At 65.9% G+C, this 115343-nt stretch carries 96 protein-coding genes, 1 other RNA gene and 1 pseudogene (2 of these 98 only partly in view); 44 read left to right on the forward strand and 54 right to left on the reverse strand.

The window, feature by feature from the left end; all coding sequences use genetic code 11:
- A protein-coding gene (ppk1, locus tag NRG74_RS18790) for a polyphosphate kinase 1 (protein ID WP_257705035.1) crosses the window boundary here: on the forward strand, positions 1-824 show its final stretch. The gene continues 1396 nt to the left of window position 1, outside the view; 824 of the gene's 2220 nt are visible here — the last part of the coding sequence; its start codon lies beyond the left edge, outside the window; the stop codon is at positions 822-824.
- A 919-nt stretch (positions 825-1743) separates the two neighbouring features.
- Here ppk1 and ppx read toward each other — a convergent pair.
- The 5 genes from ppx to NRG74_RS18815 all read right to left on the reverse strand — a co-directional run bounded on the left by ppx (position 1744) and on the right by NRG74_RS18815 (position 6171).
- On the reverse strand, positions 1744-3243 hold the full coding sequence (gene ppx / locus NRG74_RS18795; protein ID WP_026083659.1) for an exopolyphosphatase: 1500 nt from the start codon (positions 3241-3243) through the stop codon (positions 1744-1746).
- A gap of 111 nt (positions 3244-3354) precedes the next feature.
- Entirely contained in the window at positions 3355-4086 is a 732-nt protein-coding gene (locus NRG74_RS18800; protein ID WP_257705036.1) for an amino acid ABC transporter ATP-binding protein, read from the reverse strand.
- Positions 4073-4723: an amino acid ABC transporter permease gene (locus tag NRG74_RS18805; RefSeq protein WP_173148739.1), complete on the reverse strand. Its 651-nt coding sequence runs from the start codon at positions 4721-4723 to the stop codon at positions 4073-4075. The genes NRG74_RS18800 and NRG74_RS18805 overlap by 14 nt, the downstream gene beginning before the upstream one ends.
- Positions 4720-5385, reverse strand: a complete 666-nt coding sequence (locus NRG74_RS18810; RefSeq protein ID WP_160922037.1) for an amino acid ABC transporter permease — start codon at positions 5383-5385, stop codon at positions 4720-4722. The genes NRG74_RS18805 and NRG74_RS18810 overlap by 4 nt, the downstream gene beginning before the upstream one ends.
- 3 nt (positions 5386-5388) lie before the next feature.
- Positions 5389-6171 (reverse strand): transporter substrate-binding domain-containing protein, encoded by a 783-nt coding sequence (locus tag NRG74_RS18815; RefSeq protein WP_257705037.1) that lies wholly within the window; start codon positions 6169-6171, stop codon positions 5389-5391.
- A 266-nt stretch (positions 6172-6437) separates the two neighbouring features.
- Between NRG74_RS18815 and NRG74_RS18820 the strand changes: the two genes are divergently transcribed.
- The 5 genes from NRG74_RS18820 (at position 6438) to NRG74_RS18840 (ending at position 11707) form a co-directional block, all read left to right on the forward strand.
- Positions 6438-7133, forward strand: a complete 696-nt coding sequence (locus NRG74_RS18820) for a FadR/GntR family transcriptional regulator (RefSeq protein ID WP_017639416.1) — start codon at positions 6438-6440, stop codon at positions 7131-7133.
- 192 nt (positions 7134-7325) lie between these two features.
- On the forward strand, positions 7326-7652 hold the full coding sequence (trxA, locus tag NRG74_RS18825; protein WP_017639417.1) for a thioredoxin TrxA: 327 nt from the start codon (positions 7326-7328) through the stop codon (positions 7650-7652).
- Positions 7653-7879: 227 nt separating this feature from the next.
- Positions 7880-9142, forward strand: a complete 1263-nt coding sequence (gene rho / locus NRG74_RS18830; protein WP_017639418.1) for a transcription termination factor Rho — start codon at positions 7880-7882, stop codon at positions 9140-9142.
- Positions 9143-9260: 118 nt separating this feature from the next.
- The gene (gene ubiD / locus NRG74_RS18835) at positions 9261-10727 is read left to right on the forward strand and encodes a 4-hydroxy-3-polyprenylbenzoate decarboxylase (RefSeq protein ID WP_017639419.1); all 1467 of its coding nucleotides are present in this window, start codon (positions 9261-9263) and stop codon (positions 10725-10727) included.
- 11 nt (positions 10728-10738) lie between these two features.
- On the forward strand, positions 10739-11707 hold the full coding sequence (locus NRG74_RS18840; RefSeq protein ID WP_257705038.1) for a CDP-6-deoxy-delta-3,4-glucoseen reductase: 969 nt from the start codon (positions 10739-10741) through the stop codon (positions 11705-11707).
- Between the two features lie 147 nt (positions 11708-11854).
- Here the strand turns inward: NRG74_RS18840 and glpT are convergent, their stop codons facing one another.
- On the reverse strand, positions 11855-13195 hold the full coding sequence (gene glpT / locus NRG74_RS18845) for a glycerol-3-phosphate transporter (RefSeq protein WP_257705039.1): 1341 nt from the start codon (positions 13193-13195) through the stop codon (positions 11855-11857).
- Between the two features lie 190 nt (positions 13196-13385).
- On the opposite strand from glpT, the gene NRG74_RS18850 reads away from it, so the two are divergent.
- Together NRG74_RS18850 and NRG74_RS18855 are read left to right on the forward strand one after the other, a co-directional pair.
- Positions 13386-14411, forward strand: coding sequence for a DUF5924 family protein (locus NRG74_RS18850; RefSeq protein WP_017639422.1), 1026 nt, complete (start codon positions 13386-13388; stop codon positions 14409-14411).
- Positions 14412-14456: 45 nt separating this feature from the next.
- On the forward strand, positions 14457-14864 hold the full coding sequence (locus NRG74_RS18855) for a flagellar basal body-associated protein FliL (RefSeq protein ID WP_017639423.1): 408 nt from the start codon (positions 14457-14459) through the stop codon (positions 14862-14864).
- 6 nt (positions 14865-14870) lie between these two features.
- Here the strand turns inward: NRG74_RS18855 and NRG74_RS18860 are convergent, their stop codons facing one another.
- On the reverse strand, positions 14871-15326 hold the full coding sequence (locus NRG74_RS18860) for an EVE domain-containing protein (protein ID WP_068384683.1): 456 nt from the start codon (positions 15324-15326) through the stop codon (positions 14871-14873).
- 182 nt (positions 15327-15508) lie between these two features.
- Between NRG74_RS18860 and NRG74_RS18865 the strand changes: the two genes are divergently transcribed.
- The gene (locus NRG74_RS18865) at positions 15509-15676 is read left to right on the forward strand and encodes a hypothetical protein (RefSeq protein WP_017639425.1); all 168 of its coding nucleotides are present in this window, start codon (positions 15509-15511) and stop codon (positions 15674-15676) included.
- Here NRG74_RS18865 and NRG74_RS18870 read toward each other — a convergent pair.
- The 4 genes from NRG74_RS18870 to NRG74_RS18885 all read right to left on the reverse strand — a co-directional run bounded on the left by NRG74_RS18870 (position 15643) and on the right by NRG74_RS18885 (position 17060).
- Positions 15643-16278, reverse strand: a complete 636-nt coding sequence (locus NRG74_RS18870) for a 5-formyltetrahydrofolate cyclo-ligase (protein WP_068384686.1) — start codon at positions 16276-16278, stop codon at positions 15643-15645. The genes NRG74_RS18865 and NRG74_RS18870 overlap by 34 nt on opposite strands.
- A gap of 9 nt (positions 16279-16287) precedes the next feature.
- A non-coding RNA gene (gene ssrS / locus NRG74_RS18875) (6S RNA) lies at positions 16288-16465 on the reverse strand.
- Positions 16466-16524: 59 nt separating this feature from the next.
- Positions 16525-16833, reverse strand: coding sequence for a cell division protein ZapA (locus NRG74_RS18880; RefSeq protein WP_017639427.1), 309 nt, complete (start codon positions 16831-16833; stop codon positions 16525-16527).
- Complete coding sequence (locus NRG74_RS18885; RefSeq protein ID WP_017639428.1) at positions 16830-17060, reverse strand: TIGR02449 family protein; 231 nt, start codon at positions 17058-17060, stop codon at positions 16830-16832. The genes NRG74_RS18880 and NRG74_RS18885 overlap by 4 nt, the downstream gene beginning before the upstream one ends.
- Before the next feature lie 98 nt (positions 17061-17158).
- On the opposite strand from NRG74_RS18885, the gene NRG74_RS18890 reads away from it, so the two are divergent.
- From NRG74_RS18890 to NRG74_RS18905, 4 genes are read left to right on the forward strand one after another with little or no spacing between them, the layout of a single operon-like run.
- Positions 17159-17713: a UPF0149 family protein gene (locus tag NRG74_RS18890; protein WP_017639429.1), complete on the forward strand. Its 555-nt coding sequence runs from the start codon at positions 17159-17161 to the stop codon at positions 17711-17713.
- Positions 17714-17719: 6 nt separating this feature from the next.
- The gene (pepP, locus tag NRG74_RS18895; RefSeq protein WP_017639430.1) at positions 17720-19069 is read left to right on the forward strand and encodes a Xaa-Pro aminopeptidase; all 1350 of its coding nucleotides are present in this window, start codon (positions 17720-17722) and stop codon (positions 19067-19069) included.
- A complete protein-coding gene (gene ubiH / locus NRG74_RS18900) occupies positions 19056-20237 on the forward strand; it encodes a 2-octaprenyl-6-methoxyphenyl hydroxylase (protein ID WP_257705040.1) in 1182 nt (393 codons plus the stop codon). The genes pepP and ubiH overlap by 14 nt, the downstream gene beginning before the upstream one ends.
- Positions 20238-20256: 19 nt before the next feature.
- A complete protein-coding gene (locus NRG74_RS18905) occupies positions 20257-21486 on the forward strand; it encodes a 2-octaprenyl-3-methyl-6-methoxy-1,4-benzoquinol hydroxylase (RefSeq protein ID WP_257705041.1) in 1230 nt (409 codons plus the stop codon).
- Between the two features lie 4 nt (positions 21487-21490).
- Here the strand turns inward: NRG74_RS18905 and cysQ are convergent, their stop codons facing one another.
- Both cysQ and nudE read right to left on the reverse strand, forming a co-directional pair.
- Positions 21491-22333 carry a 3'(2'),5'-bisphosphate nucleotidase CysQ gene (gene cysQ, locus NRG74_RS18910; protein ID WP_257705042.1) on the reverse strand — a complete coding sequence of 281 codons (843 nt, stop codon included), beginning with the start codon at positions 22331-22333 and terminating at the stop codon, positions 21491-21493.
- Complete coding sequence (gene nudE, locus NRG74_RS18915; protein WP_059316538.1) at positions 22330-22896, reverse strand: ADP compounds hydrolase NudE; 567 nt, start codon at positions 22894-22896, stop codon at positions 22330-22332. The genes cysQ and nudE overlap by 4 nt, the downstream gene beginning before the upstream one ends.
- Before the next feature lie 63 nt (positions 22897-22959).
- Here nudE and yrfG point away from each other — a divergent pair, with 63 nt between their 5' ends.
- From yrfG to NRG74_RS18935, 4 genes are all read left to right on the forward strand, one after another.
- Positions 22960-23619: a GMP/IMP nucleotidase gene (gene yrfG / locus NRG74_RS18920; protein WP_068384705.1), complete on the forward strand. Its 660-nt coding sequence runs from the start codon at positions 22960-22962 to the stop codon at positions 23617-23619.
- Between the two features lie 77 nt (positions 23620-23696).
- Positions 23697-24590, forward strand: coding sequence for a LysR family transcriptional regulator (locus NRG74_RS18925; protein ID WP_017639436.1), 894 nt, complete (start codon positions 23697-23699; stop codon positions 24588-24590).
- A 94-nt stretch (positions 24591-24684) separates the two neighbouring features.
- Positions 24685-25500, forward strand: a complete 816-nt coding sequence (gene fdhD / locus NRG74_RS18930) for a formate dehydrogenase accessory sulfurtransferase FdhD (protein ID WP_257705043.1) — start codon at positions 24685-24687, stop codon at positions 25498-25500.
- A 16-nt stretch (positions 25501-25516) separates the two neighbouring features.
- Positions 25517-27841 carry an FdhF/YdeP family oxidoreductase gene (locus tag NRG74_RS18935; protein ID WP_257705044.1) on the forward strand — a complete coding sequence of 775 codons (2325 nt, stop codon included), beginning with the start codon at positions 25517-25519 and terminating at the stop codon, positions 27839-27841.
- A 56-nt stretch (positions 27842-27897) separates the two neighbouring features.
- On the opposite strand, the gene NRG74_RS18940 is transcribed toward NRG74_RS18935, so the two are convergent.
- The 3 genes from NRG74_RS18940 to NRG74_RS18950 are packed head-to-tail and all read right to left on the reverse strand — an operon-like array spanning position 27898 to position 31091.
- The gene (locus NRG74_RS18940; RefSeq protein WP_257705045.1) at positions 27898-28299 is read right to left on the reverse strand and encodes a phosphate ABC transporter substrate-binding protein; all 402 of its coding nucleotides are present in this window, start codon (positions 28297-28299) and stop codon (positions 27898-27900) included.
- Between the two features lie 11 nt (positions 28300-28310).
- Complete coding sequence (locus NRG74_RS18945) at positions 28311-29432, reverse strand: hypothetical protein (RefSeq protein ID WP_257705046.1); 1122 nt, start codon at positions 29430-29432, stop codon at positions 28311-28313.
- 36 nt (positions 29433-29468) lie between these two features.
- On the reverse strand, positions 29469-31091 hold the full coding sequence (locus NRG74_RS18950; protein ID WP_257705047.1) for a methyl-accepting chemotaxis protein: 1623 nt from the start codon (positions 31089-31091) through the stop codon (positions 29469-29471).
- Positions 31092-31413: 322 nt separating this feature from the next.
- Here NRG74_RS18950 and NRG74_RS18955 point away from each other — a divergent pair, with 322 nt between their 5' ends.
- Positions 31414-31926, forward strand: coding sequence for a nucleotidyltransferase family protein (locus NRG74_RS18955; protein WP_257705048.1), 513 nt, complete (start codon positions 31414-31416; stop codon positions 31924-31926).
- A 43-nt stretch (positions 31927-31969) separates the two neighbouring features.
- Here the strand turns inward: NRG74_RS18955 and NRG74_RS24735 are convergent, their stop codons facing one another.
- Entirely contained in the window at positions 31970-32515 is a 546-nt protein-coding gene (locus NRG74_RS24735; RefSeq protein ID WP_414204876.1) for a methyl-accepting chemotaxis protein, read from the reverse strand.
- Positions 32516-32872: 357 nt separating this feature from the next.
- Positions 32873-33859: pseudogene (locus NRG74_RS24740) on the reverse strand (methyl-accepting chemotaxis protein); the annotation flags it as partial.
- Between the two features lie 540 nt (positions 33860-34399).
- Here NRG74_RS24740 and NRG74_RS18965 point away from each other — a divergent pair.
- Complete coding sequence (locus NRG74_RS18965; RefSeq protein WP_017639440.1) at positions 34400-35389, forward strand: LLM class oxidoreductase; 990 nt, start codon at positions 34400-34402, stop codon at positions 35387-35389.
- Positions 35390-35658: 269 nt separating this feature from the next.
- Complete coding sequence (gene putA / locus NRG74_RS18970; protein WP_257705050.1) at positions 35659-39627, forward strand: trifunctional transcriptional regulator/proline dehydrogenase/L-glutamate gamma-semialdehyde dehydrogenase; 3969 nt, start codon at positions 35659-35661, stop codon at positions 39625-39627.
- 316 nt (positions 39628-39943) lie between these two features.
- Here the strand turns inward: putA and NRG74_RS18975 are convergent, their stop codons facing one another.
- Together NRG74_RS18975 and NRG74_RS18980 are read right to left on the reverse strand one after the other, a co-directional pair.
- Entirely contained in the window at positions 39944-42292 is a 2349-nt protein-coding gene (locus NRG74_RS18975; RefSeq protein WP_257705051.1) for an FdhF/YdeP family oxidoreductase, read from the reverse strand.
- Between the two features lie 76 nt (positions 42293-42368).
- The gene (locus NRG74_RS18980) at positions 42369-42836 is read right to left on the reverse strand and encodes a tRNA (cytidine(34)-2'-O)-methyltransferase (RefSeq protein WP_007161318.1); all 468 of its coding nucleotides are present in this window, start codon (positions 42834-42836) and stop codon (positions 42369-42371) included.
- Positions 42837-42908: 72 nt separating this feature from the next.
- Between NRG74_RS18980 and NRG74_RS18985 the strand changes: the two genes are divergently transcribed.
- Positions 42909-43466 carry a hypothetical protein gene (locus tag NRG74_RS18985; protein ID WP_257705052.1) on the forward strand — a complete coding sequence of 186 codons (558 nt, stop codon included), beginning with the start codon at positions 42909-42911 and terminating at the stop codon, positions 43464-43466.
- 1295 nt (positions 43467-44761) lie between these two features.
- Here the strand turns inward: NRG74_RS18985 and ntrC are convergent.
- From ntrC to glnA, 5 genes are all read right to left on the reverse strand, one after another.
- Positions 44762-46192 carry a nitrogen regulation protein NR(I) gene (gene ntrC, locus NRG74_RS18990; RefSeq protein WP_007161316.1) on the reverse strand — a complete coding sequence of 477 codons (1431 nt, stop codon included), beginning with the start codon at positions 46190-46192 and terminating at the stop codon, positions 44762-44764.
- Between the two features lie 12 nt (positions 46193-46204).
- Positions 46205-47269 carry a nitrogen regulation protein NR(II) gene (gene glnL / locus NRG74_RS18995; RefSeq protein ID WP_160922018.1) on the reverse strand — a complete coding sequence of 355 codons (1065 nt, stop codon included), beginning with the start codon at positions 47267-47269 and terminating at the stop codon, positions 46205-46207.
- Between the two features lie 171 nt (positions 47270-47440).
- On the reverse strand, positions 47441-48079 hold the full coding sequence (locus tag NRG74_RS19000) for a DUF4124 domain-containing protein (RefSeq protein WP_257705053.1): 639 nt from the start codon (positions 48077-48079) through the stop codon (positions 47441-47443).
- On the reverse strand, positions 48079-48597 hold the full coding sequence (locus tag NRG74_RS19005) for a DUF4124 domain-containing protein (protein ID WP_160922016.1): 519 nt from the start codon (positions 48595-48597) through the stop codon (positions 48079-48081). Before NRG74_RS19005 ends, NRG74_RS19000 begins: the two co-directional genes overlap by 1 nt.
- Positions 48598-48771: 174 nt before the next feature.
- Positions 48772-50178, reverse strand: coding sequence for a glutamate--ammonia ligase (glnA, locus tag NRG74_RS19010; RefSeq protein ID WP_017639449.1), 1407 nt, complete (start codon positions 50176-50178; stop codon positions 48772-48774).
- Between the two features lie 385 nt (positions 50179-50563).
- Here glnA and thiI point away from each other — a divergent pair, with 385 nt between their 5' ends.
- From thiI to NRG74_RS19030, 4 genes are all read left to right on the forward strand, one after another.
- A complete protein-coding gene (gene thiI / locus NRG74_RS19015) occupies positions 50564-52018 on the forward strand; it encodes a tRNA uracil 4-sulfurtransferase ThiI (RefSeq protein WP_068384718.1) in 1455 nt (484 codons plus the stop codon).
- 157 nt (positions 52019-52175) lie between these two features.
- The gene (gene typA, locus NRG74_RS19020; protein WP_017639451.1) at positions 52176-53993 is read left to right on the forward strand and encodes a translational GTPase TypA; all 1818 of its coding nucleotides are present in this window, start codon (positions 52176-52178) and stop codon (positions 53991-53993) included.
- 146 nt (positions 53994-54139) lie between these two features.
- Positions 54140-54529, forward strand: a complete 390-nt coding sequence (locus tag NRG74_RS19025) for a lysozyme inhibitor LprI family protein (RefSeq protein ID WP_064307816.1) — start codon at positions 54140-54142, stop codon at positions 54527-54529.
- 343 nt (positions 54530-54872) lie between these two features.
- The gene (locus NRG74_RS19030; RefSeq protein ID WP_257705054.1) at positions 54873-56810 is read left to right on the forward strand and encodes an autotransporter domain-containing SGNH/GDSL hydrolase family protein; all 1938 of its coding nucleotides are present in this window, start codon (positions 54873-54875) and stop codon (positions 56808-56810) included.
- 51 nt (positions 56811-56861) lie between these two features.
- On the opposite strand, the gene NRG74_RS19035 is transcribed toward NRG74_RS19030, so the two are convergent.
- From NRG74_RS19035 to NRG74_RS19055, 5 genes are all read right to left on the reverse strand, one after another.
- Positions 56862-59186, reverse strand: a complete 2325-nt coding sequence (locus NRG74_RS19035; protein WP_257705055.1) for a putative bifunctional diguanylate cyclase/phosphodiesterase — start codon at positions 59184-59186, stop codon at positions 56862-56864.
- On the reverse strand, positions 59173-60219 hold the full coding sequence (locus NRG74_RS19040) for a polyamine ABC transporter substrate-binding protein (protein ID WP_068384726.1): 1047 nt from the start codon (positions 60217-60219) through the stop codon (positions 59173-59175). Before NRG74_RS19040 ends, NRG74_RS19035 begins: the two co-directional genes overlap by 14 nt.
- Positions 60220-60372: 153 nt before the next feature.
- Positions 60373-61002 carry a phosphatase PAP2 family protein gene (locus tag NRG74_RS19045; RefSeq protein WP_257705056.1) on the reverse strand — a complete coding sequence of 210 codons (630 nt, stop codon included), beginning with the start codon at positions 61000-61002 and terminating at the stop codon, positions 60373-60375.
- Positions 61003-61172: 170 nt separating this feature from the next.
- Positions 61173-62363, reverse strand: coding sequence for a methionine adenosyltransferase (metK, locus tag NRG74_RS19050; protein ID WP_068384733.1), 1191 nt, complete (start codon positions 62361-62363; stop codon positions 61173-61175).
- A gap of 116 nt (positions 62364-62479) precedes the next feature.
- Positions 62480-63478, reverse strand: coding sequence for an ArsR/SmtB family transcription factor (locus NRG74_RS19055; RefSeq protein WP_257705057.1), 999 nt, complete (start codon positions 63476-63478; stop codon positions 62480-62482).
- A 214-nt stretch (positions 63479-63692) separates the two neighbouring features.
- On the opposite strand from NRG74_RS19055, the gene NRG74_RS19060 reads away from it, so the two are divergent.
- The 5 genes from NRG74_RS19060 to tkt all read left to right on the forward strand — a co-directional run bounded on the left by NRG74_RS19060 (position 63693) and on the right by tkt (position 69279).
- Entirely contained in the window at positions 63693-64334 is a 642-nt protein-coding gene (locus NRG74_RS19060; RefSeq protein ID WP_017639459.1) for a paraquat-inducible protein A, read from the forward strand.
- Positions 64331-64972 (forward strand): paraquat-inducible protein A, encoded by a 642-nt coding sequence (locus NRG74_RS19065; RefSeq protein ID WP_437181159.1) that lies wholly within the window; start codon positions 64331-64333, stop codon positions 64970-64972. The genes NRG74_RS19060 and NRG74_RS19065 overlap by 4 nt, the downstream gene beginning before the upstream one ends.
- Entirely contained in the window at positions 64956-66602 is a 1647-nt protein-coding gene (locus NRG74_RS19070) for an intermembrane transport protein PqiB (protein WP_257705058.1), read from the forward strand. Before NRG74_RS19065 ends, NRG74_RS19070 begins: the two co-directional genes overlap by 17 nt.
- Positions 66599-67198 carry a PqiC family protein gene (locus NRG74_RS19075; protein ID WP_257705059.1) on the forward strand — a complete coding sequence of 200 codons (600 nt, stop codon included), beginning with the start codon at positions 66599-66601 and terminating at the stop codon, positions 67196-67198. The genes NRG74_RS19070 and NRG74_RS19075 overlap by 4 nt, the downstream gene beginning before the upstream one ends.
- An 83-nt stretch (positions 67199-67281) precedes the next feature.
- The gene (gene tkt, locus NRG74_RS19080; RefSeq protein ID WP_257705060.1) at positions 67282-69279 is read left to right on the forward strand and encodes a transketolase; all 1998 of its coding nucleotides are present in this window, start codon (positions 67282-67284) and stop codon (positions 69277-69279) included.
- Positions 69280-69347: 68 nt separating this feature from the next.
- Here the strand turns inward: tkt and NRG74_RS19085 are convergent, their stop codons facing one another.
- The 7 genes from NRG74_RS19085 to nrdH all read right to left on the reverse strand — a co-directional run bounded on the left by NRG74_RS19085 (position 69348) and on the right by nrdH (position 77449).
- Entirely contained in the window at positions 69348-71210 is a 1863-nt protein-coding gene (locus NRG74_RS19085; protein WP_257705061.1) for a type VI secretion system Vgr family protein, read from the reverse strand.
- Positions 71211-71327: 117 nt separating this feature from the next.
- On the reverse strand, positions 71328-71834 hold the full coding sequence (locus NRG74_RS19090; protein ID WP_184289864.1) for a methylated-DNA--[protein]-cysteine S-methyltransferase: 507 nt from the start codon (positions 71832-71834) through the stop codon (positions 71328-71330).
- Positions 71834-73369: a DNA-3-methyladenine glycosylase 2 gene (locus NRG74_RS19095; protein WP_257705062.1), complete on the reverse strand. Its 1536-nt coding sequence runs from the start codon at positions 73367-73369 to the stop codon at positions 71834-71836. The genes NRG74_RS19090 and NRG74_RS19095 overlap by 1 nt, the downstream gene beginning before the upstream one ends.
- 326 nt (positions 73370-73695) lie before the next feature.
- A complete protein-coding gene (gene nrdF, locus NRG74_RS19100; RefSeq protein WP_257705063.1) occupies positions 73696-74676 on the reverse strand; it encodes a class 1b ribonucleoside-diphosphate reductase subunit beta in 981 nt (326 codons plus the stop codon).
- A gap of 10 nt (positions 74677-74686) precedes the next feature.
- A complete protein-coding gene (nrdE, locus tag NRG74_RS19105) occupies positions 74687-76828 on the reverse strand; it encodes a class 1b ribonucleoside-diphosphate reductase subunit alpha (protein ID WP_257705064.1) in 2142 nt (713 codons plus the stop codon).
- Positions 76810-77214: a class Ib ribonucleoside-diphosphate reductase assembly flavoprotein NrdI gene (nrdI, locus tag NRG74_RS19110; RefSeq protein ID WP_027598230.1), complete on the reverse strand. Its 405-nt coding sequence runs from the start codon at positions 77212-77214 to the stop codon at positions 76810-76812. Before nrdI ends, nrdE begins: the two co-directional genes overlap by 19 nt.
- Before the next feature lie 10 nt (positions 77215-77224).
- Positions 77225-77449, reverse strand: a complete 225-nt coding sequence (nrdH, locus tag NRG74_RS19115; protein WP_017639470.1) for a glutaredoxin-like protein NrdH — start codon at positions 77447-77449, stop codon at positions 77225-77227.
- 462 nt (positions 77450-77911) lie between these two features.
- On the opposite strand from nrdH, the gene epd reads away from it, so the two are divergent.
- From epd to fba, 5 genes are all read left to right on the forward strand, one after another.
- Positions 77912-78955: an erythrose-4-phosphate dehydrogenase gene (epd, locus tag NRG74_RS19120; protein ID WP_257705065.1), complete on the forward strand. Its 1044-nt coding sequence runs from the start codon at positions 77912-77914 to the stop codon at positions 78953-78955.
- Between the two features lie 27 nt (positions 78956-78982).
- A complete protein-coding gene (locus tag NRG74_RS19125; protein WP_017639472.1) occupies positions 78983-80146 on the forward strand; it encodes a phosphoglycerate kinase in 1164 nt (387 codons plus the stop codon).
- A 5-nt stretch (positions 80147-80151) separates the two neighbouring features.
- Positions 80152-80349, forward strand: coding sequence for a hypothetical protein (locus NRG74_RS19130; RefSeq protein WP_064308165.1), 198 nt, complete (start codon positions 80152-80154; stop codon positions 80347-80349).
- A complete protein-coding gene (locus NRG74_RS19135; RefSeq protein WP_017639474.1) occupies positions 80346-80675 on the forward strand; it encodes an MliC family protein in 330 nt (109 codons plus the stop codon). Before NRG74_RS19130 ends, NRG74_RS19135 begins: the two co-directional genes overlap by 4 nt.
- Positions 80676-80793: 118 nt before the next feature.
- Positions 80794-81858 (forward strand): class II fructose-bisphosphate aldolase, encoded by a 1065-nt coding sequence (gene fba / locus NRG74_RS19140; protein ID WP_184289881.1) that lies wholly within the window; start codon positions 80794-80796, stop codon positions 81856-81858.
- Positions 81859-81933: 75 nt separating this feature from the next.
- Here fba and NRG74_RS19145 read toward each other — a convergent pair whose 3' ends face one another.
- Together NRG74_RS19145 and NRG74_RS19150 are read right to left on the reverse strand one after the other, a co-directional pair.
- The gene (locus NRG74_RS19145) at positions 81934-82887 is read right to left on the reverse strand and encodes a nucleoside hydrolase (protein WP_257705066.1); all 954 of its coding nucleotides are present in this window, start codon (positions 82885-82887) and stop codon (positions 81934-81936) included.
- 56 nt (positions 82888-82943) lie between these two features.
- A complete protein-coding gene (locus NRG74_RS19150) occupies positions 82944-83198 on the reverse strand; it encodes a YebG family protein (protein ID WP_007161283.1) in 255 nt (84 codons plus the stop codon).
- Positions 83199-83514: 316 nt separating this feature from the next.
- On the opposite strand from NRG74_RS19150, the gene NRG74_RS19155 reads away from it, so the two are divergent.
- Both NRG74_RS19155 and NRG74_RS19160 read left to right on the forward strand, forming a co-directional pair.
- Positions 83515-85008 (forward strand): lipid II flippase MurJ, encoded by a 1494-nt coding sequence (locus NRG74_RS19155; protein ID WP_257705067.1) that lies wholly within the window; start codon positions 83515-83517, stop codon positions 85006-85008.
- Positions 85009-85295: 287 nt separating this feature from the next.
- Positions 85296-86510, forward strand: coding sequence for an NAD(P)-dependent oxidoreductase (locus NRG74_RS19160; RefSeq protein ID WP_257706617.1), 1215 nt, complete (start codon positions 85296-85298; stop codon positions 86508-86510).
- Between the two features lie 43 nt (positions 86511-86553).
- Here NRG74_RS19160 and NRG74_RS19165 read toward each other — a convergent pair whose 3' ends face one another.
- A complete protein-coding gene (locus NRG74_RS19165) occupies positions 86554-87246 on the reverse strand; it encodes an HAD-IA family hydrolase (protein ID WP_017639479.1) in 693 nt (230 codons plus the stop codon).
- Between the two features lie 412 nt (positions 87247-87658).
- Here NRG74_RS19165 and NRG74_RS19170 point away from each other — a divergent pair, with 412 nt between their 5' ends.
- Positions 87659-87868, forward strand: coding sequence for a cold-shock protein (locus tag NRG74_RS19170; protein ID WP_017639480.1), 210 nt, complete (start codon positions 87659-87661; stop codon positions 87866-87868).
- Between the two features lie 86 nt (positions 87869-87954).
- On the opposite strand, the gene mdtD is transcribed toward NRG74_RS19170, so the two are convergent.
- Together mdtD and NRG74_RS19180 are read right to left on the reverse strand one after the other, a co-directional pair.
- Positions 87955-89388: a multidrug transporter subunit MdtD gene (mdtD, locus tag NRG74_RS19175; RefSeq protein WP_257705068.1), complete on the reverse strand. Its 1434-nt coding sequence runs from the start codon at positions 89386-89388 to the stop codon at positions 87955-87957.
- Positions 89389-89460: 72 nt separating this feature from the next.
- The gene (locus NRG74_RS19180; RefSeq protein WP_257705069.1) at positions 89461-90348 is read right to left on the reverse strand and encodes an acyltransferase; all 888 of its coding nucleotides are present in this window, start codon (positions 90346-90348) and stop codon (positions 89461-89463) included.
- 106 nt (positions 90349-90454) lie between these two features.
- Between NRG74_RS19180 and NRG74_RS19185 the strand changes: the two genes are divergently transcribed.
- Complete coding sequence (locus tag NRG74_RS19185) at positions 90455-91690, forward strand: HD-GYP domain-containing protein (RefSeq protein ID WP_257705070.1); 1236 nt, start codon at positions 90455-90457, stop codon at positions 91688-91690.
- Positions 91691-91697: 7 nt separating this feature from the next.
- Here the strand turns inward: NRG74_RS19185 and NRG74_RS19190 are convergent, their stop codons facing one another.
- The 4 genes from NRG74_RS19190 to NRG74_RS19205 form a co-directional block, all read right to left on the reverse strand.
- Positions 91698-92312 carry a glutathione S-transferase family protein gene (locus tag NRG74_RS19190; protein WP_017639484.1) on the reverse strand — a complete coding sequence of 205 codons (615 nt, stop codon included), beginning with the start codon at positions 92310-92312 and terminating at the stop codon, positions 91698-91700.
- 108 nt (positions 92313-92420) lie between these two features.
- Positions 92421-93797 carry a sensor histidine kinase gene (locus NRG74_RS19195; protein ID WP_257705071.1) on the reverse strand — a complete coding sequence of 459 codons (1377 nt, stop codon included), beginning with the start codon at positions 93795-93797 and terminating at the stop codon, positions 92421-92423.
- The gene (locus NRG74_RS19200) at positions 93794-94468 is read right to left on the reverse strand and encodes a response regulator (protein WP_064308173.1); all 675 of its coding nucleotides are present in this window, start codon (positions 94466-94468) and stop codon (positions 93794-93796) included. Before NRG74_RS19200 ends, NRG74_RS19195 begins: the two co-directional genes overlap by 4 nt.
- A gap of 126 nt (positions 94469-94594) precedes the next feature.
- On the reverse strand, positions 94595-95920 hold the full coding sequence (locus tag NRG74_RS19205) for a PQQ-dependent sugar dehydrogenase (RefSeq protein WP_257705072.1): 1326 nt from the start codon (positions 95918-95920) through the stop codon (positions 94595-94597).
- A gap of 442 nt (positions 95921-96362) precedes the next feature.
- Here NRG74_RS19205 and NRG74_RS19210 point away from each other — a divergent pair, with 442 nt between their 5' ends.
- Positions 96363-97406 (forward strand): glycoside hydrolase family 5 protein, encoded by a 1044-nt coding sequence (locus NRG74_RS19210; protein ID WP_093256930.1) that lies wholly within the window; start codon positions 96363-96365, stop codon positions 97404-97406.
- A gap of 77 nt (positions 97407-97483) precedes the next feature.
- A complete protein-coding gene (gene gcvH, locus NRG74_RS19215; protein WP_064308158.1) occupies positions 97484-97867 on the forward strand; it encodes a glycine cleavage system protein GcvH in 384 nt (127 codons plus the stop codon).
- 81 nt (positions 97868-97948) lie between these two features.
- Here the strand turns inward: gcvH and NRG74_RS19220 are convergent, their stop codons facing one another.
- From NRG74_RS19220 to NRG74_RS19235, 4 genes are all read right to left on the reverse strand, one after another.
- Positions 97949-98263 carry a DUF2388 domain-containing protein gene (locus tag NRG74_RS19220; RefSeq protein ID WP_064308157.1) on the reverse strand — a complete coding sequence of 105 codons (315 nt, stop codon included), beginning with the start codon at positions 98261-98263 and terminating at the stop codon, positions 97949-97951.
- A gap of 88 nt (positions 98264-98351) precedes the next feature.
- Complete coding sequence (locus tag NRG74_RS19225; RefSeq protein ID WP_257705073.1) at positions 98352-102698, reverse strand: PAS domain S-box protein; 4347 nt, start codon at positions 102696-102698, stop codon at positions 98352-98354.
- A 39-nt stretch (positions 102699-102737) separates the two neighbouring features.
- A complete protein-coding gene (locus NRG74_RS19230) occupies positions 102738-104519 on the reverse strand; it encodes a GspE/PulE family protein (protein ID WP_017639492.1) in 1782 nt (593 codons plus the stop codon).
- 187 nt (positions 104520-104706) lie between these two features.
- The gene (locus tag NRG74_RS19235) at positions 104707-106056 is read right to left on the reverse strand and encodes a CYTH domain-containing protein (RefSeq protein WP_093256940.1); all 1350 of its coding nucleotides are present in this window, start codon (positions 106054-106056) and stop codon (positions 104707-104709) included.
- 171 nt (positions 106057-106227) lie between these two features.
- Here NRG74_RS19235 and argE point away from each other — a divergent pair, with 171 nt between their 5' ends.
- The gene (argE, locus tag NRG74_RS19240; protein WP_257705074.1) at positions 106228-107388 is read left to right on the forward strand and encodes an acetylornithine deacetylase; all 1161 of its coding nucleotides are present in this window, start codon (positions 106228-106230) and stop codon (positions 107386-107388) included.
- A 159-nt stretch (positions 107389-107547) separates the two neighbouring features.
- The gene (gene argA, locus NRG74_RS19245) at positions 107548-108846 is read left to right on the forward strand and encodes an amino-acid N-acetyltransferase (RefSeq protein WP_133860543.1); all 1299 of its coding nucleotides are present in this window, start codon (positions 107548-107550) and stop codon (positions 108844-108846) included.
- Positions 108847-109491: 645 nt separating this feature from the next.
- On the opposite strand, the gene gshA is transcribed toward argA, so the two are convergent.
- The 3 genes from gshA to NRG74_RS19260 all read right to left on the reverse strand — a co-directional run bounded on the left by gshA (position 109492) and on the right by NRG74_RS19260 (position 113984).
- Entirely contained in the window at positions 109492-111069 is a 1578-nt protein-coding gene (gene gshA, locus NRG74_RS19250; protein ID WP_257705075.1) for a glutamate--cysteine ligase, read from the reverse strand.
- A gap of 210 nt (positions 111070-111279) precedes the next feature.
- Positions 111280-111663: a PaaI family thioesterase gene (locus tag NRG74_RS19255; RefSeq protein ID WP_017639497.1), complete on the reverse strand. Its 384-nt coding sequence runs from the start codon at positions 111661-111663 to the stop codon at positions 111280-111282.
- 2 nt (positions 111664-111665) lie between these two features.
- Positions 111666-113984 (reverse strand): Tex family protein, encoded by a 2319-nt coding sequence (locus tag NRG74_RS19260; RefSeq protein ID WP_017639498.1) that lies wholly within the window; start codon positions 113982-113984, stop codon positions 111666-111668.
- Positions 113985-114159: 175 nt separating this feature from the next.
- Here NRG74_RS19260 and ompR point away from each other — a divergent pair, with 175 nt between their 5' ends.
- Positions 114160-114894, forward strand: a complete 735-nt coding sequence (gene ompR / locus NRG74_RS19265) for an osmolarity response regulator transcription factor OmpR (protein WP_007161260.1) — start codon at positions 114160-114162, stop codon at positions 114892-114894.
- Positions 114895-114934: 40 nt separating this feature from the next.
- On the opposite strand, the gene NRG74_RS19270 is transcribed toward ompR, so the two are convergent.
- On the reverse strand, positions 114935-115343 hold the end of the coding sequence (locus tag NRG74_RS19270) for an undecaprenyl-diphosphate phosphatase (RefSeq protein ID WP_064308151.1). Its footprint extends 464 nt past the window's final position; 409 of the gene's 873 nt are visible here — the last part of the coding sequence; the start codon falls outside the window, past its right edge; its stop codon occupies positions 114935-114937.

Here is a 115343-nt window from a genome sequence, read left to right on the forward strand (position 1 = left end):
GCCTGCAGCAGGCCGGCGCCGTGGTCATCTATGGCGTGGTGGGCTTCAAGACCCACGCCAAGATGATGCTGATCCTGCGCCGTGAGAACGGCGAGCTGCGCCGCTATGCCCACCTGGGCACCGGCAACTACCACGCCGGCAACGCCAAGCTGTACACCGACTACAGCCTGCTGACCGCCGACGTGGCCCTCACCGAGGACGTGCACAAGCTGTTCAACCAGCTGATCGGCATGGGCAAGACCCTGCGCATGAAGAAGCTGCTGCACGCGCCCTTCACCCTGAAGAAGAACCTGCTGGAGATGATCAACCGCGAAGCGGTGGCGGCCAGCGAGGGGCGCCCGGCGCAGATCATGGCCAAGGTCAACGGCCTCACCGATCCCAAGGTCATCCGCGCCCTCTACAAGGCCAGCCAGGCCGGGGTGAAGATCGACCTGGTGGTGCGCGGCATGTGCTGCCTGCGTCCGGGCGTACCGGGCGTGTCCCACAACATCCAGGTGCGCTCCATCATCGGCCGCTTCCTGGAGCACAGCCGCATCTACTACTTCCTCAACGGCGGCGACGAGAAGCTCTATCTCTCCAGCGCCGACTGGATGGAGCGCAACCTCGACATGCGCGTCGAGACCTGCTTCCCGGTGGAAGGCAAGAAACTCATCAGCCGGGTCAAGAAGGAGCTGGAAGGCTACCTCACCGACAACACCCAGGCCTGGGTGCTGCAGGAAGACGGCAGCTACATCCGGCAATCGCCGACCGGCAACCAGAATGCCCGTAGCGTGCAGGCGACGCTGCTGGAGCGGCTGGCCAGTCCGGTGGTGAATACCCGCTGAGGGAGTTTCGGGCCCATGCCACCATGGGCCCTGGCCGTTCCGTAGGTTGGGCTGAGCACCAGCGAAGCCCAACGTTGCGGGGCTTCAACTGTGCACTTTGGGTGTATGGGTGCCCTAGTTTATTATCGTGTTTTGCTGATGGCTCTTGTTTCGCCTGGCCGGCGACTTACTTTTCTTTGCTTGTGCAAAGAAAAGTAAGCAAAAGAAAGCACACCCCACGTTTCGGCCCTCCGCTGCGCTCCGGGTCTCCTCGCTCCGGTGCCGCTCCAGGGGCACGGCACGAAGGGGCCTCCTGCCCCTCGCGCCTTGCTCGGCGTCCTGCCTCGCATCCTCCTACGCGGCACCTACACTCGGCCTCACTGACGGGGACGGGGCGCAAGCCTGAGGCTTAGGTGTTCACAGGTGTAGCGTGGAAAACCGCGCAGCGTTTTCCACTGATGAGCTTGATCGTAAACAGTGGGCAAGGCTGCGCCGTTGTCCACGCTACGGGTTACGGGCTCTTCAACCAACACTTTCAGGCTGGCGAATCGCCCCCTTCAGGAGGGCGAACGCCTGTGTCGTGGAGCGGGTCGAGCCGCAGGGATGCGGCGAGAGGCCTAACGGGCCATGGACGGCCCGTGTAGGCCGACCCCGGAACGGCGCTGGCGTGAGCGAAACGTAGCGTGGCGGAGTAACAGCCGTAGGCTGGCCCGAAGGGCGAGCAACGCGAGTCACCCGTAGCGCAGCGGAGGGCCGAATGACCGGGGCAAGCGTTTTTGCTTACTTTTGTCCGGGGCGCGCAGCCGCGACTGAAAAAAGTGAGTCGCCCGGGTGGGCGAAACAAGAACCATCAAAGCACTCGATATACAGCCAAGACGCACTACTGAAGCCCCGCAACGTTGGGCTTCGCTCCGCTCAACCTAACCTCCGAAAAATCACCTCAGCGTACGCTCAACCTGTATCCCACCCGCTCCAGCCACTGGGCTTCCAGTTCGAAGTCGGCCTGGGTCAGGGGATTTTCCTCCAGCCAGCCGTCGGGGAACTGCACGTCCAGGCTGCGCTCGCCGGCGCTGAGCTGGACGTCCGGGATGCTCTTGTGGCGGATGTGGTGGAAGAGGATGGCGAAGCGCAGCAGCAGGGTCAGGCGCAGCAGCGGCTCGCCTTCCGGGCCGAGTTCCTGCAGGCGCTCCAAGGGGATATTGCGGCGATGGCCGCGTACCAGCAGGGCCAGGGCCTGTTGATCGCGGCGGGAGAAGCCGGGCAGGTCCGAGTGCTCGATCAGGTAGGCACCGTGCTTGTGGTACTGGTAGTGGGCGATGTCCAGCCCCACGCCATGCAGGCGCGCCGCCCAGCGCAGCAGTTCGGCATGGTTCTCGTCGGTCAGGGCCCAGGCCTCGGCGACCTGTGCCAGGGACTTCAGGGCGCGCTTTTCCACCCGCTCAGCGTGGCGCTGATCGACGTGGTAGCGCTCGGCCAGGCCCTTGAGGGTGCGTTCGCGCACGTCCTCGTGGCTGTGCCGGCCGATCATGTCGTAAAGGACCCCTTCGCGCAGGGCGCCTTCGGAGAGGTGCATCTCCTGCAGTTCCAGGGCCTTGAACAGGGCTTCGAGGATGGCCAGGCCGCCGGGCAGGATGGCGCGTCGATCCGGCTTCACGCCGTCGATGTTGAGCAGGTTGATGTCGCCCTGCTTGAGCAGCTTGCGCTTGAGCCACTCGATGCCGTCCGGGGTGATCTCGCCAGTGCCGCGACCGGCGGCCTGGATCGCCAGGGCCACGGCGCGGATGGTGCCGGAAGCGCCAAGAGCCTGATGCCAGCCCATCTCGCGCAGGCCCTGGTCGATATTCATCAATTCCAGGCGCGCGGCGGTATAGGCACGGGCGTACTGGGCGGCTGTGATCTTGCCGTCGGCGAAGAAGCGCTTGGTGAAGCTGACGCAGCCCATCTGCAGACTCTCGCGCTGCAGGGTTTCGAAGCGCTGACCGATGATGAATTCGGTGCTGCCGCCGCCGATATCGGTGACCAGGCGACGTCCGGGCACATCGGGCATGGAGTGGGACACGCCCAGGTAGATGAGACGCGCCTCTTCGCGACCGGAGATGACCTCGACCGCATGGCCGAGCACGGCTTCGGCGCGCTGGATGAACTCGGCGCGATTGCGCGCCTCGCGCAGGGCGTTGGTGCCCACCACCCGCACGGCGCCGCGCGGCATGCCGGCGATCAGCTGGGCGAAGCGGCGCAGGCAGTCCAGGCCACGCTGGATGGCCTCTTCGCTGAGCAGGCGCGAATCGTCCAGGCCAGCGGCCAGCTGGATCTTTTCGCCCAGCCGCTCAAGGATGCGGATCTCCCCGTGGAAATTGCGTGCCCGGACGATATGAAAGCTGTTCGAGCCCAAATCGATGGCGGCGATCAGTTCGTGGGGTTCGGCTGGCGAAGGCTGCATCTGGAGGCTCTCGGCGATAAACCGCGCCATCGTGCCAGCTAGCCGGTGACGGCTTCAAGCGCACAGCGGTGACGGTTGCGCAAAGTGGCAGAAAAAATGGGGTTTTTCGTCTCAGGAGGCCACTTGACCAATGAACTGTGCCAGTTCCGGGGTCTGCGGCTGGGCGAACAGCGCCTGGGGATGGCCGCTTTCATGCACCTTGCCCTGATGCATGAACACCAGCTTGTCGCCCACCTCGCGGGCGAATCTCATCTCGTGGGTGACCATGATCAAGGTCATGCCTTCGCTGGCCAGTTGCTTGACCACCGCCAGCACCTCATTGACCAGCTCAGGGTCCAGCGCCGAGGTGATCTCGTCGCACAGCAGCACCTTGGGCGACATGGCCAGGGCGCGGGCGATGGCCACCCGCTGCTGCTGGCCGCCGGACAGCCGATCCGGATAGCTGTCGAATTTTTCCGCCAGGCCGACTCGGTCGAGCATCTGTCGGGCCAGGGCACGGGCCTCGTCCTTGCTCGTCTTCTTGACCACCTGGGGCGCCAGCATCACGTTCTCGCCCACCGTGAGGTGCGGGAAGAGGTTGAATTGCTGGAAGACCATGCCGACCTTTTGCCGCAGGGAACGCAGATTGACCCGCGCGGCGTCCAGGTACTCGCCATCCACCTCGATGACGCCGTCGTTGATCGACTCCAGACCGTTCAGGGTGCGCAGCAGGGTGCTCTTGCCCGAGCCGCTCTTGCCGATGATGGCCACCACCTGGCCTTCCTCGACGGTCAGGTCGATGCCCTTGAGCACATGGTGATTGCCATAGTGTTTGTGCAGGGCGGTCACTTTAAGCAGCGGCATGCAGTCTCCTTTCCAGCCAGCGCGCGGCCAGCGACAGGGGGTAGCAGAGGAGGAAGTAGCCCAGGGCGGCGAGGCCGTAGACGGTGAAGGGCTGGTAGGTGGCATTGGCGAGCATGCCGCCGATCTTGGTCAGCTCGGTGAAGCCGATGATGGATGTCACCGCGGTGCCCTTGACCACCTGTACCGAGAAGCCCACGGTGGGCGCCACGGCGATGCGCAGGGCCTGCGGCAGGATGACGTGGCGCAACTGCTCGAAGCGGGTCAGGGCCAGGCTTTCCGAGGCTTCCCACTGGCCATGGGGAATGGCCTCGACGCAGCCGCGCCAGATCTCGGCGAGGTAGGCGCTGGTGAACAGGGTCAGGGCCACGCCGGCGGCCAGCCAGGCGGGAATCTCCAGCCCCAGCAGCGAGACGCCGAAGAACACCAGGAACAGCTGCATCAATAGTGGCGTGCCCTGGAACAGCTCGATGTGCAGGCGCGCCAGCGTGCGTGGCGTCCGCAGCGGCGACAGTCGTGCCCAGAGCACCAGCAGGCCGGCCAGACCGCCGCCGGCAAAGGCCGCCAGCGAGAGGACAAAGGTCCAGTACAGCCCGGTGCCCAGGTTGCGGACGATGTCCCAGAGGGTGAAGTCCATCAGCGGCCTCCCTGGATGAAGCGCCGACCGATCCAGTGCAGCAGCTGGCGTACGCCGATGGCCATGACCAGATAGAGCAGGGTGGTCAGCAGATAGGTTTCGAAGGCGCGGAAGTTGCGCGACTGGATGAAGTTGGCGGCAAAGGTCAGCTCCTCGGTGGAGATCTGCGAGCAGACCGCCGAACCCAGCATCACGATCACCACCTGGCTCGACAGCGCCGGCCAGACCTTGGCCAGGGCGGGCCTGAGGATCACGTGGCGAAAGGTCTCGGCGCGGGTCATGGCCAGGGCCGCGGCGGCTTCCAGCTGGCCCTTGGGTACCGCCTGGATGCCGGCACGGATGATCTCCGTGGAGTAGGCGCCCAGATTGATCACCATGGCCAGCACCGCTGCCTGCCATTCGCTGATGTGCACCCCCAGCGAGGGCAGGCCGAAAAAGATGAAGAACAGCTGGATCAGAAAGGGCGTGTTGCGGATCAGCTCGACATAGACGCCGAACACCCGGTCGAAGGGCTTGAGCTGCCAGGCGCGACAGACCGCGCCCAGGATGCCCAGGGCGATGCCCAGCACCGCGCCGATGGCGGTCAGCTCCAGGGTGAAGAGGGCGCCCTTGAGCAGCAGGTCACCCTGCTGCAGGACCGGCTGGAAGTCGAACTGATAGGCCATGCCTTACATGTCCTTGGGCAGCGGCTGGCCCAGCCATTTCTCGGCCTGGCGATCCAGGCTGCCGTCGGCGCGAGCGGCGTCGATGATGCTGTCCAGCTTGGCCTTGAGTGCCGGTTCGTGCTTGGCCAGGCCGATGTAGTTGGGCGAATTCTTCAGGGTGAGCTTCATTTCCGGCGCGCGCTCGGGCTTCTTCTCGGCGATGGAAGCCATCACCGAGCTGCCGCTGGCGATGAATTCGGTCTGGCCGGCGAGATAGGCAGCGATGGTGGCGTTGTTATCCTCGAATCTCTTGATCACCGCCTCCTTGGGCGCCACCTTGCTCAGCTCCATGTCCTCGATGCCGCCGCGGGTCACGGCGATGGTCTTGCCGGCTAGCTCTTCGGGCGTGCTCAGGCCGCTGCCCTTGGCGCCGAAGACGCCGAGAAAGAAAGGCGCATAGGGCTTGGTGAAGTCGATGACCTGTTCGCGCTCGGGATTCTTGCCCAGGCTGGAGATGACCATGTCCACCTTGCCGGTGGTCAGGAAGGGGATGCGGTTGGTGCTGGTGACCGGGGTCAGCGCCAGCTTGACGCCCAGCTTGTCGGCGACCAACTGGGCGGTGTCGATGTCCAGGCCGCGGGGCTTGAGGTCGGGGCCCACGGTGCCGAAGGGCGGAAAGTCCTGGGGCACGGCGATGCGCACCGTGCCGCGCTGCTGGATATCGGCCAGCTGGTCGGCCTGGACGGGGGTGTGCAGGGCGGTCAGGCCCAAGGCGAACAGGGAGAGGGCGGTCCAGCGCTTGAGCATGACGAGACTCCGGAAGCAGGATGGGTGGCTGTGCCTACTGCATTTCATGTGCCAGTCGCTGGCCAGACGAGCGCGAGGGCCGTCAGACCTGAGGATTGGTCTTACTGGTCTGAACAGTTGAACGGCGGCTAAGCAGACCTCTGCTTTTGGCGTGGGCCGCTTTGGTGCGCGCTTACCGCCCTGTGCTCCGCCATGGGGCCAGGCTTGAACTGGCGGGAAAATCGGCATAAAAGGCGAACTTCCGGACTGACTGGCCTGACCACCCCATGCCCTTCGCTGCCACCCGCGCCGTACCCCAATATGCCGTCGACGCCATTCGCCGGCTGATCGAGACCGAAGGCTATGCCCCCGGCGCGGCGCTCCCGGCGCAGCGTGAGCTGGCCGAGCGGCTGGGAGTGAGTCGCGCCTCCCTGCGCGAGGCGCTGTCCACCCTCAGTGCCCTGGGCCTGGTCAGCGTGCAGCCTGGACGTGGGGTCTATGTCCAGGAGACGGCGAGCACGGCGGACGGACACTGGCCCTTCGCTGGCGAGGTCGCCGCCGCCCATGTCTTCCAGCTGCGCTTTGCCCTCGAAGGCTTCGCGGCCGGTCTGGCCGCCGTCACCCTGGGCCCCGCCGACCTGGATCGCCTGGAGGTCAATCTCGCCGCCCTGCACCGGGCGCTGCGGGCCAATGAGCTGGAAGAAGCGGCCGCGCTGGACTTCGATTTCCATCGCCAGCTGCTGCTAGCCGCGGACAATCCGGCCATGCTGGCAGTGATCACCACCAGCCCCGAGCGCTTTCACGAAAGTCAGAAGCTGCCCTTCGTCCGGCCCGAGCGGGCACTGGAAACCTGGCAGGAACATCGGCGCATTCTCAGGGCCCTGAGTCGCCGCTCTCCGGCAGCGGCGCAAAAGGCCATGCGCGAACATATCCGTAATGCGGCGCTACGCAGTGGAACCCCTTTCCCGGTGCCCGCTGTCTAACCAGCTGTCCATGATCGGCTGCGCGGTGGTCAAACGGTGCTAAAAGACCCTATCGCCGGCTCGCCAGATCGTGAGCTGCCTCTGCCATCAATGCCCGTCATAGTCACCATCAATGTTCGAATGCTTTCGAAGTGACGGCAGCAGGGCTATCATGGCCATACTTCAAGTCGCACCCGAATTCGGAGAGAGTCAATGAGCGAATACATCACCAACGTCAGCGACGCCAGCTTCGAGCAGGACGTGCTGAAGTCCGACAGCCCCGTGCTGGTCGACTATTGGGCCGAATGGTGCGGTCCGTGCAAGATGATCGCCCCGGTCCTGGACGAGATCGCCAAGGATTACCAGGGCAAGCTCAAGGTCTGCAAACTGAACATCGATGAAAATCAGGACACCCCGCCCAAGTACGGCGTGCGTGGCATCCCGACCCTGATGCTGTTCAAGAACGGCGCGGTCGAGGCCACCAAGGTCGGCGCCCTGTCCAAGTCGCAACTGGCCGCCTTCCTCGACGCCAACGTCTGAGGAATCCAGTCGAAAGCCCCGCCATGCGGGGCTTTTTTATGCCTGGACGGCTGGACGAGCACCCATGCAGGTGCTAGATTCCAGCCCACGCCCCCATCAGCGGGTCGTCTTCTCATCTGCTGCAGCCGTCAGTTCTCCTCTTCAGAACGCATCCCGCGAAGCTAATCTCGCATCCGACCGCTCAGCTCGATTCCCTCCTTCGCCTCTTCTCACGTCAACATACGTCTATGAATCTGACCGAACTCAAGCAAAAGCCCATCACGGAACTGTTGGAAATGGCGGATGCCGCGGGCTTGGAAAACATGGCCCGGTCCCGCAAGCAGGACATCATCTTCGCGCTGCTCAAGAAGCATGCGAAAGGTGGCGACGAGATTTCCGGAGATGGCGTGCTGGAGATCCTGCAGGACGGCTTCGGCTTCCTGCGTAGCGCCGACTCCTCCTACCTGGCCGGTCCCGACGACATCTATGTCTCCCCCAGCCAGATCCGCCGCTTCAACCTGCGCACCGGCGATACCATCATCGGCAAGATTCGTCCGCCGAAAGAGGGCGAGCGCTACTTCGCGTTGCTCAAGGTCGACACCATCAACTTCGACCGGCCGGAAAACGCCAAGAACAAGGTGCTGTTCGAGAACCTCACGCCCCTGTTCCCCAACAAGCGCCTGACCATGGAAGCCGGCAACGGCTCCACCGAAGACCTCACCGGTCGGGTCATCGACCTCTGCGCCCCCATCGGCAAGGGTCAGCGCGGTCTGATCGTCGCGCCGCCCAAGGCCGGCAAGACCATCATGCTGCAGAACATCGCGGCCAACATCACCCGCAACAATCCCGAGTGCTACCTCATCGTGCTGCTCATCGACGAGCGTCCCGAGGAAGTGACCGAGATGCAGCGCACCGTGCGCGGTGAAGTGGTGGCCTCCACCTTCGACGAGCCGCCGACCCGCCACGTGCAGGTCGCCGACATGGTGATCGAGAAGGCCAAGCGCCTGGTCGAGCACAAGAAGGACGTGGTCATCCTGCTGGATTCCATCACCCGTCTGGCGCGGGCCTTCAACACCGTGATCCCCAGCTCCGGCAAGGTGCTCACCGGTGGTGTCGACGCCCATGCCCTGGAGAAGCCCAAGCGCTTCTTCGGCGCCGCCCGTAACATCGAAGAAGGCGGCAGCCTGACCATCATCGCCACCGCGCTGGTGGAAACCGGCTCGAAGATGGACGAGGTGATCTACGAGGAATTCAAGGGCACCGGCAACATGGAACTGCCCCTGGAGCGTCGGATCGCCGAGAAGCGCGTCTTCCCGGCCATCAACATCAACAAGTCCGGCACCCGCCGCGAAGAGCTGCTCACCGACGAGGAAGAGCTGTCGCGCATGTGGATCCTGCGCAAGATCCTGCATCCGATGGACGAGATCGCCGGGATCGAATTCCTCCTCGACAAGTTGCGTCAGACCAAGACCAACAACGAGTTCTTCGATTCGATGAAGCGCAGCAAGTAAGGCGCAGTCGCAAGCAAAGGCCGGGAAATCCCGGCCTTTGGCGTTTCTGGGCCAATGCTTTCTCGATGCGCGACTCAGGCGGTAGACTGCCAGACTTTCCCCAGCGCCAAGAGGCCGCATGCAATACCGAGATCTGCGTGACTTCATCCGCAGCCTGGAGCAGCGTGGTGAACTGAAGCGCGTGACCGCCCCGGTCTCGCCGATCCTCGAGATGACCGAAATCTGCGACCGGACCCTGCGCAAGCAGGGCCCGGCGCTGCTGTTCGAGAATCCCGTGGGCTTTTCCATGCCCGTGCTGGGCAACCTGTTCGGCACCCCGCAGCGCGTGGCGCTGGGCATGGGCGCTGAGGACGTCGGCGCCTTGCGCGAGATCGGCAAGCTGCTGGCCTTCCTTAAGGAGCCCGAGCCGCCCAAGGGCCTGAAGGACGCCTGGTCGAAGCTGCCGATTTACAAGAAGGTCATCAGCATGGCGCCCAAGGTCCTCAAGGACGCGCCCTGCCAGGAGGTGATCGAAGAGGGCGAGGCGGTCGATCTCGGCAAGCTGCCGATCCAGCACTGCTGGCCGGGCGACGTGGCGCCGCTGATCACCTGGGGCCTGACCGTCACCCGCGGACCCAACAAGGAGCGCCAGAACCTCGGCATCTATCGCCAGCAGGTCATCGGCCGCAACAAGCTGATCATGCGCTGGCTGAGCCATAGAGGCGGCGCGCTGGATTTCCGCGAGTGGTGCCAGAAGCATCCCGGCCAGCCCTACCCGGTGGCCGTGGCCCTGGGCGCCGATCCGGCCACCATCCTGGGCGCAGTCACTCCGGTGCCCGATACCCTGTCCGAATACGCCTTCGCCGGCCTGTTGCGCGGCAGTCGCAGCGAGCTGATCAAGTGCGTGGGCAACGACCTGCAGGTGCCGGCCAGTGCCGAGATCGTGCTGGAAGGGGTCATCCATCCGGGTGAGACGGCGCCGGAAGGCCCCTATGGCGACCATACCGGCTACTACAACGAGGTCGATACCTTCCCGGTGTTCACCGTGGAACGCATCACCCGCCGGCGCGACCCCATCTATCACAGCACCTACACCGGACGGCCGCCGGACGAGCCGGCCATCCTCGGCGTGGCGCTCAACGAAGTCTTCGTGCCCATCCTGCAAAAGCAGTTTCCGGAAATCGTCGACTTCTACCTGCCGCCGGAAGGCTGCTCCTACCGCATGGCGGTGGTGACCATCAAGAAGCAGTACCCGGGCCATGCCAAGCGGGTGATGCTGGGCGTCTGGTCGTTCTTGCGGCAGTTCATGTACACCAAGTTCGTGATCGTCACCGACGACGACATCAATGCCCGCGACTGGAACGATGTCATCTGGGCGGTCACCACGCGCATGGATCCCAAGCGCGACACCGTGATGATCGACAACACCCCCATCGACTACCTGGACTTCGCCTCGCCGATCTCCGGCCTGGGCTCGAAGATGGGCCTGGATGCCACCCACAAGTGGCCGGGCGAAACCACGCGTGAGTGGGGGCGGGCGATCGTCAAGGACGAAGCGGTGGTCAAACGGGTGGACGAGATGTGGTCCAGTCTCGGGATCGATTAACGGAGACGACGATGAAGGTCACCCTGCAGCCCTCGGGTGCGGTATTGGAAACCCAGCCCGGCGAAGCCATCCTGGCCGCCGCGCAGCGTCTCGGCTACAGCGGACCGCACAGCTGCCGCAACGGCAACTGCCAGCTCTGCGCCGCGCTGCTGGTGGAGGGGCAGGTCACCCAGCACGGAAAGACCGTCGATCACGGCGAGGTCTATGTCTGCGTGGCGGTACCGCTCAGCGATTGCTTGCTGCAGTGGGATGGCGTCCTGGCGCCCGGTGAGTTGCCGGTGCGTCAGCTGGCCTGTCAGGTGGTTGCCCTGGATGACGTGGGGGGCGATGTCCGCCGGGTGCGCCTGCGCGCGCCGGCCGGCCGGGCGCCGCGCTATCACGCCGGTCAGTACCTGTTGATCCAGCGCGATGACGGCAAGCAATCGGCCTTTTCCCTGGCCTCGGCGCCCCACCAGGGGCGTGAGCTGGAATTGCACGTGCTGGCCCGCGAGGCCAGCAGCCAGGCGCTGCTGGCGCAACTGGAAAGCAGGGGCATGGCCCAGGTCGAGTTGCCCTATGGCGACGCCCATCTGGCCGAACTGCCTGAGGGCCCCCTGGTACTGATCGCCGCCGGGACCGGCATGGCCCAGATGCACAGCCTGATCGAAGACGCCCGTACCCGGGGCTTCGCTCATCCGGTGCACCTCTATTGGGGCGTGCGCACGCCGGACGACTTCTATGCCATCGAGGCCTGGGACGCCTGGGCGGAACTGCCCAATCTCATCCTGAACCGGGTGGTGAGCGATGCCTGTGGCTGGGAAGGGCGCTGTGGTCTGCTGCACGAGGTGGTGCGCGCGGATTTCGCCGACCTGAGCGGCCTGCACGTCTATGCCAGCGGCTCGCCAGCGATGGTCTATGCCACCCTGGATGCCCTGGTGGACGCCGGCATGGACGCGCACCAGATGCGCGCCGACGTCTTCGCCTACGCGCCGCGGGGTTGAGCCTATCGCGGCCATGGGCCGCTCCTACGGGTAAGCTCTACCTGTAGGAGCGGCCCATGGCCGCGATTGATCGAAAAGCACAAAGCGTTTTCGACCAGGACCCAGAGTGGATGAGGCTGTGCCGTCATCCATCCTGGGCAATCGGCGCTACCGCGCCGACTTGGCCACCATGCCGGTGTGTCTCAGAGTCATCGCCAGGAAGACGATGGCCAGGACGCAGGAGCCGACCAGCAGCATGAAGCCACCATCCCAGCCGAAGTGGTCCACGGTGTAGCCCACCAGGGCGTTGGCCGCCACCGACCCGCCCAGATAGCCGAACAGGCCGGTGAAGCCCGCGGCGGTGCCAGCGGCCTTCTTGGGCACCAGTTCCAGCGCCTGCAGGCCGATCAGCATCACCGGGCCGTAGATCAGGAAGCCGATGGATACCAGGGCCGCCAGGTCGATGCCGGGATTGCCTTCCGGGTTGAGCCAGTAGACCAGCGTGGCGACCAGTACGCCGAGCATGAACACCACGCCGGTGGCGCCACGGTTGCCGCGGAACAGTTTGTCCGAGAGCCAGCCGCAGAGCAGGGTGCCGGGGATGCCGGCCCATTCGTAGAAGAAGTAGGCCCAGGAGGTCTTGTCCACCGAGAAGTGCTTGGCTTCCTTGAGGTAGGTGGGGGCCCAGTCCAGCACGCCATAGCGCAGCAGGTAGACGAAGACGTTGGCGAAGGCGATGTACCAGAGCAGGCGATTCTTCAGTACGTATTCGACGAAGATCTCCTTGGTGGAGAATTCGCGTTCATGACCTTCGCTGTAGCCTTCGGGGAAATCCTGTTTCCAGTGTTCCACCGACGGCAGGCCGCAGGATTGCGGGGTATCGCGCATGGCGATGAAGGCGAACACCGCGACCGCCAGGGCCACGACCGCCGGGACATAGAAGGCCGCGTGCCAGTCGTTGAACCAGGCCAGGCCAAGTAGGAACAGCGGGCCGATCAGGCCACCGCCGACGTTGTGGGCGACGTTCCAGACCGAGACCACGCCGCCACGCTCCTTCTGTGACCACCAGTGCACCATGGTGCGACCGCTGGGCGGCCAGCCCATGCCCTGGAACCAGCCGTTGAGGAACAGCAGGACGAACATGATGCTGACACTGGAGGTCGCCCAGGGCGCGAATCCGAACAGCAGCATCACCAGCGCCGACATGACCAGCCCGAAGGGCAGGAAATAGCGCGGGTTGGAACGGTCCGAGACCAGGCCCATGAGGAACTTGGACAGGCCGTAGGCGATGGCCACCGCGGAGAGCGCCACGCCCAGTTCACCCCGGCTGTAGCCTTGCTCTACCAGATAAGGCATGGCCAGCGAGAAGTTCTTGCGCAACAGGTAGTAGCCCGCGTAGCCGATAAAGATCCCGGCGAAGATCTGCCAGCGGAGGCGACGGTAGACGGGATCGATACGATCGGCGGGCAGCGGCGCGCGATGGGCCGCAGGGGCGAAGATTCCAAGCATGGGAGCCTCGGTATTGTTATAGGTATTAATCGAAAGCGAACATTCCAGGTTCGTTTTCGAATATTACAATGATATTACAGCCTGCATAGGCTTTTCCGCCCTGTGGCAGTGGGTGCCCGGATTCCCCCTTGATCTGTACGGGTTGCGCGCCTAGGGTGGCGCGTCTTTGCTGCCGTTTTCACGAGTCATCATGCCTGCCTGGAAAGTCCTGTCCTCCCGCGCCCTGACCCTGATCACCACCCTGTTCGAGCGCTATCCGCGATTGATCGCCCTGGCCGGCTTCATCTCGGGGATCTGCAGCTTCCTGCTGGTGGACCGGCAGAAGGGTTTCGCCCCGGTGATGGCGGTGATCATGCTGGCGAGCTGGGTCTGGCTGATGCTGGAAAACGTGCTGCGGGGCTGGGTCAGCCGCCGTTTCGGCTGGGAATTGCCACCACCGCTGCTACGCTACGCTACCCAGTTGATCCACCAGGAAAGCCTGTTCTTCTGCCTGCCGTTCTTTGCCATCACCACGGCCTGGAACAGCGGCCAGGCGCTGTTCACCGGACTGCTCGGCGCGGCCGCCCTGGTGTCCATCATCGATCCGCTCTACTACAAGACCCTGGCGCCGCGGCGCTGGGTATTTCTCAGCTATCACACCCTGACGCTGTTCGCGGTACTGCTCACGGCGCTACCGATCATCCTGCACCTGACCACTACCCAGAGCTACGAACTGGCCCTGGGCGTCGCCGTGCTGCTGTCCTTTCCCAGTCTGGCGGTGGCCTTCCGGGTGCGCCTGGGCTGGCGCTGGCTGGGGCTGCTGGGCCTGTGCCTGGCCATCGGCGCCTTCGGCTGGCTGGGGCGCGCCTGGGTGCCGCCGGCCACCCTGTGGCTGACCGACATGGGCATGAGCACCAACTTCGACAGCCTCAAGCGCCAGCCCGGCGATGCGGTGAAGAGCCTGAGCAGCGCCCAGCTGCGCGCCCAGGGGCTCTATGCCTTCACCGCCATCAACGCACCGCGTGGCCTGAACGAGCGTATCTACCATGTCTGGCGTCATGCCGGTCGGGAGGTGGATCGGATTCCCCTGGATATCAGCGGCGGTCGCGAGGCCGGTTATCGCGCCTGGACCCACAAGCAGAACTTTCCCGGCGACGTGACCGGCCGTTGGCAGGTGCAAGTGGTTACGGACGTCGGCCAGGTGATCGGAACCCTCAGGTTCGAGGTGACCCCTTGAATTCCGCTGGCTATGCTGCAGCCATCCATCTCTAGAGGATTCGCCGTGAAAGCCGTCGCCGCCGTTTTGTTGTCCTTCTGCCTGGCCTTCACTGCCTGGGCGAACGAAGAGAAAAAGGAGGGGGAGGCCCCCAAGACCGAATTCTACAACCTGACCCCGGCCCTGGTCGGCAACTATGGCAGCGGGCCCAAGCTCAAGTACTACAAGGCCGACATCGCCCTGATGATGACCGGCAAGGAAGCCAAGGATAAGGTCGAGTTCCACGAGCCGCTGATCCGCAATCAGCTGGTGATGCTCTTCGCCCAGCAGACCGACGAGACCCTGGCCGGCGTGGAAGCCCGCGAAAAACTGCGCCAGGAGGCGCTCAAGCAGGTGCAGAACGTGCTCACCCAGGAGGAAGGCAAGCCCCTGGTGGAAGACCTGCTGTTCAACAACCTGATCATCCAGCCCTGAGCGCGGTCAGGCGCGGGCCGCGGCGACGATCGCCGCCCACTCCTCGGCGCTGACCGGCATCACCGACAGGCGATTGCCCTTGCGCAGCAGGGCGAAGTCAGCGAGTGCCGGCAACTGGCGCAGGCGCGGCAGGGTCAGCAGCCGTGGAAAGGCCTCGACGAAGGCCACCTGGCGCGCCGTCCAGGGATTGTCTGCGGCGCTGGCCTTGGGCGCATGGTAGGGGCTTTCCGGGTCGAGGGCAGTGGGGTCGGCGAAGGCTTCGCCCACGATCCGGCCGATGCCGGCGATGCCCGGTTCGGCGCAACTCGAATGATGAAAGAAGAACAGCTCGTCGGGTTTCATGGCGCGCAGGAAGTTGCGTGCCTGGTAATTGCGGACGCCGTCCCAACGCGCCTGGCCCAGGCGTTGCAAGTCGTCCAGTGAGAACTCATCGGGCTCGGATTTCAACAGCCAGCAGGCCACGGTTCGTCTCCTGACGAATGGAGGCTCGGGAGCTTCCAGGAAGGGGTCTGGTCGATTGCAAGGGGCGACCGCTTGTCGCAGAATGCCGCGCATTCCGGATGTAGTCTGATCGTACGCGCTGAGCATAACAGGGCGACGTCCTGTCCTGCCCAAAGGTGCCAGCAAGGGGGTGGCCCAGTTCGATGAAACGCAAACCTGATCTGTTGTGGGTGCTGGTCCTGATCTTTACCCTGGGCGTGGTCACCACCGGGTATACCCAGAGCTTCTGGGAGCAGCGCCAGAACCAGCAGCAATACGCTCGCTACACCAGCGACGCTCAGCCGGCGCGGGAAGTCTCTCCGGTACGCTGACCGTACCAGCCGCCATCGCTCACCACGGCCGCCATGGGCACGTCCCAGGCCGCCAGTGCCAGTCGCTCCACCTTCTGACATTCATGGGCACAGCCGATCAGCTGCGGGCTGCGCCATTGCCGCCGGCGTGCCAGATAGGCCAGGTTGCGGTCATAGAAGCCCTTGCCCATGCCCAGGCGTCCGCCCTGCGGATCGAAGCCCACCAGCGGCATCAGGATCAGCCCGAGAGCCCAGGTCGGCCGACCCAGGCGCCGATCCGGGCGTGGCTCGGCGATGCCGAAGCGATTGCGCACCCAGGATTCACCGCGGCCGACGCGCTGAAAGATCATGGCGGTGCGTGGCCAGCGGGAGAGTACCGGCAGATAGGTGGCCTTGCCGCGGCGCTGGGCTTCTTCGAGCAATGGACGCGGATCGATCTCGCCATCGCTGGGCAGGTAGAAGGCGATATGGCGGGCGCGACGAAACAGCGGATGCTGGGCAAGCTGGCGATACAGTTCGCGGGCGGCCTGGCGTTGCTGTACGGGGGTGAGGGCGCGACGTCGCTGGCGGAGAAGCTTGCGCAGCGCGGGCCTGCTGAGATCGGTAGAAGGCGGGGTGGTCATGGAAGAAATGAGCTCTCCGGAATGCCGCTGCCGGTGTAGCCCTTGAACCCTTGGTTCAAGGTGGGAGAAGTCGTAGACCTTTAGGCTTTCCGCCGTAGCGGACATGCACACCAGTCTTACGAGCAACCCCCGGGGTGTTGCTTATCGGCTCGGGGACATGACCGACTGGCGCACACACCAGAGAGTGACCTCCAGTATACGCCCCTGAGCCAGGATGCAAACCCCCGCCGATCCCCGGGTCGGCGGTCAGGCAGTGGTGTCGTGTTCGGTGATCAGGGCGCGGTCGACGCGATCCAGCAGGTCGCGGACCCGCTCGCGGGTGCTGCTGACTTCCAGGCTGACGTCGTCCTGGCGGTGCAGCAGTTCGTGGGTGATGTTGAGGGCGGCCATCACGGCCACGCGGTCGGCGCCGATGACCTTGCCGCTGGCGCGGATCTCGCGCATCTTGCCGTCCAGGTAGCGAGCGGTGCTCTCCAGGTTGGCGCGCTCGTCAGCCGGGCAGCTGATGCGATATTCCTTTTCCATTATCTGGACGGTCACGGTCTCGATGCTCATGAGTCCTGCTCCAAAGCTTTCAGGCGTAAAATCATCGCTTCGACCTTCGATCTGGCCAATTCGTTCTTTTCGATCAACTCGGCGCGCTCCTGGCGCCAGTTGCGCTCGCCCTGGCGCAGTTGTCGATTCTGCCGCTGCAATTCCTCAAGCCGCAGGAGCAGGCGCTCCACACGGTCACCGAGGGCTTCCAGATCGGCGTCGAGGGGCGTGTCGCGAGACTCGCTCATGAGGGCTACAGCTCCAGAAGGGTGCAACGAGATTGGCCGCCGGCGGGGTCAGCGCGTAGGATAAGGCTTCATTCTAGCCAGCGCCTCACCTCGACGCCATGTCCAGCTCAGCATCCGCCTATGCCGCCTTCTCCACCCTGCTCGCCGAGGCCGCTCTGCCGGTCTCGCCCGCCGAACTCCACGGTCACCTGCTCGGTCGGGTCTGTGGCGGCGCGGGCTTCGACGAGAACGACTGGCTGGCCGCGGCCAGCGAGCTGCTCGGTGGCGCGCCGGGCGAACGTCTGCAGGCGGCGCTCTCGGGGCTGCTGGGCATGGTGCAACAGGAATTCGCCGGCCAGCAGGTGGCCCTGGTACTGATGCTGCCACCGGACGAATTCTCCCTGGTCGAGCGCACCGCCGCCCTGGGCGAGTGGTGCCAGGGCTTTCTGGCCGGCTTCGGCCTGTCCGGGCGCACGGGCGAAGTCTCCGGCGAGGCGCGCGAGGTGCTCGAAGACCTGGCAGCCATCGCGCAGATCCAGGAGCCCGCCGAGGAAGGCGAAGAGGGTGAGAACGACTTCATGGAAGTCACCGAATACCTGCGCGTGGCCCCGCTGCTGCTCTATGGCGAGTACGGCCGCGGCCCCCTCCCCGAACCTGCGCCCGTGGTGCACTGAGCGGCCATGCCGCGAATCCACAAGGCCGAATTCGCCCGCCGCCGCCGCGCCCTGATGGCCGAGATCGGCCACGGCGGCATCGCCCTGCTGCCCGCTGCGCCGGTGTGCCTGCGCAACCGCGACATCGAGCAGCCCTATCGCCAGGACAGCGACTTCCAGTACCTCACTGGCTTTCCCGAACCCGAGGCCCTGGCCGTGCTGATTCCCGGCCGTGCCCATGGTGAATACCTGCTGTTCTGCCGCGAGCGGGACCTGGAGATGGAGCGCTGGGAGGGCCGGCGCGCGGGTCAGGAAGGGGCGCTGGCCGACTATGGCGCGGACGACGCCTTTCCCATCGGCGATCTGGACGACATCCTGCCCGGCCTGCTGGAAGGCCGCGAGCGGGTCTACTACGCCATGGGTGCCCATCCGGAATTCGAGCGGCAACTGCTCAACTGGATCGAACTGATCCGCGCCAAGGCCGATCAGGGCGCTTCGCCGCCGCGGGAGCTGCTGGCGCTGGATACCCTGCTGCACGACAGCCGACTGTACAAGTCGGCCGCCGAGGTGCGCCTGCTCAAGGCCGCCGCCGAGCTGACCTGCGCCGCCCACCTGCGCGCCATGCAGGCCTGCCGGCCGGGGCTGCGCGAGTATCACCTGGAGGCGGAGCTGGACTACTGTTTTCGCCAGGGGGGCGCACGGCTGGCGGCCTATGGCTCCATCGTCGCCGCGGGGGCCAACGCCTGCGTGATGCATTACCAGGCCAACGACGCGCCCCTGCGCGACGGCGACCTGGTGCTGATCGACGCCGGCTGCGAACTGGAGTGCTATGCCAGCGACGTAACCCGTACCTTTCCCGTCAATGGCCGCTTCTCGCCCGAGCAGCGGCAGCTGTACGACATCGTGCTGGCGGCCAACCAGACCGCCATCGCCTGCGTGGCACCTGGGCGGCACTGGAACGAACCCCATGAGGCCACGGTCAGGGTGATCACCGAAGGGCTGTTGGCCCTGGGCCTGCTCCAGGGCCAACTGGACGACCTGATCGAGGCGGGCGCCTGTCGCGAGTTCTACATGCACCGCGCCGGTCACTGGCTGGGGCTGGATGTCCATGACGTGGGTGAATATCGCATCGGCGACCAGTGGCGGATGCTGGAGCCGGGCATGGTGCTGACCGTGGAGCCCGGACTCTATATCCCGCCGGACGCCGAGGTGCCGCGCAAATGGCGTGGCCTGGGCATCCGCATCGAGGACGAGGTGCTGGTGACGCGCAGTGGTTGCGAGGTGCTGACCGCCGGCCTGCCCAAGGCGGCCGCGGAGATCGAAGGCTTGATGGCGGCCGCGCGCGACCGCCGGGAGAACGCTCATGCAACGTCCTGATATCGCCATCATCGGCGGCGGTCTGGTGGGTGCCAGCCTGGCCCTGGCCCTGCAGGCCGGCGCCAAGGCGCGCGGCTGGCGCATCCTGCTGGTGGAACCCTTCGCCCCCGGCGATACCTATCAGCCCAGCTACGACGCCCGCTCCTCGGCGCTGTCCTATGGTTCACGGCTGATCTACCAGCGTCTCGGCGTGTGGGAGGCTCTGGCCGAACATGCCGAGGCGATCCAAGAGATCCAGGTCTCCGACCAGGGCCGCTTCGGCGTGACCCAGTTGCTCGCCCGTGACGAGAATCTGCCGGCGCTGGGCTATGTGGTGGAGAACGCCTGGATCGGCCAGGTGCTCTGGCAGGCGCTGGATCGCGAGGTGGTGGACTGGCGCTGCCCGGCCGAGGTGCGCACGCTCACCGCCATACCCGATGGCTATCGTCTGGAACTGGATGATGGCGACGTCCTCGAATGCGGCCTGGCGGTACTGGCCGACGGTGGGCGTTCGGCGCTGCGCGAATCCCTCGGCATCGAGGTGCGCCGCACGGTCTACGAGCAGACCGCGCTGATCGCCAACGTCTCGACCAATCTGGGGCATGGCGGCCGCGCCTTCGAGCGTTTCACGCCCCATGGTCCCCTGGCGCTGCTGCCCCTGCCGGGCCAGCGCAGCGCCCTGGTCTGGACCCAGCCGGATGCCGAAGCATTGCGGCTGCAACAGGCGCCCGATGCCGTCTTTCTCGCCGAATTGCAGCAGGCGGTGGGCTATCGCCTGGGCAGCTTCACCCAGGTCGGCACCCGTCACGCCTATCCGCTGACCTTACTGGAGGCTAACGAACAGGTCCGCCCGCATCTGGTGGTGCTGGGCAACGCCGCCCACAGCCTGCATCCCATCGCCGGTCAGGGCTTCAACCTGTCCTTGCGCGACGTGGACAGCCTGGCCGAGTGCCTGCTGGAAAGCGGCGCGGCGCCCGGTGATTTCGCCACCTTGCAGGACTATCTGCAGCGTCAGCGTCTGGATCAGCAGCTGACCATCGGCTTTTCCGATCGCATCACCCGGCTGTTTTCCAACAGCCGGCCCTGGCTCAGTGCCGGACGCAACCTGGGCCTGGTCGGCCTGGAGCTGTGCCCACCGGTCAAGAGTGCCTTCGCCCGCCAGGCCATGGGCCTGGGTACCCGTCCCTGACCTGCGAGGAGAAACGAGCATGCTGACCCATGCGGATCTGGTGATCGTCGGTGCCGGCATGGTCGGCAGCGCCCTGGCCCTGGCGCTGGCTGACAGCGGCCTGTCGGTGGTGCTGCTCGACCGCGGCCCGCTCACCCCGGGCGCGGTCGAAAGCGACCTGCCCTTCGAGCCCCGGGTCAGCGCCCTGTCGCTGGCCAGCCAGCGCATCCTGCAGCGCCTGGGTGCCTGGGACGGCATCCTCGCGCGCCGCGTCAGTCCCTACCAGGCGATGCACGTCTGGGACGGCTCCGGCACCGGCGCCGTGCATTTCGATGCCGCCAGCGTGCACGCCGAGGTGCTCGGCCACATCGTCGAGAATCGCGTGGTGCAGGAGGCCCTGCTCGAACGCCTGGCCGAGGCCAACGTCCTGCTCCTGCCGGAGGCGCGCCTGGAGTTGCTGCGTCGCTCCGGCGACCAGTGGCTGGTGCAATTGGCCGGCGATCGTCAGATCCGCGCGCCGTTGGTGGTGGCCGCCGATGGCGCCACCTCCGCCGTGCGCCGTCTGGCCGGGCTGGAAACCCGCGAGTGGGACTACCTGCACCATGCCATCGTCACCAGCGTGCGCTGTGCCGAATCGCACCAGCGCACCGCCTGGCAGAGATTCACCGACGACGGCCCGCTGGCCTTCCTGCCACTGGATCGCGGCGGCGACACGAATTGGTGCTCCATCGTCTGGTCCTGCACACCCAAGCAGGGCGAGCGGCTGATGGCGCTGGACGATGCGGCCTTCTGCCAGGCCCTGGGCGAGGCTTTCGAGCAGCGCCTGGGCAAGGTGGAGTGCAGCGACACGCGACTGTGCATCCCGCTGCGCCAGCGCCATGCCAAGCGCTATGTGGAACCTGGCCTGGCCTTGATCGGCGATGCCGCCCATGTCATCCATCCGCTGGCCGGGCAGGGCGTCAACCTGGGCTTTCTCGACGCCGCGGTGCTGGCCGAGGAGTTGCGCCATGCCCAGGCCCGCGGTGAATCCATCGCCGAACAGCGGGTGCTGGAACGCTACGAGCGCCGGCGCATGCCGCATAACCTGGCGATGATGGCGGCGATGGAAGGCTTCCAGCGGCTGTTCCAGGACGACCGCCTGCCGCTACGCTGGCTGCGCAACGCCGCGCTCAAGCAGGTCGACCGCCATTTCGAGGCCAAGGCGCTGTTCGTGCGCCGCGCCCTGGGCCTGTCGGGCGATGTGCCGGAGCTGGCCAGGGTCGTGGTCTGACGGCTCAGGCGTCGCCCAAGGAGCCGGCCAGCTCCAGCACCTGCTGCCTCCAGGCGGCCTCACGGGGCAGGGCGAGGAAGTGCGGATTGAGGAAGGACTCGCGCATCTCGTAGGTGAGGGGCTGACCGTCCAGAGTCAGGACCTCGCCGCCGGCGCCTTCCAGCACGCCCTGAGCGGCGGCCGTGTCCCATTGAGAAGTGGGGGCGAGTCGGGGGTAGAAGTCGGCCAGGCCTTCGGCCAGCAGGCAGAACTTCAGCGAGCTGCCGACGCTGACCAACTTGGGCTCGCCGAGGGTGTTGCCCAGCTCCTCCAGCAGCCGTTGCTGCGCCGGACTGCCGTGGCGGCGACTGGCGACCACGGTGAAGGCGTCTTCCGGCTGGTTGCGCACGCCGATCTCGACGCCGTCTTCACCCTGGATGCGGAAGGCGCCCAGTTCACGACCGCCGCTGAAGCAGACATCCCGGGTGGGGATGCCGACCACGCCGAAGATCACCTGGCCACGCTCGACCAGGGCCACGTTGACGGTGAATTCCTCGCTGCTGTCGATGAATTCCTTGGTGCCGTCCAGGGGATCGACCACCCACCAGACGTCCCAGGCGCTGCGCGCCGCGAAGGGGATGTCACAGGCTTCTTCCGACAGCACCGGCACGTCCGGGGTCAGCCGGGCCAGGCCTTCGGCCAGCACCCGGTGGGCGGCGAGGTCGGCGGCGGTCACCGGCGAGTCGTCGCTCTTCTGCCGCACCGCCACGCCCTGGCGCCAGTAGGGCAGGATGGCCGCGCCGGCCTGGCGCACCAGGTCGATGACGTTGAGTACCAGCGGAGCGGTAATGGAAACGGGCGCCATCATGCCGGCAGTTCTCCGCGTTGGGTGAGCAGGTCGCGCACCAAGTAGAGGGCGGCCAGGGCGCGGCCTTCGGAAAAGCGTGGATTCTGCACCAGCTGCGACAGCTCGCGCAGGTCGACGCTGCTGACTTCGAGGGGCTCGGGTTCATCGCCCGGCAGGCGCTCCGGATAGAGGTCGCGGGCCAGCACCACATGGATGCGCTGACTCATGTAGCCGGGGCTCAGCGACAGCGCGGTGAGGTATTCCAGCTGGTGGGCACCGAAACCCGCCTCTTCCTTGAGTTCGCGATTGGCGGCGTCGAGGATCTCTTCGCCCGGTTCCACCAGACCCTTAGGCAGCGACAGTTCGTAGTCTTCCACGCCGCCGCAGTATTCCTCGATGAGCAGGGCGCGGGTGGCGTCCTGCAGGGCCACCACCATCACCGCGCCGTGACCGGTGCCCTTGTTGGCCAGGCGCTCGTAGGTGCGCTCCTCGCCGTTGGCGAAGCGCAACTGCATCTCCTCGACGGTGAACAGACGGCTCTTGGCCACGATCTGTCGGGCGAGAACAGTGGGTTTCTGGCGCATGGACGGCTCCTGGGCTGGGCGGACGGGTATGATAACCCGCCTGTTACATGATCCGGAGTCACCATGACCCCTCTCGACTGGAGCCGTATCGATACCGTGTTGCTGGACATGGACGGCACCCTGCTCGATCTGCATTTCGACAACCATTTCTGGCTGGAGTACCTGCCGCAGCGCTATGCCGAGCGCCACGGCCAGTCCCTGGCGCTGGCCAAGGCCGAGCTGGAGCCGCTGTTTTTCAGCCACCAGGGCAAGCTGACCTGGTATTGCCTGGACTTCTGGAGCGCCGAGCTGGGCTTTTCCATGCGCGAACTCAAGGAGGAGATCGCTCACCTGATCGCCCTGAGACCCGACGCCGACACCTTTCTCGCCGCCCTGCAGCGCGCCGGCAAGCGCGTGGCGCTGATCACCAACGCCCATCGCGATTCCCTGTCGCTGAAGCTGGAGCGCATCGAACTGGCGCCCTATTTCGACCGGTTGATCAGTTCCCACGACTACGGCTTCCCCAAGGAAGAACAGCAGTTCTGGCACGCCCTGCAGGCCGACTTCGCCTTCGATCCGGCGCGTACCCTGTTCATCGACGACAACTTGCCGATCCTGCGCAGCGCTCGTGACTACGGGGTCGCCCACCTGTTGGCGATCCACGAGCCGGACAGCCGCCGCGGGCCCAAGGACAGCGAGGAGTTCGAGGCGGTGCGGGACTATCGGGAGTTGCTGCCGCAGTGACGACTGCCGCAGTCCTGGCGACCCTCACCCCGGCCCTCTCCCAGTGGGAGAGGGGGCAGAGCGCCTGGAGGTAATCTGTGGATATCAAGCAACTGCGTTTTCTCATCGCCCTGGACGAGACGCGCCACTTCGGCCAGGCGGCGGCGCGCTGTCACGTCACCCAGCCGACCCTGTCCATGCGCCTGCGCGGTCTGGAAGACGAACTGGGCGTGGAGCTGGTGCGCCGCGGGCAGCGTTTCGAGGGTTTCACCGAGGCCGGTCAGCGTATCCTTGCCTGGGCGCGTACCCTGATGGCCGCCCACGACGGTCTCTATGCCGAAGCCCAGGCCTTCCAGGGGCAACTGGTGGGTACGCTGCGGGTCGGCCTGGTGCCCCTGGCCAGCTTCGATCCCATGCCGCTGCTGCAGCACCTGCGCCTGTTGCACCCCAAGCTGCATTTCCAGCTGCAGGTGCTGAGCACTGAGCGCATCCTCGAAGCCGTGGCCAGCAATCGCCTGGAGCTGGGCATCTCCTACCTGGAACACCTGGATCCGACGCGCTTCGACAGCCTGACCCTGACCGAGACGCGCATGGGCCTGCTCTATGACGAGCGCCATTTCAGCTTCGACCAGGCCGCGCTGGACTGGCAGGCGGTGGCCGGGTTGCCGCTCGGTCTGCTGACCGGCGCCATGCATTTTCGCCAGTCGGTGGATCACGGCTTTCGCAGCCTGGGCCTGACGCCGCAGCCGGTGCTGGAGACCGATGCGGTCTATCTGCTCTTGCAGGCGGTCAATGCCGGACTCTGCTGCGCCGTGGTACCCCTGGCCGGCGGCTTCGATCGCCTTACGCCCCATGCGCGGCTGATTCCCATCGACACGGCCCGCACCCTGACGCCCCTGGGCCTGCTCATTCGTCGGACCGAGCCCCGACTGGCGGTCGCCGATGCCTGTTTCCAGGCGGTCAAGGCGCTCTACGCCGAGAGTGATAGATAGCGTTTATCAAGGCATCGGTCATAGCGATTAGACGCCCCGGGATGTGCTGGTTAATCTTTGATCTGTGTCAAACCGCCGCAGGTCGTTTTCGCCCATGTCTCAGCAATCGCCAGACCTCGTTGCCGCGCCTCCTGCCGGCTATGCCTTCGCCGAGCTGGAGCAGCCTACCGTGCGGGGCGAACAGCAGCTGGCCGAAGAGGTGGCGTTGGCCATCGCCTACAACGGCATCAGCCATGCGGTGATGATGGCGACGCCGGCCGACGTGGAAGACTACGTGGTCGGTTTCAGCCTCAGCGCCGGCATCGTCGATGCCATCGACGACATCTATGGCATCCAGGTGCGGCGGGTCGGCGAAGCCCTCAACGTCGACGTCGAGATCAGCAGCCGCACCTTCTGGGCGCTCAAGCAGCAGCGCCGTCAGCTGGCCGGCACCAGTGGCTGCGGCCTGTGCGGGGTCGAGGCCCTGGAACAGGCGCTGCCGCAGCTGGATCGCCTGCGCAAGGTGCCGCTGCCACCGGCCGCCCACCTGCACGACCTGCGCCAGCGCATCGATGCCGCCCAGGATCTGGGCCAGCGCAGCGGCGCGGTGCATGCCGCGCTGTTCATCGACGGCCAGGGCGAACTGACCCTGTGCCGCGAGGACATCGGCCGCCACAACGCCCTGGACAAGCTGATCGGTGCCCTGCTGCGGCAGCGCCAGCCGGTGCGCGAGGGCTGCGTGGTGGTCACCAGCCGTTGCAGTCTCGAACTCATCCACAAGGCGGTGCGGGCCGGACTCGCCACCCTCATCACCCTGTCGGCGCCTACCGGGCTGGCCGTGGAATGGGCGCGCCGTCATCGTCTCAATCTGATCCATCTGCCACACCGGTCGCCACCGCGGGTCTATGCCCCGGCGCCGGTAGCCCCTTGATCCCACGGGAATCGCCATGAACAAACCTCAGCAGTCCTTCAAACCCTATCAAGGCCCCGCCGCCGGCTGGGGCGCCCTGAAGAGCGTGGTGCACTTCTGGCTCGACAGCGGCAACGCCTTCAAGAATCTGCGCACCCTGCTCAAGACCAACCAGGACCATGGCTTCGACTGCCCCGGCTGCGCCTGGGGCGAGGCGCCGGAAAACGGCCTGGTGAAGTTCTGCGAGAACGGCGCCAAGGCGGTCAACTGGGAGGCCACCAAGCGCCGCGTCGATGCCGCCTTCTTCGCTCGCCACAGCGTGACCTCGCTGCTGGAGCAGAGCGACTACTGGCTCGAGTACCAGGGCCGGCTGACCGAGCCGCTGCGCTATGACGCGGCCACCGATCGCTATGTGCCCATCGCCTGGGATGCCGCCTTCGCGCTGATCGCCAAGGAGCTCAAGACCCTGGCCAGCCCCGACGAAGCCGAGTTCTACACCTCGGGGCGCGCCAGCAACGAGGCGGCCTTCCTCTATCAGCTGTTCGTGCGCGCCTATGGCACCAACAACTTCCCCGACTGCTCGAACATGTGCCACGAGGCCAGCGGCGTCGGCCTGGGCCGCAGCGTCGGCGTCGGCAAGGGCACCGTGACCTATCACGACCTGGACGAGGCGGATGCCATCTTCGTCATCGGCCAGAACCCCGGCACCAACCACCCGCGGATGATCGAGACCCTGCGCAACGCGGTGAAGCGCGGTGCCCAGGTGGTCTGCTTCAACCCGCTCAAGGAGCGGGGTCTGGAGCGTTTCCAGCATCCGCAAAGTCCGCTGGAGATGCTCACCAACGACTCGCGGCCGACCAACACCGCCTACTTCCGTCCGGCCCTGGGCGGTGACATGGCGGCGCTGCGCGGCATCGCCAAGTACCTCCTGCAGTGGGAGCGCGAAGCCGCTGCCAAGGGCGCCAAGCGCGTCTTCGACCACGACTTCATCGCCGCCCACACCCTGGGCATGGACGACTACCTGGCCCAGGTCGACGCCACCTCCTGGGAGCTGATCGAGCGCCAGTCGGGCTTGTCGCTGCACGAGATCGAACAGGCCGCGCGCATGTATGCCCGCGCCGAGAAGGTCATCATCTGCTGGGCCATGGGCATCACCCAGCACCGCCACTCGGTGGCCACGGTGCAGGAGATCGCCAACCTGCAACTGCTCTGCGGCCACATCGGCCGGCCCGGCGCCGGCCTCTGCCCGGTGCGCGGCCACAGCAACGTCCAGGGCGACCGCACCATGGGCATCGACGAGAAGGCCCCGGCCTGGCTCAGCGACGCCCTGGCCAGGCGCTTCGCCTTCGAGCCGCCGCGCAATCGTGGCCACAACACCGTGGAAGCCATCGCCGCCATGGAGCAGGGCAAGGCCAAGGTGTTCATCGGCCTCGGCGGCAACTTCGCCCAGGCCACCCCGGATACCCCACGCACCCACAAGGCGCTGCGCAAGTGCCGGCTGACCGTGCACATCGCCACCAAGCTCAACCGCAGCCACCTGGTGACCGGTCAGCAGGCGCTGATCCTGCCCTGCCTGGGTCGCACCGAGATGGATGTGCAGAAGGGCGGCAAGCAGGCCATTACCGTGGAAGACAGCTTCAGCATGGTGCATGCCTCCGCCGGCATCCTGCGGCCACTGTCGGCGCAGATGAAGTCCGAGCCGGCCATCGTCGCCGGTCTGGCCAAGGCCGTGCTGGGCAACCACCCGGTGGATTGGGACTGGCTGATCGAGGACTACGACCGCATCCGCGACCTGATCGCCGACGTCATCCCCGGCTTCCAGGACTTCAATGCTCGCCTGGCCGCCCCCGGTGGCTTCTACCTGGGCAACAAGGCCGGTCGCCGGGAGTGGAACACCGCCACTGGCAAGGCCAACTTCGCCGCCAATGCGCTGCTGCATGACCTGTTGCCGGACGCGGTCCGCCGCCAGGGCGTGAAGCCGGACCTGATCCTGCAGACCATGAGATCCCATGACCAGTACAACACCACCATCTACAGCCTGGATGACCGCTATCGCGGCGTGAAGGGCCAGCGCGACGTGGTCTTCGTCAACCAGGCCGATCTGGATCGCCTAGGCGTGGCGGCCGGCGAGAAGGTGGATCTGATAGCCCTGTGGGACGACGGCATCGAGCGCCGGGTCCGCGGCTTCACCGCGCTGCCGTTCGACATCCCGGTCGGCCAGGCTGCCGGCTACTACCCGGAAACCAACCCGCTGGTGCCCCTGGAAAGCTATGGCGAGGGCAGCTTCACGCCCACTTCCAAGTTCGTCGCCATCAAGGTCGAGAAGGCCAGCGCCGGCAACCGCATCGCCTCGGTCGCCTGAGCCCTGGCAGACATGAAAAAAGCCGTCGCAAGACGGCTTTTTTCATGGCGCGGCGATCACTGCAGGGTGAAGAGGACCTTCACCTTGTCGGTGACCGCGGCCTTGTCCACATAGCCGATGGCGTCGGCTTCGCTGGCCACCTGGGCGACCACGGCGGCGTCGCCGGCCAGGCTGGGCAGCGGCTGGCCCTTGCCGGTGAACACCAGGCCGGACCAGTAGGACTTCAGCTGGGCTTCGTTCTTGTTGGCGACCTTGGCATAGAAGGTCTCCTTGGTGGCCGACCAGTCCTTCTGGTCGACGCCCTTGAGCGACTTGTCCTTGCCCAGGAAGAGGTTGGCCACTTCATCCTGGCTGGGCGTCTTGGCAGCGGCCGGATTGACGATCACGGCGACCTCGGCGTGGACCAGGCTGGCGCTGATTAGCAGGGCGGCGCCGGTGAGCAGGCGGAGAGAACTCATGGGCGGATTCCTTAGAAGATGAAGTCGAAGCCGATGCTGATGATGTCGCCGTCGAAGTTGCGTGCCGGCGCGCCGAAGCGACCGCCGCTGCGGTCATAGACGGCATTGGCGATGGTTTCGCTGTCGGTGGTGACGAAGGCGCTGTTGTAGCCGCCCTGGGTGTCGACGCGCTTGTATTCGCTCTTGAGCACCAGGCTCGGAGTGATGTTGTAGTTCAGGCCATAGGTCCAGGAACTCTGGCGACCAGCGCGCTCTTCGTCCTGCTGGGCATAGGTGACATGGGCCAGGAAGTCGCCGAAGCGGCGGCCGGCCATCAGGTAGAAGGCATTGCTGCTGCCTTGGTTGTCACCCTCGATGACGCGGCGGGTCCATTCGTTGCTGGTTAGCCAGGTGCCGTTGTCGTACTGGTAGCCGAGGGAAGTGAACTTGCCCTTCTGCTCGTCCAGGGTCAGCAGCGGGTAGTGCAGGTCGATGCTGGACTCGGTGTAGGCCAGGCGCACGGTGCCGTAGTCGTTGGTCGCCAGGCTGACGTTGGCCGCGGCGATGCGCTTGTAGTCGATGTCGTAAAGGTCGTCGTTGATGAAGTAGTTGCGATTGACCGCCTGGCCACCGCTCACCTGGAAATTCAGGGTGCCAAAGGCGACCGGCAGACTCCAGAGGGCGTCGGCGCCTTCGTAGTTGGAGACCTGCACCTGGCTGTAGACCTCGTCGGGCAGGCGCAGCCAGGGATAGGTGATGCCCACGTCCAGGGTCTCGGAATACATGAACACCGGCGTGCGCAGGCGACCGGCGCGGAAGGTCAGGTTGTCAGTGACGTGGAAGGCCAGATAGGCCCATTCCAGGTTGGCCTTCCACTTGTCCTGCTCGGCCTTCGCGGTGACCTGCACGGTGGCGTCCAGCTTGTCGGTCAAGCCGTACTGGAACTGACCGCCCAGCTTGCTCAACTGATCGCCGCGCCAGTGATCGTTGGTCTGGCCGTTGATGCCGAAGCTGCGGCCATCGTCTTCGCCGCCCAGGTGAGTGATGCCGGCGGTGCCGAAGCCGTTGAAACGGTAGTCACCCTGGTCGAGGGCGAGCGCGGATCCCGCGCAGGTTAAGGCCGCGCCGAAGGCGAGCAGACGTGCAAAAGCCATGGAAGTGCTCCTAGGTGGTTCTTGGTATAGGGATAGCTAGATGCGGAAGCGCGAGGTCGCCTGCCGCAGATCGGTGTCGACCACCACCAATTGCTCACCCATGCGGGCGGTGGCGGTGGTGCTGTCCGCACTGGACTGGGTATCGCTCTGCAGGCGCCGGGTGTCGCTGCTGATCGAATCGGAAAGGCTCAGCTGCTCGCCGGTGAGCAGGGCAATCTGAGCGTTGTAGTCGTTGATGCGCGCCACGGCCTGGGCGATGCCTTCGAGCATGGCGGTAGCGGCCTGGGAGCTGCTGGCGCTAACCTGGGCCTGGTTGTGGCTACCCTGCATGGCCTGCAGCACGCGCTGAGCGTTGCTCTGCAGGCGCTCGATGATCTGCTGGATCTCGGCAGTGGAGCGTGCGGTCTTCTGGGCCAGATTGCGCACCTCGTCGGCCACCACGGCGAAGCCGCGGCCCTGTTCACCGGCGCGTGCGGCCTCGATGGCGGCGTTGAGCGCCAGCAGATTGGTCTGCTCGGCGATGGACTTGATCACGTCCAGCACCAGGCCGACCTGGCGGGTCTCCTGTTCCAGCTGCTGCATGGATTCGGCCGATTGGCGCACGCTGTCGTCCAGTTCGCCGATGTTGCGCGACAGCTTGCCGATGCTGGTACGGGCGGCGGCGGATTGCTCGGCCGCGGCGGCGGCCTGGTCGGCGGCTTCGCGCGAGCGGTCGGCCACCTCATGCAGGTTGGTGTTCATGGTCTGGATGTCACGACCGATGGATTCGGTGTGACCCTGCTGAGAGCGGGCGTTGTTCTCCACTGTCTGGGTGAGGTGATAGAGCTCGCCGGACACCTGGCCCAAAGGGTGGGCAGCGTCGACGATGGCCTTGATCGTACTCTGCAGCTGATCGAGAAAAACATTGAACAGTGCGGTCATTTGGCCGATCTCGTCCCGCGAGCCGACCTGCAGGCGGCGGGTGAGGTCACCGTCGCCCTCGGCAATGGCGCGCAGCGAGGTGATGACCTCGCGCACGCTGCCAAGTACGCTACGGATAGTCAGCACGGCGGCTCCGGCCAGGATCACTACCAGCAGCAGGCTCAGCCAGATACCCACCCGAGTGGTATCGGCGTTCTGGCCGCGAGCCTGGGCCAAGGTCTGCTGGAAATCGGTATAGGCATGGGCGCGCAAGGTAGTACCCAATTGCTGGGCGGCGGCGAGATCCGAGGCCATGCGATCCAGGTTGGGACGCAGGGAATCGAAGGAGCCACTACCTTTGATCAACTGTTCGGAGGCGCTTAGGGCGTTGTCCACGTAACGATGTATGCCCGCGCGCCAACTGGAAATTTCTTCGTTGCGCGCCGAGGTCTGGCGAGTGAGGCCGGCCATTTCCTGAAGTCGGCTATCGATGTCGTCGACCACCTTGCGGGCCTCGCCCAAAGTTTCCAGTTCACTGGCGGTCACAGCACTATTAAATAGCCCGGGCAGGCGAGAGAACTGGAAGAGTACGGCGTCGGCCTTTTCCAGCAGCGGATAGCTGTGATTCTCCAGCAGGTCGAGGCGTTGGTCATTGCCGGCCAGTTGGGCCGAGGTGTAGGCCACGTAGAGCAGCAGGCCTATCAGGGCGGCAGCGGGCAGCAGCGACAGCTTGAGCGTGAGCGACAGGTTACGGAACATGTACACCTCGGGAAGCATGGGCAGTAGCAAGCATCGAGGTGCGGAGACGTTCCTTCGAAATGAAGACTCGCCAGTGGTCATATCCTGACCAATCACCACGTCCTGTTGGCATCGCGAGTAAGGATCAGCGAAGCCGTCACCATTTCGACGGCCCCAAAGTAAACTTGAATGAGATAATCATTATTGCGATTAATGCCGATGAACGTTGCGAAAGTACGTTCAGGCGGTCATTTACAGAAGGTTTAGACTGATTAGTCGTGCCATGACCCCACTGTTTTCCCAGATAGAGCACTGGCTTGCGGCAGATACCGAGCGCTTGCGCTTGCTTCGCGTCCTCGCCCATTTGCAGCTGCCCGATGCCTGGCTGGCGGCCGGCTTCGTGCGCAATCTGGTCTGGGATCGGCTGCACGGCTATACCGTGCCGACACCGCTGGTAGATCTGGATGTCATCTATTTCGATGTGACCGACTGCCGGCCCGAACGGGACAGGGCCATCGAGATGGCCCTGGCGGAGCGGGCGCCGGGGTGGCCCTGGTCGGTGCGCAACCAGGCTGCCATGCATCTACGCAACGACGATGCACCCTATGCCGATAGCCTGGATGCCATGCGTTTCTGGGTCGAGGTGGAGTCCGCGCTGGCCGCGCGCCTCACCGAGACGGGCGAACTCGAGGTGGTCAGCCCCTTCGTCCAGGATGGGCTCTTCGCCTTGCACTTGACGCCGAATCCCTGGCGGCCCCGGCTCGACGCCTTTCGCCAGCGCCTGTCGAGCAAAGGCTGGCTGACGCGCTGGCCGCGCTTGCACGTGCAGAAGCCTGGGTTTGCCGAGCGGGATTGATGGCAAACGCCGAAGCGGGTGGCGAACTGCTTCGGCGCTGGCGTCAGACCTTGAAGCGTGCGGTTAGCTCCTGCAGTTGCAGGCTCAGGCGGGCCAGCTCGGTACTGGAGCCGGCGGTTTCCTCGGTGGCGGCGGCGGTCTGGTCGGCGACCTCATGAACCTTGACCACGCTGCGACTGATGTTCTCACCCGCCGCGCTCTGCTGCTCGACGGCAGCCGCGATCTGCTCGTTCATGGCCTCGATTTCGCCCACCGCGCTACTGACACTGGCCAGTACCACGCCGGCTTGGCGGGTCAGGCCGACACTGTCGCCGGTCAACTGAATGTTGCGCTCCAGCGCCTCGCTCATCTTGTCGGTGCTGCCATGCAGGCTGGTGATCAGGCTGGCGATTTCATCAGTGGAAGAGCGGGTGCGCTGCGCCAGCCCGCGTACCTCGTCGGCCACCACGGCAAAGCCACGACCTGCCTCGCCGGCACGGGCCGCCTCGATGGCCGCATTGAGCGCCAGCAGATTGGTCTGTTCGGCGACAGCCTTGATCACGTCCAGCACGCCGCCGATGCGGTCGGCGTCCTGCTTGAGCAGCTCCATGGTCACCTGGGTACTGTCCACTTCCTGCGCCAGGGTTTCGATCTGGGTGGCGACCTGGTTGACCATCTCATCGCCTTCGCGAGTCTTGAGCGTGGCCTCGCGGGCGGTCATAGAGGCCTGCTCGGCATTGCGGGCCACCTCGCCAATGGTGGCGGTCATCTGCTGCATGGCGGTGGCGATCTGCTCGGTCTCCACCTTTTGCGCCGTGGCGCCCGCCCGCGTCTGCTGGGTGATGGCGGAGAGCTCTTCAGCGGCGCTGGCGACCTGGACGACGCCGTCTTTCTGCTCGCGGATAAGCTCGCGCAGATTGACGATCATGCGTTGCATGGCCGCCTGCAGGAGGCCGAGTTCGTCCTTGCGGTCGGCCTGGGTCTCGACGGTCAGGTCGCCCGCGGCGATCCGTTCCACGGTGCCGAGGGTCTGGCGCAGTGGCGTCACGATGGAGCGGGTGATGATCCAGGCGGCGACCAGGCTCAGCAGCACTGCCAGGAGCAGGCCGCCAAAGAGCATCAGCTTGGCATCGCGGATATCGCCGAGACGGAACTGGTTCTGCACCTGCTTCATCTCGTCGGCGGTCTTGAGCAGCGCCAGGATGCGCTGGTCCAGGCCGTCGTCGGCTTGTTCGAACTGCTTCTGAATGGTGAATAGCTGCTGTATCTGGCGCTGATACTGGTCGAAGAGTTCTGGCAGTCGCTGCAGGCTCGTGGTCGAGGCGCTGCTGGCCGGCAGAGCCTTGAGTACGGCACCGACCTTGCCCAGTGAGGTCTGCAGGGCTTCCTGCTGCGGGCCGGCGGATTTAAGCACATAGACGCGGAAGTCGATTCGCAGTTTTTGCAGGGCCGCCAGCAGGGGCGAGAATTGCACGCCGCCATGGTCGATCTGGCTATCCAGCGTGCTGGAGGCGTCTTGAAGCTGCTTGTCTAACGTATCGCCAGTCTCTCTTATGCTCTGGATGGTGGCATCGCGGTCCTGGGTCACCTTCAGCGTCTGCTGATAGAGGTCACGATATTCCTGGAGGGTTTGCTCGGTGCGGGCGAGCAGCGCCTGGCTCTGGGGGCGTCGAAACAGCGGGCGAGCTTCCTGCAGTTGCTTTTCGAGGGCGTCGATGGAGAGCTTCCAGCGATTGGCTTGCTCCGTTTCCGGCAGTAGGGCGAAGGCCCCGCGGGCATTGCGCATGTCGCGAGTGAGCAGGCCGATCTGGGTGAACTGCTCGATGAGATTGCCGCGCCGGCCCAAGGCCTGGATGCCAGACCAGCCTGCGTAGGCAATGGCTAGTGTGAGGATGATCAAGGCGGTGAAACCGGAAAAAAGCTTTGTACGAACACTCATATTGTGCAACTGCATGGATGCTATTCCTGATGTTCGGAAAAATGTTCCGGAGCCAAGGGAAAGAAAAAGGGAAAGATCTTAAACCAGCTGGAAAGGCTCTGGGATGAGCATTTTCCGCTTCGAAGAAGATGCGCCAAATTGGTAAATCTATTTATGGAGTGTCCCTTCAAGCTCTGCCTGGAGGCTTGGCCGACCACCGTTTGCAAGAAAAGCCTTTTTGTTTCAGCTATAGCGAGACTCGAGCACTATTTGGCGAAGTTGATAAAAGTAAAAAGCTAAAAGTTTATCCTTGCTATTAGTCTGTCTTTATATGAAGAAAGTAGGTTAAATAATTTTCTGAAAAAATGGCTTGCAGGGTGGGGTGTAAAAAGACCGCATAAGGAGAGTGCCAAGGTCGATGCAGGCTGCCGGGGCGGCGGAGAATGCGCAGTCCGTGGCGCGCTGGGTCGCAAGGGGGTGGCTCGAGGATGAGCGAGCCGGCACTCGGCGAACCCTGGAATGCCGCTAGACTCCATAGAAAGGTCATTCGCTTTCCCTCTCTGGCAAGGAATCCCCATGTCCACCACGGAGCGTCGCCGCGCCTTCCTTCAGCATCCGGGTTTTTCGCGGCTGTTCGCACCCGGTCGCCTGACCCTGGGCTTCCTGCTACCGCTGGAGGGCTATCCCGATGATCCCATGCCGACCCTGCGCGACCATGCGCGTCTGGCGCGGCTGGCCGACCAATTGGGCTTCGCTGCGCTCTGGGCACGCGACGTGCCCTTCTATGATCCTGGTTTCAACGACGCCGGCCAGGTATTCGAACCCTTCACCTATCTCGGCTATCTGGCCGGCATCACCCAGCACCTGACCCTGGCCACTGGCAGCGCCGTCATCACCCTGCGGCATCCCCTGCACTTGGCCAAGATGGCGGCCTCGGTCGATCAGTTGAGCGATGGTCGCCTGGTGTTGGGAGTAGCCTCCGGCGATCGCCCGGTGGAATACCCGGCGTTTGGCCTGGAAGGCGAGTTCGAGCGACGGGGCGAGCGCTTTCGCGATGCCTTCGAGATGTTCCGGCTGGCCGGCGAAACCAATTTTCCCCTGGCTGAATTCCGCCGTTTCGGCGATCTGCAGGGGCTGGCCGATCTGGTGCCCAAACCGGTGCACGGTCGCATCCCGGCGTTGGTGACCGGGCGCAGTCGGCAAACGGTGGACTGGATCGCCGCCAAGGCCGATGGCTGGTTCTATTACTTCGTGCCTGCCGAGCATGTCCCGGCGCTGACGCGGGTCTGGCGCGAGGCGCTGAACGAGATCGGCGGGCGCGAATTGTTCAAGCCCTTCGCTCAGGGCCTGTTCTTCGAGCTGGCCAGTGATCCGGACCAACCCCCACGGCCCATCCATGCCGGCCTGTCCTGTGGGCGGCGAGCGCTGGTGGACTATCTCACCCAATTGCAGGAGGCGGGCGTCAATCACCTGGCGCTCAATCTGCGTCCCTCGCGCCGTCCGGCCAGCGAAGTCGTCCAGGAGCTGGGCGAGTTCGTGCTGCCGTACTTTCCGTCCCTGCAGTGAAAGGCCCGGCCCCGTGTGAAGCCAGGTAACACTTGCCTGGCTAACGACTTTCCCAAGTCGTCATTCGAATGCGCGATTCCTCTGTGGCGGGGGTTCGACCAGGTCGCAACCCTTGGCCTGATCTCTGCATAGTTTTGCGATCTGTTACCTTGCCATTGGTGCAACCAGATCGACGGTAGAACCTGCCGGGTTGCACTTGGTTGCACTTTTCTTTCGAGCGGCGCTAAGCTGCGCCGAATTTCGATGCCTTCTTGCTTGAGGACCTGCGCATGGCCACCACTACCACCCTGGGCGTAAAGCTCGACGAAGCCACTCGCGATCGCCTCAAGGAAGCGGCTCGCCGTATCGATCGGACGCCCCATTGGCTGATCAAGCAGGCTATCTTCACCTATCTGGAAACCCTGGAAAGCGGTGCGACCCTGGCCGATCTGCAGGGTATCGCCCAGCGGCTGGCCGAGGGGGACAACGAGGCGGTGGAAGCCCTGGCCGATCCGGTCTATCAGCCCTTCCTGGAATTCGCTGAAAGCATCCTGCCGCAATCGGTCCTGCGCTCGGCCATCACCGCCGCCTATCGCCGCCCAGAAGAAGAGCTGCTGCCGCTGCTGCTGGAGCAGGCGCGCCTGCCCGCTGCCCAGGCCAAGGCCACCCACGAGCTGGCCCACCGCATCGCCGAAAAGCTTCGCAACGCCAAGGGTGCAACCGGGCGCTCCGGGATGGTGCAGAGTCTGCTCCGTGAGTTCTCACTGTCGTCCCAGGAAGGCGTGGCCCTGATGTGCCTGGCCGAAGCCTTGCTGCGCATCCCCGACAAGGGCACCCGCGATGCCTTGATCCGCGACAAGATCAGCACCGGCAACTGGCAGCCGCACCTGGGCAACAGCCCCTCGTTGTTCGTCAACGCTGCCACCTGGGGCCTGCTGCTGACCGGCCGCCTGGTCTCGACCCATAACGAAGCCGGCCTCACCAGTTCGCTCAACCGTCTCATTGGCAAGAGCGGCGAGCCGGTGATCCGCAAGGGCGTGGACATGGCCATGCGCCTGATGGGTGAGCAGTTCGTCACCGGCGAGACCATCGCCGAGGCCCTGGCCAACGCCAGCAAGTTCGAGGCGAAGGGCTTCCGCTACAGCTACGACATGCTGGGTGAAGCGGCCCTGACCGAAGCCGATGCCCGCCGCTACCTGGCCTCCTACGAGCAGGCCATCCATTCCATCGGCAAGGCTTCCCACGGTCGCGGCATCTACGAAGGCCCCGGCATCTCCATCAAGCTCTCGGCCCTGCACCCGCGTTACAGCCGCGCCCAGTACGACCGGGTGATGAGCGAGCTCTATCCGCGCCTGCTGGAGCTGACCCTGCTGGCCAAGCGCTACGACATCGGCCTGAACATCGACGCCGAGGAAGCCGATCGCCTGGAAATCTCCCTGGATCTGCTAGAGCGGCTGTCCTTCGAGCCGCAGCTGGCCGGCTGGAACGGCATCGGCTTCGTCATCCAGGCCTACCAGAAGCGCTGCCCGCTGGTGATCGATTACCTGATCGACCTGGCCCGCCGCAGCCGTCGCCGCCTGATGATCCGCCTGGTCAAGGGCGCCTACTGGGACAGCGAGATCAAGCGCGCCCAGATGGAAGGCCTGGAGGGCTATCCGGTCTATACCCGCAAGGTCTACACCGACGTGGCCTACCTGGCCTGTGCGCGCAAGCTGCTGGCCGCGCCGGAAGCCATCTACCCGCAATTCGCCACCCACAACGCCCACACCCTGGCCGCCATCTATCAGCTCGGCGGGCAGAACTACTACCCCGGTCAGTACGAATTCCAGTGCCTGCACGGCATGGGCGAGCCGCTGTACGAGCAGGTGGTGGGCAGCGTCAAGGACGGCAAGCTGGCACGCCCGTGCCGCATCTATGCCCCGGTGGGTACCCACGAGACGCTGCTGGCTTACCTGGTCCGCCGCCTGCTGGAAAACGGCGCCAACACCTCCTTCGTCAACCGCATCGCCGACCACTCCATCTCCCTGGACGAGCTGGTGGCCGATCCGGTGGTGCAGATCGAGCAGCAGTCCACCAACGAAGGCGGCATCGGCCTGCCGCATCCGCGCATTCCCCATCCGAGTGCCCTGTACGGCGCCGAGCGCTGCAATTCCAGCGGTCTGGACCTGTCCAGCGAACACCGCCTGGGTTCGCTGTCCGCTGCGCTGCTGGCCAGTGGCAACACCGCCTGGGAGGCGCGTCCGCTGCTGGGTCGCGCCAGTGAGCCGTCGATTCCGCAGCCGGTGCTCAACCCGGCCGATCGCCGCGACCGCGTCGGTCAGGTCAGCAACGCCACCCGCGCCGATGTCGACATCGCCCTGGAAGAAGCCCTGGCCGCCGCGCCCATCTGGCAATCCACGCCGCCCGAGCAGCGCGCCGCCGCCCTGGATCGCGCCGCCGAGCTGATGGAAGCCCAGATCCAGCCGCTGATGGGCCTGCTGGTGCGCGAAGCCGGCAAGACCTACGCCAACGCCATCGCCGAGGTACGCGAGGCGGTGGACTTCCTGCGCTACTACGCTGCCCTGGTGCGTCGCGACTTCGCCAACGACAGCCACCGCCCGCTGGGTCCGGTGGTCTGCATCAGTCCCTGGAACTTCCCCTTGGCCATCTTCAGCGGCCAGATCGCCGCGGCCCTGGCCGCTGGCAACACCGTGCTGGCCAAGCCGGCCGAGCAGACCCCGCTGATCGCCGCCCAGGCCGTGCGCCTCCTGCTGGAAGCCGGCATCCCCGAAGGCGTGCTGCAGCTGCTGCCGGGTGAGGGCTCCACCATCGGCGCCGCCCTGGTCAACGATGTGCGGGTCAAGGGGGTGATGTTCACCGGTTCCACCGAAGTGGCCCAGATCCTGGCGCGCAACATCGCCGGGCGCCTGGACGCCCAGGGCCGGCCGATCCCGCTGATCGCCGAGACTGGCGGCCAGAACGCCATGATCGTCGACTCCTCGGCCCTGGCCGAGCAGGTGGTGGCCGATGTGGTCGCCTCCGCCTTCGACAGCGCCGGTCAGCGTTGCTCCGCCCTGCGCGTGCTCTGCGTGCAGGACGACGTCGCCGACCGTGTGCTGGAGATGCTCAAGGGCGCCATGGCCGAATGCCGGCTGGGCAATCCGGAAAACCTCGCCATCGACATCGGCCCGGTGATCGATGGCGAGGCCAAGGCCACCATCGACAAGCATATCCAGACCCTGAGAGGCAAAGGTCGTCGGGTGCACCAAGGTGGACGGGTGGAGGGCGATGCCATCCACCGTGGCACCTTCGTCATGCCCACCCTGATCGAGCTGGATAGCCTGGCCGAGCTGGGCCGCGAGGTCTTCGGTCCGGTGCTGCACGTGGTGCGCTACGCTCGCAAGGACCTGGACAAGGTCATCGACCAGATCAATGCCACCGGCTATGGCCTGACCTTCGGCGTGCATACCCGTATCGACGAGACCATCGCCAAGGTGGTGGAGCGCGCCCATGCCGGCAATCTCTACGTCAACCGCAACATGGTCGGCGCGGTGGTCGGAGTGCAGCCCTTCGGTGGCGAAGGCCTTTCGGGTACCGGCCCCAAGGCCGGTGGCCCGCTGTATCTCTACCGTCTGCTCAGCACCCGTCCGGATGGCGATCCGGCCGTGGCCCTGGCCAAGGGCAGTACTGGCGAGACCGAATGGCAGGTGCGTGATGCCCTGCGTCAACAGGCCGGCAATCCGCTGGGCGCTCTGCATGACTGGGCCAAGCAGCAGGGCTTGGGCGAGTTGGAGCAGGCCTGCCTGAGATTCGCCGAGGAGTCCCTGAGCGGCCTGACCCGCCTGCTGCCGGGACCGACGGGCGAGCGCAACAGCTACAGCCTGCTGCCGCGCAGCCGAGTACTGTGCCTGGCGGCAGACGACAGCGACCTGCTGCTACAGCTGGCGGCGGTCATGGCGGTGGGCAGCACCGCGTTGGTCGAGGAGGCGCACAAGACGCTGCTGACGCGCCTGCCGCACGCCGTGCGTGCGCGGGTACAGGTGGCCGCCGACTGGCGCAAGGACGAAGTCGCCTTCGAGGCCGTCCTGCACCATGGCGATTCCGATCAGCTGCGCCAGATCTGCCAGTTGGTAGCCAAGCGCAACGGCCCCATCGTCGGCGTCCAGGGCCTGGCCCGCGGCGAGACCGCCATCCCGCTGGAGCGTCTGCTCATTGAGCGCGCCCTGAGCGTGAACACGGCAGCCGCCGGCGGCAATGCCAGTCTGATGACGATCGGCTAAGAAGTATCGGGCTGCGAAAGCGCGTAGTCTGAGCGCAACGAAAAGCCCAGCACGTGAATGCTGGGCTTTTTACCTTCCGGGCGGTCGCAGCCTTGTCCGTAGCACGGACAGCTCGTAGGTTGGGTTGAGCGCAGCGATGCTCAACAGTCAGCCTTGCCGTTGGGCTTCGACGGTGAAGCTGTCTCAGCTCGGTTACCCGTAGATTGGATCGAGCGTTGCAAAAAAGCCCAGCACTTCAATGCTGGGCTTTTCGTTTTCCGGAAGGCAGTGGTATGGACCAGGCTTCAGCGTTTTCTAAGCTTGGTTTGATCCACTTTCAGTACTGCGCCCCATACCCCTCCGGCTCCACCGGAAAGCCGCCGTCGTTGGCGGCGATCAGCTTGTTCAAACGCACCGGGATGGCCTTGGCCGCCGGTACCTTGCTGCCTTCGGCATGGTGCCAGAGCGGGATCAGGGCGTTGCACTCGGGGTAGTAGCCGCCACAGGCGCCTTCCGGAATGTTGTAGGGCGTGACCCGCAGCGGCCCGACCTCGCGCCGCACGCCGTCATCGGCCACCGTCGACACCTGCACCTTGTCGCCCTCGGCCAGGCCCAGGCGTTCGATGTCGTTGCGATTCATCAGGAGCACCGCGCGGGTGCCCTTCACGCCGCGGAAACGATCGTGATAGCCATAGATGGTGGTGTTGAACTGATCGTTGCTGCGCAACGTCATCAGGGTGAGGACGTCACGCCCGCTGGCGGGCATGTCCGGGTCTGCATCCAGGCTGCGCGGCACGATGAGATTGGCCTTGCCGGTCTCGGTCTTCCACTCGCGCTTGGCCGCCGGCAGCGGTCGATGGAAGCCGCCCACCTCCCACATCCTGGCATTGAAGTCGTGGAAGATATCCGGGAAGGAGAGGGCGATCTCGTCGCGGATCAGCGCATAGTCGGCCACCCAGGCATCCCAGGTGACCTTGGGGTTGTCTGGCAGGGTGGCCTTGGCCAGGCCAGCGACGATGGCCGACTCGGACAGCAGGTCACCTTCAGGCGGCTCGGCCACGCCGCGCCAGCCGTGAATGCAGCCGGTGCTGTCCTCGGTGCTGTGAGCCTGCTCCACGCCATTCTGGCGATCGATTTCGGTACGACCCAGGCAGGGCAGCAGATAGGCCTTGTCCGCCGGGACGAGGTGATTGCGATTGAGCTTGGTGGCGATCTGTACCGACAGGCGCAGGGTGCGCCAGGCCGGTTCCATCAGACTGGTCTCGGGAATGGCGCGCAGGAAGTTGCCACCCAGGCCGATGAAGGCCTTTACCGAACCATCGAGGATGCCTTCGCAGGCCTCCACGGTGTTGCGGCCCTTGTCCTGCGGCGGGGTGAAGCCGAAGCGCTCGCCGAGCTGCTCCAGCGGCGCCAGTTCCGGTTTCTCGGTGATGCCCACGGTGCGCTGACCCTGGACATTGGAATGGCCGCGCACCGGGCAGATGCCGGCACCGGGTTTGCCGATGTTGCCGCGCATGAGCAGCAGGTTGGTCAGCATCTGGATGGTTTCCACACCATGGCGATGCTGGGTCAGCCCCATGCCATAGATGCCGATCACCTTCTGGCGACGGCCATAGACGGCGGCAGCCGCTTCCAGCGCGCTGCGGGTCAGACCCGACTGGCGCTCCAGTTGCGGCCATTCCTGACGCTGCAGCCACTCGCAGAACTCGGCGAAACCATGGCAGTGCTCGGCGATGAAGGCATGGTCGAGCACGGCGGGCTGGCCCTGCTCGCGAGCCAGGTCATCGGCGGTCAGCAGCGCCTTGCACATACCGGTGAGGGCGGCGATGTCGCCACCCGGCTTGAGCTGATGGTACTGGGTGCTGATCTGCGTGGGGTGATCGGTCAGCATCTCCACTGGCGACTGCGGATTGACGAAGGTCTCCAGGCCACGCTCGCGCAGGGGGTTGAAGGTGATGATGGGCGCGCCGCGTTTGCGTGCTTCCTGCAGGTCATGCAGCATCCGCGGGCTGTTGCTGCCGGGATTCTGGCCAAAGAACAGCAGGCAGTCGGCCTGATCGAAATCGTTGAGGGTCACGGTGCCCACGGTCACGCCGATGCTCTTGGGCAGAGCCACCGAAGTGCTCTCGTGGCACATGTTGGAACTGTCCGGCAGATTGTTGGTGCCGTACAGGCGGGCATAGAGCTGATAGAGGTAGGAGGTCTCCAGCGCCGCGCGACCCGAGGCGTAGAAGATCACCGAATCCGGATCCAGTGCCTTGAGCTCGGCGCCGATGTCGGCGAAGGCTTCAGCCCAGCTCACCGGCCGATAGCGATCACTGGCGGCGTCGTAGCGCAGGGGGTGGGTGAGGCGTCCGACTTCTTCCAGATCGTAGTCGCGCCAGCCGCGCAGTTCGGTGAGGGAATGACTGGCAAAGAACTCCGGTCCGCACCTCTTGCTGGTGACCTCCCAGGCGGTGGCCTTGGCGCCGTTCTCGCAGAATTCCAGTGGGTGAGGCTTGCCCGGCTTGGCCCAGGCGCAACTCACGCAGGCGAAGCCGCCATGCTTGTTCTGCCGGGTCAGCAGGGCACCGGATTTGAGCGGCACCCGCTCGCGCAAGACGATCTCGGTCACCGAGCGCGCCGAGCCCCAACCACCGGAGGGCGCGTCGTAGCGTTCAACCTTGGGTTTGCCGATCTTGCTCATGGTGCGCCTCGTGTGACGGTCTGGCGATGTGCCTGTAGGTCATGGGACGGCGCGTCTGGCAGTAAGGTTCTGGCGGTCAGCCAGGCGGTGCGGCGAAGCCCAGCTGACGCCAGCCTTCGTAGACGGCCACGGCCACGGTGTTGGACAGATTGAGGCTGCGGCGATTGGGCAGCATGGGCAGGCGCAGCCGCTGTTCGGGTGGCAGGGACTCCAGCACCTCAGCCGGCAGACCGCGACTTTCCGGGCCAAACAGCAGGGCATCGCCCGGCGCGTAGGCGATCTCGGTGAAGGGATGGCTGGCCTTGGTGGTGAAGGCCAGCAGTCGGGGCGGCTGCAAATCTGCTATACAGGCCGCGAGGCTGGCATGGGTCCGCACGCTGGACCACTCGTGGTAGTCCAAGCCGGCGCGGCGCAATTTCTTGTCGTCCAGCGCGAAGCCCAGCGGCTCGATCAGATGCAGGCGGCAGCCGGTGATGGCGCACAGGCGAATGACGTTGCCGGTATTGGGCGGAATTTCCGGTTGGTAGAGGATGATGTCGAACATGAAGGGCAGGGCGCCTGGCAAAGCGCCTATGGTACTGCGCCGCCGTCGCGCCGTCGCGAGCGGGGCAGGGCGATGAACCTCTGGCGCCGGCTGGTCGACTGGCTGTTGCGCGAACAGCGTGCCCGCCGGGAGGAATTGGCGCGGGTGGAGGATCCCGACCTGCTCAAGGCCGAATGGCGCGGCCAGCGCCAGCGCCTGACCCTTTGGCTGGCCTCGGCGGCCCTGGGCGCCGGCCTGTTCGGCATGATCATCGGCCAGCTGATGTACCAGCGCACCCATCCCGATCCCTGGTCGGCCGAGGCTCGCCGCCCGGTCATCCTCGGGGTGGACAGTCGCCAGGAGGCCGGCCGCTTCGAATTGCTGATCACCGCCGACCGCTCGCTGTTCTACGAACGCTATCGCCCCGAAGGCGCCCTCAGCCTGCGTCTGCCCCGGGCCCGCTGGGACGGTGGCGAACGCCAGGGACGAGTGGTACGACCGGGCGGCAGCTTTTCCTGGGCGGTACGCCAGGACGGACAGGACTTGAAGATTTTGCTGGTAGGCGTCGGCGGCGCCCTGCAGGCCAGCGATCGTATCGTCGAGGAAGGCGAGGACTGGGTGCTGCACATCGAGGTCCCGCTGACACCCTGAAATGCCCCGTTATCAGGCAAGAGGCTGGCTGTTTGCACCAGAGCGGAACGGGGTGGGGTGCCGGGTTGCCTTGGTGCTTCGGCTGCCATTGCCAATCCCATGAGCTAGGCCGTGGGGTGAAAAGCGCTCTAGCCTGGGGTTTGCGACTTTTCACGGACGAAAAAAGAGGCCATCACAGTGAGTGATGGCCTCGAGAAGAAAAGAGGGGATTCCCCAGCCTGCCTGTACCGAGGTCCCCAAAAGGGTAGTTACCTAGGGTATTGCAGAAGGTGTGCCAAGTTTTGAGTTGGGTGGTTTTTGGGAGCGTCGTAGGTTGGGTTGAGCGCTAGCGAAGCCCAACGTTATTAGCGGTGCCTAGTCTTATTGCTGCCCTAGCTGCCCTAGCTGCCCTTGTTGCCCTTGTTGCCCTTGCTGCTTATCGCGGTTGCGGACGGCTCTGGTTTCGCCTAGCCGGCGACTTACTTTTCTTTGCCTGTGCAAAGAAAAGTAAGCAAAAGAAAGCACACCCCACGCTTCGGGTCCCCTCGCTCCGGCGCTGCTCCAGGGGCACGGCACGAAGGGGCTTCCTGCCCCTCGCGCCTTGCTCGGCGTCCTGCCTCACATCCCCCTCCACGACACCTGCACTCGGCCTCACTGACGGGGCGGGGCGCAAGCCTGATGCTTGGGTGTTCACAGAATCTGTAGCATGGAAAACAGCGCAGCGTTTTCCACAGCCCAGTGCCCTTGGAGCTCTGTCTTTATCGCGGCCATGCCGGTGCGCCGTAGCGACCGCTCCTACAGAAGCCGGATACCCCGTAGGAGCGGCCCATGGCCGCGATTCCGGCGGTGTCAGGTCGTGGCGGCGTGAGCTTGGTCTTGAACAGTGGACAAGGCTTCGCCGTTGTCCACGCTACGGATTACGGGCTCTTCTTGCTTCTTCAACCAATACTTCCAGGCTGGCGAATCGCCCCGTTCAGGAGGGCGAACGCCAGTGTCGTGGAGTGGGTCGAGCCGCAGGGATGCGGCGAGAGGCCTAACGGGCCATGGACGGCCCGTGTAGGCCGACCCCGGAACGGCGCTGGCGTGAGCGAACCCGGAGCGCAGCGTAGGGCCGGATGGTGGGGCAAGCGTTTTTGGTTACTTTTGCCGCGACTGGCAAAAGTGACTCGCCCGGGTGGGCGAGACAAAAGGTACTCACAAAACTCGAGAAAACAGCCAAGGCACCAATAAAACTTCGCACCTAGCAGGGGCTTTCGCATTGTTGGGCTTCGGCGATGGAGCCGCCTCAGCCCAACCTACAGCACCGTAGAGAACCCTCAGTCCTCCCCCTCTTCATCCGGCCCATCCACCTTCATGCCCAGCTCCTTGATCTTGCGGGTCAGGGTGTTGCGACCCCAGCCGAGCAGGACGGCGGCGTCGCGGCGGCGGCCGGCGGTGTGCTTGAGGGCGGTCTCGATCATGATGCGCTCGAAGGCCGGCACGGCGTTGTCCAGCAGGCTGGACTGGCCGCGGGTAAGGGCCTGGTCGGCCCATTGGCGCAGCGCCTGTTCCCAGTTCGCGGCGGGGGCGGCGTCCTGGGGCTGGTTGAGCAGCTCCGGCGGCAGGTCGTCGATCAGCACCTCGCGGCTGGAGGCCATCACCGTGATCCAGCGGCAGGTGTTCTCCAGCTGGCGCACGTTGCCCTGCCAGGGCAGGCCTTTCATGTACTCCTCGGTCTCGCCGCGCAGGGTCTTGGGCTCCACGGCCAGCTCCTGGGCGGCGCGGGCGAGGAAGTGGCGGGCGAGGGCGGGGATGTCCTCGCGGCGGTCGGCCAGGCGCGGAATGTGGATGCGGATGACATTGAGGCGGTGGAAGAGGTCTTCGCGGAACTTGCCCTCGCGCACCAGGCCTTCGAGGTTCTGGTGGGTGGCGGCGATGATGCGCACGTCCACCTTGACCGGAGTGTGGCCGCCGACGCGATAGAACTCGCCATCGGCCAGTACGCGCAGCAGGCGGGTCTGGGTGTCGGCCGGCATGTCGCCGATCTCGTCGAGGAACAGGGTGCCGCCATCGGCCTGCTCGAAGCGGCCGCGGCGCTGGGCGGCGGCGCCGGTGAAGGCGCCTTTCTCGTGGCCGAACAGCTCGGACTCCATCAGGTCCTTGGGGATGGCGGCCATGTTCAGGGCGATGAAGGGCGCCGCGGCGCGCGGGCTGTGGCGATGCAGGGCGTGGGCGACCAGCTCCTTGCCGGTGCCGGATTCGCCGTTGATCAGCACCGTGATGTTGGAGTGCGAGAGGCGGCCGATGGCGCGGAACACCTCCTGCATCGCCGGCGCCTCGCCGATGATCTCGGGGGTGCGGGTCAGGTGCGCCGGCTCGGCGAAGCCCTGCTGCTCCTGGGCGTGCTGCCCGGCGCGCTTGACCAGGGCCACCGCTTCGTCGACGTCGAAGGGCTTGGGCAGGTATTCGAAGGCGCCGCCCTGGTAGGAAGCCACGGCGCTATCCAGGTCGGAATGGGCGGTCATGATGATGACTGGCAGGCGCGGGTGCATCTCGCGGATGCGTGACAGCAGGTCCAGGCCACTGGTCCCCGGCATGCGGATGTCCGAGATCACCACGTCCGGTTGCTGGCGACCGAGGCGGGTCATGACGCTGTCGGCGCTGTCGAAGGCGACGGTGGTCATGCCTTCCTGTTGCAGGGCTTTTTCCAGGACCCAGCGGATGGAACGGTCGTCGTCGACGATCCAGACGGTCTCCTGACGGCTCATGCGTACTCCTCGTTATTCCAGCGGCAGGAAGATGCTGAAGGCGGTGTGGCCAGGATGGCTTTCACACTCGATCAGCCCCTGGTGCTGGGTGATGATGTTCTGGGTGATGGCGAGCCCGAGGCCGGTGCCATCGGGGCGACCGCTGACCATGGGATAGAAGATGGTTTCCTGCAGGTCCGGGGGGATGCCCGGGCCGTTGTCGGTGATCTCCACCTTGCACACCAGGCGATGGCGGTGGTGGGCGATGGTGAACTGGCGCAGGGTGCGGGTTCTCAGGGTGACCCGGCCCAGGCGCAGTTCGTTCTGCTGGGAGATGGCCTGCATGGCGTTGCGCACGATGTTGAGCACCGCCTGGATCATCTGCTCGCGGTCGATCATCAGGTCGGGAATGCTCGGGTCGTAGTCGCGCACCAGGTTGATCAGTCCCTGGCTTTCCGCTTCCACCAGGCTGCAGACCCGTTCGAGCACCTCGTGCACGTTGGTGACGGCCAGCTTGGGCAGCTTGTTGGAGCCGAGCATGCGGTCGACCAGATTCCGCAGCCGATCCGCTTCCTCGATGATGACGTTGGTGTAGTCCTTGAGCGCCTCTTCCGGCAGCTCGCGGGCCAGCAGCTGGGCCGCGCCGCGGATGCCGCCGAGAGGATTCTTGATCTCGTGGGCCAGGCCCCGCACCAGCAGCTTGGTGGTCTCCTGCTTGGAAAGCTGGGCCTCTTCCTTGGTGATGCGCAGCAGCCGGTCGCGGGGATGGACTTCCAGCAGCAACAGGGTGTTGTGGCGATCCAGGATCGGGGTCACCGCATAGTCCACCGTGAGGCTGTTCCCGGAGGTGGAGATCAGCAGCGCCTCGCGCTTGGTGAAGGGGTGGGCGTGGTCCACCGCCTGGCGCAGCGCCTGCAAGGCCTCGGGCGATTCGGTGAACAGCTCGCTGATGAACTGGCCATGGCTGCGCTGGCCACTGATGGCCAGGAGCATCTCGGCCGCCGGGTTCATGTACTCCAGGCGCAACTCCGCATCGAGCAGAATGACTGCGGTGGTGAGGTTGTCGAGCAGGAGTCGGTGAATGACGTCGGTAGGCATGAGGGGCCACAGCGCTATAGGGACGATAGGAAAATGCAAGAAGCAAACCAAGACGCCCCGAGTTAGGGCAGATGGCTGAAACGTGCACTAACAGCCGCCGCGCGACGGGCGGAACGAAACTGGATTTGTATCAAGATGGTGCACAATGAAAAAGCGCACCAAATAGGTGCGCTAGAGGAAGGGTAGCCAGGATTTCCTGGGTTCGGGCGGTTTCATGTCCAATGGGCATTCCGGCCGCTTGCCCCAGTCCTTGTCACTGCAGGGATGGGCACGGCGCTTCTGCTCCAGCGAGGGGCGGCGCAGATGGAAGGGCTGGGCCGGTGTCCGCTCCAGCACATTGCCGTCGGCGGCGAGGATCTCCGCCACCAGGCTATGGGTGCCACGATCCAGGTTGTCCAGGGGAAACACTGGACTGCGACCGGCGCCGGCTTCCTTGTCATCCAGCAGCAGCCGGTAGCTGTGACCCGGCTGCAGCTCCGGTTCGCTGACCAGGCTGACGATGAGCTGCCCTTGCTGATCGATCACCGTAGCATCGGGCTCGGGTACCAGGATGCGCAGCATCTGGTAGCGGAAGGGCGCGGTCTTGGGCGTCCTGGCCACCGGCGCGGCCGGTGTCGGACTCAGCTTGCGGGTCGGCTGGCCCTGCTGATTGAGGTTGTTGGGCACCGTGATCGGCACTTGGGTCGCCTTGACGCCCTTGGGTGGCTGGTCGGTGTAGACCCGATTGCCGTCTTTGTCGACATAGCTGTAGACCGCCGCCTGGGCGGGCAGCAGCAGGCAGAGCAGAACCAGTGCCAGGAGCGCGCGCATCAGCGAGCCGGGCTGTTGACGCTGATGCGCTGCACGGTAACGGTCTTCTCGGCACTGGTCTGGATCACCTCGCCGGTGCCAGACAGCACCTGGGCGGCAAAGCGGTGCTCGCCGCGCTCCAGGTTGGCCACGCCGAAACGGGTGCTCTGACCTGGGCTGCCATAGGGCGCGCCATCTACCAGCAGTTGCAGCGACTGCCCAGGGCCCAGGGCCGGCTCCACGGCTACCCCCACCGAGAAGGTGCCGTTGTTGGCGCGGATGGCCTCGTCGTCGGGCACATTGACTTCCAGACGGCTGAAGGCCGGGCCGGCAGGGGTCGCCGCCGCAGGCGCACTGGGGATGGGCGGCGCCGGTCGTGGATTGTCCACGGTGTTGGTGGGCGCCACCTGCACCGGCTTGGCATTGGCCGAGGGCTGATCGCTGAATACCGTGTTGCCTTCGGCATCCACCGACTTGTAGATCGCGGCCTGGGCGGAGCAGGCGAGGCAGAGCAGACAGCAGGCAAGCAGGCGAGGCATGGCGGAATCTCGGCCGGGCGATGGAGATCAAGGGTAGCAGGCGCGTCGTGTGGTCAGGTAGGCAGCTCGGCCGCTCCGCGCTGGCGTCGGTCGCGGCGGCTATTCCTACGCAAAGAAAACCCGCGCAAAGAAAAGGCCTCCCGAAGGAGGCCTCTTTCAGTTACTGCAGCGGGATCAGACGCTGTAGTACAGATCGTATTCCAGCGGGTGCACGAAGGTACGCACCTTGATCTCTTCCTCGGACTTCAGCTCGATGTAGGCATCGATGAACTCGTCGGTGAAGACGCCGCCCTTGGTCAGGAACGCGCGACCGGCGTCCAGGGCTTCCAGGGCTTCCTTCAGGCTGCCGCAGACCTGCGGGATCTTCTTGCCTTCTTCCGGCGGCAGATCGTACAGGTTCTTGTCGGCGGCATCGCCGGGGTGGATCTTGTTCTGGATACCGTCCAGGCCGGCCATCAGCAGGGCGGCGAAGCACAGGTAGGGGTTGGCAGCCGGATCCGGGAAGCGGGCTTCGATGCGGCGGGCTTTCGGGCTCGACACATAGGGGATACGGATGGAGGCGGAGCGGTTACGGGCCGAGTAGGCCAGCATGACCGGAGCTTCGAAGCCGGGCACCAGACGCTTGTAGCTGTTGGTGGACGGGTTGGTGAAGCCGTTCAGCGCCTTGCCGTGCTTGATGATGCCGCCGATGAAGTACAGAGCGGTATCGGACAGGCCGGCATAGCCTTCGCCAGCGAAGGTGTTCTTGCCATCCTTGGAGATGGACATGTGCACGTGCATGCCGGAGCCGTTGTCACCGTACAGGGGCTTGGGCATAAAGGTGGCGGTCTTGCCGTAGGCATCGGCCACGTTGTGCACGACGTACTTCAGGGTCTGGGTTTCGTCAGCCTTCTTGACCAGGGTGTTGAACTGCACACCGATCTCGTTCTGGCCAGCGGTCGCCACTTCGTGGTGGTGGACTTCCACGACCAGGCCCATCTCTTCCAGGGCGTTGCACATGGCGGTACGGATTTCGTGGTCGTGATCGACCGGCGGTACCGGGAAGTAGCCGCCCTTGACGCCCGGACGGTGGCCCTTGTTGCCGGACTCGAAGTCGGCATCGGTGTTCCAGGAGGCCTGCTCGGAGAAGATCTTGAACATGGAGCCGGAGATGTCCGACTTGAACTTCACTTCGTCGAAGATGAAAAACTCGGGCTCCGGGCCGACGAACACGGTGTCGCCGATACCGGTGGACTTCAGGTATTCCTCGGCAGCACGGGCGATACCGCGGGGGTCGCGCTCGTAGGGCTGCATGGTGGAGGGTTCGATGATGTCGCAGACCAGGATCAGGGTCGGCTCTTCGGTGAAGGGATCCAGAACGGCGGTGCTGTCGTCGGGCAGCAGGATCATGTCGGAGGCTTCGATGCCTTTCCAGCCGGCGATGGAGGAGCCGTCGAACATCTTGCCGTGGGCGAAGAAGTCTTCGTCCAGCGCGTCACGCGCCGGCATGGTGACGTGTTGCTGCTTGCCTTTGGTGTCGGTGAAGCGCAGGTCTACCCACTTCACGTCGTTTTCTTTGATCAGTTGAACAGCCTTCGACATGGTTTCCTCCAGAGGAATTTCGGCCGGGAGCGGTTGGCGGTACTCCCGGTATCAGCTGTGCCCTTGAGGGGCGCTTCCGTACTGCCTGGTCCACGACCGGCGTTCCACGAAAAGCGCCCTATGCTGGCCCAGGGGCGGCTGCCTCACAAGAGAGCAAGTTGTATGCCAGTGCCCTCAAATGGGCTGGAGGCCCTTCCTGACGCCTGTCGTGCCGTTTTCAGGCCAATCAGTGACGCATCGGCGCACCAATTTGGTGCTTCATAATTCATAACTGCACCTAAATGGCGCCTCAAGTGATTTTGTCGGCTGGATTCGAGTGCGTGATGGTTTTCAGGTATGATATTGGCCCTTTTCTTTCGCGTTACCCGCCCCCCGTTTCCCGCTCATGAAGCTCATCATCAAGGTCTTTCCGGAAATCACCATCAAGAGTCGCCCGGTGCGCAAGAATTTCATTCGCCAGCTGGTGAAGAACATTCGTGTCGTGCTGCGCGATCTGGATCCGGATGTCCGCGTGGAAGGGGTCTGGGACAACATCACCCTGGAGACCGCGCTAAGCGAGCCGCGGCTGCTGGCGGACATGAAGCAGCGCCTGGCCTGCACCCCGGGCATCGGCCAGTTCCTCGAGGTGCACGAGTATCCGCTGGGTGACTTCGAAACCATCCTGGAACTCTGCGTACGCCACTTCGGGGAGCGGGTGCGCGGCAAGGTGTTTTCGGTGCGCTGCAAGCGCGCCGGCCGCCATGACTTCTCCTCGATGGACGTGGAGCGCCATGTCGGTGGTGGCCTGCGCGAACGCTGCGGCGGCGCCGGCATCGCCCTGAAGAATCCCGAGGTGAACGTCCGCCTGGAGATCCGCGACCAGCAGCTGTTCATCATCGACGAGCACCACGAAGGCCTGGGCGGTTATCCGCTGGGCGCCCTGGAGCAGGTGCTGGTGCTGATGTCCGGTGGCTTCGACTCCACCGTGGCCGCCTACCAGATGATGAGACGCGGGATGGTCAGCCATTTCTGCTTCTTCAATCTCGGCGGGCGGGCCCACGAACTGGGCGTGATGGAAGTGGCCCACTATCTCTGGGAGAAGTACGGGCGCTCCCAGCGCGTGCTGTTCATCAGCGTGCCCTTCGAGGAAGTGGTGGGGCAGATCCTCACCCAGTGCGACGACAGCCACATGGGCGTCATCCTCAAGCGCATGATGCTGCGCGCGGCCAGTCGCATCGCCGAGCAGCTGCAGATCGAGGCGCTGGTGACCGGCGAAGCCGTCTCCCAGGTTTCCAGCCAGACCCTGACCAATCTGGCGGTGATCGACAAGGCCACCGATACCCTGGTGCTGCGGCCGCTGCTGGCCAGCCACAAGCAGGACATCATCGACACCGCCCAGCGCATCGGCACCGCCGACTTCGCCAAGCACATGCCCGAGTACTGCGGCATCATCTCGGTGAATCCCACCACCAAGGCCAAGGCCCTGCGGGTGGAGCACGAGGAAGGCAAGTTCGACATGGCGGTGCTCGACGCCGCTCTGGAACGCGCACGCTTCATCACCGTCGACAAGGTGATCGAGGAGCTGGGCAAGGACGTGCAGGTGGAAGAGGTGGACCAGCCGCTGCCCGGGCAGATCGTGGTGGACATTCGCCATCCCGACGCCCAGGAAGACCTGCCGCTGGAGCTGCCAGGCATCGAGGTGCAGACCATGCCGTTCTTCGCGCTGAACAGCCGTTTCAAGGAACTGGACGAGAATCGCCAGTACCTTCTCTATTGCGACCGCGGGGTGATGAGCCGGCTGCACGCCCATCACCTGCTCACCGAAGGGCACGCCAATGTGCGCGTTTATCGTCCGGCCTAAGCAGCCGGGCCTGCTGGGTGGCAGTATCCGCCACCGCCCTCCCGACCTCTTCTAGCCTGCCGGCCACATACCGGTCGGCCGCGTTTCGCGCCTTTGCAATCTCCGGCTGTCAGCCTGCTGGCTGAAGCTCCTTCATTTCTATACCGAGAACACCACTGTGATCGAGAATCTACGCAACATCGCCATCATCGCGCACGTCGACCATGGCAAGACCACCCTCGTCGACAAGCTGCTGCGCCTGTCCGGCACCCTGGACCGCAAAGAAGCGGAAAACGAGCGGGTGATGGACAGCAACGACCAGGAAAAGGAACGTGGCATCACCATCCTGGCCAAGAACACCGCGCTGAAGTGGGGCGACTACAACATCAACATCGTCGACACCCCCGGCCACGCCGACTTCGGTGGCGAGGTGGAGCGCGTGATGTCCATGGTCGACTCCGTGCTGCTGGTGGTCGACGCCCAGGACGGCCCCATGCCGCAGACCCGCTTCGTGACCCAGAAGGCCTTCAAGGCCGGTCTGCGCCCGATCGTGGTGGTCAACAAGATCGACCGTCCCGGCGCGCGTCCGGACTGGGTCATCGACCAGATCTTCGACCTGTTCGACAACCTCGGCGCCACCGATGAGCAGCTGGACTTCCCCATCGTCTACGCCAGCGCCCTGAACGGCATCGCCGGTCTGGACCACGAGAAGATGGACGACAACATGGATGCCCTGTTCCAGGCCATCGTCGACCACGTCCCGGCCCCCCAGGTCGATCTGGACGGCCCCTTCCAGATGCAGATCTCCCAGCTGGACTACAACAGCTTCCTCGGCGTGATCGGCATCGGCCGCATCGCCCGTGGCCGCATCAAGGCCAACACCCCGGTCGTCGCCATCAGCGATGACGGCAGCAAGCGCAACGGTCGTATCCTCAAGATCATGGGCCACTCCGGCCTGCAGCGCGTGGAAGTGGCCGAAGCCGAAGCTGGCGACATCGTCTGCGTCTCGGGCATGGACGAACTGTTCATCTCCGACACCCTGTGCGATCCGCAGAACGTCGAAGCCCGTCCGCCGCTGACCGTCGACCAGCCCACCGTGAGCATGACCTTCCAGGTCAACGACTCGCCCTTCGCCGGTCGTGAAGGCAAGTTCGTCACCAGCCGCAACATCAAGGACCGTCTGGAGAAGGAACTGCTGCACAACGTGGCCCTGCGCGTCGAGCCGGGCGAGTCCGCCGAGAAGTTCAAGGTTTCCGGGCGTGGCGAGCTGCACCTGTCGGTACTGATCGAGAACATGCGCCGCGAAGGCTTCGAGATGGCCGTGGGCCGTCCGGAAGTGGTGATCATCGAGAAGGACGGCGAGAAGCAGGAACCCTACGAGAACGTCACCATCGACATCGAAGAGCAGCACCAGGGCTCGGTGATGGAGCAGATGGGTCTGCGCAAGGGCGATCTGACCAACATGATCCCCGACGGCAAAGGCCGTATCCGCCTGGAATACACCATCCCGGCGCGTGGCCTGATCGGCTTCCGTAACAACTTCCTGACCCTGACCTCGGGCAGCGGCATCCTGACCTCGACCTTTAGCCACTACGGCCCGATCAAGGCCGGCGAAGTGAGCAACCGTCAGAATGGCGTGCTGGTGTCCATGGCCACCGGTACCGCGCTGACCTACTCGCTGGAAACCCTGCAGAGCCGCGGCAAGCTGTTCCTGGCCCCGGGCGACGAGATCTACGAAGGCCAGCTGTGCGGCATCAACAGCCGTGACAACGACCTGGTGCTCAACCCCACCAAGGGCAAGAAGCTGGACAACATGCGCGCCTCGGGCAAGGACGAAGTCATCGCCCTGGTGCCGCCGATCAAGTTCACCCTCGAGCAGGCGCTGGAATTCATCGCCGACGACGAGCTGGTGGAAGTGACGCCCAAGTCCATCCGTCTGCGCAAGAAGTACCTGAACGAGAACGACCGCAAGCGCTTCGAGCGTTCCAAGGTCTGATCCCGCCCGGGTAGTACAGGAAAGCGCCTTCGGGCGCTTTTTTGTTGGCTGTTTTTCAGCAGGTGCCGCGCGCGGGACTGGCGGCTCTGCTAGCGTTTGTCTCACGGTCGCGCCACCCGGAACGGCCCTTTCTGCAGGATGCTGCCATGCTCAAGAACACCCTCGCCGCTGCCCTGACCCTGACCGGTCTCTTCGGTCTCGCCACGGCCCAGGCCGCCGGTTGCGGCACGCCGCGCAACGCCTTCGATACCGTCTACTGCGCCAGCAACCTGTTCGCCCAGAGCGACAAGTCGCTGAACCAGACCTATGGCGAACTGCGCAAGCAGCTGCCGGCCGATCAGCAGGCCGTGCTCAAGCAGCGCCAGCTGGCCTGGATCAAGCAGCGTGACAGCCAATGCGCCCGCGAGGAAGCCGATGGCTACTTCGTCAATCTGGACTGCGCTGTCAGCCTGACCGAAAGCCGCCTGGAGACCCTCAAGGAGCGCCTGCGCGAGTGCGCCAGTACCGGCTGTGAGGCAGGCAAGCTGGGGCAGTGAGGTGAGCCGCGGGAGCGGGATCCGGCGGTTCCCTCTCCCCAACCCTCTGCCGGAGGGAGAGGGGGAAAGCGGCCCCGCGTAGGTTGGGCTGAGCACAGCGAAGCCCAACACCCCTATCATCCAAAGGTGTTGCGGCCCTGGGCAGGGCTTGAGGTGCGAGCGCAACCGCATCAGCGTCCCGCTGCCCATCACCTGAGCGACCGCTCTGGCCCCTGCCTTTCAGCACTGCAACGAACGTCTCGTACTTTTTTGTTCACATCCGGATACAAGGACACAAAAACCGTCTAGCGTGAGACGACACGCCCTGACGCGTGCTCCGATAACAACAATCAAGGATGCAGGCATGACATCTTTTCTCAGGCAACGCCTGCCGCTGGCCATCGCCCTGGCGACGGCGTTCGCGGCAACCGCCCAGGCGACTCCCAATCCCTACAGTGGCTTCACCGTGTTCGGCGACAGCCTGCTCGATGCCGGGCAATTTCCCGACACCGGGGTCAACGGCGCCAGCCTCAGATTCACCAACCGCGTCGGACCCGGCTACAGCCCGGCGAGCGGCGCGGTGACCGGACCGGTGTCCTCGATCCTGCTCGGCCAGCAACTGGGCTTCGACGTCCGGACCCTGGACGCCTCGACCTCGCTGATCAATCAGCGGATCGGCCTGAGCGATGGCGACAACTGGGCCACGGGCGGCTACACCACGGCGCAGATCCGCGACTCCATCACCGCCCGCAATGGCTCGGTGGTGGCGGTAGGTGGGCTGACCCTGCGCAGCCGCGACGGTTACCTGCCCGGGCTCGCCAGCCAGGGGCTGAGTCTGGATCCCAACACCCTGTTCTATATCAGCGGTGGCGGTAACGACTTCCTCCAGGGGCTGGTCACCTCGCCGGCGACCGCCGCGGCTGCGGCCAATCGTCTGGGTGACGGCGTCGCTGCGCTGCAGCAGGCCGGCGCCCGCTATATGGTGGTCTGGCTGCTGCCGGACATCGGCCAGACCCCGGCCCTGGCCGGTTCGCCGCAACAGGCGGCCAGCTCGGCCCTGAGTCGGGTCTACAACCAGGCCCTGGTGGCGCGCCTGGCCGGCATCGACGCCGAGATCATCGGCCTCAACGTGCCCCAGCTGCTCGCCGAGGTGGTGGCCGAGCCGGGCCGCTATGGCCTGGCCAGCGGGCAGAATCTCACCGGCACCTGCTTCAGTGGCGACAACTGCACCCGCAACGCTACCTACGGCCTGGGCGCGGCGGCGGCCGATCCCAGCCAGTTGCTGTTCAATGATCGCGTCCACCCGACCATCACCGGTCAACGACTGATCGCCGACTACGCCTATTCGCTGCTGGCGGCGCCCTGGGAGGTCACCCTGCTGCCGGAGATGGCCCAGTCCACCCTCAGAGCCCATCAGGATGGCCTGCACCAGCGCTGGCTGGGCGATTGGCATGCCTGGCAGCCGGTGGGGCGCTGGCAGGGCTATGTGGATACCAGCGCGCGACGCCTGGACGTCGACGACCAGCGCAGCACCGCCGGCGGCGATGGCAACGGCTACAGCCTGGACCTGGGCGGCAGCTATCGGCTCAGCGAGGAATGGCGCTTCGGCGTCGCCGCCGGGGTCGCGCGGCAACACCTGGAACCCGGTGCGGCCGATTCCAGCTATCGCCTCAACAGCTATCTGCTCAGCGCCTTCGCCCAGTACCAGGGCGAGCGCCTCTGGGGCGATCTCACCGCCACCGGTGGCCGCCTGGACTATGACGATCTGAGCCGGCGCTTCGCCCTCGGCCCGACCACGCGCAGCGAGCAGGGCGATACCGATGGTGATCTGCGTGCCCTCTCGGCGCGCCTGGGCTATGACCTGGCGGCGGCTGGCAGCCCCTGGCACCTGAGTCCCTATCTCAGCGCCGACTATGCCCGCGTCCAGGTGGACGGTTATCGGGAGCGCGGCAACGACGCCACGGCGCTGGAGTTCGACGACCAGTCGAGCACCTCGCGACGGCTGGGGCTGGGCCTGCAGGGCCGCTGGCAACTGGCACCGGCTACGGCGCTGTTCGCCGACCTGGGTCGCGAGCGGGAATTCGCCGACGGTACCCGCGATGTGACCATGCGCCTGAACAGCGTGCCGGGTCTGGACTACACCCTGGACGGCTACCAGCCCGACCGCGACCGTACCCGCCTGAGTCTGGGCGTGGTCCAGCGGCTTACCCCGGAGCTGACCCTGCGCGGCGGCTACAGCTATGCCGGCGCGGGCGATACCCAGCAGCAGGGCGTGGGGCTGGGCCTGTCGCTGGATTTCTAAGCGTCGCTCGACCTGGATAACGGGCGCTGACCTTGTCAGCGCCCGTTATCCCTAGACCCGGCTGGGATCACCTAGCCGTTGGCGCTGCCAGTCGCGCAACTCGTCCAGACGCCGCGGCGGGCAGACCAGAAAGCCCTGCAGCAGATCGCAACCGGCCTGCTGCAGGCACAGCTGCTTGAGCTCGGTATCCACGCCCTCGGCGATGACCTGGGCGTCGCGGGCATGGCAGAAGGCGATGAGCGCATCCAGGCTGGCCTGGTTACCGGGCTGGCTGAGGCGCTCGACGATGAGCCGGTCGAACTTGATGGTGTCGGCGGGATAGTCGGTGACCTGCTGGATGGAGGTGTAGCCGACGCCGAAGTCGTCGATGGCCACGCGAAAGCCCTCGGCGCGCAATTCGTGCAGCAGCCCTAGGGTGCGCTCGTTCAGCTCGGCGGCGAAGGTCTCGGTGAATTCCAGTTCCAGATGGCCCGGATCGACGCCGTGGTGGCGCACCCGCTCGCGCAGATAGGGCACGATGTCGGCCTGATCCAGCTGCGCGGATGACAGGTTGACGGACAGCACCAGGTCGCTGCCCAGTACCTCCTGCAGTGCCGGGTACTCGCGGCAGGCCTGGTCCACGACCCAGCGATCGATCCAGCGGAAATGCCCCTGGCGTTCGGCGATGGGGATGAATTCCGCCGGCGATACCGAACCCAGGCGCGGTGAATTCCAGCGCAGCAGGGTTTCGGCGGAGCGTACCTGGCCGCTGCTGTCGACCGCCGGCATGTAGACGAGGTGGAATTCCTCGTCCGGATTCATTCGCCGCAGGTGCTCGTCCAAAAGATCCTGGCGGCGCTGGCGCGCAGCCAGTTCCGGGGTGAAGTGCACCAGGTGATTGCCGCCTTCGTTCTTGGCTCGTTCCATGGCCAGATCGGCCTGGGCCAGCAGGTCGGCCAGGTCCAGCGGCGCCTCGGGGGTCGCCAGGCCGATGCTCAGGGTCACGGCATAGCGGCGTTCGCCGACCAGGGTGCCGTTGGCGTAGTTCTGCTGCAGTCGCTGGCCCAGGGCGAGGGCCTCGGTCGCTGCTGCCGGACCGCGCAGCAGGACGGCGAATTCATCGCCCGCCAGGCGCGTGAACACCAGTTCGTTGCCTGCTTGATAGGCCTCCAGCAGCTGCTGGGTCTGGCGCGCCACGGCCTGCAGCAGTTCATCGCCCACCTCGTGGCCGAAGCGGTCGTTGACCGACTTGAAATGGTCGAGACCGAAATAGAGCAGGGCGATGCGGCGGCCATCCGGCTTGCCCGCCAGCCAGGATTCGCCCATGAGCTGGAAGTAGCGGCGGTTGCCGATCTGGGTGAGGACGTCGGTGCGCAGGGCCGTGCGCAGTTGCGCCAGAATGGCCAGGTTGTTGTCGTGCAGGCGCTTCATGTTGGCGCCCAGATGGCCGATCTCGCCGGGCTCGTCGCCGGTTTCGAGGGCCTGGCGCTGACCCTCCAGCACCTCGGTGAGCTGGCTGTCCAGGCGGGCGATGGGCCGGGTGATGTAGCGCCGGATCAGCACGATCAACACCAGGATGCAGGCCAGGGTCACCAGCAGGCCACCACTGAAATAGGCGATCGCCAGACGGCGCAGTTCCCCATGCAGATGTTCTGGGTTCGGGGTCAGGCGCACATAGAGATCGGGTGACAGGCGCACGACAGCGGTGAAATCGCTGGTGCGTACGGGCAGCGTCCGGCTGAATTCCAGGGGCGCGCCATAGCTCTGTTCCAGGGTACGGCGCATGGCCTCCATTCGGTCCGGACTGACCGCCAGCTGCAGCGTCATCGCCAGGCCGCGTTGACCTGGCAGGGGCGGTCCGGCCGTGCTCGGCAACAACGAGGTGGTCGCCACCAGCAGCGAGTGGCCCTGTTCGTCTAGCAGATAATCGCGCCGCTCCAGCGGCCCGTTCGCTTCCCGCGCCAGGCGCTCGAGTAGCTGGCGCTGGACGCTGCTCAGCTGGGCGAAGGGATCGCCACTACGCTCGTAATAGTAGGCCAGGCTGAGATCGGGGCGGGCGATGGCCAGGGAGATGCGCGTGGGAGCGTCGTCGCCAGCCAGCTGGCGCACCGCCAGTTGCAACTGGGTGCCCAGGGCTTCGTTGCGATAGGGCACCTCGGTCTGCCGCAGGAAGTTGCCCAGGGCCGCGCTGTTGGACAGGGCATAGAGCAGATTGCGGCTGAAGTGATCGTACTCGCGATAGGTGGTCTCCAACGCCGCCAGATCGTGGTTGACCCGCGAGCGCTCGAGGCCGATCACCGCCTCGCGCTGCACCGTGTAGCCCAGTCCGACCAGGGTCAGGCTGCAGAGCAGGGCGACTGGCAGGATCAGCAGCAGGGCGCGCCTATTGAGATTCATGGTGACCTACCAAAGCGCTGCCGATGCGCTGCCGGGTCTGGAAGGCGTCGGGCGGACCTTCACGGAAGACCTGGCTGCGGGCGATGACGTCGTCGGGGGGGAACAGGCTGGGATCCTCGCGCAGGTCGGCCGGCAGCAGGCGCACGGCACCGGCATTGGGGGTCGCCAGGTGCAGCTCCTCGGTGGCCAGCACGGCATTGCGCGGCTCGTTGAGAAAGTCGATGAAGCGCCAGGCGGCGGCCTGGTGCGGGGAGCTGCTGAGCACCGCCACGCAGTCCATCCACAGCAGGCTGCCTTCGCGGGGCGTGGTGAAATGCCAGGGCTGCCCGGGCGTCGCGGCATTGAGCAGGTGCTGGTCGCCGCTGTAGCCCAGGGCCAGATCGATGCGGTCGCTGTAGGCCGGATTGCGCAGGGCGCTGACCACGTACTGATAGGTCAGCACCGCCGGTGCCTGGGCCTTGAGCAGGGCGAAGCTGCGTCTGAGCAACTCGGGATCGTCGCTGTTGATGGCGGCACCCAGGATGATCAGCGGCGCGACCAGCAGGTCGTCATGGTCTTCGAGCATGGCGATGCGGCCGTGTAGCGCCGGCGCCGGCTGCAGCAGCGGCAGCCAGGACGTGGGCGCCTGGGCCAGGCGGTCGCTGCGATAGAGCAGACCCAGGGTGCCCCAGACATAGGGCACCGCGTAGTCGCCACAACTGTGGCGCCAGCGTGGATCGAGTTCGTTCAGATGGGGCAGGCGCCGGGGATCGATGCGCGTCAGCAGGCCGTCCTGGCCGAGACGCGTGGCGCTGACCTCGTTGATCACCACCAGGTCGAGATCGGCATCGCCGCGCGCCAGGGTGGCGTCGCGCACGTCGCTGCTGTCGAAGTGAATTTCCTGCACGGGGGGATGGGCCTTGGCCCAGCGCTGCAGCAGGGTGTCGCTGAAATAGCCTTCCCAGGTATAGAGCCGCAAGGGCTCGGCAGCCGCCACGGGTGACGCGGGCAGACCGGTAAGCACCAGGCTGCAGAGGAAAAGGCAGTAGCGCATGCGGACGACTCGGCGGCAAGGGCTGACTTCTATAGGAGGGGCCGAAGAGCCCGCACGTTCACCCCAGGAAATTCAGGGCTTCTGCTAGTCTAGGAGGCTTGCCTGTATTCGCCAGCCGCGGCGTCGTCTATTGCATGCGCTTGGCGATGTTCCTCAATTCTGCAAGGGCGCCACCCCGGCGCGCTGATGCGCGCGGGTCCAGGGCTTCTGCTCGTCGGCGAACTTGACCGCCAGCCGTTCCAGCACCCGTTGCGTCGGCGCGTTGGTGCCATGCAGCAACAGCAGGGGCAACAGCAGCAGACTGGCGCCCAGGGCCGCCTGGCGTGGCTTGAGGTTGACCTCCTGGCCACGCAGCAGCCAGAGCAGAGTGCCGCTGGCGGCATAGCCGATGGGCAGGCCGGTCACCACTTCCGAGATCGAGTGATAGCCCAGCACCACCCGCGAGACAGCGATGAGCAGGGCGCACAGCGCGCCCAGGGTGGCTGCGGTCAGCCGTAGCGACGGTCGCGCCCGGCTGGCCAGCAGCCAGCCCAGCACTGGCAGCACGCTGCCCACCAGCATGGAGTGGCCGCTGAATCCGGTGAAATCCAGACGCGGAATGCCCAGGCCCCAGCCGAAGAAGGCGATCTTGGACAGGGCAACGCTGAGGCTGGCAGCACCAAACAGCAGCAGCCAGAGCAGCGCCGCCCGCGCGGACAGGCCAGCTAGGAGCCAAAGCGCGATCAGCACGGCGCAGGGAAGCATCACCGAGGAATCGCCGAAGTTGGTGATGAACAGCCACATGGATAAGCAGACTCCTGGAGAAGACGAGGCATTCTGACCACCGGACGCCCAGAGGTTGCATCGCGCGTGCCAGCCTGTGGACTGGCGCAAGAAAGCGCTGGGATCCCGGTTGCAGACCCAGAAAAAAGCCCCGGCACCGGCGGTGGCGGGGCTCTTTGCCGGGAGGCGTCTTACAGACCGGCAGCGGCGCGCAGGGCAGCGGCGCGATCGGTACGTTCCCAGGTGAAGGTGGTGAAGGTGTCATCGCCCACGGTGATTTCCTGGGGATGGCGACCGAAGTGACCGTAGGCCGCGGTGGCCCGGTACATCGGATGGAGCAGGTCGAGCATGGTGGTGATGGCGTAGGGGCGCAGGTCGAAATGCTCGCGCACCAGCTGCACGATCCGCTCATCGCTGATCTTGGCGGTGCCGAAGGTGTTGATCGAGATGGAGGTGGGCTGGGCCACGCCGATGGCGTAGGACACCTGGATCTCGCAACGCTCGGCCAGGCCGGCGGCGACGATGTTCTTGGCCACGTAGCGACCGGCATAGGCGGCGCTGCGGTCGACCTTGGACGGGTCCTTGCCGGAGAAGGCGCCACCGCCGTGACGGGCCATGCCGCCGTAGCTGTCGACGATGATCTTGCGGCCGGTCAGGCCGCAGTCACCCACCGGGCCGCCAATGATGAACTGGCCGGTCGGGTTGATGTGGAACTGGGTGTCCTTGTGCAGCAGCTCGGCGGGGATGACGTGCTTGACGATCAGCTCCATCACGGCTTCGCGCAGGTCGGCGTACTTGACCTCGGGATTGTGCTGGGTGGACAGCACGATGGCGTCGATGCCGACCACCTTGCCGCCTTCGTAGCGGCAGGTCACCTGGGACTTGGCGTCCGGACGCAGCCAGGGCAGCAGGCCCGACTTGCGTGCCTCGGCCTGACGTTCCACCAGGCGGTGGGAGAAGGTGATGGGCGCGGGCATCAGCACATCGGTCTCGTTGCAGGCATAGCCGAACATCAGGCCCTGGTCGCCGGCGCCCTGGTCTTCCGGCTTGCTGCGATCGACGCCCTGGGCGATGTCCACCGACTGCTTGCCGATGATGTTGACGATGCCGCAGGTGGCGCCGTCGAAGCCCACGTCCGAGCTGTCGTAGCCGATGTCGACGATGACGTCGCGCACCAGTTGCTCCAGGTCGACCCAGGCGGAGGTGGTGACCTCACCGGCGACGATGGCCACACCGGTCTTGACCAGGGTCTCGCAGGCCACGCGGGCGTGCTTGTCCTGGGTGATGATGGCGTCGAGCACGGCATCGGAGATCTGGTCGGCGATCTTGTCCGGATGGCCTTCGGACACGGACTCGGAGGTGAACAGGGAATATTCGCTCATCGAATGGTTCCTAAATTACCAAGGGGTAGGGGCCCGCAGGCCGGTCGAGACAGCAGTTTCCTTGCTGGACATGACGCCCTTGAGCGTCGGGTCCGCCCGCCACTGGCCAGGTGGCCTCATGACGGGGTGTTTCCCTGATCCGGGCGCGCGAACTGGCGCACCTGGATCTGAAAGCCGTTGCGCAGGCCGAGGTAGAGGCTTTCGCCCGCCTGCAGGCCGGCCGCCTGGGCCCAGCGGGCCAGTTCGTCCTGGTCGAAGCCGAGCCAGAGATCGCCACAGGCGGCGCGCGCCCAGGTCTGGTCATGGGGGCAGAGGTCGGTGATCACCAGGCTGCCACCCGGCGCCACGCGGCGGGCCAGCTGCTGCAGGGCCTCCGCCGGTGCAGCCAGATGATGCAGGACCATGTTGAGGACCACGCAGTCGGCCGCTGGCAGCGGCTCGGCGAGGGCGTCGGCCAGCTGCAGTTCGACCTGGGCGAGGCCCTCGCGCTGGCAGCGCTGGCGTGCCAGTTCGAGCATGGCCGGGCTGTTGTCCACCGCCACCACGCGGGCGAAGCGGCGCGCCAGATCCGGCAGGAAGGCGCCGTCGCCGGGGCCCACTTCCAGGGCGCAACCGCGCGGATCCAGGGCCAGGGCGTCCAGCAGGCTGAGCAGGCCGTCGCGATACTGCGGCAGACCGGCGATGAGATCCTGCTGGGCCTGGAATTTTTCCGCCACCCGGGCGAAGAAGTCGCGACTCACCGCGGCGCGCTGTGCATGCACCTCGCCGATCCGTGTCTGCACCGCGCTGGGCAGGGCCAGGGCGTCCACCTCTTCGAGCAGGGCGGCGTGCAGGGCGCCACCCAGGCTGCCCGGGCGGGGCAGGGCGCGGCGATAGAAGATGGCGTTGCCCTCGCGGCGCGTGGCTACCAGTTGGGCCTGGGCCAGCACCTTGAGGTGGTGGCTGATGCCGGACTGGCCGGTGGCGAAGATCTGCGCCAGCTCCAGCACGCCGAAGGAGGCGCTGTGCAGGGCGCGCAGGACGTTCAGGCGCAGGGGATCGCCGCCGGCCTTGCACAGGGCGGCGAGGGTATCTCCTGGTTCTTGGCCGAGCGCCGGCACGCGTAGCGGGGTCATGGGGCGCTAGTCTAGAGACCCGTCCCAGACCTCGCAAGAAAAGCATCAAAAAGTTTTGATGCTTTTCTGGGGCGGCTGGCCGCGCATACCTTCGTCGAGGTAGGTAAGATGCCGGAGCCGTTTGGCCGGCAGTCGTCGCGGCCTTGCGGTAACGACCGCGAAACTCGCGCGTCCAACCTGCAGCCCCCTTCCAGGAGCGTCACCGGGTAGCCCCATGTCCGTCCAGCCACCGTCCCCTTCCGCGCCCGCCACCGGCACGCGCCTGGTGATCTGCGAGCACTGCGATTCGGTGCATCGCCTCGAGCCCCTCGCGGCGGGCGAGCGGGCGCATTGCCTGCGCTGTGGCGCCTTGCTCTATCGCGCCAGCCGCCTGGACATCCAGGGTCTGCTGGCCCTGGCGATCGCCGCCGCGGTGCTGTTCGTGATCGCCAATGTCGGGCCCATCCTGCAGCTCAGCTTTCGCGGCCTGCACAGCGAGGCGACCCTGCTGGAGTCGGTGATCGCAATGAGTCGCGGCTTCGCCGGACCCATGGCGCTGGTGGTGGCCATGACCCTGTTCGTGGTGCCGCTGCTGCAGATCGCGCTGCTGCTCTGGGTCCTCGGCTTCGCCCAGGCCGGTCGCCGGGCCCCCGGTTTCGCCACGGCCATGGTCACCCTGCACTACCTGCGGCCCTGGAGCATGATCGAGGTCTTCGTGCTCGGCGCCCTTGTGGCGGTGATCAAGCTGGCCGGCTTGCTGCACGTGGTGGTGGGCCTGGGCCTGTTCGGCATGGTCGGGCTGATGGTGGTGCTGCTGATCATCGCCAAGCGCGACCTGCATCCGCTGTGGGACGCCGTCGGGGAGCGCGAGCCGTGACCGCGCCCCAGCTGCCACCCCGCGCCGACGAACTTGGCCTCTGCCTGTGCCACGTCTGCGGCAAGGTCTGCACCGCGCCGCGCCACCACAAGGCCGGCTGCCCGCGCTGCGGCTCGGCGCTGCACCGCCGCAAGCCCAATGTCTATGCCAAGACCTGGGCCTACCTGATCGCCGCGCTGATTCTCTATATCCCGGCCAATACCCTGCCGGTGATGTTCACCGGTACCCTGGGGCGCGGCGTGGAGAGCACCATTCTCGAAGGGGTGATCGAATTCTGGGAAGGCGGCTCCTGGGGCGTCGCCCTGGTGATCTTCATCGCCAGCGTGGCGGTGCCCTCCATCAAGTTTCTGGTGCTCGGCACCCTGCTGGTGACCTGCCAGCGCCGCAGCGACTGGGCCACTGCCCAGCGTGCCCGGCTCTATCGCTTCGTCGAGCTGATCGGCTACTGGTCGATGCTCGATGTGATCGTGGTAGCCCTGGTCTCGGCGCTGGTGCACTTCGGTGCCCTGAGTTCGGCGGCGCCGCGCCTGGGTATCGTGTTCTTTGGTTTCGTGGTGGTGCTGACGATGCTCGCCGCGATGAGTTTCGATCCCCGCTTGATCTGGGATGCAGAGGTGAACGATGACGGACAGGCATGAACCCGACGCCCTGGCGCCTACCCCCGAGGTACGCCGCAGTCGCTGGAGCGTATCGCTGATCTGGCTGGTGCCCATCGTGGCGGCCCTGATCGGGCTGTCCATGGTGATCCACAGCTGGGCCTCGCGCGGACCGACCATCACGGTGACCTTTCTCACCGCCGAAGGGCTGGAAGCCGGCAAGACCCAGGTCAAGTACAAGAACGTGGTGATCGGCACCGTCAGCGACATCCAGCTGGCGCCGGATCGCAATCGGGTGATCACCACCATCGAATTGGAAAAGTCCGCCGAGGGCTTCGCCACCAAGGACGCGCGCTTCTGGGTGGTGCGACCGCGCTTCGGCGTCAACGGCGTCTCCGGGGTCGACACCCTGGTGTCGGGCGCCTTCATCGGCGCCGACATCGGCGATTCCACCGAGTCCCATCGCGACTTCCGCGGCCTGGAGCAGCCGCCGGCGCTGATCCACGGCGCCTCGGGCAAGAGATTCATCGTCACTGCCGACGACATCGGCTCCCTGGACGTCGGCTCGCCGGTCTATTACCGGCGCATCCAGGTCGGCCGCGTGGTGTCCTTCCACCTCAACCCGGATGGCAAGGGCGTCAGCGCCCAGATCTTCGTCGATTCGCCCTACGACCGCTTCGTCACCGCCAACAGCCGCTTCTGGAACGCCAGCGGCGTCGATGTCTCGCTCAGCGCCTCCGGACTCAAGCTCAATACCCAGTCGCTGGCCACGGTGGTGGCGGGCGGCATCGCCTTCGTCACCCCGGAATGGCCCAAGGATCCCGAGGCGGCCCAGGAAGACCAGAGTTTCACCCTGTTCGACGACCAGACCAGCGCCCTGGCCCCGCCGGATGGCGAGCCCATCTATGTGCGGATGAGATTCCAGCAGTCGTTGCGTGGCCTCGCCACCGGCGCGCCGGTGGAATTCCTCGGCATGAACGTGGGCCGGGTAGTCTCCCTGACCCCCGACTACGAAGATGCCCAGGATCGCTTCTCGCTGATCGTTGGCGCCGTCATCTATCCCCAGCGGCTGGGTGATGTCGGCAAACGCATCGAGACCAAGGACCGCGATGGCAGGCTGTTCGCTGGCTGGGTGGCCCGTGGCCTGCGTGCCCAGGCCCGTACCGGCAACCTCTTGACCGGACAGCTCTACATTTCCGTCGACTTCGTGCCCAATGCGCCCAAGGTGGCCTTCGATCCCCAGGCCAAGCCGCTGTCGATCCCCACCGTCACCGGCAGCTTTGATCGCCTGCAGGAGCAGATGGCCGGCATCGTCAACAAGATCGACAAGATCCCCTTCGATTCCATCGGCAAGAATCTCGACACCAGCCTGGCGCAGCTCAGCGGCACCCTCAAGCAGCTCAACGCGGGCGTCCTGCCGCAGCTGACCACCACCCTGATGGGCGTGCAGCAACTCACCGGCAGCGCCAGCCAGAGCCTGGGCGCGGATTCCCCGGTGCAGCAGAATCTGACCCAGACCCTCGAAGAGATGCAGCGCATGGCGCGCTCCCTGCGGGTGTTCGGCGACTACCTCGGCCGCCATCCGGAATCCCTGATCCGCGGTCTGGTGACCGATCCGCCGCCCAAGTTCGAACCGGGCTCCCGTGATCCCGCCAAAGGAAAACTGCAATGAAGCGCCTGACCTGCCTGGCTCTGCCCCTGCTGCTGGCTGCCTGTTCGTCCAAGGCGCCGCTCAACTACCACACCCTGACCAGTGCCGCGGAGCCCGCGGCCACTGGTCGCGCTGCCAGCTTTCGCTTCGCCCTGCAGGGCGTCTCGGTGCCGCCGCAGGTGGATCAGCCGCAGCTGGTGATCCGCCAGGGCGAGGGCATCGCCCTGCTGGAAAACGAACGCTGGATCGCCCCCCTGGCCGACGAGGTCCGCAGTGCGCTGTCCGCCGACCTGTCCCAGGACCTGGGCACCCTGGACCTGGGCGATGCCCCCCGTGGCAGCGGCGCACCGGTGCTGCGCATCAAGGTGGACCTGCAGCGCTTCGATTCGCAGCCCGGGCGTGGCGTCCAGCAGGACGCGCTCTGGACCCTGCGCCTGGCCGAGCCCGGGGGCGAGCGGGTGCTCACCTGTGGCAGCCGGATCAGCCAGCCCGCTGGCGGCTCCTATGCCAAGGTCGTCGCGGCGCATCGCCAGGCGCTGAGCGTCCTGGCCAAGCGCATCGAGCCGGTGGCGCGTGCCTTCGTGGCCGACGGCGATACGATCTGCCCGGCAGGCTGAGGCGACCGCGCCGATTGCTGGAAGTGCCCTGGCTGAGCGAAAATGGCCGCCCTTTCGCTCTGCCTCTGCCAGGAGACACCGCAATGCCCAGCCGTCGTGATCGAGCCAACGCCATCCGTGCCCTCAGCATGGATGCCGTGCAAAAGGCCAATAGTGGCCACCCCGGCGCCCCCATGGGTATGGCCGACATCGCCGAAGTGCTTTGGCACGATCAGCTCAAGCACAACCCTGGCAATCCCCAGTGGGCCGACCGTGACCGCTTCGTGCTGTCCAACGGCCACGGCTCCATGCTCATCTATTCGCTGCTGCACCTGTCCGGCTACGACCTGTCCATCGACGACCTGAAGAATTTCCGTCAACTGCACAGCAAGACCCCGGGCCACCCCGAGTACGGCTACGCCCCGGGCATCGAGACCACCACCGGTCCGCTGGGCCAGGGCATCGCCAACGCCGTGGGCTTCGCCCTGGCGGAAAAGGTCATGGCCGCCCAGTTCAACCGTGATGGCCACCAGATCGTCGACCACCATACCTACGCCTTCCTCGGCGATGGCTGCATGATGGAAGGCGTCTCCCACGAGGCCTGCTCTCTGGCCGGCACCCTGGGCCTGTCCAAGCTGATCGCCTTCTACGACGACAACGGCATCTCCATCGATGGCGAGGTCGAAGGCTGGTTCACCGACGACACCCCCAAGCGCTTCGAGAGCTACGGCTGGCAGGTTATCCGCAACGTCGACGGCCATGACGCCGACGAGATCCAGACCGCCCTGGACACCGCGCGCAAGAGCGACAAGCCCACCCTGATCTGCTGCAAGACCGTGATCGGCTACGGCGCGCCGCACAAGCAGGGCAAGGAAGAGTGCCACGGCGCGCCCCTGGGCAACGACGAGATCCAGGCCGCGCGCGAACTGCTCGGCTGGTCCCATGCGCCCTTCGAGATTCCCGCCGACATCTATGCCGAGTGGAGCGCCCGGGAACGCGGCGCCGCCGCCGAGGCCGAGTGGAACGAGCGATTCGCCGCCTACGCCCAGGCCCATCCGCAATTGGCCGCCGAGTTCAAGCGCCGCATGGCCGGTGACCTGCCCGCCGATTTCGCCGAGCGCGCCGCCGCCTTCATCCAGGACGTCGCCAGCAAGGGCGAGACCATCGCCAGCCGCAAGGCCAGCCAGAACGCCCTGCAGTTCTTTGGTCCGCTGCTGCCCGAACTGCTCGGCGGTTCCGCTGACCTGGCCGGCTCCAACCTGACCCTGTGGAAGGGCGCCAAGGGCGTCACCGCCGAAGACGCCAGCGGCAACTATGTCCACTACGGCGTGCGTGAATTCGGTATGAGCGCCATCATGAACGGCGTCGCCCTGCACGGCGGCCTGGTGCCCTACGGCGCCACCTTCCTGATGTTCATGGAATACGCCCGCAACGCGGTGCGTATGTCGGCGCTGATGAAGCAGCGGGTGCTCTATGTCTTCACCCACGACTCCATCGGCCTCGGCGAAGACGGCCCCACCCACCAGCCGGTGGAGCAGCTGGCCTCGCTGCGCTACACCCCCAACCTGGACACCTGGCGTCCGGCCGACGCGGTAGAATCCGCCATCGCCTGGACCGCCGCCCTGGAGCGTCGCGACGGTCCCAGCGCGCTGATCTTCTCGCGCCAGAACCTGACCCACAGCGTGCGTGACGCCGCCACCCTGGGCAACGCCGCCCGTGGTGGCTACGTGCTCAAGGACTGCAACGGCGAACCCGAGCTGATCCTCATCGCCACCGGCTCCGAAGTCGGCCTGGCAGTGCAGGCCCATGATCGCCTGACCGCCGAAGGTCGCCAGGTGCGCGTGGTCTCCATGCCCAGCACCAGCGTCTTCGACCGCCAGAGCCCCGAGTACCGCCAGCAGGTCCTGCCGGTGGAAGTCGGCGCGCGCATCGCCATCGAGGCCGGCATCGCCGACTTCTGGTACAAGTACGTCGGTCTCGACGGTCGTATCATCGGCATGCACACCTACGGCGAATCCGCCCCGGCGGCGGCGCTCTTCGAGCACTTCGGCTTCACCCTGGACAACGTCCTGGCTGTCGCCGGCGAGTTGCTGGAAGACTGAGTGTGCCGCGGTAATACGAAAAGCCCCGCCTAGGCGGGGCTTTTTCATGCCTGACATTCAGCAGGCGCTCAGGGATTCACCCGAATGCTCGGCCCCACCAGGGTGACGCCCCCGGCATCCAGCTGGACGAAACTGCCGCCAGCCTTGAGCGTCAGGCCGGCGCCGGCTTCGAGGACGATCTTCTGTCCGCTTTGCAGCTGGATTTCGCTACCGGCTTCGACGAACAGGCCGCCATCCAGGCGCAGGTGCTGACTCTCGCTGACGTCCAGGTGGTCATCGGCGCGCACCTCGGTGCGGCGTTCGCCATGGGTGATGCGATGCTCTTCGGCGTGGAAGGTGCTGTAGCTGTTGGCGCCGATCCGCTGATGGCGCTCGTGGCCAATCTCGCTGCGGTGGTCATGACCGATACGCTCGTCCCAGTCGCGCTGGGCATGGAGGTGGATTTCCTCCTGGCCCTGGCGATCCTCCAGGCGCAGTTCGTTGTAACCGTTGCCGCCCGGGCTGCTCAGGCTCTTGAAGGTGCTGCGGGTCCTGTCCCGGGGCAGATCGAGCGGTGGACGGTGTTCGGCGTGATGCAGGCAGCCGATCACCAGCGGCTGGTCGGGATCCCCTTCGAGAAAGCCCACCAGCACCTCCATGCCGATCCGCGGCACGCTCAGGGCGCCGCAGCCCGCCCCGGCCCAGCCGCTGGCGACACGCAGCCAGCAGCTGGTGCGCTCATCCGCCTGGCCCTGGCGATCCCAGTGGAATTGCACCTTGACCCGGCCGAGGGCGTCGCAGTGGATCTCCTCGCCGGACGGTCCGGTGACCACGGCGGTCTGGGCACCCAGCAGCCTGGGCCTGGGATGACGCAAGGGCAGGCGGAAGGGCAGCGTCCAGGGCCGGGCGACGAAGGTATTGCGATAGCCCTGGTAGAAGTCCTCAGCGGAGGCCTGGGGCAGGCTTTCTTCCAGCACCTGGGGCTGACGCCCCTGATGGCGGACGTCGGTCAGCAGCCAGAGCTGATTCCAGTCGGCGCGTGGATGCTGCTCCAAGGGCAGGAAATGCCCGCTCGCCAGGCTGGGCTGATCGCTCGCGCCCTGAGCCTGGTGGACGTCGCCTCGCAGCCGCTCCAGCCGGCGAGTGTTGAGGCGCTGGCCGACTGCGCGATCGGTGAAGCGGCCGGGAAAGCCATAGTCTTCCAGCCTGGGCTGGGCCGCAGTTCCCATGCTGCTCTGCAGATGCAGCCGTGGATGCAGCGGGTCGTGATCGCGCAGGAGGCTGGCGCTGCTGCGGATCCGCAGGCCGATCGCCAGGCGGCTGATGACGGGCTCGTCGGCCACCAGACCGCTGCCGGGCCGATAGCGGGTGGCGCCCAACCGCGGAAAGGCGGTGGCGTCATCGCCAAAGACCAGTACATGGCCGTCGCGCCGATGCTGGTGGTGGAAGTGCAGGCCCTCTTCCTCGCAAAGGCGGGTGAGAAAGGCCAGATCACTTTCGCCGTATTGCACGCAGTAGGCGCGCGGTGGATAGCGGGTCGGGCCCAGGGCGAAGCGATAGTCGCCGTCGAGGATGCCGTGCTGCTGGAGCAACTGAGCGAGGATCTCAGGGACGCTGAGCCCCTGGAAGATGCGGGAATTGGTCCGGTGGGCGAGGTAGGCCAGGCGCGGCACCAGTTCGATGCGATAACGGGTCAGGCGGTGGCCGGAATCCCCCTGGGCGACGGCGGCGATCTGACCGTGGACGCCCAGGTCAGCCGGACCGAGGGCGAGAAAGGCTCGACGGTGCAGCAGCGACTCCAGCGGCCAGTCCGGGCGCTCGCTGACCAGTTCGAGCTGGAAGCGGTAGGGCTGGCCGATGGCCTCGCGACCGTCGAAGGCGAACACCTGGAAATCATGGGCGACGCCGTCCAGCGTCAGGGTGAACTGAGGGGTATCGGCTGGGGTGAACATCGGATCGCATCCTTGCGAATCGAAAACGCCCATGTGATCAGCCAGACTGCACGATTTCAAGCTGCAAGAGGTGCATTCTAGAGCGATTTCACAGGCGAATTCTGGCGCAGTAGCGGTCTAGCCCAGGGCGAGGAAATCCTGCTGTCGTGGCAAGGCCCCTTCCAGCTCCAGCAGGAATTGCTTGGTCGGCAGGCCGCCGCCAAAACCGGTCAGGGCGCCGGAAGCCCCTATCACCCGGTGGCAGGGCAGCACTATAGGCAACGGATTGCGCCCGTTGGCGGCGCCCACTGCCCGCATCGCCTGTGGCCGCCCGAGGTGGCCGGCCAGTTGACCGTAGCTCCAGGTCTGGCCGTGAGGAATCTCCGCCAGGGCTTGCCAGACCTCCAGCTGGAAAGGGGTGCCACGCGGCGCCAGGGGCAGCTCGAAGCGCTGGCGCTGGCCGGCGAAATACTCGCCAAGCTGCGTGCAGGCCAGGGCGAGGATCGGATGGTCGGCGGCGACCCAGCTGGCGTCGCGCTTGGCCAGGTAGCGATTCTCGGGAAATTCCACCACGCGCAGGCCGCTGTCGTCGGCGGCCAGGGTGAGAGGGCCGATGGGGCTGTCCAGCAGACAGTAGGCGATCATCAGGGCGACTCCTTGGCGAGACGGGTGGGGACGGGTTCGGCGGGAGTATCGGCGGGTGCCTTCCAGGTGGCTTCGCGCCAGACCTGCATCACCCCGTAGGCGCGCCACGGCCGCCAGGCTTCGGCGCGGGCATACAGCGCCTTGGCGGTGAGGCGCTCGCCAGGCGGCGCCAGGCGTTTCTGCAGCACCAGGTCTTCCACCGGACAGGCATCGGGGTGGGCCAGGGCGCGCAGGGCGATGTACTGGGCGGTCCAGGGGCCGATGCCCTTGAGGGCGATCCAGCGCCGGGTGAAGTCGTCCAGGGTGCGTCCGCTGTCGAAGTCCACCTCGCCGGCGCGCAAGGCCCGGGCCACGGTGCCCAGGGTACCGGCGCGGGCGCGGATCAGGCCGAGGCCGGTGAGGTCTTCCAGGGCGGCCTCGGCCAGGGCCTCCACCGTGGGAAAGAAATGGTGCAGGCCCGCCGGCGGGCGACTGGCCTCGTGGCCGGGCTCGCCCCAGGGACGCCCGAAGCGCTGCACCACCCGGGCGGTCATGGTGGTGGCCGCCACCACGCTGACCTGCTGGCCGATGACGGCGCGTACGGCGATCTCGAAGCCGTCCCAGCCACTGGGCAGGCGTAGGCCCGGCCGGCGCGCCACCAGTTCGGCCAGGGTCGGATCGACGGAAAGGCCCTGGGCGATGGCCTCGGGATCGGCGTCCAGATCGAACATGCGGCGGATGCGTGCCACGGCCGCCTGCAGCTCGCCGGGCGCGGCGCCATGCAATTCCAGGCGCAGCGCCGGCGTGTCGGCATCCCAGGCCGAGACGCGCAGCCAGCCCGGCTGTTCGGGCGTGCCGATCACCCGGGCATAGCTGCTGTCGTCCAGGACCTCGACACCGGGCAGGGCGTGACCGCGGAGAAAATCCAGCTGGGCGGCGAAATCGTAGGGCGGACGATAGGCCAGGCGCAGGACCAATACCGGGGAAGGCGCGGCCTGACCCTTGCGCACCTGGCTGGGGGCCAGGCCGTAGGCGTCGCGAAAGGCGGTATTGAAGCGCCTCAGGCTGCCGAAGCCGGCGGCCAGGGCCACCTCGGTGATCGGCAGCCGGGTCTCGCTGAGCAATTGCTTGGCGAACAGCAGCCGGCGGGTGGTCAGCACCGCCAGGGGCGCGGCGCCCAGACGTTCGACGAACAGCCGGCGCAACTGGCGTTCGCTGAGATCGAGGCGGGCGGCGAGGGCGGGCAGACCGCCTTCCTCCAGGCCCTCGTCCATTAGCCGCAAGGCACGGGCCAGGGTGGCGTCGCCGCGTTGCCAGTGGCCGCCGGCGGGGGAGAGCTCCGGGCGGCACCTCAGGCAGGGGCGATAGCCGGCGGCCTCGGCGGCGGCGGCGCTGGGGTAGTAGCTGACGTTTTCCGGGCGCGGTGGTTGCGCCGGGCACACCGGTCGGCAATAGATGCCGGTGGTGAGCACCGCGGTATAGAACAGACCGTCGAAACGCGGGTCCCGCGCCAGGCGGGCACGTTCGAAGGCGGGAATATCGGGGAAGGCGTTCATGGCGGCAGGTTAGCACCGCCAGGTAGGGGTGACTGGCCGTTTTCGGACAGGACCGCTGAGGTAGAGGGCTATCATGGCCATGGCTACGATGAACCGTAGGTTGGGCTGAGACGGTTCCATCGTCGAAGCCCAACAGTGCGGACGGCGAGGCAAGATCTGTTGGGCTTCGCTGTGCTCAACCCAACCTACCGCAGCCGCGATCAGGAGTCAGCGCCGTAGCCTGGAAAACGGCGCAGCCTTTTCCGCTGGGGGCTTCATCGCCCGGGCCGCCCTCATCCCAACCCTCTCCCAGGGGGAGAGGGGGCTTGCCGGAGCAGCGGGTTGGCTCAGAAATTCCAATCCTCGTCTTCGGTACTCACCGCCTTGCCAATGACATAGGACGAGCCCGAGCCGGAAAAGAAGTCGTGGTTCTCGTCGGCGCTGGGCGACAGGGCGGCGAGGATCGCCGGGCTGACGTCGGTCATGCTGCTGGGGAACAGCGCCTCGAAGCCCAGGTTCATCAGCGCCTTGTTGGCGTTGTAGTGGAGGAATTTCTTCACGTCCTCGCTCCAGCCGACGCTGTCGTAGAGGTCCTCGGTGTAGGCCACCTCGTTGTCGTAGAGGTCCTGCAGGAGTTCGTAGGCGAAGTCCTTGACCTGCTGGCGGCGTTCCGGCGTTTCCTTGGCCAGGGCCTGCTGGAATTTGTAGCCGATGTAGTAGCCGTGCACCGCCTCGTCGCGAATGATCAGGCGGATCAGGTCGGCGGTATTGGTCAGCTTGGCGCGGCTGGACCAGTACATCGGCAGGTAGAAGCCCGAATAGAAGAGGAAGGATTCCAGGAAGACGCTGGCCACCTTGCGCAGCAGCGGGTCCTCGGCGTGGTAGCGCGCGAGGATCAGATCGGCCTTGGTCTGCAGATAGGGATTCTCCTCGCTCCAGCGATAGGCCTCGTCCACGTCCGGCGTCGAGCAGAGGGTGGAGAAGATCGAGCTGTAGGAGCGCGCATGCACCGCTTCCATGAAGCCGATGTTGGCGATCACCGCCTCTTCGTGTGGGGTGACGGCATCGGCCAGCAGGGTCGGGGCGCCCACCGCGTTCTGGATGGTGTCCAGCAGGGTCAGGCCGGTGAAGACGCGAATGGTCAGCTGCTGCTCCTTGGGCGTCAGGGTCGCCCAGGAGGGGATGTCGTTGGACAGCGGGATCTTTTCCGGCAGCCAGAAGTTGCCGGTCAGGCGATTCCACACCTCCAGGTCCTTGTCGTCCTGGATGCGGTTCCAGTTGATGGCGTTGATGCGATTCAGGCGCGGCGCGTTGACGGGTGCGTTCATGGCGATTTCCTCACAGGCTGCAGGACACGCAGCCCTGCACCTCGGTGCCTTCCAGGGCGGCCTGGCGCAGGCGTATGTAATAGAGCGTCTTGATGCCTTTCTTCCAGGCGTATATCTGCGCCCGGTTGATGTCGCGGGTGGTGGCGGTGTCGCGGAAGAACAGCGTCAGCGACAGCCCCTGGTCGACATGGCGGGTGGCCTCGGCATAGGTGTCGATGATCTTTTCCGGGCCGATCTCGTAGGCGTCCTGGTAATACTCCTGGTTGTCGTCGGCCAGGTAGGGCGCCGGGTAGTAGACGCGGCCCAGCTTGCCTTCCTTGCGGATCTCCACCTTGGCAACGATGGGGTGAATGCTCGAAGTGGAGTGGTTGATGTAGGAGATCGAGCCGGTGGGCGGGATGGCCTGGAGGTTGCGGTTGAACAGCCCGTGCTGCATCACCGAGGCCTTGAGTTCCTGCCAGTCGGCGCGGGTCGGCAGGCGGATGCCGGCCACCTCGAACAACTCGGCCACCCGCGGGGTACGCGGGGTGAAGTCGCCCTCGGTGTACTGGTCGAAATAGGCACCGCTGGCGTACTTGGAATCGGCGAAGCCCTGGAAGCTCTGGCCACGTTCGATGGCCAGGCGATTGGAGGCGCGCACCGCGTGGTAGGTGACGGTGTAGAAGTACAGGTTGGTGAAATCCAGGCCTTCCGCCGAGCCGTAGTGGATGTGTTCACGGGCCAGGTAGCCGTGCAGGTTCATCTGCCCCAGGCCGATGGCGTGGGAGGCGGCATTGCCGGCGGCCACCGAGGGTACGCAGCGGATGTCGCTCATCTCCGAAACCGCGGTGAGACCGCGGATGGCGGTTTCCACGGTGCGGCCCAGGTCCGGTGAATCCATGCTGCGGGCGATGTTCAGCGAGCCCAGGTTGCAGGAGATGTCCTGGCCGGTGTGCGCGTAGCCCAGGTTTTCGTCGAAGCGGCTGGGGGTATTGACCTGCAGGATCTCCGAGCAGAGGTTGCTCATGTTGATGCGCCCGGCGATGGGGTTGGCGCGATTCACCGTGTCTTCGAACATCAGGTACGGGTAGCCGGACTCGAACTGGATCTCCGCCAGGGTCTGGAAGAATTCCCGGGCGTTGATCTTGCGCTTGCGGATGCGCGCATCGGCCACCATCTCGGCGTACTTGTCACTCACGCTGATATCGGCGAAGGGCACGCCATAGACCCGCTCCACGTCGTAGGGCGAGAACAGATACATGTCGGCGTTGCGCTTGGCCAGCTCGAAGGTGATGTCCGGGATGACCACGCCGAGGGATAGGGTCTTGATGCGGATCTTCTCGTCGGCGTTCTCGCGCTTGGTGTCGAGGAACCTCAGGATGTCCGGGTGGTGGGCATTGAGGTAGACGGCCCCGGCGCCCTGGCGCGAACCCAGCTGGTTGGCGTAGGAGAAGGCGTCTTCCAGCAGCTTCATGATCGGGATGATGCCGGAGGACTGGTTCTCGATGCGCTTGATCGGCGCCCCGACCTCGCGCACGTTGCTCAGCAGGAAGGCCACGCCACCGCCACGCTTGGAGAGTTGCAGCGCCGAATTCACCGCGCGACCGATGGACTCCATGTTGTCTTCGATGCGCAGGAGGAAGCAGGACACCAGCTCCCCGCGCTGGCGCTTGCCGGCGTTGAGAAAGGTCGGGGTGGCCGGCTGGAAGCGCCCGCTGATCATCTCGTCCACCAGGGACTCGGCCAGGCGTTCGTCACTGCGCGCCAGACTCAGGGCGACCATGCACACCCGGTCTTCGTAGCGTTCCAGGTAGCGCTGGCCGTCGAAGGTCTTGAGGGTGTAGCTGGTGTAATACTTGAAGGCGCCGAGAAAGCTCTGGAAGCGGAATTTGTAGGCATAGGCGCGCTCGAACAGCGCCTTCACGAAGGCCGGGGCGTACTGCTCCAGTACCGCCGCCTCGTAGTAGCCCTTGTCCACAAGATAGCCGAGTTTCTCGTCCAGGTTATGGAAGAACACCGTGTTCTGGTTGACGTGCTGCAGGAAGTACTGCCGCGCCGCCTGGCGGTCCTTGTCGAGCTGCAGCTCGCCATTGGGGCCATAGAGATTGAGCATGGCATTGAGTGCGTGATAGTCCGCGTCGCTGCCGGTCGGGGTCAGGCCTGACGTTGCCAAAAGTCGTTCACTCCCGTGCGCACCCGGTCGACATCCTCCGTCGTGCCGAGCAATTCGAATTGGTAGAGCAGGGGCACCGCGCATTTCTGGGCGACGATGCGTCCACCCAGGCAGTAGCCCTCGCCGAAGTTGGTGTTGCCGGCGGCGATGACGCCGCGGATCAGGGCCCGGTTGTGCGGATCGTTGAGAAAGTGGATCACCGGCTTGGGTACCGCGCCCTTGCTGCCGCCGCCGCCATAGGTCGGCAAGACCAGGATGTAGGGCTCGCGGGCCTTGAGCGGTTCGGCGGCGGGATCCTGAGGGATGCGCCGCGCCGGCAGACCGAGTTTCTCGACGAATCTGTGGGTGTTCTCCGAGGTGCTGGAGAAATACAGCAGCTCACCCATGGCCCTGGCCTCAGGCCACCAGCTGACCGAGCTTGTCCGGGCGGAAACCGGCCCAGTGGTCATCACCGGCCACCACCACCGGCACCTGGCGATAGCCTAGGGACTCCACGGTCTGGCGCGCCTGGGCATCCTGCTCGATATCCACCACCTCATAGGTGATCCCCTGACGGTCCAGGGCGCGATAGGTGGCGTTGCATTGCACGCAGGCAGGCTTGCTGTAGATGGTGATGGTCATGGTTGACTCCTGTCCTCAGTGTGGCGAACTCAAGGGAAAAAGCCTGACGCCAGCCGGCGTTTGCCGTGGCGGCACGGGTCTTCTCGTTGGAGCTCGTCTTGGGTCTCAAGTTCGGCCCAGATACTACATATGGTGTTTTGCAATTTCTACAGCACAACAAGTAGGGTTTTTGATCCAGGTCATGGCTCTGCTCTATCAGCTTTCGATGACCGTTTCTGCTAGGGCATCGCAGGCCGGCCGGTAGTCCTGCTTCCCTGGGAGCTACCTCTATCTGTTCACGGCAGACAACGCTCCGACCCGGATACCGCAGGGCGCCCAAGCCAGACGGTGGAATTTTTCTGCGTCTGCCAAGGAGGGCGCTTTTTTGTAGTGAGAAAGGCCGGTGCGCTACCCTGGCGACTCCCATTCGTCGTCGAACCGCCGCATAATCGGCCTTTCGCTTGCGCCCGAGTCCGTTCACGCATGAGTTCCGCTCGCTATCGCCTCGCTCTCAACGGCTACGGTCGCATCGGTCGTTGCGTGTTGCGTGCGCTGCACGAGCGCGGCGCGGCCACCGAGCTCGCCATCGTCGCCCTCAATGACCTGGCCGACCGGCCCAGCCTGGAATACCTCACCCGCTTCGATTCCACCCATGGCCGCTTTCCCGGCCGAGTGGCGCTGGACGGCGAGCGACTGCGCATCGGCGATCAGGCCCTGGAGATCCGCCGCGAGGCCGAACCCGAGCGGGTCGACTGGGCGGCGCTGGGCGTCGATCTGGTGCTGGAATGCTCCGGTGCTTTCAGCACTCGCGCCGAGGCCGGGCGCTTTCTGGCCGCTGGCGCGCCGCGGGTGCTGTTCTCCCAGCCCATGGTCAGCGAGACCGACGTGGACGCCACCGTGGTCTACGGCGTCAACCAGCTGAGCCTGCGCGGCGACGAGACGCTGGTCTCGAATGCCTCCTGCACTACCAACTGCAGTGTCCCGGTGCTGAAACTTTTGCACGAGACCCTGGGTCTGGAGTACGTCTCCATCACCACGATCCACTCGGCCATGAACGACCAGCCCGTGATCGACGCCTACCATGCCGAAGATCTGCGGCGGACGCGTTCAGCGTTCCAGTCGATCATCCCGGTGGCGACCGGCCTGGCGCGGGGCATCGAACGGCTGCTGCCGGAGCTCGGCGGGCGCATCCAGGCCCGCGCCGTGCGTGTGCCCACGGTCAACGTCTCCTGCCTGGACATCACCTGCATCGTCGGCCAGGACACCACCGCGCCGGCGCTCAACACCCTGCTGCGTGACGCCGCCCAGAGCGGCCCCCTGGCCGGGCTGATCGACTACACCGAGTTGCCCCACGCCTCCTGCGATTTCAACCACGATCCCCATTCCGCCATCGTCGATGGCAGCCAGACCCGCGTTTCCGGCCCCCGGCTGGTCAATCTGCTGGTCTGGTTCGACAACGAATGGGGCTTCGCCAACCGCATGCTCGACGTCGCCGGCCATTGGCTGCGCATCGCCAAGCCCACCTGAAACAAGCACAACTAAGGGATTGCCTGTATGTCCGTGTTGAAAATGAGCGACCTCGATCTGAAGGGTAAGCGCGTCCTGATTCGCGAAGACCTCAACGTCCCGGTGAAGGAAGGCCAGATCAAGAGCGATGCCCGTCTGGTCGCCGCCCTGCCGACCCTCAAGCTGGCTCTGGAGAAGGGTGCCGCCGTCATCGTCTGCTCGCACCTGGGCCGTCCCACCGAAGGCGAATTCAGCGAAGAGAACAGTCTGGCGCCGGTCGCCGCCTACCTAAGCAAGGCCCTGGGCCGCGAGGTACCGCTGGTGAAGGACTACCTGGACGGCGTCCAGGTCGAGCCGGGTCAGCTGGTGCTGCTGGAGAACGTGCGCTTCAACAAGGGCGAGAAAAAGAACGCCGATGAGCTGGCGAAGCAATACGCCGCCCTGTGCGACGTCTTCGTCATGGATGCCTTCGGCACCGCCCACCGCGCCGAGGGCTCGACCCATGGCGTGGCCAAGTTCGCCAAGGTCGCCGCGGCCGGTCCGCTGCTGGCTGGCGAGCTGGATGCCCTGGGCAAGGCGCTGGGCAATCCCGCCCGCCCGATGGCCGCCATCGTCGCCGGCTCCAAGGTCTCCACCAAGCTGGATGTGCTCAATTCCCTGGCGCAGATCTGCGACCAGCTGATCGTCGGCGGCGGCATCGCCAACACCTTCCTGGCCGCAGCCGGCTACAAGGTCGGCAAGTCGCTGTACGAAGCCGATCTGGTGGACACTGCCAAGGCCATCGCCGCCAAGGTCAGCGTGCCGTTGCCGGTGGACGTGGTGGTCGCCAAGGAGTTCGCCGAGACCGCCGAAGCCGTCACCAAGTCCATCAACGACGTGGCCGACGACGACATGATCCTCGACATCGGCCCGGTCAGCGCCCAGCAATTCGCCGACCTGCTGAAGTCGGCCAAGACCATCCTCTGGAACGGTCCGGTGGGCGTCTTCGAATTCGACCAGTTCGGCGAAGGCACCCGCACCCTGGCCCAGGCCATCGCCGACAGCGACGCCTTCTCCATTGCCGGCGGTGGCGACACCCTGGCCGCCATCGACAAGTACGGCATCGGTGAGAAGGTCTCCTATATCTCCACCGGTGGCGGCGCCTTCCTCGAATTCGTCGAGGGTAAGGTCCTGCCGGCCGTCGAAGTCCTCCAGCAACGCGCCCAGGAGTAATCGCCATGCGTACGCCGCTGCTCGTCTGTTCCGCTGTCTTCATGCTGGCCGGTTGCGCCGGCGGCAATGCCGACAAGGCCTGCGCGGTGTTCGCGCCGCCCCCTGCGGCGGCCGCCACGCCCACGGCGCAGAACGGCGAGCGCGTCGATACGCTCACCGGTAACGCCAACGCCGGTCGTCCCACCAGCGGCTGCGCCCAGTGAAGGGGCGTACCTTCGCCCTCGGTCTGCTGGGTCTCGCCCTGTTGGCCGGCTGTGCCGGCCGCGGTGCGCCGCAGACCGGCGGCTGGACGCACTGGGTCTGCGATTCCAAGGCGGCCTTCGACTGGCGCTATGTGGATCGCAGCCAGTCCATCGTCGACCTCAAGCTGGAAGGCGATGGCCTGATCCGTCATCTCAACCGCGAACCGGCCACCGATGGCCAGTCCTATACCGATGGGCTGGTGGCTTTCCATATTCGTGGCGACCAGGGTCTCGTCTACTGGATCGCCAACAATGACCTCATCGGCCGCGGCTGCCGGACGCCTTGAAGCGGCGAATGTCAGCTGAACCGATTAATCCACAGCGGCCAGGGGTCGGCCGCTTGAACCCTGCCAGCCGCTCATGCAGGCTGGCGCCACCACCGCCTTTGTAGGGAGATAATCACCAATGGCACTCGTCAGCATGCGTCAGCTGCTGGATCACGCCGCCGAATTCGGCTATGGCGTCCCGGCCTTCAACGTCAACAACCTCGAGCAGATGCGCGCCATCATGGAAGCCGCCGACAAGACCGATTCGCCGGTCATCGTTCAGGCCTCCGCCGGTGCCCGCAAGTATGCCGGCGCTCCCTTCCTGCGGCACCTGATCCTGGCCGCGGTGGAAGAATTCCCGCACATCCCCGTGGTCATGCACCAGGACCACGGCACCACCCCCGACATCTGCCAGCGCTCCATCCAGCTGGGCTTCTCCTCGGTGATGATGGACGGCTCGCTGATGGCCGATGGCAAGACGCCGTCCGACTACGACTACAACGTGCGCGTCACCCAGCAGACCGTGGCCTTCGCCCATGCCTGCGGCGTGTCCGTGGAAGGCGAGCTGGGTTGCCTGGGCAGCCTGGAAACCGGCATGGCCGGTGAAGAAGACGGCGTGGGCGCCGAAGGCACCCTGGATCACAGCCAGCTGCTGACCGATCCGGAAGAGGCCGCCCAGTTCGTCAAGGCCACCAAGGTCGACGCCCTGGCCATCGCCATCGGCACCAGCCACGGCGCCTACAAGTTCACCAAGCCGCCGACCGGGGATACCCTGTCGATCCAGCGCATCAAGGAAATCCATGCGCGCATCCCGGACACCCACTTGGTCATGCACGGCTCCAGCTCGGTGCCCCAGGAGTGGCTGAAGATCATCAACGAGTACGGTGGCGACATCAAGGAAACCTACGGCGTGCCGGTCGAAGAGATCGTCGAAGGCATCAAGTACGGCGTCCGCAAGGTCAACATCGACACCGACCTGCGTCTGGCCTCCACGGGTGCCATCCGCGAGTTCATGGCCAAGAACCGTAGCGAGTTCGATCCGCGCAAGTACCTGGCCAAGACCGTGACCGCCATGCGCGAAGTCTGCATCGCCCGTTACGAAGCCTTCGGCACCGCCGGCCAGGCCTCCAGGATCAAGCCGATCTCTCTGGATGCCATGTTCGAGCGTTATGCCCGCGGCGAACTGGATCCCAAGGTCAACTGATCCGGGACGTAGAAAAGGCCCCGCAAGGGGCCTTTTTTTATGCCTGTCGATCGCTTGGAGTCCGAACGGTGGCCCTTACCGCTCGGTTGCGGTCAGGACTTCTTCCATCCAGGTCACCATGCCTGCGCCGTCCATGCCCAGGCAGACCGTTACCAGCGGATTGCCGGACCAGCGCCCGTCCAGGTAGGCGCGACCCTCGGGCGCGAAGAAGGTCTGGCCTTCCGCCAGGCCTTCGGTACCAATGCTGAGATGGCCGCGCGCGGTGTGGAACAGTTCGGGGCGCCGTAGGTAGGCGAGGGCGCAGCTGTCATGGGGATGGCAGCCGTCGATGTCCTTCACGCTGCGGTAGAAGTCCGCATAGAAGTCATAGCTGCGGGCGAGTACCTCACCCAGGGCGCCCTGACGAGCGGCGATGCGCTGCAGGCGTGGCGGGTCGAGCACGGCGCGGTGGGTGGCATCCAGGCCAACCAGAGTCAGCGGCCAGGGAGCGGCAAAGACCCGCGCCGCGGCATGGGGGTCGGAAAAGATGTTGGCTTCGGCCACCGGCGTGACGTTGCCCGGCTCGACGATGGCGCCGCCCATCACCACCACCTCGCGGACGCGCTCGGCAACCGTGGGATCCAGCGCCAGGGCGAGGGCCAGGTTACCCAGCGGCCCGACCGCCACCAGGGTGATCTCACCCGGTCGCAGGCGGGTCTGCTCGACGATGAAGCGTGCGGCGTCCAGGGCGTGGGGCACCTGGCGTGGCGCGGGGAGCTGCTGATTGCCCAGGCCATCCTGGCCATGCACATGCAGGGCATGGTTACCGGCCGGCTTGACCAAGGGTTCGGCAACACCGGCGGCGACGGGCGTGTCCCGGCCCGCCAGCTCGGTGAGCAGCAGGGCGTTACGGGTCGCCGTGCTGACCGGCACGTTGCCGAAGGTCGTGGTCAGGCCGATCACCTCGAAGGCGGGATCGGCAAACAGCAGGGCGATGGCCTGGGCGTCGTCCACGCCAGGATCGGTATCGAAGATGATGGGAAGGGACAAGAGGCTTTCTCCGGCTCAGATCTCTTCCCAGGCTACCCGAGGGGCAGCGCCTCTCGCTAGCTGGGCAGGTCCAACTCGCCCAGCGCATCCGGCTGGTTGCGAAACGCCCGGGCAAAGACTTCGCGATTGCGGGCCATGAACAGCCCCAGGTCTTCGCACTGCTTTTCGGCAAGACCGGGGACGGCCTTGTCCAGCACACTGGCGAGCGACTCGGCCAGCTCCAACATTTTATCGTGACGATCGGCTTCGGCTTTATCCATGAACAGGCGCTCCGGATCTCGGCTGCTGCGATACAACACTTCGACGGCCATGCGTCACCTCGTATTCTGTATCTGGTTATATATACAGTAGTTGGCTTGCCGCCCGATTGCAAGGGCTACCGCTCGGCGGTCAGTGCCCAACCCGTCATGGCAATTTGCCAATCGTTCGACATTTCTGCATGTCTCTTGAATTGCCTCGGGAAACTTAAGCGCGGAAGCTGGTCTTTGAGTCTGGACCAAACGGGCAGCTCTGCCCGCCTTTATCCGGATCACCTCCGGCTCACGGAACGAGACCGCCCATGCCTGCCATCTTTATCCGTCCGCTTATTGCCGCACGTGGCCTGCCAGGGTCGACCGAGGTGCGGGCGTGAGTTCGACCCTGATCATCCTGGCCATCACCGTCGCCAGCTTCCTGCTGGGATTCCTGCGCGACCTGTTGATCGCCCGGCAATTCGGCGTGAGCTGGGAAGCCGACCTGATCTTTGTCGCCCTCATCCTGCCGGTGTTCTTCGAGAGCTTCTTCGGTCTCGCCCTGCGCGATGCCATGATTCCCTATCTGCAACGCATCCGTGACCGCTGCAACGCCCAGTACGAGCAGGTCGGCCGCTGGCTGTACTGGCGCATCGGCCTGTTCGGCCTGTTGCTGTCGGTGATCGGTGTCCTCGCCAGTCCCTGGCTGATGCATGCCCTGGCTCCGGGCTGGAGCGATGAGCAGGTCGAGACCGGCAAGCTGGTCTTCGCCGTCGGCACCCTGCTGATCTGCGTGCAGGCCATCCTCTATTGCCAGGGCGCGCTGCTCAACCTGGATCGCATCTTCATCCTGCCGATGACCCGCACCCTGATGCTCAATCTGGGCGCCATCCTGGCCATCGTCATCCTGCAGCCGAGTGGCATCGCGCTGTTCACCGGCATGCTGCTGCCCCAGGTGCTGCTGATCGTCATCCAGCACCGGCGGCTGGGCTATCTCAGCCAGCGCTCGGTCGCCTTCGAGAAGCCCGAGGGCAGTCCCTTCGCCGTGACCTTCGCGCCGGTGCTGCTCGCCGCCGGCGCCCAGCAGGGCTGCATGCTGGCGGAGCGCTTCTTCGCCTCGCTGCTGGCCGAGGGCAATATCACCATGCTGTCCTTCTCCTACCGCATCGTGACCATTCCGCTGACGCTCTATGCGCTGTCCATCCTGGCGATGATCTTTCCCGAGCTGACCCGCAGCTGGAACGAGGGCAATGCGGACAAGTACAGCGCGCTGATGCGCAAGGCGCTGCTCGGCACCCTGCTGTTCCTGGTGCCGGCCGCCGTGGTGCTGTTCAGCTATTCGGAGCCGGTGGTCAAGGTGCTGCTGGAGCGCGGAGCCTTTGGCGCCGAGCAGAGCGCGGCGACCGCGACCCTGGTGGTGGCCTATGCCCTCGGCCTGCCCTGGATGGGCTTGGCCCTGCTATGGGGCCGGGCCCTGCTGTCCCAGCAGCGCGCCAAGACCTTCCTCTATGCCACCCTGGCCAGTTCCTTCATCACCGTGGCCCTGGATGCCGCGCTCTATCAGCCGTTCGGCGCCCAGGGGCTGGCCTATTCCTTTACCACCGGCGCCTTCCTGCAGGCCGTGTTCATGGCGCTGGCACTCTATCGTCATTCCCTCGCCGGGCTGCACCTGTCGCTGCTGCTGCGTTGGTTGGGCGCCGGCTGCGCCGTGGCCCTGCTGAGTGTGCTGTTGCCCAAGCCTGTCGGCCTGCTGGAGCTGATCGTCAGCATCAGCGTGGCGATGCTGGGCCTTCTACTGCTGTTGCTGGTCTTGGGCGAACGTGACCTGTTCCGCCGCGGCTATTGGGCGCGCGGTGCTGACGGTGCGGAGCGCGCAGAACCGACGAGTTGAACGGCCGTCACTGGACGGCAAGGAAAAAGATGGCGATCTGCAGCCATTGATCGCTATCTGTTACGAAGTCATGAATTTTTGCTTTGGCTTCGAGTCGCACGGAAAGATTGATCCCAGTCAAAGAATTTCTGATGGAAGTGGTTTTTCCATTTGCAAGAGATCGGACACGTCGTTGGGATCGGCACTTCGCATGGTGGCTTTGCTCGCTACCGACATTCTCTTTGAAAGGAATCGATCCTATGTCCTCCCAATCCCCTGTCACCCGTATCGGCATCGTCGGTACCGGCATGATCTCGCGCTGCCTGGCCCGGCTCATCAGTCGTCACTATGACGACATGACCGTGACCCGCGTGCTGACCCGCCGGCCCATCGCCACGGTTACCGACTATCCGCTGACCGAGGCGCTCACCCAGTCGGTGGCGGATCTCATCGATCATTGCGACCTGCTGGTGGAGTGCAGCGGTGATCCCTACCATGGCACCGAGATCATCGAGCGCGCCTTCGAGGCCGGCATCAAGGTAGTCACCATCAATGCCGAGCTGCAGGTGACGACGGGTTCCTATCTGGCGGGCAAGGGATTCCTGACCGAGGCCGAGGGCGACCAGCCGGGTTCGCTGGCGGCGCTGCACGAAGAAGCGGTGCAGATGGGCTTCAAGCCGCTGGTCTACGGCAACATGAAGGGCTATCTGAACCACAACCCGACCCCGGAAGACATGGCCTACTGGTCCGCGCGCCAGGGCACCAGCGTCGATCAGACCACCTCCTTCACCGATGGCACCAAGGTGCAGATCGAGCAGGTGGTGGTCGGCAACAACTATGGCGCCACCATCACCCGCCAGGGTCTGGAAGGCCTGAATTCGACCAATCTGCAGGACAGCGCGAACATCCTGGCGCAGATGGCCGAGCAGCTGGGCACGCCCATCGTCGACTACGTGATCCCGAGCGGCTATTCCGCCGGTGGCGTCTTCGTCGTCGGTCGCCATGACGAAGACCAGGCCGGCGCCATCGAATACTTCAAACTGGGCAAGGGTCCGTACTATGTGCTGGTACGCCCCTTCCACCTCTGCTCCCTGGAAGTCGGCAAGACCCTGCGTCGCGTCATCGCCGGTGGCAAGATCCTGCTCAACAACTCCACCACGCCGACCCTGAGCGTGGCCGCCATCATGAAGAAGCCCATGGCGGCTGGCGACATCATCGAGCGCGGCATCGGTGGCTACAGCGTGCGCGGCGAAGCGGTGAAGATCGCCGAGTGCCCGGATCACCTGCCGATCGGTCTGCTCAAGCACAGCGTGCTCAAGCGCGCCATGGAACCCGGCCAGATCGTCACCTTCGACGACGTCGAACTGGCGCCCAGCCGCGCCCTGGACATCGTCCTGCAACAGCATCGCGAGGCGATCCATCGCCAGCTGCTGGAAACCCAGCTGAGCGAGCCGGCCTGGAACACGGCTGCCGACCTGGCACCGATGGCGCTGCCCAAGGCGGTGGGGGCGGTCCTGTCCTGATTCCGCTGCGGCGAAAAGCGAAGGGGCCCTGCGGGCCCCTTTTTCATTGCCCGTCGGTGGCGGCGGCGCGGAGGCGGGCGACGGTCGCGGGCAGTTCATCCATGTGGGCGATCAGGGCGGTCACGCCCAGGGCGCTCAGGGTGTCGCCGTGGTTCGGCGGAATGTGGCTGGCACCGGTGAAGCCGATGACCCGCATCCCGGCGGCCAGGGCCGCACGCGCGCCGGTGGCGCTGTCTTCGATCACCAGGCAGCGCTCTGGCGCGACGCCCAGGGTCTTGGCCGCGAGCAGGTAGACATCCGGTGCCGGCTTGGGCTGGGCCACCATGTCGGCGCTGAAGACATGGCCCGCCACCCGATCCACCAGGTCCGCCCGGCGCACCGAGGATTCAACGCTGTGCCTGAGGCTGTTGGAGGCCACCGCCAACGGTAGATCAATGCTTTCCAGGGCACGTTTCACCCCGGGAATGGGTTCGACGCTGCTGGCGATCAGGGTCTCGGCCTGGGCGCGCAGCTCGCTGAACAGCGTGGGCGGCAGGGTGATGCCGAAGCGCTGTTCGACCAGGGCGAAGATGTCCCGGGTGGTCAGGCCGAAGGTGCCGTGCAGCAGGGCTTCGAGTTCGTCACGCGGTGCGTGGGCGGCCAGACCGTCGAGGACGACGCGTTCGGCGAGGATTTCGCTGTCGACCAGTACGCCATCGCAATCGCTGATCAGCAGTTCCACAGGGGTAAGGTTCATCGGTATTCCTTGCAGGGGGATTTCACGGTCGGGGCAGTGGATCTCGTGCCCTTCGACAGCTGTGGCGGGAAGCGCAAAGGCAGGCGTGGCGGTGATTCCGGGGTGCTGCCCAGGCGGTCGAAAACAGGCTTGTCGGTGCCTTTCGAAGCGGCGTAAAACGCGCTTTGTCCAAAACGAATTCGGCCTCCGGAGGGTAATCGCTTTCCAGAAAAATATGGCGTAGAGTTCGAGAACTGTGTTTGCTTGGGTCGCCGTCGATCGTGACCTGAGGCGGTAGGCTCTTCGTCCACCCCTTGCTGCTCGATTCTTGTTACTCCTTGCAACTCAGTACCAGGCGTTTGGTCTATGCAACGCACTGCCGCGCCAGCACGTGTCAATAACAAACCCGTTATTCCAAGGAGCAACACCCGTCATGTCGAATCGTCAGAACGGCACCGTCAAGTGGTTCAACGAAACCAAAGGCTACGGCTTCATTACTCCCGAAAGCGGTCCGGACGTGTTCGTGCACTTCCGCGCCATCGAAGGCACTGGTTTCAAGACCCTGGCTGAAGGCCAGAAGGTCAGCTTCGAAGTCGTGCAAGGCCAGAAGGGCATGCAGGCAGAGCGCGTACAGGTCATCTGACACCTGACGTCGCCCGAAGCTCACGAAAAACCCCGGCCAGGCCGGGGTTTTTCGTTTCTGCCGATTCGATCGGCCTGGCGGCCGCGTCACTCCACGTTCTGCGCGCTCTTTTCCGGCTCGGCGGCCAGGGGCTTGATTCGGCGACCGGTTTCGCGGGAGGCCTGCAGGAAGATCGCCGCCGCCAGCATCGACAGGGCTCCGACGCTCAAGAACGTCGCGCGGAAGGCGGACAGCACCTCGGTGTCGCCATAGTCGTCCTGGAAGCCGCCCAGCAACGCCGCGGCGCAGGCGACGCCAAAGCTCATGGCCAGTTGCATCACCACCGACAGCAGGCTGTTGCCGCTGGCGGCCTGCTGGTCGTGCAGGTCGATGAGGGTGATGGTGTTCATGGCGGTGAACTGCATGGAGTTAACCGCGCCGAGAATGCCCAGGTGGATCAGCAGCCAGACGAAGGGGGTGGCAGGGCCGATCAGGGCGAGACTGGCGATCAGGCAGCCCAGCAGCAGGGTATTGCCCACCAGCAGGCGCCGATAGCCGAGACGGCCGATCAGCGGACCGGCGATGGGCTTGGCCAGCATCGCCGACAAGGCCAGGGGCATCATTAGCAGACCGGCCTGGGTCGGCGAATAGCCGAGGCCGACCTGGAACAGCAGCGGGATAAGAAAGGGCAGGGCGCCGCTGCCGAGACGGGCGAAGAGATTGCCGAAGATGCCCACGGCAAAGCTGCGGATACGAAACAGCTCGGCGGAAAACAGCGGCTGGTCGTGATGCAGGGCGCGCAGCCAGTAGGCGACCATGCAGGCCATACCACCCATCAGCAGCAATACCACGCGCACATGGGGCAGGTGCAGTTCGCCAAGGCCTTCCAGGGCGATGCTGATGAGGATCATGGAGGCGCCGAACAGCAGAAAGCCCAGGCCATCGAAGCGCTGTGGCAGAGGGCTGCGCAGGTCCGGCAGCAGGCGGCGGGTGGCCAGACAGCCGAGGATGCCCACCGGCAGGTTGATCAGGAAGATCCAGTGCCAGGACACGGCCTCCACCAGCCAGCCGCCCATCGCCGGGCCCGCCAGGGGGCCGATCAGGCCGGGAATGGTGATGAAGCTGAGGATGCGCACCAGTTCGCTGCGCGGATAGACGCGCAGGATCACCAGCCGCCCCACGGGCAGCATCAGCGAACCGCCGAGGCCCTGGATTACCCGGGCGGCGATCAGCAGGTTGAGGCTGGGCGCCAGGGCGCAGAGCAGCGAGCCAAAGGTGAAGAGGGCGATGGCGGTAAAGAAGACGCGGCGACTGCCGAAACGATCGGAAATCCAGCCCGAGGCAGGAATCAACAGCGCGACGGTGAGCAGGTAGGCGATCACCACCCCCTGCATGCGCAGGGGATTCTCGCCGAGGTCGGCGGCCATGCGCGGCAGGGCGGTGTTGACGATGGTCGCGTCCAACGACTGCATGAAGAAGGCGACGGCGATCAGCCAGGGAAGCCAGCGGGTCGTGGTGGTATCGAGCGTCGGGGTGGGCATTGAGGGGTCCTTGTCGAGACAGCCGACTACCCGCACTCTGACTGTCGGCAGGCGGCAGGGTGCCCCGCTGATTCAATGCGAGCGGGAATCCAGTAGCGCCTCGATCCGTTGGTCCTTTTCTGCCCAGAGCTGGCTGACCCATTGCTGGAAGTCGGCGCGAAATTCCGCGTCTTCGCTGTAGTCGCCCGCCCAGCGCGCCGGATCCAGAGGGCGCGCGCGGATATCGATGATAACGCGTTTGACCCGTCCGCAGAGCAGGTCCCAGAAGCCGGGCACGCGACCGTCCGGATAGACCAGGGTGACGTCCAGCAGGGTGTCCAGCTGCTCGCCCATGGCGGCGAGGACGAAGGCCATGCCACCGGCCTTGGGTTTGAGCAGGTGGCGATAGGGCGAATGCTGCTCGGCATGCTTGGCGGCGGTGAAGCGGGTGCCTTCCAGGTAGTTGACGATGGTCACCGGCTGGCGACGGAATTTCTCGCAGGCGCGGCGGGTGATGACCAGGTCCGCGCCCTTGAGCTCCGGGCGGCGCGCCAGCTGGGCGCGGCTGTATCTCTTCATGAAGGGGTAGTCCAGCGCCCACCAGGCCAGACCCAGGAAGGGCACCCAGATGAGTTCCTTCTTCAGGAAGAACTTGAAGTAGGGCACCTTGCCGTTGAAGGTTTCGATCAGGGCGGGGATGTCGACCCAGGACTGGTGGTTGCAGATGACCAGGTAGGAGCTGTCTCGGCTGAGCACCTCGGTGCCACGGATGTCCCAGACGGTAGGGGTGAGCCGGGCGAAGATGACCTTGTTGATCTCGGCCCAGGTCTCGGCGATGGCCGTGACTACCCGGGAGCAGACATCGCGCAGCGCCACGCTGGGCAGCAGCTTGATCAAGGCGAATGCCAGCAGCGGACCGATCATGACCAGGGTATTCAGCAGGAGCAGCAGGGAGACGGCGATACCGGTCAGGAGGTGCATGGATTCTCTCGTCTGGAACTTAGGGCGATAGTCTTTAGCGCGGCCTGGCATTTTGCGATCATTTGCTTCTGGATGGCTGCTGCCGATCAGCTGCGAAGTGAACGCCATGCTCAAGAAGGTTACCAGTGCCGAGGTCTGCCTCGGCATGTACATCCACAGATTCGAAGGCAGCTGGATCGATCATCCGTTCTGGAAGGCGCGCTTCCTGCTCCAGGAGCCGCGCGATCTGCAGAAGATCCAGGACAGCGCCGTGACCGCCGTGTGGATCGATATCGCCAAGGGGCGGGATTGCCAGCCCCCGGCCGAGCGCGCGATGCCCGTAGCTCCGGTCACGCCTCCTGAACCCGCCGTCGCGCCAGCCCGGCCTACGCCCACCACCTTCGCGACCAGCGCCCCAGGCACTGCCATCAGTTGTCCCCAGGAAATGGCCCAGGCTTCCGCCGTGAGCGCCCATGCCAAGCAGGAGGTGGCGCGACTGTTCCAGGACGTGCGCCTGGGCCAGGCCATCGAGCTGAGCGAGGTGGCGACCGTGGTCGAGCAGATATCGGCGTCGGTGCTGCGGCATCCCACGGCGCTGATCAGTCTGACGCGGCTGCGCACGGCTGACGAGTATACCTACATCCATTCGGTGTCGGTCTGCGCCCTGATGACGGCGGTGGCGCGGCAGATGGAGCTGCCGGCGGAGCAGGTGCAGCTCGCCGGCCAGGCTGGCCTGCTGCACGACGTGGGCAAGATGCGTACCCCTCTGGAGGTACTGAACAAGCCAGGCAAGCTGACCGACGCGGAATTCGCCGTGATGCAGCGGCACCCCGAGGAGGGCGTCGCCCTGCTGCAGCAGTGGGGCGCGGCCGCGGAGGTGATCGACGTCTGTCTGCACCATCACGAGAAATTCGATGGCACTGGCTATCCCCGTGGCCTGGCCGGGACGCAGATCAGTCTGCTGTCGCGCATCGCCGCGGTCTGCGACGTCTATGACGCCATTTCCTCGACCCGTCCCTACAAGACCGCCTGGAGTCCGGCGGAAGCGATTCGGCGCATGGCGGAATGGCAGGGGCATTTCGATCCCCAGGTGTTCCAGGCCTTCGTCAAGACGCTGGGCATCTATCCGATCGGCTCCCTGGTGCGGCTGAGCAACGAGCAGCTGGCGGTGGTGGTCGAGCAGCACCCGGACAGCCTGCTGACGCCGCGGGTGCGGGTGTTCTTTTCCGCTCGCTCGCGCACACCCCTGCCGCAGCGACTGCTGGATCTCGCCCGGCCCCCCGCCAACGAACGCATCCTGCGGCGCGAGGATCCGGAGGAGTGGGGCTTTCGCAATCTGCAGCGGCTCTGGCAGCAGGCCTAGCGCCGGCTCAGGGGCGGGTCGCCTGCAGCGACGGGCGTTCGTCGGTGCGGGCATACCAGGCGGCAATGCGCGGACAGTCGCTGCGCCAGGCAAAGGTGGGGATGCGGAAGTCCAGATAGCCGAGCAGGCAGGCCATGCCCAGGCTGGCCACGTCGAATTCGCCGTCCAGTTCCTGGATGGCCTCGCGCTCGAAGTAGTCCAGCGCCCGGGCGATCTTTTCCTGCTGGTTGTCCAGCCAGAGTTTCCATTGCATGCCCGGCGGGCGCATGAAGCTCTCGTAGCGGATCTGCACCGCGGCTTCCATCATGGCGTCGCACAGCGAGGCCAGGGTCAGGCGGCGCCAGCGCTCCGGGCCCTGGCGAGGGATCAGCGGGGTGCGCTCGTGCAGGGTGTCCAGATAGTCGAGGATGACGCGACTGTCGTGCAGGCAGGTGCCATCGGCCAGGCGCAGGGCGGGAATCTTGCCGGCCGGATTGGTATCGAGAACGTCGCGATTGGGGTTGAGCGGCGTCTGCTGGACGATTTCCACTTCGACCTGCTCGATCAGGTCCGTCTCGTGGAGCATCACCACGACTTTACGACCGAAGGGCGAGGCGGGAGTGTGGTACAGGATCATGGACATGGGCCGGGCTCTCCAGAGGGCAGGACTGCCTTCGCTGGTGGCGAAGCCCTGCACTGTAAGCCCTAGGCCGGCCCGGGTAAAAGATCGCCTTGGTCGTAGGCGGCTGGATCAGGCCAGGCCCGGCAGCTCGACGTACACCCCTAGCCCGCGTCCTTGCAGGCCTTCGCCCAGGTGCAGACTGCCGCCATGGATTTCGACGATGCGTTTGACGATGGGCAGGCCCAGGCCGCTGCCGACGTTCTGACCGGCGCTCTCGCTGCGATAGAAGCGGGTGAATATCATCGCCCGCTCTTCCGGGGTGACGCCGGGTCCGCTGTCGCAGACATCAATCCGAACCCGCCCGGGCACATCCTCGACGACCCGCACCAGCACCTGGCCACCGCTGGGGGTGTAGCGGATGGCATTGCCCACCAGGTTGGTGAGCAGCACCCCCAACCAGGTGGGAATGCCGGACAGCTTGACCTCCTGATCCTCCAGCACCAGGTCGATGTGCTTTTCGATGGCCAGCGGCGCGAGTTCCGAAAGGGTGTCCGCCGCCAGGCGACCGAGGTGGACGGGGACGAACTGCTCCTGCAGGGCGCCACTGTCCAGGCGGGCCAGGAGCAGGATCTGCTCCATCAGCTGGCTGATGCGTTCGGCGCTGCGGCGCACCTGCACCAGGCCCCGGGCGTGGGCCTGGGGATCGCTGGATCTCAGGGCGACCTGGGTGTGGGTCAGCAGACTGGCGAGGGGCGTGCGGATCTCGTGGGCGGCGTCGCTGGTCAGCCGGCGCTCGGCTTCCAGGGCGCCGTCCAGGCGTTGCAGCAGGGCGTTGATCTCTTCGACCAGCACCGCCGCTTCCAAGGGGACCCGGTTCAGTGCCAGGGGCTCCAGGCGCTGGGCGGAACGCTGCTTGATCTGCGCGGCCAGCTGGCGCAGCGGTTCGAGACCGCGGGTGACGCCGAACCAGATGAGTGCGGCCAGCACCGGCAGGGCCAGCGCCAGAGGAAACAGTGAGCCGAGCAGCAGCAGATTGGTGGCACCGCGTCGATCGGCCAGGTTTTCGTAGATCCAGATGCGTCCATCGCCGCTGCTCAGGCGCAGCACGCGCCAGTGCTGCCCTTCGGCCAGCAGATTGCTGAAACCGGGCGGCTGCTCGGCCAGGCCGGCAGGTGGCGCCGGGGTGCCGAGGCGCTGGTCACCGGCCTGTAGCAGATAGCCCAAGGCGTTGCGCCGCTTGAACAGCGGCAAGTCGGCGATGGCCGTGCGGCTGCGCTCCAGGGCACGCGCCGCGGGCGGCAGGCTGTGATCGCTGCCGGCGCCGAGGGTGGCCAGGTGCAGCGCTGCGGAACCGAAGTCGAGCATGTCTTCGTCCGCCAGGCGATTCACCTGGCGCAGCACCAGTTGGTAGGTCACCAGAGCGGCGATCAGCCAGCAGGCAAAGATCCCGCACAGCAGCAGCGTCAGCAGGCGCCGCCGCAGCGAGATGGCCGGGCCGTCGCTCACGGCGCCGGCCGCTCGGGTTGGTCGATGCCGTAGCCGATGCCGCGCACGGTTCGGATCAGGCTGCTGCCGAGCTTGCGTCTGAGGTGATGGATATGGACCTCGATGGCATTGCTCTCGACGTCGCCATCCCAGCCGTAGAGCGCCTGCTCCAGGCGATTGCGCGAGAGCACCTTGCCCATGTTTTCCAGCAGCAGGCGCAGCAGAGCGTATTCGCGCGGCGCCAGTTCGACTGGCTGGCCGGCCAGGGTCACCCGGTGGGTGGCCGGATCTACCCGCAGATCGTTGTGCTCCAGCTGGGGCAGCGCCCGACCCGCGCTGCGGCGGGTGAGGGCACGCACCCGGGCCAGCAGTTCGTCGAGGTCGAAGGGCTTGGTCAGGTAGTCGTCGGCGCCGGTATCCAGCCCGGTGACCCGGTCGGTGACCTTGTCGCGGGCGGTGAGGATCAGCACCGGGGTGGCGTCGCCGCGCTTGCGCAGGGCGGCCAGGACTTCGAGTCCCGAGCGGCGGGGCAGGCCGATGTCGAGCACCACCAGATCGAAGGGATCGGTTTCCAGCGCCGCCTGGGCGGCCTGGCCATCGGTCACCCAATCGACGGTATCGCCTTCCAGCGCCAGGCCGGCGCGGATGCCGTCGCCCAGCAACATGTCGTCTTCGGCCAGCAGTATTCTCATCGGTTTTTCCCAGGCGGTGGAGCGGTTGTACCGCTCCGGGCCGGCCTCGGCAAGAGCGGTGACCATCCCCCAGGATGGTCAGCTTCCAGCCTAGGCCCGGGCGCTTAAGGTCGGATTAACAAGGTCTCAGCGCTGGGCGCTGACCCGCCAGATGGTATTGCCGACATCGTCGGCCACCAGCAGGCCGCCGCGACCATCGTTGACCACCCCGACCGGGCGCCCCTGGGCCTCCTCCTTGGTATTGAGGAAACCGGTCAGCAGGTCCCGCGGCGGGCCGCTGGGCTTGCCGTCCTGGAAGGGCACGAAGATGACCTTGTAACCGCTCTTGGGATCGCGATTCCAGGAGCCGTGCTGGCCGACGAACATTCCCTGGCGAAAAGCGGCCGGCAACCCAGTGTCGGTGCTCGCGAAGGCTAGGCCCAGGGAGGCGGTGTGGGTGCCCAGGGCATAGTCGGGGGTCAGCGCCTTGGCCACCAGATCCGGGCGGGGTGGCTGCACCCGACTGTCCACGGTCTTGCCCCAGTAGCTGTAGGGCCAGCCATAGAAGCCGTCATCCTGTACCGAGGTGGCATAGTCCGGGACCAGGTCGCTGCCGATCTCGTCGCGTTCGTTGACCACCGTCCACAGCCTGCCGGTGGTGGGCTCCCAGTCCAGGCCATTGGGGTTGCGCAGGCCGGTGGCGAACAGGCGCTTCTGGCCGCTGGCGCGATCCAGCTCCCAGATGGCGGCGCGACCCTGTTCGATGTCCAGGCCGTTTTCGCCGACGTTGCTGTTGGAGCCCACGGTGAGATAGAGCTTCCGGCCATCGCGACTGGCGATGACGTTCTTGGTCCAGTGGTGATTGATGCCGGCCGGCAGGTCGGTGACCCGGGTGCCCTGGCCTTCCAGGCGGGTGGCACCGGGGCGGTAGGTGAAGCGCACCAGGGCATCGGCGTTGGCGACATAGAAGTCCTCGCCCACCAGGGCCATGCCGAAAGGCGAATGCAGGTGCTCGGCGAAGACCAGGCGGGTCTCGGCGACGCCGTCGCCGTCGGCATCGCGCAGCAGGGTGATGCGATCGGCGCTGGGCACCCCGGCGCCGGCCTTCTTCATGAACAGGCCGGCAATCCAGTTCTTGATGCCGGGAAAGTCCTCGCGCCTGGGCGCATTGCTTTCCGCCACCAGCACATCGCCGTTGGGCAATACATAGAGCCAGCGCGGATGGTCCAGGCCGCCGGCGAAGGCCTGCACCTGGGTGCCCGGCGCGGCAGTGGGCTTGCCGCCCTCGGGCCAGCCGACCGCCGGTGCCACGTTGACGGTGGGCAGCAGGGTCTTGTGGGGTTCCGGCAGGGTCGGTGCCGGGCCGTAACCGGCTTCGCGCTGCAGCCGTGCGGTCTCGCCACAGCCAAGCAGGGTCAAGGTGGCCAGGGTCACAGCCAGGGTACGCAGCGGCAGGGGCGCGCTCAGGGGCATGGCAGGGCTCTCGCGGTGGGCTTCGCAGGATAGAGCGCAGGCTCCGGCGAACGTTCCGGGCCAGGTCCTGGGGTCATCCGGCAGGTCCGCTCCAGTGGGTCTTGAAAATGACTCTTTCGGGAATGTTGGTCTTTTTGCGTGCCACGGCGTCTGACCCGTTCCTTTATGGATACAGAAAGTCTTGTCGATTCAAGGTGTTAGCTCGGCTGCGCTGGCAGTTGCGGAAAAACGGCGGCTATCTGACGCGAATCTTGGCGTAACTGGCTGTTTTTGCAGGAAAAAATTCACTAAAGCTGGGGGCGGTGACGCCGATAGCAGCCCCAACAATGACGACGAAGTCGCACCCAGCGGCGCCGCAACAGGACGCGGCCGCCTGAGCTCGCCCACGCCGGAACCCGTTAGCTTGCGGGGGCGGGGAGTCTTCTTTTCCACAGGTGCAGTCATGCAATCCCTTACCCGGCGCGTGCGCCAGTTTTCCCTGCGTCTGGCCGGTACCCTGGCCTTGAGCAGCGCCCTCTTCGGTTCGGCCCAGGCGGTCGAGCTGGTCGGGCTCAACTTTTCCGGTGCCGGCTTCGCCAGCCATGTCTTACCCGGCCTCAACAACCGCAACTACATCTTTCCCAGCGAGCAGCACTTCAAGGACTGGAGCGCCAAAGGCATCAAGCTGGTGCGCTTTCCGATCATCTGGGAGCGTATCCAGCCCAAGCTGAACTCCATGCTGGATCCGGACTATGGCGCCCTGGTCACCCAGACGCTGAACTACGCCCAGAAGTACGGCGTCAAGGTGATCCTCGACCTGCACAACTATGCGCGCTATCGCGGCGAGGTCATCGGCGCCGGCAAGGTCACCTATTTCAACTACTGGGACGTGACCTATCGCCTGGCCTTCCGCTTCGGTAAGCATCCGGCGCTCTATGGCTACGACATCATGAACGAGCCCCACGACGCCGTGGCCTTCTGGCCGACCGCCGCCCAGCATGGCATCAACGGCATCCGTACCGTGGACAACGTCCATCCGATCATCGTCGAGGGCAACGGCTGGTCCAGCGCCGCCCGTTGGCCACAGTGGAACGATCCGCTGCTGGAGCTCAAGGATCCGGCCAACAAGCTGATCTTTTCCGCCCACGTCTATTTCGACAACGACGGCGGCGGCCAGTACGCCAGCAAGGACATGAGCGGCTTCGATCCCCAGGTCGGGGTGAAGCGCGTCAAGCCCTTCGTCGACTGGCTGAAAAAGAACGGCAAGCAGGGCTATATCGGCGAATTCGGTGTGCCGGACGACGATCCGCGCTGGCTGGTGGCCATGGACAACATGCTGGCCTATCTCAAGCAGCACTGCATCCCGGCCAGCTATTGGGCTGCCGGTCCGGGCTGGGGCAACTACAACCTGGCGGTGGAACCCATCAACGGCGTGGATCGTCCCCAGTGGGCGACCCTGAAGAAGTACGTCGACAACACCAGCTGCGCCAGCATCGGGCCCAATTAAGCCCGGTCAGCGATGGCGGTCCCTGGGGTCGGCAGGCTACCCTTGAGTTTTAACCGTGCCAGCCCCGAGGACTCCTCATGAGCCAGATTCCCGCCGACCTGCGTTATGCCGCCAGCCACGAATGGGCGCGCCTGGAAGCCGACGGTAGCGTGACCGTCGGCATTTCCGACCATGCCCAGGAAGCCCTGGGCGATGTGGTCTTCATCGAACTGCCGGACGTCGGCAAGACCCTCGCGGCCGGTGACCAGGCCGGGGTGGTGGAGTCGGTCAAGGCGGCCTCGGACATCTATGCCCCGGTGGGCGGCGAGGTGATCGCCGTCAACGAGGCCCTGGCCGACGCCCCCGAGCAGGTCAATGGCGAGCCCTATGGCGCCTGGTTCTTCAAGCTCAAGCCGCAGGACGCGGCCGAGCTGGACAGGCTGCTCGACGCCGACGGCTATCGCGCGGCCAGCGAGAGCTGAGGCGACAGCCTCACGCCCAGGCAACCGGCAAAAAAGAACCCCGCGCGGCGTTGACCGGCGGGGTTCTTTTTTGCCTGGCCCTTATTGGGTCAGGATACGCATGGCGAGATCGTTGTCGCTGGCCTTGAGGCCCGGTTCGGCGGCGCGCATGTCACGCAGCGCGGCTTCCAGGTAGGGACCACGGATCTGGCCGTTGCTGGCCAGGTAGGAGCTGGCGTCGTCCTGGGTGGCGGCGACGATCTTGTGGTCGTCACGGCTGGTGGTATAGAACGAGCCGGAGGTCGCCCCCAGGGTCGCGGCATGCCGCCAGAACCTCGCATCCGCATTGGCGGCGGTGGTCGCGGCCAACAGCGGCAGGCCGATCAGGGAAACCAGAGCAAGCTTCTTCAGGCGCATGGATGAGATCTCCTTCTTGAGGTTTCCTATAGAGAGCTCAGACATCCTTTGAGTTCCAGAGGGCTGTGCAGGCGCCTTCCGACCGCGCTTAGCCCTGGATCATGCTGTGGATGCGTTCCGCCAGGGCATCGATGTCGAAGGGCTTGATCAGCATGTCCATGTTCTCGCCGAGGAATTCGCCACGCACCTTGGCGTTCTTGGCATAGCCGGTGATGAACAGCACCTTGAGCTCGGGCCGCCGACCGCGGGCGATCTCGGCGAGTTGGCGGCCGTTCATGCCGGGCAGGCCGACGTCGCTGATGAGCAGATCCAGCCGCTGGCCGCTCTCGATGATCGGCAGGGCGCCATCGGCGTCGCTCGCCTCCAGCGCAATGTAGCCCAGCTCGGCGAGCACCTCCAGCACGATCATGCGTACCGCGTACTCGTCTTCCACCACCAGCACGGTCTGGCCGGCCTCGGCACGGGGCGCGACCTTGAGCGTCGGTTGCTCGCTGGTGGCCGCTGCCAGCTCGGGATGACGCGGCAGATAGAGGCTGATGGTGGTGCCCTGACCTTGCTCGGTGTCGATGCGCGCGGTGCCGCCGGATTGCTTGACGAAGCCGTAGATCATCGACAGGCCGAGCCCCGTGCCCTGGCCGGCCGGCTTGGTGGTGAAGAAGGGCTCGAAGGCCTTGGCCTTGACCTCCGGCGGCATGCCGGTGCCGGTGTCGGCCACGCTCAGGCGCACGTAGTCGCCCGGCGTCAGGGATTCGCGCGCGGCGGCCTCGGCGTCGAGGCTGAGGTTGGCCGTGGCGATGCACAGCTCGCCGCCCGCCGGCATGGCGTCGCGGCCGTTGATGACCAGGTTGAGCAGGGCGTTTTCCAGCTGGTGGGTATCGCTGTGGGCGAGCCAGGCGACCGGCGCCAGATCCAGGCGCAGAGCGACGTTCTCGCCCACGGTACGCACCAGCAGGTCCTGCAGCGAGCCGACCAGCTGGTGCACGTCCACCGGCTGCGGATCCAGGGTCTGGCGGCGGGCGAAGGCCAGCAGCCGGTGGGTGAGGGCGGCGGCGCGATCGGCCGAATTGACCGCGGCGTTGATGTAGCGATCCAGGTCCTGGGTGCGCCCGTTGGCGATGCGCAGGCGGATAAGGTCGAGGGCCCCGACGATGCCGGTGAGCATGTTGTTGAAGTCATGGGCGATACCACCGGTGAGCTGACCGATGGCTTCCATTTTCTGTGACTGGCGCAAGGCTTCTTCGGTGCGCTCGCGTTCGTAGATCTCGGCGATCAGCCGCGCATGGCTGCGTCCCAGCTCCTGGGTGCGCTCGGCGATGCGCTGCTCCAGTTGGTCGGTGGTCTGGCGCGCCTCGGTGACGTCCACGCCACAGCCCACCAGGCCATGGAATTCACCGTCGAGCTCCAGTCGCGGCGTACCTTCCAGCCGTAGCCAGCGCCACTCACCCTGGGCATTGCGCACCCGCACCTCGGCGCGCAGGGCGCTGTGGGTGGCGATGGCCTGCTTGAAGGCGCCCTCGAAGGCCGGGCATTCGCTGTCCGGGAGCAGGGCGCTCCAGCCCTGGTCATGCAGATCGGCGTCGTGCAGATCGAATTCGCGAGCGAAGCGCTGGTTGACGAATTGCAACTGGCCATCGGCATCGCAGGCCCAGATCAGCACCGGGGCGCTGTCGGCCATGAGGCGGAAGCGGCCCTCGCTCTCGCGCTGGGCGTCCTGGGAGCGCTGCCGGCAGATGGCCGCCCAGAGGCGGTCGGTGACATCGCGCAGGAATTGCACCTCGCCTTCCGTCCACAACCGAGCGCGCTGGTCATGGGCGACGAACAGCGCCCGCAGGCGACCGTCCTCATAGAGCGGGATGTCCACCAGCGCCGCGATCTCCAGTTCGAGCAGGGGCTGGGCATTGGCCTGGGCCCGCGGATCCTGGCTGACATCGTCGATGACCAGGGGTGGTGCGCCCTCTTGGTTGCCCAGGCTGTCGGGAGCGAGCAGGGGATAGGCCAGGGCCTGATCGCAATGGCCGTTGGGCGTCCACATCTGCTGCGGGACGAAGGTGCCGCGATTCTCGTCCAGATGGGCATAGCCGACCCGGCGCAGGCCCAGTCGCGTACCCACCAGCTCCAGGGCGGCAGCGACGCCGGTGCTTTCCGGATCCCCTTCACGCAAGCGGTCGCCCAGTTCGATGAGGGCGTGCTGACGCGCCTCGGCGGCGCGGCGCTCCTCGATCTGTCGGCGCAACTGGCGGTTAGTCTCGCTGATGCGATCGGCGTCGTGGCGTTCACGGGTGATGTCGCGGGCGATGCCCACCAGCCGACGTTGCCCGCCGGGCTCCAGGCGCTCGCGCCCGCGGATGCTCAGCCATACGGATTCGCCCTGGCGTGACGTGCGGACGCGAAAGGTCAGCCGCAGGTCATAGGCATTGCCGCCGCCCTGGATGGCTGCGCTCACATAGGCGCGCACCCGCGGCGCATCGGCCGGATGCAGGGCGCGCAGCAGGGCCGCACCGCGCATCGTGCAGCGGCGCTCGGCGGCACCGACCAGGTGGGCGAGGCGGGAATCCCAGCTGATCAGGTCACGGTCGATGTCATAGTCCCAGACGCCCAGGTCGGCCACGTCCATGGCCAGGGCGATGCGCTGCTCGGCCAGGCGCAGGGCCTCGGCCGCCGCGGTGCGTTCGATGACGATGCGGATGCGCTCGGCCACCTCGCGCACCAGGGCCACATCGCCGATGGTCCAGTGACGGGGCGTGTCGGCATAGAGGAACAACAGGCCAACCAGCTGTTCTTCGGCGAGCAAGGGCACCACCAGGCCGGCGCGCACGCCATGCTCGACCAGCTGGGCGCGCATCTCGCCCAGGCGACTGTCCTGGGCGCTGTCTTCCACGCTGACGATGATGCCACGGCGCAATTCCTCCACCGCCGAGGTGTGCCAGTGACCCAGGCTGGGCAGGTTGAGGCGATGGGTACGGCCCTGTTCGAGCCAGTCGCTGTCGATGGTCAGGCTGCCGTTGCGACCGACCCTGGCGTAGCCGATGCGCTGCACGGCCAGCAGGTGGCCAAGGCTGTCGCCCAGTACCGAGGCGACCTCGCCGGTGTGGGTCACGCCATGCAGCAGATCGCCCAGTTCGAGCAGGAAGCGCTGGCGATCATGGCTGCGGATGCGTTCGCTGAGATCGACGAAGGTGCAGATGGCGCCCTGGACCTCGCCGTCGCGCCACAGCGGCTGGGCGCGCCATTCCACCGGCAGCAGACTGCCGTCCTCGCGCAACAGCGCATCGGCGGACAGGTGCAGGGTGGCGCCTTCGCTGGCAGCACGTTGCAGGGCTCGGGCGCCATCCTCGCTGCGGGCGGAGCTGAGTCGCGTATCCAGGCGTTCGCCGAGGAGGTCTCGTTCCTCGGACAGCCCGAGCATCTGCCGGAAGGCGCGATTGCACAGGGTGGCGCGGCCGTCGCGATCCAGGGCGCAGAAGCCTTCGTGGGTCGATTCGAGCAGCAGGTGGGCGAAGGCCTCGCTCTCCCGCAGCGCCGTTTCCGCCCGCTTGCGGCTGTCGATGTCCTGGGCCACGCCGACCCAGTGCTCGATCTCGCCGCTGGCATTGGTGAAGGGCATGGTGCGGGTTTCGAACCAGCGGTAGCGACCCTCGGCATCGCGCAGCTGCAACTCCAGGCTGCCGGCGACTCTTTGCTCGCGCACCTCGCGCCAGCGGCGCAGCAATTGCGGGCGCTGCTCGGGATGGATGGCGCCGGCCCAGAGATCGGGATCGGCGACCACGTTGGCCGGACTCAGGCCGCTGTATTCGTACCAGTAGCGATTGGCGTATTCGAAGCTGCCATCGGGTCGCGCGAACCAGATGATCTGTGGATTGACGTCCATCAGGGCGCGGTAATGGGTTTCGTCGAGGGTGCTGTGCCGGGTGGGCGACGCCGCCTGCAGGCGAGTCTCGAACAGGCGCAGCACCTGGCGCGCCAGGCGTTCGAGTCCGCTCAGGCGCGCGGCGCTCAATTCGCGCGGTTGCCAGTCCAGCACGCAGAGGGTGCCGAGAAAGACACCGTCCGCCGTGCGCAGCGGAGCGCCGGCATAGAATCTCAGCCCGGCCGGATCGGTGACCAGGGGATTGTCGGTGAAGCGTGGGTCCTGGCTCAGGTCTTCGATCTGCCGTGCCTCCTGGGCCGCGTGCAGGTGTTGGCAGAAGGACAGGGCCAGGGGGATCTCCGCCACGCCCAGGCCGCGCTCGGCGATGAACAACTGCTGCTCTTCACCGAGCAGGTTGACCGCGGCGATGGGCGTCTCGCACAGGGTGGCCGCCAGTTCCACCAGGTCGTCGAGGGCCGGCTCCGGCTGGTCGTCGAGCACGCCGTAAGCGGTCAGGACCTCCTGGCGGCGACGGCGCTGTTCGGGGTCCTCGGCGCCTACGGCAGGATTCACGACGGTTGTCTGCACGGCTGGCTATCCTTGTTCCGCTCGCGGGATGCTGGGGCGCTAACGCTCGCTCTGGGGCGTGACGCGCAGGACTTCTTCCACGGTGGTGAAGCCGGCGGCGATCTTTTGCGCACCGGACAGCCGCAGGCTGCGCATGCCTTCCTTGAACGCCTGCCGCCGCAGCGCGGTGATGTCGGTATCCGCCGTCACCAGTTCGCGCAGACTATCGGAGAGGGTGAGGATTTCGTATACCCCGGCACGACCGCGGTAACCGGTGTCGCGACACTCCGGACAACCCACCGGCTGCATGGCCCCGGTGGGCAGCGGCGCGTTCCAAGGCTTGGTCAGTTCCTGCCAGGCTGCCGGGTCCAGCTCGGTGGGCGTCTTGCAGGCCGGGCAGAGGGTGCGCACCAGCCGCTGAGCCATGACGCCCAGCACCGTGGCGCGGATCAGGTAATAGGGCACGCCCAGTTCGATCAGCCGACTCACCGAGCTGGGGGCGTCGTTGGTGTGCAGGGTGGAAAGCACCAGGTGCCCGGTCAGCGCCGCCTGGATGGCCATCTCGGCGGTTTCCAGGTCGCGGATCTCGCCGATCATGATGATGTCCGGGTCCTGCCGCATCAGCGCCCTGACGCCGCTGGCGAAGGTCACCTCGATGTTGTGCTGCACCTGCATCTGGTTGAAGGCGTCTTCCACCATCTCGATGGGGTCTTCGATGGTGCAGACGTTCACCTCGGGCGTGGCCAGCTGCTTGAGGGTGGTGTACAGCGTGGTGGTCTTGCCTGAACCGGTGGGGCCGGTGACCAGGATGATGCCGTTGGGTTGCCCGGTCATGCCGGCCCAGCGGCGCAGGTCATCGGCGGAGAAGCCGAGCTGGTCGAAGCTCTTGAGCAGCACGTCCGGGTCGAAGATCCGCATCACCAGCTTTTCGCCAAAGGCGGTGGGCATGGTCGAAAGGCGCAGTTCGACTTCCTTTTCGCCGGCCATGCGCGTCTTGATCCGGCCATCCTGGGGCTTGCGCTTCTCGGCGACGTTCATGCGGCCGAGGTTCTTGATCCGGCTGACCACCGCCAGGGTGACCTGGGCGGGGAACTGGTAGACGGTGTGCAGCACCCCGTCGATGCGAAAGCGCACCGCGCCCTGCTCGCGGCGCGGCTCGACGTGGATATCGCTGGCGCGCTGCTGGAAGGCGTACTGGAACAGCCAGTCGACGATGTTGACGATGTGGGCGTCGTTGGCATCCGGCTCGCCATCGGCGGCACCGAGATTGACCAACTGCTCGAAGTTGCCGACGCCGCTGGTCTTCTGCTCCACCGCCGAGGCGCCGGTGACCGAGCGCGCCAGGCGAAAGAATTCCTGGGTATAGCGGGTGATGTCCGCGGGGCTGGCCACCACCCGCTTGATCGGTCGCTGCAGCACATGGGTGAGGTTGCTCTCCCAGCTGTGCACGAAGGGCTGGGCGCTGGCCACCGTCACCTCGTCCGGGCTCACCGCCACGGCGAGGATCTTGTTGCGCTGGGCGAAAGCGTAGGACATCAGCGGGGTGACCGAGGCCACGTCCACCTTGAGCGGATCGATGCGGTAGAAGGGTTGGCCCGAGTACTCGGCGAGCCAGCGGGTCAGGCTGTCCAGATCCAGCTTGCGCCCCGGTCGGCTGAGGTCGTCCACGCTCTGCGCCGCCAGGAACTCCAGCGGATGCTGCTGCGGATTGGCCGAGCCACGGCGCAAGAGCAGGCACTGCTCAGCGGTCTGCTGGTCGATCCGCTGCTGGCTGACCAGCTCGCGCAGGATGTCGCCCAGGTCGAGCCAACGATCAGCGGAAGGGGAAGCTATGGCGGACATCTGGACTCCTTGAAAAGGTGGTCACACTCGGGTGGCGCCCGGTGCCTGACCGGGAACGACCCGCCTGCCGTACCGCCAGGTTGGTCGCCTCCTCCAGCATAGCGACTTTGTTTTAAGGAATCGCTCGCGGCCTTGTGCCATCAGGATGGACGGCTGGGCGCGCCAGGCGTTCCTGCCGTCCGGTGGCTCAGGCCAGGGCTTTCCAGGGCGTCAGGCCATGTACCAGGCGCGCCTGTTCGGCCACCCCGGCGAGATCGCCATGGGCGCTCAGCGGCGCCAGCTTGCCCAGCTCGCCATACAGGCGGTCGGCTTCGGGCAGGTCCAGGGCGCCCCGCGCCAGGTGCAGCCAGACCTGCATCCGCTCCAGACGGGGCAACTGCTGCTGGATCAACTCGGGTTCGGTGATGGCGCGCAGCAGCGGCAGTTCGGCCGCCTCCTGGGCCAGCAGGCGCGGCAGCCATTGGCCCAGGGGCGTCACACCCTGGCGCTCGCCGCGGCCGGTACGCCCCTGGATCCAGGCGCGCTCATGCAGCCAGCGCGCCGCACGCAGGGAGAACAGACCCCAGCGCGGCTGTTCCAGCTCGGCGGCGAAGCGCTGCGGCGCCTGGCGGCGGGCCTCTTCGTCGTCCTGGCCGATGGCCGCCAGCGGGCGCCAGTCGGCGAGCAGGTCATCGAGGGCCTGGCGCAGCTCGCGGCTGGTGGCACGCGGCGCGGCTTGGCCGAGACTGCCGAGCAGGGCGCGCAGATCGATCAGCTGGTGCACCCAGTCCACCAGCAGGCGCCAGTGGCCATTCCAGCGATACTGTTCGGCCAGGCGCTGACTGCCGGCCAGCAGGTGCCAGCCCAGGCGCGCGACGGCTTCGTCCAACGGCGTCTCGGCGTCCAGTTCCGGCGCGGACAGATAGAGGGTGTAGCTGGCCGCATCGTGCAGGCGATAGCCGCGCTCGGCCTTGCTGATGTCGCAGGGCATCAACGGGAATTCGGCCGCCAGTTGCTCGGCCAGTTCCAGCAACGCCGCCGGTTCGCCCTGGCGCAATTCCAGCTCGACCTCGGCGATGGCCTCGCGCTGCTCGCCCACGCGCACCTCGCCCTGGTCCAGGGCCACCTCGATCACGGTACGGGTCTTGCCCCGGCCCCAGGCGATTTCCGCGGCGTCACGGACGAAATCGGTGTCGAACACCGGCTGCAGGCGGCGCAGGTCCAGGTCGGCCAGCTCCGCGGGCCAGCAGCTGTCGTCGAACAGCGCGGTGTCCAGGGTGGCATCGGCCAGCGGCCACTCCCACTCGTTGCGCTCGGACAGCCCGGCCAGGCTCTGGCCGCGGCTCTTGAGCGTCTGGATGAAGCGCTCGCCATCACGCCGCACGCGCAGGGCGACCTTGGCATGGGCCAGGTCGCGGGTATCGGTGTCGTAATAGCAATTGGAGAGTTCGTGGCGCTGCCAGCCTTCCTTGCAGCGCTTTTTCAGCAGCGGATGAGCGCGCAGGGCGTCAAGGGTGGCCGCACTGGCGCGCAGCTTGATTTCGGTTTCTTTGGCCATTGGAAGATCCTGGCGCCGGAAGAGAACGGTCCGGCTCCGTGCCGAGCGCGTCGTGATGACGGACGGCGAGAACGTGGCCGCTAGTTTAGCCGGTCCGCGTCGCCAAGGCCCATGAAGGTTTCATCGCACGGCGGATGGCGCCATGATGGAGCCGTGACCAGGAGACCCCGCATGACCCTGCCCGCGCTGAAAGCTCTGTTCTCAACCCTCATCGCCGAAAGCTCGGTGAGCTGCACCCAGCCGGCGCTGGACCAGTCCAACGCCGGCGTCATCGATCGCCTGAGCGACTGGTTCGGCGCCCTGGGCTTCGCCTGCGCGACCCAGGAGGTGGCGCCGGGCAAGTTCAACCTGATCGCCACCCTGGGCAGCGGGCCGGGTGGTCTGGTGCTGGCCGGCCATACCGATACCGTGCCCTATGACGAGGCGCTCTGGCAGGCCGATCCCCTGCGTCTGCGCGAAGCCGACGATCGCTGGTACGGCCTGGGCAGTTGCGACATGAAGGGCTTCTTCGCGCTGATCCTCGAAGCGGTGCGCGAACTGGATCCGCGCCAGTTGCGCCAGCCGCTGATCGTGCTCGCCACCTGCGACGAGGAATCCTCCATGGACGGCGCCCGGGTGCTGGCCGAGGCCGGCCGCCCGCTGGGCCGCGCCGCTGTGATCGGCGAGCCGACCGGGCTGCGGCCGATCCGCCTGCACAAGGGCATCCTCATGGAGCGCATCGACATCCTCGGGCAGAGCGGCCATTCCTCCGATCCGAGTCTGGGCCACAGCGCCCTGGAGGCCATGCAGGCGGTAATGGGCGAACTGCTCGACCTGCGCGCCCAGTGGCAGCGCGAGTACCGCAATCCGCTGTTCCTGGTGCCCCAGCCGACCCTCAACCTCGGCTGCATCCACGGCGGCGACAACCCCAACCGCATCTGCGGCCAGTGCGCCCTGGAATTCGACCTGCGCCCGCTGCCGGGCATGCAGCCCGAAGTCCTGCGCCAGGCCATCCGCGGACGCCTGCTGCCCGTCGCCGAGCGCTTCGGGGTACGCATCGACTACCAGCCACTGTTTCCCGCCGTGCCGCCCTTCGAGCAGCCTGCCGACGCCGAGCTGGTGCGCCTGGCCGAGCGCCTCACCGGCCACGCCGCCGACGCCGTGGCCTTCGCCACCGAGGCGCCCTATCTGCAGGCGATCGCCCAGGAGGTGCTGGTCCTCGGCCCCGGCGACATCGGCTGCGCGCACCAGCCCGAGGAGCACCTGGCGCTGGCGCGGATCGCACCTACCGTCAAGCTGCTGCAGCAACTGATCGGCCACTACTGCCTGGAGCAGGCGGCGGTCGCCCGATGAACAGATCCGCGCGCTTGGCGTGACTTTTTGTAAACTCCAGGCGGTCTACTGACCCTGCCCATCCGCTCCCTGTCGAGGAACCTCCGTGCTGCGACGACGCTGAACGCCCTGCCTGCCCTCGTTCACCCTCACGCCTATCCACCAAGGGTCTTCGTCTCGATGCACGACTACGTCAACTGGCTCCGCCACGCCTCGCCCTATATCAATGCCCACCGCGACGCCACCTTCGTCGTCATGCTGCCCGGTGACGGCGTCGCCCACCCCAACTTCGGCAACATCGTCCATGACCTGGTGCTGCTGCACAGCCTGGGCGTGCGCCTGGTGCTGGTGCATGGATCGCGTCCGCAGATCGAATCGCGCCTGGCCGCCCGTGGCATCGAGCCGCGCTTCTACAACGACCTGCGCATCACCGACGGCCCGACCCTGGAAGCGGTGATCGATGCCGTCGGCAGCCTGCGCAGCGCCATCGAGGCGCGGCTGTCCATGGACATGGCCGCCTCGCCCATGCAGGGCTCGCGGCTGAGGGTCGCCAGTGGCAACCTGGTCACCGCGCGCCCGGTGGGGGTGCAGGACGGCGTCGACTTCCACCATACCGGCGAAGTCCGCCGCATCGACCGCCGCGGCATCGGCCGGCTGCTCGACGAGCGCACCATCGTGCTGCTCTCGCCGCTGGGCTATTCCCCCACCGGCGAGACCTTCAACCTGGCCTGCGAAGACGTCGCCATGCGCGCCGCCATCGACCTGGGCGCCGACAAGCTGGTGCTCTACGGTGCCGAACCGGGCCTGCTGGACGAACACGGCGCCCTGATCCGCGAGATCGGCCCGCAGCAGATCCCCACCCATCTGGCGCGCCTGGGCAGCTCCTACCAGGCCGAGTTGCTCGACGCCGCCGCCCAGGCCACCCGTGGCGGTGTTCGCCGCTGCCACATCGTCGGCTACGCCGAAGACGGCGCCCTGCTCACCGAACTCTTCACCCGCGCCGGCAGCGGCACCCTGGTGGCCCAGGAACCCTTCGAGACCCTGCGCGAAGCGACCATCGCCGACGTCGGCGGCCTGATGGAGCTGATTCGCCCGCTGGAAGAGCAGGGCATCCTGGTGCGCCGCTCCCGCGAGGTGCTGGAGCGCGAGATCGAGCAATTCAGCATCGTCGAACGCGAAGGCCTGATCATCGCCTGCGCGGCGCTCTATCCCATCGCCGACTCGGCGGCGGGCGAGCTGGCTTGCCTCGCGGTCAATCCCGACTACCGCCACGGCGGCCGCGGCGACGCCCTGCTGGCACGCATCGAACAACGAGCCCGCGAGCGCGGCCTCGGCACCCTGTTCGTGCTCACCACCAAGACCGCCCACTGGTTCCGCGAGCGCGGCTTCGAACCCAGCGGCGTGGAACGTCTGCCCGCGGCGCGGGCGTCGCTGTACAACTTCCAGCGCAACTCGAAGATCTTCGAGAAGGGCTTGTAAGGGCGCGCTCGTAGGTTGGGCTGAGACGGCTGCATCGTCGAAGCCCAACGCTACCAAGCTCCTCATCATCGCGGCCATGGGCCGTGATAGCGCCAGCCCCAATCGAAACCGCTCCAAGGTGGAGCTGGCCCTTCCTGCATCGATACCGGAAGGCGCCCTCATCAACCATCGATTCGTCCGCTGGCGTTTGGAGACGTAGCGTGGAAAACCGCGCAGCGTTTTCCACTGGTAGGCACCGCAGTTATCAGTGGACAAGGCTTCGCCGTTGTCCACGCTACGGGCTACGAGCTACGAGCTACGAGCTACGAGCTACGAGCTACGAGCTACGAGCTACGAGCTACGGGCTACAGGCTGTTCAGGGTTTTTCATCCAAAACCTCCAGGCTGGCGAATCGCCCCATTCAGCAGGGCGAGCAACGCGAGTCACCCGGAGCGCAGCGTAGGGCCGGATGGCCGGGGCAAGCGTTTTTGCTTACTTTTGTCCGGGGCGCGCAGCCGCGACTGAAAAAAGTGAGTCGCCCGAGGGGGCGAAACAAGAGCCATCAGCAAAGCACGACAATCAGCTAGGGCACCAATAAGCTCTTCGGCACTTGGCACCACAACGTTGGGCTTCAACGATGGAGCCGTCTCAACCCAACCTACCTGCCTACACCCCAATTGTCGCCAGAATGCTCGCCTGATAAGCCGCCACGAAGGTATCGAAATCCCCCTGGGGCGCCGCCTCGATCTCCGCCTGCTCGTCCAGCGACTGGCGCGCCATCTGGGCATAGCAGGCCTGCTCGCCTTCGCTCAGCGGATGACTGGCGAAATAGGCCGCATGAGCCTCGCTCTGGCGTAGGCCGAAGTCGGCAAAGCTCTCGCCGCGCTCGCGCAGCTCCTGCAGCACCCGCGCCGAGGGGGTAAGGCGGACGTCGGCGACCTTCTGCCGCTGTGCCGCCACCGCCCGGCGATGGGCGTCACCGCCCAGGCTGGCGTCCAGGGTCTCGGCGCAGCGCTCGATCTGGTCGAGCATCTCCGCCGCCCAGTCGATCATGGTCACCGAGGCGCCATGGCGCTGCAGGCGCAGACCCGGCTTGCGGCCTTCGCGCACCACGCTGGCGAAGTTGTCGGTGCATTCGCTGCACTCGCCGTTGAGCGGCGGGCTGCCTTCCAGGGCGCAATAGAGCAGGAAGGCGTCGAGGAAGAGGGCGGTGGTGGTATCGATGCCCAGCGGCAGGAAGGGATCGATATCCAGGCAGCGCACCTCGATGTACTGCACGCCACGCGCCATCAGCGCCTGCACCGGCCGCTCGCCGCTGCGGGTGACGCGCTTCGGGCGGATGGTGGCGTAGTACTCATTCTCGATCTGCAGGATGTTGGTGTTGAGTTGCACCCACTCGCCGTTCTGATGCGTGCCGATTTCCGCATAGGGCGGGTAGGGCGTGCCCACCGCGCGTCTCAGGCTCTCGGTGTAGGTGGTCAGGTCGTTGTAGTCCGGCGTCAGGCTGGCCTGGGCGTTGCTCTGGTAGCCCAGGTCGCTCATGCGCAGGCTGGTGGCATGGGGCAGGTACAGAGTCCGCTCGTCGAGGGTCTGCAGCTGGTGCGGCCGGCCGCGCAGGAATCCCACGTCCAGTGCCGGCGAGGCGCCGAACAGGTACATCAGCAACCAGCTATAACGGCGGAAGTTGCGGATCAGGGCGATGTAGCGCGCCGACTGGTAGTCGCGGGCGTCGCGGGCGTCACCCTCCTGCTGGCGCAGGCGCTCCCAGGCCGCTTCCGGCAACGAGAAGTTGTAGTGGATGCCGGCGATGCACTGCATGGTGCGGCTGTAGCGCAGGGCCAGACCACGCCGATAGACGTGCTTGAGCCGGCCGATGTTGGAGCTGCCGTAGTCGGCGATGGGGATCTCGTCTTCGGCCGGCAGCGCGCAGGGCATGGAGCCGCTCCAGAGGCGCTCGCCATCGAGTTCGGCGACCGCGGCGCGATGCACCCGATCCAGGGCGGCCAGCACCTCTGGGGTGCGGGTACCGGTGGGGGTGATGAATTCCAGCAGGGCCTCGGAGTAGTCCGTGGTGATCTGCGGATGGGTCAGGGCCGAGCCCAGCGCCTGCGGATGGGGGCGCCGGGACAACTGGCCACGGGCGTCCACCCGCAGGGTCTCGCGCTCGATACCGTGCAGGCATTCGGCCAGAAGGGTGGGATCAGCGCCGAGCAGGGCCAGGCGGCGGGACAGGATATCGCTCAAGTTGACTTCCTTTGGCGGTACTCGCCCCGGGCAGGGTAGAAGAAACCGACTGAAATGAGGGTTGCCGGCCAGGGCCGACGCGGGGGCAGCAGTCACTGCTGCGGTCCGGGTTCAAGCCTCAGACCGCAACCCGCTCAGTTGTCTCCCAGCGTAGCTCAGGCAGCGGCAAAGGGCGATATGCGCCGCTTCGCTGCCGCCCGGGCTGGCCGGTCACAGACAGGCGAAGGTCGCCTGGGCCAGGGCGATCAGCTTGTCGCCTTGATGCACCTGGGCTTCCAGCACATGGGTCTTGCGACCCGGGTGGATCACCCGGGCGCGGCAGACCAGCTCGCCTTCGCTGACGCCACGCACGTAGTTGACCTTGCACTCCAGGGTCACACTGCCGGGCTGGCCGTCGAACAGGCTGTGGCTGGCCTGGCCCAGGGCGGTGTCGATCAGCGAGAAGATGGCACCGCCGTGCAGCTTGCCATGCAGGTTGATGAGCCTGTCCTGCACGCTCATGCGCACCTCGGACTCGCCGGCCTCGGCTTTGTGGATGGTCATGCCCAGCAGGGTGCTGAAGGCGCTATCCTTGCCTACGGGAGAACCGCTCATGCCTATTTCCTCAGTTGCTTGGCGTTGGCGAACAGCGACGCCATGGCATTATTGGCCGGCGCGGCCTGGGTCTGACGCGGGGCGCTCTTGTCGGCGCGAGGCTTGCCGCCGTTGCCGCGGGCCTGGCCGCCGGGCTTGCCGTCGACCTTCTCACCGGGGGTGTCGCCCATGCGCATGGACAGCCCCACGCGATTGCGCGGCACGTCCACTTCCATCACCTTGACCTTGACGATGTCACCCGCCTTGACCACCTCGTAGGGGTCCTTGACGAACTTCTCCGACAGGGCGCTGATGTGCACCAGGCCATCCTGGTGCACGCCGATGTCGACGAAGGCACCGAAGTTGGTGACGTTGGTGATGACGCCCTCCAGCACCATGCCCGGCTTGAGGTCGGAGAGTTTCTCCACGCCGTCCTGGAACACCGCGGTCTTGAATTCCGGACGTGGATCGCGACCCGGCTTGTCCAGTTCCTGGAGGATGTCGGTCACCGTCGGCAGGCCAAAGCTCTCGTCGGTGAATTTCTTCGGATCCAGGCGCTTGAGAAAGGCCGAGTCGCCGATCAGCGAGCGGATGTCGCGGCCGGTGTCGGCGGCGATGCGCTGCACCAGCGGATAGGTCTCCGGGTGCACCGCCGAGGCGTCCAGCGGATTAGCGCCGCTCATCACACGCAGGAAGCCGGCGGCCTGCTCGAAGGTCTTCTCGCCCAGCCGCGGCACCTTCTTCAGCGCCTCGCGGGTGGCGAAGGCGCCGTTGGCGTCGCGGAATTGCACGATGTTCTGCGCCAGGGTGGCGTTGAGGCCGGAAATCCGCGCCAGCAGGGCGGCGGAAGCCGTGTTCACGTCCACGCCCACGGCGTTCACGCAGTCTTCCACCACGGCGTCCAGGCTGCGCGCCAGCTTGAGCTGGGAGACATCGTGCTGGTACTGGCCGACGCCGATGGACTTGGGCTCGATCTTCACCAGCTCGGCCAGCGGATCCTGCAGGCGGCGGGCGATGGACACGGCGCCACGCAGGGAGACGTCCAGCTCGGGGAATTCCCGGGCGGCCAGTTCCGAGGCGGAGTACACCGAGGCGCCGGCTTCGCTGACCATCACCTTGGTCAGGCCCAGGCCCGGGTACTTGCTGATCAGCTCGCCGGCCAGCTTGTCGCTCTCGCGGCTGGCGGTGCCGTTGCCGATGGCGATCAGGTCCACGCCGTGCTTGGTGCAGAGCACGCCGAGGGTGGCCAGGGTCTGGTCCCACTGATTGCGCGGCGCATGGGGATAGACGGTGTCGGTGGCCAGCAGCTTGCCGGTGGCATCCACCACGGCGACCTTGCACCCGGTGCGCAGACCCGGGTCCAGCGCCAGGGTGGTGCGCGGACCGGCCGGCGCGGCCAGCAGCAGGTCGTGCAGATTGCGGGCAAAGACCGCGATGGCCTCTTCCTCGGCCTTTTCGCGCAACTCGCCGAGCAGATCGGTTTCCAGGGAGGTATAGAGCTTGACCTTCCAGGTCCAGCGCACCACCTCGGCCAGCCACCTGTCCGCGGCGCGACCTTCGTTCTTCAGGCCGAAATGCGCGGCGATCAGCCCTTCGCAGGGATGGGCGATGCCTGGGCCTTCGTCGCCGAGCTTGAGCGCGGCGCTGAGGATGCCCTCGTTGCGTCCGCGGAAGATCGCCAGGGCACGGTGGGACGGAACGGCCCGGAAGGCTTCGTCATGCTCGAAGTAATCGCTGAACTTGGCGCCTTCGGTCTCCTTGCCGGGCACTAGGCGCGCGCTGAGGATGGCGTCCTGCTGCAGGACGCCGCGCAGCCGCGCCAGCAGGTCGGCATCTTCGGCGAAGCGTTCCATGAGAATGTACTTGGCGCCTTCCAGGGCGGCCTTGACGTCCGCCACGCCCTTGTCCGCGTCGACATAGGCGGCCGCCTCGGACTCGGGATTCAGGGTCGGATCGCCCAACAGCGCTTCGGCCAGCGGGCCGAGGCCGGCCTCCAGGGCGATCTGGCCCTTGGTGCGGCGCTTCTGCTTGTAGGGCAGATAGAGGTCCTCCAGCCGCGTCTTGGTATCGGCCAGATTGATCTCGCGCGCCAGTTCGGCGGTCAGCTTGCCCTGTTCCTCGATGCTGGCCAGCACCGCACCGCGGCGTTCTTCCAGCTCGCGCAGATAGCGCAGTCGCTCTTCGAGATGACGCAGCTGGGTGTCGTCCAGGCTGCCGGTGACTTCCTTGCGGTAACGGGCGATGAAGGGCACGGTCGACCCTTCGTCGAGCAGCGCCACGGCGGCGGCGACCTGTTGCGGGCGGGCGCCGAGCTCCTCGGCGATACGGCTATTGATATCCATCGGGCTACCTGGCTGGCACAAGAAAAAGCGGGCCGCAGTATACCCGAGCCCACCGGGCCGCCGCTTCCTGCGCCACCACCACCGCCCGCGGTGGGGCAAAATCTGCTAACAATGGCCCAACGCCGCGGTCGGATGGCCTACGGCATAATCCAGTGCTAGATCACAAGGAGATATTATGAGCACCCCTGCTGCCCCAGAAGGTGAAAAGATCCTGGTCGTCGATGACGACGCCCGGCTGCGCCGCCTCTTGGAGCGTTTTCTAGCCGAACAGGGTTATCGCGTACGCACCGTCGAGAGCGCCGAACAGATGGACCGCCTGTTGGCGCGGGAAGTCTTCAATCTAGTCGTTCTCGATCTGATGATGCCTGGCGAAGACGGCCTGTCCGCCTGCGGTCGGCTGCGTGAGAGCGGCAATCGCATTCCCATCATCATGCTGACCGCCAAGGGCGACGAAGGCAGCCGCATCCAGGGCCTCGACCAGGGTGCCGACGACTATCTGGCCAAGCCCTTCAACCCGCTGGAGCTGGTGGCCCGCATCAAGGCCGTGCTGCGTCGCCAGGCCCCGGTGGTACCTGGCGCCCCCGCCGGGACCGACGAGGTGGTGACCTTTGGCGACTACGCCCTGCACCTGGCCACCCGCGAACTCAAGCGTGGCGAAGAGACCCACATGCTCACCACCGGCGAATTCGCCGTGCTCAAGGCGCTGGTCGATCACGCCCGCGAGCCACTGACCCGCGACAAGCTGATGAATCTGGCCCGCGGTCGCGAATGGGATGCCCTGGAGCGCTCCATCGACGTCCAGATTTCGCGGCTGCGCCGGATGATCGAGCCCGATCCGTCCAAGCCGCGCTATATCCAGACCGTCTGGGGCGTGGGTTACGTCTTCGTACCGGACGGCGCCGGCAAGTAAGGCAGGTAGCCGGGGCATCGCGCCCCGGCTAGGGGGTGGTTCAGGCGAACAAGCCTTGATGCACGCCCACCAGCAGAAATATCCCCAGCAGCGCGCGATAGATGATGAAGGGCCAGGTCGAGAAGCGTTCCAGAAAGCGCATCAGGCCCCAGATCGCGGCAAAGGCCGACAGGCTCGCCACCAGCAAGCCCACCAGCAGCAGCGACCAGGCTTCGGCCGGGATGTGCGCGTGCCAGAGCACCACCAGCTCCTTGAGTCCCGCCAGGGCGATGGCCGGCAGGCCCAGCAGGAAGGAGAAGCGCGCGGCTTCCTCGCGACGCAGATTGAGGAACATGGCGGCGGTCAAGGTCGAGCCCGAGCGGGACACGCCCGGAATCAGCGCGCCGACCTGGGCGATCCCCACGATCAGGGCATCGCGCAGGCGCATCTGCGAGATGTCTCTGTTATGC

Source organism: Pseudomonas oryzihabitans (assembly GCF_024652905.1).
Lineage (GTDB): Bacteria > Pseudomonadota > Gammaproteobacteria > Pseudomonadales > Pseudomonadaceae > Chryseomonas > Chryseomonas benzopyrenica.

Bases quoted from the DNA above. Each gene is read 5' to 3' on its own strand.
- ppx (WP_026083659.1), bottom strand. From the start codon at position 3,243: ATGCAGCCTTCGCCAGCCGAACCCCACGAACTGATCGCCGCCATCGAT.
- NRG74_RS18800 (WP_257705036.1), bottom strand. From the start codon at position 4,086: ATGCCGCTGCTTAAAGTGACCGCCCTGCACAAACACTATGGCAATCAC.
- NRG74_RS18810 (WP_160922037.1), bottom strand. From the start codon at position 5,385: ATGGCCTATCAGTTCGACTTCCAGCCGGTCCTGCAGCAGGGTGACCTG.
- NRG74_RS18815 (WP_257705037.1), bottom strand. From the start codon at position 6,171: ATGCTCAAGCGCTGGACCGCCCTCTCCCTGTTCGCCTTGGGCCTGACC.
- NRG74_RS18820 (WP_017639416.1), top strand. From the start codon at position 6,438: ATGCCCTTCGCTGCCACCCGCGCCGTACCCCAATATGCCGTCGACGCC.
- trxA (WP_017639417.1), top strand. From the start codon at position 7,326: ATGAGCGAATACATCACCAACGTCAGCGACGCCAGCTTCGAGCAGGAC.
- rho (WP_017639418.1), top strand. From the start codon at position 7,880: ATGAATCTGACCGAACTCAAGCAAAAGCCCATCACGGAACTGTTGGAA.
- ubiD (WP_017639419.1), top strand. From the start codon at position 9,261: ATGCAATACCGAGATCTGCGTGACTTCATCCGCAGCCTGGAGCAGCGT.
- NRG74_RS18840 (WP_257705038.1), top strand. From the start codon at position 10,739: ATGAAGGTCACCCTGCAGCCCTCGGGTGCGGTATTGGAAACCCAGCCC.
- glpT (WP_257705039.1), bottom strand. From the start codon at position 13,195: ATGCTTGGAATCTTCGCCCCTGCGGCCCATCGCGCGCCGCTGCCCGCC.
- NRG74_RS18850 (WP_017639422.1), top strand. From the start codon at position 13,386: ATGCCTGCCTGGAAAGTCCTGTCCTCCCGCGCCCTGACCCTGATCACC.
- NRG74_RS18865 (WP_017639425.1), top strand. From the start codon at position 15,509: ATGAAACGCAAACCTGATCTGTTGTGGGTGCTGGTCCTGATCTTTACC.
- NRG74_RS18870 (WP_068384686.1), bottom strand. From the start codon at position 16,278: ATGACCACCCCGCCTTCTACCGATCTCAGCAGGCCCGCGCTGCGCAAG.
- NRG74_RS18880 (WP_017639427.1), bottom strand. From the start codon at position 16,833: ATGAGCATCGAGACCGTGACCGTCCAGATAATGGAAAAGGAATATCGC.
- NRG74_RS18885 (WP_017639428.1), bottom strand. From the start codon at position 17,060: ATGAGCGAGTCTCGCGACACGCCCCTCGACGCCGATCTGGAAGCCCTC.
- NRG74_RS18890 (WP_017639429.1), top strand. From the start codon at position 17,159: ATGTCCAGCTCAGCATCCGCCTATGCCGCCTTCTCCACCCTGCTCGCC.
- pepP (WP_017639430.1), top strand. From the start codon at position 17,720: ATGCCGCGAATCCACAAGGCCGAATTCGCCCGCCGCCGCCGCGCCCTG.
- ubiH (WP_257705040.1), top strand. From the start codon at position 19,056: ATGCAACGTCCTGATATCGCCATCATCGGCGGCGGTCTGGTGGGTGCC.
- NRG74_RS18905 (WP_257705041.1), top strand. From the start codon at position 20,257: ATGCTGACCCATGCGGATCTGGTGATCGTCGGTGCCGGCATGGTCGGC.
- cysQ (WP_257705042.1), bottom strand. From the start codon at position 22,333: ATGATGGCGCCCGTTTCCATTACCGCTCCGCTGGTACTCAACGTCATC.
- nudE (WP_059316538.1), bottom strand. From the start codon at position 22,896: ATGCGCCAGAAACCCACTGTTCTCGCCCGACAGATCGTGGCCAAGAGC.
- yrfG (WP_068384705.1), top strand. From the start codon at position 22,960: ATGACCCCTCTCGACTGGAGCCGTATCGATACCGTGTTGCTGGACATG.
- fdhD (WP_257705043.1), top strand. From the start codon at position 24,685: ATGTCTCAGCAATCGCCAGACCTCGTTGCCGCGCCTCCTGCCGGCTAT.
- NRG74_RS18935 (WP_257705044.1), top strand. From the start codon at position 25,517: ATGAACAAACCTCAGCAGTCCTTCAAACCCTATCAAGGCCCCGCCGCC.
- NRG74_RS18940 (WP_257705045.1), bottom strand. From the start codon at position 28,299: ATGAGTTCTCTCCGCCTGCTCACCGGCGCCGCCCTGCTAATCAGCGCC.
- NRG74_RS18945 (WP_257705046.1), bottom strand. From the start codon at position 29,432: ATGGCTTTTGCACGTCTGCTCGCCTTCGGCGCGGCCTTAACCTGCGCG.
- NRG74_RS18950 (WP_257705047.1), bottom strand. From the start codon at position 31,091: ATGTTCCGTAACCTGTCGCTCACGCTCAAGCTGTCGCTGCTGCCCGCT.
- NRG74_RS24735 (WP_414204876.1), bottom strand. From the start codon at position 32,515: ATGGAGCTGCTCAAGCAGGACGCCGACCGCATCGGCGGCGTGCTGGAC.
- NRG74_RS18965 (WP_017639440.1), top strand. From the start codon at position 34,400: ATGTCCACCACGGAGCGTCGCCGCGCCTTCCTTCAGCATCCGGGTTTT.
- putA (WP_257705050.1), top strand. From the start codon at position 35,659: ATGGCCACCACTACCACCCTGGGCGTAAAGCTCGACGAAGCCACTCGC.
- NRG74_RS18975 (WP_257705051.1), bottom strand. From the start codon at position 42,292: ATGAGCAAGATCGGCAAACCCAAGGTTGAACGCTACGACGCGCCCTCC.
- NRG74_RS18980 (WP_007161318.1), bottom strand. From the start codon at position 42,836: ATGTTCGACATCATCCTCTACCAACCGGAAATTCCGCCCAATACCGGC.
- NRG74_RS18985 (WP_257705052.1), top strand. From the start codon at position 42,909: ATGAACCTCTGGCGCCGGCTGGTCGACTGGCTGTTGCGCGAACAGCGT.
- ntrC (WP_007161316.1), bottom strand. From the start codon at position 46,192: ATGAGCCGTCAGGAGACCGTCTGGATCGTCGACGACGACCGTTCCATC.
- glnL (WP_160922018.1), bottom strand. From the start codon at position 47,269: ATGCCTACCGACGTCATTCACCGACTCCTGCTCGACAACCTCACCACC.
- NRG74_RS19000 (WP_257705053.1), bottom strand. From the start codon at position 48,079: ATGCGCGCGCTCCTGGCACTGGTTCTGCTCTGCCTGCTGCTGCCCGCC.
- NRG74_RS19005 (WP_160922016.1), bottom strand. From the start codon at position 48,597: ATGCCTCGCCTGCTTGCCTGCTGTCTGCTCTGCCTCGCCTGCTCCGCC.
- glnA (WP_017639449.1), bottom strand. From the start codon at position 50,178: ATGTCGAAGGCTGTTCAACTGATCAAAGAAAACGACGTGAAGTGGGTA.
- thiI (WP_068384718.1), top strand. From the start codon at position 50,564: ATGAAGCTCATCATCAAGGTCTTTCCGGAAATCACCATCAAGAGTCGC.
- NRG74_RS19025 (WP_064307816.1), top strand. From the start codon at position 54,140: ATGCTCAAGAACACCCTCGCCGCTGCCCTGACCCTGACCGGTCTCTTC.
- NRG74_RS19030 (WP_257705054.1), top strand. From the start codon at position 54,873: ATGACATCTTTTCTCAGGCAACGCCTGCCGCTGGCCATCGCCCTGGCG.
- NRG74_RS19035 (WP_257705055.1), bottom strand. From the start codon at position 59,186: ATGAATCTCAATAGGCGCGCCCTGCTGCTGATCCTGCCAGTCGCCCTG.
- NRG74_RS19040 (WP_068384726.1), bottom strand. From the start codon at position 60,219: ATGCGCTACTGCCTTTTCCTCTGCAGCCTGGTGCTTACCGGTCTGCCC.
- NRG74_RS19045 (WP_257705056.1), bottom strand. From the start codon at position 61,002: ATGTGGCTGTTCATCACCAACTTCGGCGATTCCTCGGTGATGCTTCCC.
- metK (WP_068384733.1), bottom strand. From the start codon at position 62,363: ATGAGCGAATATTCCCTGTTCACCTCCGAGTCCGTGTCCGAAGGCCAT.
- NRG74_RS19055 (WP_257705057.1), bottom strand. From the start codon at position 63,478: ATGACCCCGCTACGCGTGCCGGCGCTCGGCCAAGAACCAGGAGATACC.
- NRG74_RS19060 (WP_017639459.1), top strand. From the start codon at position 63,693: ATGTCCGTCCAGCCACCGTCCCCTTCCGCGCCCGCCACCGGCACGCGC.
- NRG74_RS19070 (WP_257705058.1), top strand. From the start codon at position 64,956: ATGACGGACAGGCATGAACCCGACGCCCTGGCGCCTACCCCCGAGGTA.
- NRG74_RS19075 (WP_257705059.1), top strand. From the start codon at position 66,599: ATGAAGCGCCTGACCTGCCTGGCTCTGCCCCTGCTGCTGGCTGCCTGT.
- tkt (WP_257705060.1), top strand. From the start codon at position 67,282: ATGCCCAGCCGTCGTGATCGAGCCAACGCCATCCGTGCCCTCAGCATG.
- NRG74_RS19085 (WP_257705061.1), bottom strand. From the start codon at position 71,210: ATGTTCACCCCAGCCGATACCCCTCAGTTCACCCTGACGCTGGACGGC.
- NRG74_RS19090 (WP_184289864.1), bottom strand. From the start codon at position 71,834: ATGATCGCCTACTGTCTGCTGGACAGCCCCATCGGCCCTCTCACCCTG.
- NRG74_RS19095 (WP_257705062.1), bottom strand. From the start codon at position 73,369: ATGAACGCCTTCCCCGATATTCCCGCCTTCGAACGTGCCCGCCTGGCG.
- nrdF (WP_257705063.1), bottom strand. From the start codon at position 74,676: ATGAACGCACCCGTCAACGCGCCGCGCCTGAATCGCATCAACGCCATC.
- nrdI (WP_027598230.1), bottom strand. From the start codon at position 77,214: ATGGGTGAGCTGCTGTATTTCTCCAGCACCTCGGAGAACACCCACAGA.
- nrdH (WP_017639470.1), bottom strand. From the start codon at position 77,449: ATGACCATCACCATCTACAGCAAGCCTGCCTGCGTGCAATGCAACGCC.
- epd (WP_257705065.1), top strand. From the start codon at position 77,912: ATGAGTTCCGCTCGCTATCGCCTCGCTCTCAACGGCTACGGTCGCATC.
- NRG74_RS19125 (WP_017639472.1), top strand. From the start codon at position 78,983: ATGTCCGTGTTGAAAATGAGCGACCTCGATCTGAAGGGTAAGCGCGTC.
- NRG74_RS19130 (WP_064308165.1), top strand. From the start codon at position 80,152: ATGCGTACGCCGCTGCTCGTCTGTTCCGCTGTCTTCATGCTGGCCGGT.
- fba (WP_184289881.1), top strand. From the start codon at position 80,794: ATGGCACTCGTCAGCATGCGTCAGCTGCTGGATCACGCCGCCGAATTC.
- NRG74_RS19150 (WP_007161283.1), bottom strand. From the start codon at position 83,198: ATGGCCGTCGAAGTGTTGTATCGCAGCAGCCGAGATCCGGAGCGCCTG.
- NRG74_RS19160 (WP_257706617.1), top strand. From the start codon at position 85,296: ATGATCTCGCGCTGCCTGGCCCGGCTCATCAGTCGTCACTATGACGAC.
- NRG74_RS19165 (WP_017639479.1), bottom strand. From the start codon at position 87,246: ATGAACCTTACCCCTGTGGAACTGCTGATCAGCGATTGCGATGGCGTA.
- NRG74_RS19170 (WP_017639480.1), top strand. From the start codon at position 87,659: ATGTCGAATCGTCAGAACGGCACCGTCAAGTGGTTCAACGAAACCAAA.
- mdtD (WP_257705068.1), bottom strand. From the start codon at position 89,388: ATGCCCACCCCGACGCTCGATACCACCACGACCCGCTGGCTTCCCTGG.
- NRG74_RS19180 (WP_257705069.1), bottom strand. From the start codon at position 90,348: ATGCACCTCCTGACCGGTATCGCCGTCTCCCTGCTGCTCCTGCTGAAT.
- NRG74_RS19185 (WP_257705070.1), top strand. From the start codon at position 90,455: ATGCTCAAGAAGGTTACCAGTGCCGAGGTCTGCCTCGGCATGTACATC.
- NRG74_RS19190 (WP_017639484.1), bottom strand. From the start codon at position 92,312: ATGTCCATGATCCTGTACCACACTCCCGCCTCGCCCTTCGGTCGTAAA.
- NRG74_RS19200 (WP_064308173.1), bottom strand. From the start codon at position 94,468: ATGAGAATACTGCTGGCCGAAGACGACATGTTGCTGGGCGACGGCATC.
- NRG74_RS19205 (WP_257705072.1), bottom strand. From the start codon at position 95,920: ATGCCCCTGAGCGCGCCCCTGCCGCTGCGTACCCTGGCTGTGACCCTG.
- NRG74_RS19210 (WP_093256930.1), top strand. From the start codon at position 96,363: ATGCAATCCCTTACCCGGCGCGTGCGCCAGTTTTCCCTGCGTCTGGCC.
- gcvH (WP_064308158.1), top strand. From the start codon at position 97,484: ATGAGCCAGATTCCCGCCGACCTGCGTTATGCCGCCAGCCACGAATGG.
- NRG74_RS19220 (WP_064308157.1), bottom strand. From the start codon at position 98,263: ATGCGCCTGAAGAAGCTTGCTCTGGTTTCCCTGATCGGCCTGCCGCTG.
- NRG74_RS19230 (WP_017639492.1), bottom strand. From the start codon at position 104,519: ATGTCCGCCATAGCTTCCCCTTCCGCTGATCGTTGGCTCGACCTGGGC.
- NRG74_RS19235 (WP_093256940.1), bottom strand. From the start codon at position 106,056: ATGGCCAAAGAAACCGAAATCAAGCTGCGCGCCAGTGCGGCCACCCTT.
- argE (WP_257705074.1), top strand. From the start codon at position 106,228: ATGACCCTGCCCGCGCTGAAAGCTCTGTTCTCAACCCTCATCGCCGAA.
- argA (WP_133860543.1), top strand. From the start codon at position 107,548: ATGCACGACTACGTCAACTGGCTCCGCCACGCCTCGCCCTATATCAAT.
- NRG74_RS19255 (WP_017639497.1), bottom strand. From the start codon at position 111,663: ATGAGCGGTTCTCCCGTAGGCAAGGATAGCGCCTTCAGCACCCTGCTG.
- NRG74_RS19260 (WP_017639498.1), bottom strand. From the start codon at position 113,984: ATGGATATCAATAGCCGTATCGCCGAGGAGCTCGGCGCCCGCCCGCAA.
- ompR (WP_007161260.1), top strand. From the start codon at position 114,160: ATGAGCACCCCTGCTGCCCCAGAAGGTGAAAAGATCCTGGTCGTCGAT.